At 62.2% G+C, this 112,812-nt stretch carries 105 protein-coding genes, 1 tRNA gene, 1 other RNA gene and 3 pseudogenes (2 of these 110 cut by a window edge); 51 read left to right on the top strand and 59 right to left on the bottom strand.

The features are described from left to right. Both J3R84_RS15300 and J3R84_RS15295 read right to left on the bottom strand, forming a co-directional pair. Positions 1-760 carry the 5' portion of a transglutaminase family protein gene (locus J3R84_RS15300; RefSeq protein WP_057221581.1) on the bottom strand. It extends 2,567 nt beyond the left edge of the window, so 760 of the gene's 3,327 nt are visible here — the first part of the coding sequence; it begins with the start codon at positions 758-760; its stop codon lies beyond the left edge, outside the window. A gap of 132 nt (positions 761-892) precedes the next feature. Then, positions 893-1,927: an aldo/keto reductase gene (locus tag J3R84_RS15295; RefSeq protein WP_025424841.1), complete on the bottom strand. Its 1,035-nt coding sequence runs from the start codon at positions 1,925-1,927 to the stop codon at positions 893-895. A 110-nt stretch (positions 1,928-2,037) separates the two neighbouring features. Between J3R84_RS15295 and J3R84_RS15290 the strand changes: the two genes are divergently transcribed. Then, positions 2,038-2,946, top strand: a complete 909-nt coding sequence (locus J3R84_RS15290) for a LysR family transcriptional regulator (protein WP_025424840.1) — start codon at positions 2,038-2,040, stop codon at positions 2,944-2,946. 28 nt (positions 2,947-2,974) lie between these two features. Here the strand turns inward: J3R84_RS15290 and J3R84_RS15285 are convergent, their stop codons facing one another. From J3R84_RS15285 to J3R84_RS15270, 4 genes and pseudogenes are all read right to left on the bottom strand, one after another. Next, on the bottom strand, positions 2,975-4,735 hold the full coding sequence (locus J3R84_RS15285; protein WP_025424839.1) for a GGDEF domain-containing protein: 1,761 nt from the start codon (positions 4,733-4,735) through the stop codon (positions 2,975-2,977). 296 nt (positions 4,736-5,031) lie between these two features. Further along, entirely contained in the window at positions 5,032-5,802 is a 771-nt protein-coding gene (locus J3R84_RS15280; protein WP_025424838.1) for a VOC family protein, read from the bottom strand. A 79-nt stretch (positions 5,803-5,881) separates the two neighbouring features. Then, positions 5,882-6,342 (bottom strand): annotated as a pseudogene (locus J3R84_RS15275) (DUF1579 domain-containing protein). A 123-nt stretch (positions 6,343-6,465) separates the two neighbouring features. Continuing rightward, a complete protein-coding gene (locus tag J3R84_RS15270; RefSeq protein ID WP_025424837.1) occupies positions 6,466-7,194 on the bottom strand; it encodes a DUF899 domain-containing protein in 729 nt (242 codons plus the stop codon). Positions 7,195-7,255: 61 nt separating this feature from the next. Between J3R84_RS15270 and J3R84_RS15265 the strand changes: the two genes are divergently transcribed. After that, entirely contained in the window at positions 7,256-7,702 is a 447-nt protein-coding gene (locus tag J3R84_RS15265; protein WP_025424836.1) for a MarR family winged helix-turn-helix transcriptional regulator, read from the top strand. Positions 7,703-7,714: 12 nt separating this feature from the next. Here the strand turns inward: J3R84_RS15265 and J3R84_RS15260 are convergent, their stop codons facing one another. Continuing rightward, complete coding sequence (locus tag J3R84_RS15260) at positions 7,715-8,176, bottom strand: MarR family winged helix-turn-helix transcriptional regulator (RefSeq protein WP_025424835.1); 462 nt, start codon at positions 8,174-8,176, stop codon at positions 7,715-7,717. A 379-nt stretch (positions 8,177-8,555) separates the two neighbouring features. On the opposite strand from J3R84_RS15260, the gene J3R84_RS15255 reads away from it, so the two are divergent. Further along, complete coding sequence (locus J3R84_RS15255) at positions 8,556-8,960, top strand: GFA family protein (protein WP_025424834.1); 405 nt, start codon at positions 8,556-8,558, stop codon at positions 8,958-8,960. 56 nt (positions 8,961-9,016) lie between these two features. Here the strand turns inward: J3R84_RS15255 and J3R84_RS15250 are convergent, their stop codons facing one another. Together J3R84_RS15250 and ilvD are read right to left on the bottom strand one after the other, a co-directional pair. Next, complete coding sequence (locus J3R84_RS15250) at positions 9,017-9,445, bottom strand: lipocalin-like domain-containing protein (protein WP_057205630.1); 429 nt, start codon at positions 9,443-9,445, stop codon at positions 9,017-9,019. Positions 9,446-9,607: 162 nt separating this feature from the next. Continuing rightward, on the bottom strand, positions 9,608-11,446 hold the full coding sequence (gene ilvD, locus J3R84_RS15245; protein ID WP_025424832.1) for a dihydroxy-acid dehydratase: 1,839 nt from the start codon (positions 11,444-11,446) through the stop codon (positions 9,608-9,610). 301 nt (positions 11,447-11,747) lie between these two features. On the opposite strand from ilvD, the gene J3R84_RS15240 reads away from it, so the two are divergent. The 6 genes from J3R84_RS15240 (at position 11,748) to J3R84_RS15215 (ending at position 18,217) form a co-directional block, all read left to right on the top strand. Beyond that, the gene (locus J3R84_RS15240) at positions 11,748-12,254 is read left to right on the top strand and encodes a hypothetical protein (protein WP_057205634.1); all 507 of its coding nucleotides are present in this window, start codon (positions 11,748-11,750) and stop codon (positions 12,252-12,254) included. Positions 12,255-12,265: 11 nt separating this feature from the next. Then, positions 12,266-13,204, top strand: a complete 939-nt coding sequence (gene dapA / locus J3R84_RS15235) for a 4-hydroxy-tetrahydrodipicolinate synthase (protein ID WP_025424830.1) — start codon at positions 12,266-12,268, stop codon at positions 13,202-13,204. Between the two features lie 29 nt (positions 13,205-13,233). Continuing rightward, complete coding sequence (locus J3R84_RS15230) at positions 13,234-13,416, top strand: hypothetical protein (protein ID WP_025424829.1); 183 nt, start codon at positions 13,234-13,236, stop codon at positions 13,414-13,416. A 36-nt stretch (positions 13,417-13,452) separates the two neighbouring features. Continuing rightward, positions 13,453-13,728 carry a hypothetical protein gene (locus tag J3R84_RS15225; protein ID WP_025424828.1) on the top strand — a complete coding sequence of 92 codons (276 nt, stop codon included), beginning with the start codon at positions 13,453-13,455 and terminating at the stop codon, positions 13,726-13,728. A 233-nt stretch (positions 13,729-13,961) separates the two neighbouring features. Continuing rightward, positions 13,962-17,240, top strand: a complete 3,279-nt coding sequence (locus tag J3R84_RS15220; RefSeq protein ID WP_025424827.1) for an adenylate/guanylate cyclase domain-containing protein — start codon at positions 13,962-13,964, stop codon at positions 17,238-17,240. Positions 17,241-17,539: 299 nt separating this feature from the next. Further along, positions 17,540-18,217 (top strand): peroxiredoxin-like family protein, encoded by a 678-nt coding sequence (locus J3R84_RS15215; RefSeq protein ID WP_025424826.1) that lies wholly within the window; start codon positions 17,540-17,542, stop codon positions 18,215-18,217. A 121-nt stretch (positions 18,218-18,338) separates the two neighbouring features. Here the strand turns inward: J3R84_RS15215 and J3R84_RS15210 are convergent, their stop codons facing one another. The 4 genes from J3R84_RS15210 to cpdR1 form a co-directional block, all read right to left on the bottom strand. After that, positions 18,339-19,031, bottom strand: a complete 693-nt coding sequence (locus J3R84_RS15210) for an alpha/beta hydrolase (RefSeq protein WP_057205636.1) — start codon at positions 19,029-19,031, stop codon at positions 18,339-18,341. Between the two features lie 415 nt (positions 19,032-19,446). Further along, positions 19,447-20,109, bottom strand: coding sequence for a lysozyme inhibitor LprI family protein (locus J3R84_RS15205; protein ID WP_057205638.1), 663 nt, complete (start codon positions 20,107-20,109; stop codon positions 19,447-19,449). Positions 20,110-20,674: 565 nt separating this feature from the next. Then, positions 20,675-20,749 (bottom strand) — tRNA-Val (locus J3R84_RS15200). Positions 20,750-21,021: 272 nt separating this feature from the next. Next, positions 21,022-21,384, bottom strand: coding sequence for a response regulator CpdR1 (gene cpdR1, locus J3R84_RS15195; protein ID WP_025424823.1), 363 nt, complete (start codon positions 21,382-21,384; stop codon positions 21,022-21,024). 195 nt (positions 21,385-21,579) lie between these two features. Between cpdR1 and J3R84_RS15190 the strand changes: the two genes are divergently transcribed. Beyond that, positions 21,580-22,461 (top strand): N-formylglutamate amidohydrolase, encoded by an 882-nt coding sequence (locus tag J3R84_RS15190; protein ID WP_025424822.1) that lies wholly within the window; start codon positions 21,580-21,582, stop codon positions 22,459-22,461. Between the two features lie 419 nt (positions 22,462-22,880). Next, a complete protein-coding gene (gene hisN / locus J3R84_RS15185; RefSeq protein ID WP_057205640.1) occupies positions 22,881-23,654 on the top strand; it encodes a histidinol-phosphatase in 774 nt (257 codons plus the stop codon). Between the two features lie 24 nt (positions 23,655-23,678). On the opposite strand, the gene J3R84_RS15180 is transcribed toward hisN, so the two are convergent. Beyond that, the gene (locus J3R84_RS15180; RefSeq protein WP_057205642.1) at positions 23,679-24,644 is read right to left on the bottom strand and encodes an alpha/beta fold hydrolase; all 966 of its coding nucleotides are present in this window, start codon (positions 24,642-24,644) and stop codon (positions 23,679-23,681) included. Positions 24,645-25,038: 394 nt separating this feature from the next. Between J3R84_RS15180 and J3R84_RS15175 the strand changes: the two genes are divergently transcribed. Beyond that, positions 25,039-25,500: an Hsp20 family protein gene (locus tag J3R84_RS15175; protein ID WP_025424819.1), complete on the top strand. Its 462-nt coding sequence runs from the start codon at positions 25,039-25,041 to the stop codon at positions 25,498-25,500. A gap of 151 nt (positions 25,501-25,651) precedes the next feature. Here the strand turns inward: J3R84_RS15175 and J3R84_RS15170 are convergent, their stop codons facing one another. Further along, complete coding sequence (locus J3R84_RS15170; protein WP_025424818.1) at positions 25,652-26,641, bottom strand: bile acid:sodium symporter family protein; 990 nt, start codon at positions 26,639-26,641, stop codon at positions 25,652-25,654. A gap of 95 nt (positions 26,642-26,736) precedes the next feature. Here J3R84_RS15170 and J3R84_RS15165 point away from each other — a divergent pair, with 95 nt between their 5' ends. Continuing rightward, positions 26,737-27,594, top strand: a complete 858-nt coding sequence (locus tag J3R84_RS15165) for a LysR substrate-binding domain-containing protein (protein ID WP_057217950.1) — start codon at positions 26,737-26,739, stop codon at positions 27,592-27,594. A gap of 100 nt (positions 27,595-27,694) precedes the next feature. Here the strand turns inward: J3R84_RS15165 and J3R84_RS15160 are convergent, their stop codons facing one another. Beyond that, positions 27,695-28,741, bottom strand: coding sequence for a threonine aldolase family protein (locus J3R84_RS15160; RefSeq protein ID WP_203528341.1), 1,047 nt, complete (start codon positions 28,739-28,741; stop codon positions 27,695-27,697). A gap of 556 nt (positions 28,742-29,297) precedes the next feature. On the opposite strand from J3R84_RS15160, the gene gltB reads away from it, so the two are divergent. Further along, positions 29,298-34,022: a glutamate synthase large subunit gene (gene gltB / locus J3R84_RS15155; protein ID WP_025424815.1), complete on the top strand. Its 4,725-nt coding sequence runs from the start codon at positions 29,298-29,300 to the stop codon at positions 34,020-34,022. 104 nt (positions 34,023-34,126) lie between these two features. Next, positions 34,127-35,584 carry a glutamate synthase subunit beta gene (locus tag J3R84_RS15150; RefSeq protein ID WP_025424814.1) on the top strand — a complete coding sequence of 486 codons (1,458 nt, stop codon included), beginning with the start codon at positions 34,127-34,129 and terminating at the stop codon, positions 35,582-35,584. 217 nt (positions 35,585-35,801) lie between these two features. Here the strand turns inward: J3R84_RS15150 and J3R84_RS15145 are convergent, their stop codons facing one another. Continuing rightward, positions 35,802-37,022 carry an SGNH/GDSL hydrolase family protein gene (locus J3R84_RS15145; protein WP_225906338.1) on the bottom strand — a complete coding sequence of 407 codons (1,221 nt, stop codon included), beginning with the start codon at positions 37,020-37,022 and terminating at the stop codon, positions 35,802-35,804. 101 nt (positions 37,023-37,123) lie between these two features. Further along, positions 37,124-38,344, bottom strand: coding sequence for a lytic murein transglycosylase (locus tag J3R84_RS15140; RefSeq protein WP_025424812.1), 1,221 nt, complete (start codon positions 38,342-38,344; stop codon positions 37,124-37,126). Positions 38,345-38,738: 394 nt separating this feature from the next. Here J3R84_RS15140 and galU point away from each other — a divergent pair, with 394 nt between their 5' ends. Further along, positions 38,739-39,626 (top strand): UTP--glucose-1-phosphate uridylyltransferase GalU, encoded by an 888-nt coding sequence (gene galU, locus J3R84_RS15135; protein WP_025424811.1) that lies wholly within the window; start codon positions 38,739-38,741, stop codon positions 39,624-39,626. A gap of 114 nt (positions 39,627-39,740) precedes the next feature. Here galU and J3R84_RS15130 read toward each other — a convergent pair whose 3' ends face one another. From J3R84_RS15130 to J3R84_RS15095, 8 genes are all read right to left on the bottom strand, one after another. Then, positions 39,741-41,186, bottom strand: a complete 1,446-nt coding sequence (locus J3R84_RS15130; RefSeq protein ID WP_025424810.1) for an outer membrane beta-barrel protein — start codon at positions 41,184-41,186, stop codon at positions 39,741-39,743. Between the two features lie 152 nt (positions 41,187-41,338). Further along, on the bottom strand, positions 41,339-41,797 hold the full coding sequence (locus tag J3R84_RS15125; protein ID WP_025424809.1) for an NfeD family protein: 459 nt from the start codon (positions 41,795-41,797) through the stop codon (positions 41,339-41,341). A gap of 3 nt (positions 41,798-41,800) precedes the next feature. Further along, positions 41,801-42,799: an SPFH domain-containing protein gene (locus tag J3R84_RS15120; RefSeq protein WP_025424808.1), complete on the bottom strand. Its 999-nt coding sequence runs from the start codon at positions 42,797-42,799 to the stop codon at positions 41,801-41,803. Positions 42,800-42,900: 101 nt separating this feature from the next. Next, the gene (hemH, locus tag J3R84_RS15115; protein WP_025424807.1) at positions 42,901-43,938 is read right to left on the bottom strand and encodes a ferrochelatase; all 1,038 of its coding nucleotides are present in this window, start codon (positions 43,936-43,938) and stop codon (positions 42,901-42,903) included. A gap of 115 nt (positions 43,939-44,053) precedes the next feature. Continuing rightward, positions 44,054-45,901 (bottom strand): bifunctional metallophosphatase/5'-nucleotidase, encoded by a 1,848-nt coding sequence (locus J3R84_RS15110; protein WP_025424806.1) that lies wholly within the window; start codon positions 45,899-45,901, stop codon positions 44,054-44,056. Between the two features lie 333 nt (positions 45,902-46,234). After that, the gene (gene omp10 / locus J3R84_RS15105; protein ID WP_025424805.1) at positions 46,235-46,603 is read right to left on the bottom strand and encodes an outer membrane lipoprotein Omp10; all 369 of its coding nucleotides are present in this window, start codon (positions 46,601-46,603) and stop codon (positions 46,235-46,237) included. Positions 46,604-46,774: 171 nt separating this feature from the next. Next, positions 46,775-48,226 carry a homospermidine synthase gene (locus J3R84_RS15100; protein ID WP_025424804.1) on the bottom strand — a complete coding sequence of 484 codons (1,452 nt, stop codon included), beginning with the start codon at positions 48,224-48,226 and terminating at the stop codon, positions 46,775-46,777. A gap of 143 nt (positions 48,227-48,369) precedes the next feature. Continuing rightward, complete coding sequence (locus J3R84_RS15095; RefSeq protein WP_373688529.1) at positions 48,370-49,248, bottom strand: heme-dependent oxidative N-demethylase family protein; 879 nt, start codon at positions 49,246-49,248, stop codon at positions 48,370-48,372. A gap of 162 nt (positions 49,249-49,410) precedes the next feature. Between J3R84_RS15095 and J3R84_RS15090 the strand changes: the two genes are divergently transcribed. Next, positions 49,411-50,361, top strand: coding sequence for a GGDEF domain-containing protein (locus J3R84_RS15090; RefSeq protein ID WP_025424802.1), 951 nt, complete (start codon positions 49,411-49,413; stop codon positions 50,359-50,361). Here J3R84_RS15090 and J3R84_RS15085 read toward each other — a convergent pair. Genes J3R84_RS15085 through J3R84_RS15075 form a run of 3 tightly spaced genes read right to left on the bottom strand, consistent with a single transcriptional unit; the run spans position 50,326 to position 54,029 of the window. Further along, positions 50,326-50,952, bottom strand: a complete 627-nt coding sequence (locus J3R84_RS15085; RefSeq protein ID WP_025424801.1) for an aminotransferase class IV family protein — start codon at positions 50,950-50,952, stop codon at positions 50,326-50,328. The two genes, J3R84_RS15090 and J3R84_RS15085, sit on opposite strands and share 36 nt — an antisense overlap. Next, positions 50,949-52,109 carry an aminodeoxychorismate synthase component I gene (locus J3R84_RS15080; protein ID WP_025424800.1) on the bottom strand — a complete coding sequence of 387 codons (1,161 nt, stop codon included), beginning with the start codon at positions 52,107-52,109 and terminating at the stop codon, positions 50,949-50,951. Before J3R84_RS15080 ends, J3R84_RS15085 begins: the two co-directional genes overlap by 4 nt. A gap of 60 nt (positions 52,110-52,169) precedes the next feature. Further along, entirely contained in the window at positions 52,170-54,029 is a 1,860-nt protein-coding gene (locus tag J3R84_RS15075) for a M3 family oligoendopeptidase (protein ID WP_025424799.1), read from the bottom strand. A 188-nt stretch (positions 54,030-54,217) separates the two neighbouring features. On the opposite strand from J3R84_RS15075, the pseudogene J3R84_RS15070 reads away from it, so the two are divergent. From J3R84_RS15070 to J3R84_RS15065, 3 genes and pseudogenes are all read left to right on the top strand, one after another. Next, positions 54,218-55,469 (top strand): annotated as a pseudogene (locus J3R84_RS15070) (sigma-54-dependent transcriptional regulator); the annotation flags it as partial. Between the two features lie 68 nt (positions 55,470-55,537). Next, positions 55,538-55,759: pseudogene (locus tag J3R84_RS39020) on the top strand (helix-turn-helix domain-containing protein); the annotation flags it as partial. 180 nt (positions 55,760-55,939) lie between these two features. After that, on the top strand, positions 55,940-57,841 hold the full coding sequence (locus J3R84_RS15065) for a peptidoglycan L,D-endopeptidase MepK (protein WP_113568242.1): 1,902 nt from the start codon (positions 55,940-55,942) through the stop codon (positions 57,839-57,841). An 80-nt stretch (positions 57,842-57,921) separates the two neighbouring features. On the opposite strand, the gene J3R84_RS15060 is transcribed toward J3R84_RS15065, so the two are convergent. From J3R84_RS15060 to J3R84_RS15050, 3 genes are all read right to left on the bottom strand, one after another. After that, on the bottom strand, positions 57,922-58,188 hold the full coding sequence (locus tag J3R84_RS15060; protein ID WP_025424796.1) for a DUF2312 domain-containing protein: 267 nt from the start codon (positions 58,186-58,188) through the stop codon (positions 57,922-57,924). 124 nt (positions 58,189-58,312) lie between these two features. After that, positions 58,313-58,618, bottom strand: a complete 306-nt coding sequence (locus tag J3R84_RS15055; RefSeq protein WP_025424795.1) for a DUF1244 domain-containing protein — start codon at positions 58,616-58,618, stop codon at positions 58,313-58,315. Positions 58,619-58,637: 19 nt separating this feature from the next. Beyond that, entirely contained in the window at positions 58,638-59,432 is a 795-nt protein-coding gene (locus tag J3R84_RS15050) for an N-formylglutamate amidohydrolase (RefSeq protein WP_025424794.1), read from the bottom strand. A gap of 191 nt (positions 59,433-59,623) precedes the next feature. On the opposite strand from J3R84_RS15050, the gene J3R84_RS15045 reads away from it, so the two are divergent. From J3R84_RS15045 to J3R84_RS15035, 3 genes are all read left to right on the top strand, one after another. Further along, entirely contained in the window at positions 59,624-60,100 is a 477-nt protein-coding gene (locus tag J3R84_RS15045; protein WP_025424793.1) for a DUF1036 domain-containing protein, read from the top strand. Continuing rightward, the gene (gene pyk, locus J3R84_RS15040) at positions 60,100-61,539 is read left to right on the top strand and encodes a pyruvate kinase (protein WP_203528342.1); all 1,440 of its coding nucleotides are present in this window, start codon (positions 60,100-60,102) and stop codon (positions 61,537-61,539) included. Before J3R84_RS15045 ends, pyk begins: the two co-directional genes overlap by 1 nt. Before the next feature lie 244 nt (positions 61,540-61,783). Further along, positions 61,784-62,341, top strand: a complete 558-nt coding sequence (locus J3R84_RS15035) for a substrate binding domain-containing protein (protein WP_025424791.1) — start codon at positions 61,784-61,786, stop codon at positions 62,339-62,341. A 14-nt stretch (positions 62,342-62,355) separates the two neighbouring features. On the opposite strand, the gene J3R84_RS15030 is transcribed toward J3R84_RS15035, so the two are convergent. The 7 genes from J3R84_RS15030 to J3R84_RS15000 form a co-directional block, all read right to left on the bottom strand. Beyond that, a complete protein-coding gene (locus J3R84_RS15030; RefSeq protein WP_025424790.1) occupies positions 62,356-63,360 on the bottom strand; it encodes an alpha/beta fold hydrolase in 1,005 nt (334 codons plus the stop codon). Between the two features lie 17 nt (positions 63,361-63,377). Next, on the bottom strand, positions 63,378-63,896 hold the full coding sequence (locus J3R84_RS15025) for a hypothetical protein (RefSeq protein WP_025424789.1): 519 nt from the start codon (positions 63,894-63,896) through the stop codon (positions 63,378-63,380). A 35-nt stretch (positions 63,897-63,931) separates the two neighbouring features. Next, complete coding sequence (locus tag J3R84_RS15020) at positions 63,932-64,546, bottom strand: tetratricopeptide repeat protein (protein ID WP_025424788.1); 615 nt, start codon at positions 64,544-64,546, stop codon at positions 63,932-63,934. An 81-nt stretch (positions 64,547-64,627) separates the two neighbouring features. Further along, entirely contained in the window at positions 64,628-64,753 is a 126-nt protein-coding gene (gene ykgO / locus J3R84_RS15015) for a type B 50S ribosomal protein L36 (RefSeq protein WP_025424787.1), read from the bottom strand. A gap of 176 nt (positions 64,754-64,929) precedes the next feature. Continuing rightward, positions 64,930-65,979: a 5-(carboxyamino)imidazole ribonucleotide synthase gene (locus tag J3R84_RS15010; protein WP_025424786.1), complete on the bottom strand. Its 1,050-nt coding sequence runs from the start codon at positions 65,977-65,979 to the stop codon at positions 64,930-64,932. Next, on the bottom strand, positions 65,976-66,440 hold the full coding sequence (purE, locus tag J3R84_RS15005; RefSeq protein WP_038576471.1) for a 5-(carboxyamino)imidazole ribonucleotide mutase: 465 nt from the start codon (positions 66,438-66,440) through the stop codon (positions 65,976-65,978). The genes J3R84_RS15010 and purE overlap by 4 nt, the downstream gene beginning before the upstream one ends. A gap of 53 nt (positions 66,441-66,493) precedes the next feature. Then, positions 66,494-66,697, bottom strand: a complete 204-nt coding sequence (locus tag J3R84_RS15000; RefSeq protein ID WP_025424784.1) for a YdcH family protein — start codon at positions 66,695-66,697, stop codon at positions 66,494-66,496. A 212-nt stretch (positions 66,698-66,909) separates the two neighbouring features. Here J3R84_RS15000 and J3R84_RS14995 point away from each other — a divergent pair, with 212 nt between their 5' ends. Further along, on the top strand, positions 66,910-67,083 hold the full coding sequence (locus J3R84_RS14995) for a YdcH family protein (RefSeq protein WP_038575691.1): 174 nt from the start codon (positions 66,910-66,912) through the stop codon (positions 67,081-67,083). A gap of 161 nt (positions 67,084-67,244) precedes the next feature. Here the strand turns inward: J3R84_RS14995 and J3R84_RS14990 are convergent, their stop codons facing one another. Then, on the bottom strand, positions 67,245-67,505 hold the full coding sequence (locus tag J3R84_RS14990) for an ArsR/SmtB family transcription factor (RefSeq protein ID WP_025424783.1): 261 nt from the start codon (positions 67,503-67,505) through the stop codon (positions 67,245-67,247). 97 nt (positions 67,506-67,602) lie between these two features. After that, entirely contained in the window at positions 67,603-68,382 is a 780-nt protein-coding gene (locus J3R84_RS14985) for a sulfite exporter TauE/SafE family protein (protein WP_025424782.1), read from the bottom strand. A 102-nt stretch (positions 68,383-68,484) separates the two neighbouring features. Between J3R84_RS14985 and J3R84_RS14980 the strand changes: the two genes are divergently transcribed. From J3R84_RS14980 to J3R84_RS14955, 6 genes are all read left to right on the top strand, one after another. Beyond that, on the top strand, positions 68,485-69,138 hold the full coding sequence (locus J3R84_RS14980) for a thiamine phosphate synthase (RefSeq protein WP_025424781.1): 654 nt from the start codon (positions 68,485-68,487) through the stop codon (positions 69,136-69,138). A 9-nt stretch (positions 69,139-69,147) separates the two neighbouring features. Then, positions 69,148-70,317: a tetratricopeptide repeat protein gene (locus tag J3R84_RS14975; RefSeq protein ID WP_025424780.1), complete on the top strand. Its 1,170-nt coding sequence runs from the start codon at positions 69,148-69,150 to the stop codon at positions 70,315-70,317. 384 nt (positions 70,318-70,701) lie between these two features. After that, a complete protein-coding gene (locus J3R84_RS14970) occupies positions 70,702-71,502 on the top strand; it encodes an inositol monophosphatase family protein (protein ID WP_025424779.1) in 801 nt (266 codons plus the stop codon). A gap of 255 nt (positions 71,503-71,757) precedes the next feature. Continuing rightward, positions 71,758-72,861: a MotA/TolQ/ExbB proton channel family protein gene (locus tag J3R84_RS14965; protein WP_025424778.1), complete on the top strand. Its 1,104-nt coding sequence runs from the start codon at positions 71,758-71,760 to the stop codon at positions 72,859-72,861. A gap of 3 nt (positions 72,862-72,864) precedes the next feature. Beyond that, the gene (locus J3R84_RS14960) at positions 72,865-73,896 is read left to right on the top strand and encodes a peptidoglycan -binding protein (protein WP_057205664.1); all 1,032 of its coding nucleotides are present in this window, start codon (positions 72,865-72,867) and stop codon (positions 73,894-73,896) included. Between the two features lie 120 nt (positions 73,897-74,016). After that, positions 74,017-75,663 (top strand): FAD-binding dehydrogenase, encoded by a 1,647-nt coding sequence (locus tag J3R84_RS14955; protein ID WP_025424776.1) that lies wholly within the window; start codon positions 74,017-74,019, stop codon positions 75,661-75,663. Between the two features lie 218 nt (positions 75,664-75,881). Here J3R84_RS14955 and J3R84_RS14950 read toward each other — a convergent pair whose 3' ends face one another. Both J3R84_RS14950 and J3R84_RS14945 read right to left on the bottom strand, forming a co-directional pair. Further along, positions 75,882-76,874 (bottom strand): Bug family tripartite tricarboxylate transporter substrate binding protein, encoded by a 993-nt coding sequence (locus J3R84_RS14950; RefSeq protein ID WP_025424775.1) that lies wholly within the window; start codon positions 76,872-76,874, stop codon positions 75,882-75,884. A gap of 131 nt (positions 76,875-77,005) precedes the next feature. After that, complete coding sequence (locus J3R84_RS14945; protein ID WP_038575689.1) at positions 77,006-78,808, bottom strand: ABC transporter transmembrane domain-containing protein; 1,803 nt, start codon at positions 78,806-78,808, stop codon at positions 77,006-77,008. A gap of 209 nt (positions 78,809-79,017) precedes the next feature. Here J3R84_RS14945 and rpmE point away from each other — a divergent pair, with 209 nt between their 5' ends. Beyond that, positions 79,018-79,239 carry a 50S ribosomal protein L31 gene (gene rpmE / locus J3R84_RS14940; RefSeq protein ID WP_025424773.1) on the top strand — a complete coding sequence of 74 codons (222 nt, stop codon included), beginning with the start codon at positions 79,018-79,020 and terminating at the stop codon, positions 79,237-79,239. Positions 79,240-79,427: 188 nt separating this feature from the next. Here rpmE and rcdA read toward each other — a convergent pair whose 3' ends face one another. The 3 genes from rcdA to J3R84_RS14925 form a co-directional block, all read right to left on the bottom strand. Beyond that, positions 79,428-79,946: a protease adaptor protein RcdA gene (rcdA, locus tag J3R84_RS14935; RefSeq protein WP_025424772.1), complete on the bottom strand. Its 519-nt coding sequence runs from the start codon at positions 79,944-79,946 to the stop codon at positions 79,428-79,430. 350 nt (positions 79,947-80,296) lie between these two features. Further along, the gene (locus J3R84_RS14930) at positions 80,297-80,485 is read right to left on the bottom strand and encodes a DUF1192 domain-containing protein (protein WP_025424771.1); all 189 of its coding nucleotides are present in this window, start codon (positions 80,483-80,485) and stop codon (positions 80,297-80,299) included. Further along, positions 80,472-81,779 (bottom strand): MFS transporter, encoded by a 1,308-nt coding sequence (locus J3R84_RS14925; RefSeq protein ID WP_203528343.1) that lies wholly within the window; start codon positions 81,777-81,779, stop codon positions 80,472-80,474. The genes J3R84_RS14930 and J3R84_RS14925 overlap by 14 nt, the downstream gene beginning before the upstream one ends. 258 nt (positions 81,780-82,037) lie before the next feature. On the opposite strand from J3R84_RS14925, the gene J3R84_RS14920 reads away from it, so the two are divergent. Further along, complete coding sequence (locus tag J3R84_RS14920) at positions 82,038-82,193, top strand: hypothetical protein (protein WP_107027707.1); 156 nt, start codon at positions 82,038-82,040, stop codon at positions 82,191-82,193. A 126-nt stretch (positions 82,194-82,319) separates the two neighbouring features. Continuing rightward, on the top strand, positions 82,320-84,254 hold the full coding sequence (locus J3R84_RS14915; RefSeq protein ID WP_128090377.1) for a TPR end-of-group domain-containing protein: 1,935 nt from the start codon (positions 82,320-82,322) through the stop codon (positions 84,252-84,254). A 122-nt stretch (positions 84,255-84,376) separates the two neighbouring features. Here the strand turns inward: J3R84_RS14915 and J3R84_RS14910 are convergent, their stop codons facing one another. Beyond that, the gene (locus J3R84_RS14910) at positions 84,377-85,876 is read right to left on the bottom strand and encodes an MFS transporter (RefSeq protein ID WP_025424768.1); all 1,500 of its coding nucleotides are present in this window, start codon (positions 85,874-85,876) and stop codon (positions 84,377-84,379) included. A 105-nt stretch (positions 85,877-85,981) separates the two neighbouring features. Here J3R84_RS14910 and J3R84_RS14905 point away from each other — a divergent pair, with 105 nt between their 5' ends. Both J3R84_RS14905 and J3R84_RS14900 read left to right on the top strand, forming a co-directional pair. Then, entirely contained in the window at positions 85,982-86,530 is a 549-nt protein-coding gene (locus J3R84_RS14905; protein ID WP_025424767.1) for a TetR/AcrR family transcriptional regulator, read from the top strand. A gap of 64 nt (positions 86,531-86,594) precedes the next feature. Then, a complete protein-coding gene (locus J3R84_RS14900; protein WP_057221572.1) occupies positions 86,595-87,098 on the top strand; it encodes a GrpB family protein in 504 nt (167 codons plus the stop codon). Between the two features lie 25 nt (positions 87,099-87,123). On the opposite strand, the gene J3R84_RS14895 is transcribed toward J3R84_RS14900, so the two are convergent. The 9 genes from J3R84_RS14895 to tkt form a co-directional block, all read right to left on the bottom strand. Next, positions 87,124-87,468 (bottom strand): DUF6616 family protein, encoded by a 345-nt coding sequence (locus tag J3R84_RS14895; RefSeq protein ID WP_025424765.1) that lies wholly within the window; start codon positions 87,466-87,468, stop codon positions 87,124-87,126. Positions 87,469-87,485: 17 nt separating this feature from the next. After that, positions 87,486-88,247, bottom strand: coding sequence for a DNA alkylation repair protein (locus tag J3R84_RS14890; protein ID WP_025424764.1), 762 nt, complete (start codon positions 88,245-88,247; stop codon positions 87,486-87,488). After that, positions 88,244-88,594, bottom strand: coding sequence for a MarR family winged helix-turn-helix transcriptional regulator (locus tag J3R84_RS14885; RefSeq protein WP_309239120.1), 351 nt, complete (start codon positions 88,592-88,594; stop codon positions 88,244-88,246). The genes J3R84_RS14890 and J3R84_RS14885 overlap by 4 nt, the downstream gene beginning before the upstream one ends. 184 nt (positions 88,595-88,778) lie before the next feature. Continuing rightward, a complete protein-coding gene (locus tag J3R84_RS14880) occupies positions 88,779-89,732 on the bottom strand; it encodes a PhzF family phenazine biosynthesis protein (RefSeq protein ID WP_207207617.1) in 954 nt (317 codons plus the stop codon). A 220-nt stretch (positions 89,733-89,952) separates the two neighbouring features. Next, positions 89,953-90,978 (bottom strand): class I fructose-bisphosphate aldolase, encoded by a 1,026-nt coding sequence (locus tag J3R84_RS14875; RefSeq protein WP_025424761.1) that lies wholly within the window; start codon positions 90,976-90,978, stop codon positions 89,953-89,955. 343 nt (positions 90,979-91,321) lie between these two features. Next, the gene (locus tag J3R84_RS14870; protein ID WP_057221570.1) at positions 91,322-92,521 is read right to left on the bottom strand and encodes a phosphoglycerate kinase; all 1,200 of its coding nucleotides are present in this window, start codon (positions 92,519-92,521) and stop codon (positions 91,322-91,324) included. Beyond that, a complete protein-coding gene (locus tag J3R84_RS14865) occupies positions 92,521-93,111 on the bottom strand; it encodes a putative glycolipid-binding domain-containing protein (RefSeq protein WP_025424759.1) in 591 nt (196 codons plus the stop codon). Before J3R84_RS14865 ends, J3R84_RS14870 begins: the two co-directional genes overlap by 1 nt. Before the next feature lie 5 nt (positions 93,112-93,116). After that, complete coding sequence (gene gap, locus J3R84_RS14860) at positions 93,117-94,127, bottom strand: type I glyceraldehyde-3-phosphate dehydrogenase (RefSeq protein WP_025424758.1); 1,011 nt, start codon at positions 94,125-94,127, stop codon at positions 93,117-93,119. Positions 94,128-94,202: 75 nt separating this feature from the next. Beyond that, entirely contained in the window at positions 94,203-96,185 is a 1,983-nt protein-coding gene (gene tkt, locus J3R84_RS14855; RefSeq protein WP_203528344.1) for a transketolase, read from the bottom strand. A 336-nt stretch (positions 96,186-96,521) separates the two neighbouring features. Here tkt and J3R84_RS14850 point away from each other — a divergent pair, with 336 nt between their 5' ends. From J3R84_RS14850 to ssrS, 3 genes are all read left to right on the top strand, one after another. After that, positions 96,522-96,791, top strand: a complete 270-nt coding sequence (locus J3R84_RS14850) for a DUF4164 domain-containing protein (protein WP_025424756.1) — start codon at positions 96,522-96,524, stop codon at positions 96,789-96,791. A gap of 12 nt (positions 96,792-96,803) precedes the next feature. Further along, on the top strand, positions 96,804-97,181 hold the full coding sequence (locus tag J3R84_RS14845; RefSeq protein ID WP_025424755.1) for a cell division protein ZapA: 378 nt from the start codon (positions 96,804-96,806) through the stop codon (positions 97,179-97,181). A gap of 55 nt (positions 97,182-97,236) precedes the next feature. Further along, positions 97,237-97,394, top strand: a non-coding RNA gene (gene ssrS, locus J3R84_RS14840) — 6S RNA. Positions 97,395-97,417: 23 nt separating this feature from the next. On the opposite strand, the gene J3R84_RS14835 is transcribed toward ssrS, so the two are convergent. Next, positions 97,418-98,293: a LysR family transcriptional regulator gene (locus tag J3R84_RS14835; protein ID WP_081788818.1), complete on the bottom strand. Its 876-nt coding sequence runs from the start codon at positions 98,291-98,293 to the stop codon at positions 97,418-97,420. Between the two features lie 96 nt (positions 98,294-98,389). Here J3R84_RS14835 and J3R84_RS14830 point away from each other — a divergent pair, with 96 nt between their 5' ends. Continuing rightward, a complete protein-coding gene (locus J3R84_RS14830) occupies positions 98,390-98,623 on the top strand; it encodes a hypothetical protein (RefSeq protein WP_025424754.1) in 234 nt (77 codons plus the stop codon). On the opposite strand, the gene J3R84_RS14825 is transcribed toward J3R84_RS14830, so the two are convergent. Next, complete coding sequence (locus tag J3R84_RS14825; RefSeq protein WP_225906339.1) at positions 98,618-98,815, bottom strand: helix-turn-helix domain-containing protein; 198 nt, start codon at positions 98,813-98,815, stop codon at positions 98,618-98,620. The genes J3R84_RS14830 and J3R84_RS14825 overlap by 6 nt on opposite strands. A 370-nt stretch (positions 98,816-99,185) precedes the next feature. Here J3R84_RS14825 and J3R84_RS14820 point away from each other — a divergent pair, with 370 nt between their 5' ends. The 8 genes from J3R84_RS14820 (at position 99,186) to J3R84_RS14785 (ending at position 108,733) form a co-directional block, all read left to right on the top strand. Further along, positions 99,186-99,758 carry a 5-formyltetrahydrofolate cyclo-ligase gene (locus tag J3R84_RS14820; protein ID WP_025424752.1) on the top strand — a complete coding sequence of 191 codons (573 nt, stop codon included), beginning with the start codon at positions 99,186-99,188 and terminating at the stop codon, positions 99,756-99,758. Between the two features lie 108 nt (positions 99,759-99,866). Further along, the gene (locus tag J3R84_RS14815; RefSeq protein ID WP_025424751.1) at positions 99,867-100,691 is read left to right on the top strand and encodes a TIGR00282 family metallophosphoesterase; all 825 of its coding nucleotides are present in this window, start codon (positions 99,867-99,869) and stop codon (positions 100,689-100,691) included. Between the two features lie 405 nt (positions 100,692-101,096). Then, positions 101,097-102,251, top strand: coding sequence for an efflux RND transporter periplasmic adaptor subunit (locus J3R84_RS14810; RefSeq protein WP_025424750.1), 1,155 nt, complete (start codon positions 101,097-101,099; stop codon positions 102,249-102,251). After that, positions 102,248-105,427 (top strand): efflux RND transporter permease subunit, encoded by a 3,180-nt coding sequence (locus J3R84_RS14805; protein WP_025424749.1) that lies wholly within the window; start codon positions 102,248-102,250, stop codon positions 105,425-105,427. Before J3R84_RS14810 ends, J3R84_RS14805 begins: the two co-directional genes overlap by 4 nt. A gap of 294 nt (positions 105,428-105,721) precedes the next feature. Beyond that, a complete protein-coding gene (locus tag J3R84_RS14800; protein WP_025424748.1) occupies positions 105,722-106,558 on the top strand; it encodes an MBL fold metallo-hydrolase in 837 nt (278 codons plus the stop codon). A gap of 16 nt (positions 106,559-106,574) precedes the next feature. Next, a complete protein-coding gene (locus J3R84_RS14795; RefSeq protein WP_128090376.1) occupies positions 106,575-107,072 on the top strand; it encodes a DUF6636 domain-containing protein in 498 nt (165 codons plus the stop codon). Positions 107,073-107,158: 86 nt separating this feature from the next. Further along, a complete protein-coding gene (locus J3R84_RS14790) occupies positions 107,159-107,905 on the top strand; it encodes a YebC/PmpR family DNA-binding transcriptional regulator (RefSeq protein ID WP_025424746.1) in 747 nt (248 codons plus the stop codon). A gap of 192 nt (positions 107,906-108,097) precedes the next feature. After that, positions 108,098-108,733: an HAD hydrolase-like protein gene (locus tag J3R84_RS14785; RefSeq protein ID WP_025424745.1), complete on the top strand. Its 636-nt coding sequence runs from the start codon at positions 108,098-108,100 to the stop codon at positions 108,731-108,733. 4 nt (positions 108,734-108,737) lie between these two features. On the opposite strand, the gene J3R84_RS14780 is transcribed toward J3R84_RS14785, so the two are convergent. Continuing rightward, the gene (locus tag J3R84_RS14780; RefSeq protein ID WP_203528345.1) at positions 108,738-109,739 is read right to left on the bottom strand and encodes an LLM class flavin-dependent oxidoreductase; all 1,002 of its coding nucleotides are present in this window, start codon (positions 109,737-109,739) and stop codon (positions 108,738-108,740) included. A 172-nt stretch (positions 109,740-109,911) separates the two neighbouring features. Between J3R84_RS14780 and ruvC the strand changes: the two genes are divergently transcribed. The 4 genes from ruvC to J3R84_RS14760 all read left to right on the top strand — a co-directional run. After that, positions 109,912-110,424: a crossover junction endodeoxyribonuclease RuvC gene (ruvC, locus tag J3R84_RS14775; RefSeq protein ID WP_025424743.1), complete on the top strand. Its 513-nt coding sequence runs from the start codon at positions 109,912-109,914 to the stop codon at positions 110,422-110,424. 72 nt (positions 110,425-110,496) lie between these two features. Beyond that, the gene (gene ruvA / locus J3R84_RS14770) at positions 110,497-111,114 is read left to right on the top strand and encodes a Holliday junction branch migration protein RuvA (RefSeq protein ID WP_025424742.1); all 618 of its coding nucleotides are present in this window, start codon (positions 110,497-110,499) and stop codon (positions 111,112-111,114) included. Between the two features lie 87 nt (positions 111,115-111,201). After that, positions 111,202-112,242: a Holliday junction branch migration DNA helicase RuvB gene (gene ruvB, locus J3R84_RS14765; RefSeq protein WP_025424741.1), complete on the top strand. Its 1,041-nt coding sequence runs from the start codon at positions 111,202-111,204 to the stop codon at positions 112,240-112,242. Beyond that, on the top strand, positions 112,243-112,812 hold the 5' portion of the coding sequence (locus J3R84_RS14760; protein WP_025424740.1) for a metallophosphoesterase. 333 nt of this gene lie beyond the right edge of the window; the window shows 570 of its 903 coding nt (coding positions 1-570); it begins with the start codon at positions 112,243-112,245; its stop codon lies beyond the right edge, outside the window.

Here is a 112,812-nt window from a genome sequence, read left to right as displayed (position 1 = left end):
CGCCGGTCAGAAGGCCGGAGGTCGGGTCAAGCCCGACCCAGCCGGCGCCGGGCAGATAAACCTCGGCCCAGGCATGCAGGTCGGTAAAATCGTGTTCGGTGCCGGACGGGCCGTCGAGCGCCTTGAGATCGGGCGCCAGCTGGATGAGGTAGCCCGAGACGAAGCGGGCGGCATAACCCAGATTGCGCAGGATCTGGACGAACAGCCAGCTCGAATCGCGGCACGACCCTCTGGCCGACGTCAGCGTTTCCTCCGGCGGCTGGACACCCGGCTCCATGCGGATGACGTAGCCGACGTCCTGCTGGAGCCGGGCATTGAGGCCGACGACCATGTCGATGGTCCGTTGCCGGGAGCGATCGACGGTCGCCATGAACGAAGACAGCGCCGGCCCCATCGGTTCCGGCGTCATGTAGATCTTCAGGTCGTCGATTAGGTCCTCAGGATAGGCGAAGGGCCAATGCTCGGACTCTTCCTCGATGAAGAAGTCGAAGGGGTTGTAGACGGTCATGTCGGCGACGAGATCGACTTCGACCTTCAGTTCGGTCACCGGATCCGGGAAGACGTAACGGGCGAGGTAGTTGCCGTAGGGGTCCTGCTGCAGATTGACGAAGTGGTTGGCAGGCGAGACTTTCAGCGAGTGGCTGATGACCTTGGTCTTGGAGTGGGCCGCCGGTTTCAACCGGATGATCTGCGGTGAAAGCCTGATCGGGCGGTCATAGGTATAGTGGGTCAGGTGGTAGATACTTGCCTTGATCGACATACCGGATTTTGTCCCCTTGATGGCAAGTCTAGCGCCGCCATTCAAAGGAAGTTTGTGCAATGCGAAGGGAGAAAGCAAGCGCGAAAGACAGCGCCGGATTTCTCCGGCGCGTCGATCGGCGGGCGGAGGCGTTCACACTGCCGGCGGGTTCAGGCGGGCGAAGCCTTCCTGGAGGTGATAGGGGAAGTGCGGGTAGGTGGGCGTCTTCTGACTGGCCTTGTCGAGCCGTGCAATCTGGTCAGGTGTCAGCGACCAGCCGACGGCACCCAGGTTCTGGCGCAACTGCTCTTCATTGCGGGCGCCGATGATGACGCTCGACACCGTCGGGCGCTGCAGCAGCCAGTTGATGGCGATCTGCGGGATGGTCTTGCCGGTCTCAGCCGCCAGCTCGTCGAGCACGTCGACGATATCGTAGAGCTTGTCGTCATCGACCGGCGGGCCGAAGGAGGCGGTATCGTGCAGGCGGCTTCCTTCCGGCCAGGGCTGGCCACGTCTGATCTTGCCGGTCAGGCGGCCCCAACCGAGCGGGCTCCAGACGAGTGCGCCGACGCCCTGGTCGAGCCCAAGCGGCATCAGTTCCCATTCATAGTCGCGTCCGACCAGCGAGTAATAGACCTGATGGGCGACGTAGCGCGGATATCCTTGTTTTTCCGCCGCGGCGAGCGACTTCATAAGCTGCCACCCGGCGAAATTGGAAACGCCGACGTAGCGCAGCTTGCCGGCGCGCACCAAGGTATCGAGCGTCGAAAGCACCTCTTCGACCGGCGTGCCGGCATCGAAGGCGTGCAATTGCATCAGGTCGATGGTGTCGGTGCCGAGGCGGCGCAGGGCATCGTCGATCCCCTTGATCAACCGCGAGCGCGACGAACCGGCATCGTTCGGACCGTCGCCCATCGGCAGTGACATCTTGGTGGAGATCAGCACGTCGTTGCGCCGTCCCTTGATGGCTGCGCCGAGCACCTCTTCGGAGGCACCGTCGGAATAGACGTCTGCCGTGTCGAAAAGATTGACGCCGGCCTCGATGCAGATGTCGACAAGACGGCGTGCCTCGGCATTGTCGCTGTTGCCCCAGGCGCTGAAAAGCGGGCCCTTGCCGCCGAAGGTGCCGGCGCCGAAACTGAGCGCTGGAACCTTCAATCCTGATGAGCCAAGCCGTCTGTATTCCATCATTCTAACTCCTCGTTGCGTTCGTGCCTGCATTGGCAGGAGGAAGGTGGTGTCTCTGGCATTTGAGAGGTAGACCGTCTGCAGGAACATCATTTGTGAGTTGAAGTCACATGTCGCGAAATTCGATCAACCGATCCGGCGAAATGGCCGTCTTCGTCAGGGCTGTCGAGCTCGGCGGCTTCTCGGCGGCGGCACGCGAATGCTGCATGACGCCATCGGCGGTGAGCAAGCTGGTGCAGCGGCTGGAAGAAAGGCTCGGCGTTCGGCTGATCAACCGGTCGACGCGGCAACTGCAATTGACGCCGGAGGGCTGCGCCTTCCACGAGCGAGCGGCCCGCATTCTCGCCGATATCGATGACGCGGAGAGACAGGCGGCTGCTGGCGATGCACCGGCGGGCCGCGTTCGTCTCAACGCCAGCGCATCGTTTGCCACGCATGTGCTGATGCCGCTGCTGCCGGAATTTCTGAGCGCCTATCCGGAGCTTTCGGTTGACATCATCCAGACCGATGCCGTCGTCGACCTCATGGCGGAGCGCGTCGACATCGCAATCCGCGCCGGTCCGCTCAAAGCCTCGAGGCTGATTGCACGCAAGCTCGGCAGCACGTCGATGACCATCGTTGGGGCGCCGTCCTATCTCGAGCGCTGCGGCAGGCCCGAGAGCCTTGACGCGCTGATGGCGCACAATCGCCTAAGCCTCAGCTATATCAGGTCCGTCGACGGCTGGCCGCTATTGTCCAATGGCGAAGCGATATTGCTGCCGCCGAGCGAGAAGCTGCGCGTGAGCGACGGGGAGGGGTTGCGCCGGCTGGTGCTTGCCGGCGTTGGACTGGCACGGATGGCGACCTTTACCGTTAGGGATGACATCGATGCCGGCCGGCTGGTGCCGCTGGTCGAGCATCTCAATCCGGGGGACCGCGAGACCTTTCACGCCGTGTTTCAGGGCCAGGGCGGGGCGCTTCCGTCCCGCGTCAGGGTGATGCTCGATTTTCTGGCAGCGCGAGCACGGTTGTCCGGGTGACGAGGAGACGGGGTGTCCGGCTGTCGGGTCAGCCGCAGACGCGATTGCGTCCTTCGGATTTCGCGCGGTAGAGCTCGGTGTCGGCGCTTTCGATCAGGCCTTTCCAGCCCGGATTGGCGTCGGCCCCGGCGACGCCGAAGCTTGCGGTGACGTTCAGCTCCTTGCCGTCGGCAAAGGTGATTGGCGCGCGCGCAAGATTGGACCTGATGCGTTCGGCAAGGGCGCGCGCTGCCTCGAGATCGTCGCCTGGGGTAATGACGGCGAATTCCTCGCCGCCGAAACGCGCGACGAGATCGGACGAGCGCACGGAATAGCGGATGATGCGGGCGGTTTCCTTCAGCACGATGTCGCCGACAAGATGGCCGTGGGTGTCGTTGATCTGCTTGAAGTGATCGATGTCCATGAGGATCAGGCAGGCGTTCTTGTCGTTACCCGCCGCATCCTCGGCGCCGCCGATGAGTTCCAGCGCGCGACGGTTGAGCAGACCGGTCAGTTCGTCGGTCTCGGCCTGGCGTTCGAGGTGCTTCATCAGGAGCGTGCGCTCGTCGAGCCTCTGACGCAGCACGTCGATCGCATCGAACAGCCGTCCCATTTCGCCTTCGCCGCCCTTGCCGCTCAATCGGGCGATCGGGCGGTCATGGGCAAGCTCGATGATGCTGTGGCGCGCAAGCAACAGCGGCTCGAAGACCAGCGATCGCGCGCGGCGCATGAGAACGAGAAGAACGATGAACAGGGCGAAGGTTGCGGTGGTGGCGATCGCCAGCTTGACCGAAGCCTGCGTCTTGCTGCTGGCGAGCCTCTCGACCGTGGCATCCATGAAATCGCGGCGAAGGATCTCGAGTGGCTTCATCTTCGGAACGTAGCGGTCGGTGAATTGCTCCGCTGTCATCGGGTAATGCCCGGTATGCCTGCCGACCGAAACGACGCTGTCGACGATGGCAAAACCTTCGCCGAAGAACTGGTGCTCGATCGCAGCGATATCGGCGATGTTCTTCGGCTTCAGCCCGGGCAATGCGCCCGGCTTGCCGACGACGGACCAGATTTCCTGCAGGCGACCGCGGGTTCGCTCGCTGTCGGCGATGTTCTTGGCTTCCAGCGGTCTTCCGACCGCGACCGGAGCCATGACCTGGGACGCGAGCCGACCGCCATCCTCGCGCAGATTGGCGAGCATATGGGCGGCGATGGCGATGCCCGCCAGATCAGGATCGGTGTTGGTCAAGCGCTGGATGTTCCAGTCGAAGGCGGGGCGCATTGCGTCGATCACCGCAAACATGCCTTCGATCGCCATCTGGATTTCCTTGAGGTCGCGGCGTTCCGGCGGCAGGGCGGCGATGCGATCGATCTCGGCACGGCCGAGCTGAAGGCGACGCTGGACTTCGGCAAGAATGGGAGAAAGTGCCGTCGCCGGCTCCGACCGGCTGCCATCGGTCGCGCCGGCGACGATCTCGGCAAGGGCTGCGTCGCTGCGCGCCCGAAACTCGACAAGGCGCGCCTGAACCGGAGAACCCGGGCCGACGCCGATGCCCATCACCCCATTCGACGGCCCACGCTCGGCCGAGAGATAGGTTGCCGTGTTCAGAACACGACAGAACGCGATGACTTCCGCAAGGTTGCGTCGAGCAACAACGAAGTCGGAATAGGACGCGGCGATGATTTCGGTGGCAAGCACACCCGTACAGGCGACCACGATGGCGATCAGCCACTGCAGTTTGCGGCGCAGCATCTTCGCTGAGCGAAGGTTGCGACCGTTCTCGCCGCGCTGGAGCTCATTGTTGGTGTGATTGGTCATTTGCGCGAAGTTGGTCCACCAATGCTACCGGCTATCGTGCCGGAGTCGCGACAATTTCTTGTCGCGGAGAAGGAATGCTTTCCGCGATCAGTGATACATGCCGCATGTACTATCGCATAAGGTGTTAAATATCCCTGAAATACCCTAAAATACCATGGGTTAAACCGCAACTGAGGGATGCGTGCGGCGCACGCCGGGCGCCGATTGCAGGGCGCCTGCCAGATGAGCGGTGATCATCGGCCTGCCTGGAGCCCATCGATGGACGTCAGGCAGGTCCGTTTCGATCGCGATTGCGTTCAGCCTCTCTGGCCGGCAAGAGCGAAGAGTGCGCCTTGCGGGTCGAGCGCCTGGATGATCCAGGCTCCGCCCGGTACTTCCAAGGGCTCAAGGACGATCTTGCCACCACCGGATTTGATACGCTCTATGGCCGTGTCGAGCGCTGCGACGTTGATGTAATAGAGCCAATAGGGGGACGGGATGTCCTTCGGCTTGGTCATCATGCCCCCGGCCTGCACGCCGTCGATTGCAAAGATCTGATAGGTGCCCATTTCCCCCATATCCATGGCGTGATCCTTGGTCCAGCCGAAGACCTCGGCATAGAAGGGGAAGGCCGTGTCGAGGTCGCCGGACATCAGTTCATGCCAGCCGATCTGGCCCGGCATCATTGGGTCAACGGCGGGCGGCGGGTCGCCGATGCCGGTAAACAGGGCGAAAACCGCGCCATGCGGGTCGGTGGCGATGGCGAAGCGGCCGATGCCGGGGATGTCGTCGGGCGCACGGTGGATCTTGCCGCCCTTGGCAGCAACCGTTGCCGCCGCCGCATCGACATCTTCGACACCGATATAGCCGAGCCATGCGGGGGGCACGTTCATCTCGAGCGCGCCTTCGGGCATGGTCATCAGGCCCGCGACTTGCCGCTCACCTTTCGTAAACAGGGTATAGCTGACGCCGGGCATGCCGGCGTCGCGGGCGTCCCACCCCACGACGTCCTTGTAGAAGGTTTCTGCCGCCTTGGTGTCCGTCGTCATCAGTTCGTACCAGACGAATTTGCCGTGATGGCCTGCCATCTTATGTCCTCCGGTTGCGATGTTGGAAGCCGGCGCCGAACGAGGCCGGCGAGGCCAAGCGATGTGTTTTAAATCCCCGTCAGAGGCGGCTGTACTCCGCCGTCATCAGTTCCTTCCAGGCCCCCTCAACCGTCCTGACATGGGCCGTCAACAGGCGCCGGGATTGGCCATGGTTATGGCGTCGCGATACCTGGCCTTCCTTCCTGGAGCGTCGAAGTCCGGGCCATCGCAATAGAGCGACAGCGTCAGCCCGTCAGGTTCGAGTTCGCCGTCATAGATCCACATGTGGGTCATCATCGAGCCGACCCAGGTTCCAGCGAAGCGTCCGGTTTCGGGGCTGTAGCCAAGTGTCATCAAGGTCTGGCCGAAGCTGCCGTCTGGCATCGTGCCCTGGCCTTCGCAGACCGCCCAGAGCCCCTGAAGGCTGCGAACATGCTCTGTCCATGGGGTGCCTGTTTCCGGCGCGCCGGATGTGCGCACCTGCCAATCGCCGAGCAGTTGCTCGAGCCAGCGATGCGCTTCTTCCGGTTCTGCCTTCACCGAAGCTTCCTCTCCCCGGGACGCGTGAAAATCGATCAGAGATACGAGTGGATCAGAGATACAAGCGAAAAGAAACGCGCCCGGTGCCGAAAGGTTCCGTTCCGGGCGCAGTTGCCGGGAGGCTTAGCCGGCTTTGCGTCTGGGCATATCGCCATATTCGTCATGGCGGCGCACGAAACCCTGTGTGCCCTCCTCGTTTCGTCCCTTCGGCGCGCGGTCGAGAAGCATCAGCGTGCCGACCATTTCCTCAAGCCCGCGGGCATAGGTGGAATAGGTGTGGTAGACGGTGCCGTCGTCGGTCTTCTGAAAGGCGCTGAGGCCGGGCAGTTCCTCGTGTGCGTTGGCACTTTCCGTCTCGGTGAAGTTGTAGACGACCTTGCCCTGAGCGAGTTCGGCCGGCGTGAAGGCGACGTGAAAGTCGCTGTTGAAGCCGTTGCCCTCGGCCGAAGCCCAGGGGAAACGCCAGCCCATGCGTTTCTTGTAGGCTTCGAGCTTCGAGAGGGGCGCGTTGGAGACGGCGGTCAACGTCACGTCGTGGTGATTGAGGTGCGGCAGCATGCCGTCGAAATGGTCGACGAGGAACGAGCAGCCGGGGCAGCCGGCCTCCCAGGTCGGGCCGAACATGAAGTGATAGACGACGAGCTGGCTGCGCCCGTCGAAGAGTTCGGCCAGGGACTTCTGGCCATCAGGCGTGTCGAAGACGTAGGATTTTTCCATCTTCACCCAGGGCAAGGCGAGGCGTGCCGCGTTGACCTTGTCTCTGAGGTGGGTGTGTTCTTTTTCCAGATCCAGAAGCGCTTTTCGCGCTTTCAGCCATTCCTGCGACGATACGACTGCATGATCCTGTCTCATGCCCGCTCCTCCTTCCAACGTTGCACTTGACTAATTACGTTGATATCAACATTAATCAGTCATGTCAAAAGTACCCGTCATTCCGTTCGAGACCACATTGTTCGTGAAGGACACCTGCCTGTGCCTGCATGTCCAGCGCGCGGCCCGTGCGATCGCCCGCCAGTTCGACGATGCCTTGCGGCCGCTCGACATTACCAACGGCCAGTTTTCCCTGCTGATGTCGCTCAATCGTCCGGCGCCGCCGAACATGGGCGCGGTAGCGTCGCTGCTTGCCATGGATCGCACGACGCTGACGGCAGCGCTGAAGCCGCTGGAGCGGCGCAGGCTCGTCGAGATTTTCGCTGACGAAGAGGACCGACGGTCGCGTCGGCTGCGGTTGACGCCGGAGGGCGAGCGCCTGCTGGCACGGGCTGTCCCGATCTGGAAGGCGACCCACGCGATCGTGGGCGTGAGGCTCGGTGAGGGCGGGCCGGAGCGTCTGCGCTCCGATCTCCTGCAGTTTGCCTGATCGATCCTGCTTCTAGCCCGTCGCCTGGCGATCCCGCAGCAGGCCGATGGCTTCACCGATCAATGCGGTTGCTCGCTGCAACTGCTCCTCTCCGAGTTCCGCGCCAACGGCATTCGCCCAGACGGCCTGCCTGGCCTTGATTTCATCCAACACCTCCTCGCCGCGCGGCGTCGGTACCATCAGCTTTGCCCGCTGGTGTGCCGGATTGTCGCCATAGGCGATCAAGCCCTCTTCTTCGAGCAGGTCGGCGATGCGCTGTACGCCCTGTCGCGCAAGGCCAAGCGCGCGGGCGGCATCGGCAACTGACATCGGTGCGTGGCTTGCAGCCGCCAACACCTGCCAACGCGCACTGGTCTGGCCCGAGGGTTTGGCGAGCGTGTCGCCCGCCGCCGTCAACGGACCGGCCAGGCGAAGCACCGAGATGGCGAACTGGGCGAAGGCGTCGCCGGCAGGGGTGCGAACAGGGTCATTCATGTTGGAAGAGACTACCATTGCGCGATGGTGAATAATGACAGCATGTTGTCATGGAGGCGTCCTCGTCGCAAGCGTTTTGATAGTACGAAGGGAATCTTGCCTGCCCTGACGACCTCGACCCTTCGGCGCCGGCGGGGGCTCCCGTCGTCTATACGGACGGACGCAACGACAACTGGGCCAGTGCCCCTTCGGGGATCCGGCGTCTCTAAATTCGGTGCATCGTTTGAGTATCGTGCTCGGTCCGTCTGCTTTCCCTACTTTCAGCATTCCATCGTAGAGCGCAATTGACAATATGTTGTCATTGTGGGAGGGGTAAATGACAGTAAGTTGTCATGTTGGCGCCTTGAGAAGGCGCTGTTTTGGTCTGGGAGTATAGTCAATGAAAATGACCTATCGGGGAAGCTGCCATTGCGGAAAGATCCGCTATGAGGCCGACATCGATCTCGACGCCGGTACGGGCAAGTGCAACTGCTCGATCTGCTGGAAGAAGCGTTACTGGGGCGCGATCGTGAAGCCGGATGCGTTCCGGCTGCAGGCCGAAGAAGTCGATATCGCCGACTACCAGTTCGGCAGCGACAGCGTGCATCACCGCTTCTGCAAGACCTGCGGCATTGCTGCCTACGGGCATGGCTATATCGAGGAAATCGGCGGCGCCTACTATTCCGTCAATGTTGCAACGCTCGATGATCTCGATCCCGCCGTGCTTGCCGAAGCGCCGGTGAAGTACATGGACGGCCGCAACAACAACTGGTTCCACCCGCCGGCCGAGACACGCCACCTCTAGGCTGCATCGGGCGTCATGCAATGCTCCTGCATCGATGGGCCCTGGTGGAACGGTCTTCAAACCTTGCGGAACTCAAGGTGATAGGTGACCTCTTCGCCGGTTGTTGGGTCGACGCCCGGCGCGCTGTGGATCACTAGCCGGTCGCCGTCCAGCATGAACGGCCGGATCAGGTCCGAAACGCCCCAGGCCGGGTTCCAGCTCGCCTCGGCATGATGGATGACCTTGCCGTCCTCGAGCGTATAGGAGCCGGCATAGGCAAGCATCGAATCGAACAGTGCGACCTTTTCCTCGTCGGTGGGGGTTGCGCCGTTCGGCACGGGTCGATTGCGCTTGACCACGACCGCGGTCATGCGGCCATCCGGCTGGTAGGAGAGATAGCCGATGGGGTCCGGACCCATGGCATCGCTGATTTCGCCCGATACCACCGCCTTGCGGGTCCAGGAGAGCATTTTCCAGGTGCCGAGCAGGTTCGCCGCGTTTGTCATCGTCCACCCCTACAAAAATTAGATCAATCTAAAATAGCAGGTGAATTGTGTGCGTAACAGGCCGGCTGAGCCTGGTAGCGGCGCGTGTGGTCGCAAGGTCGCGACGCGCATGAAAAAGGCCCCCGCGAGCGGGAGCCTTCCGTCTCGTTAACCGTCGTCGGCTCAGAGATCGCCGAGGTCGCGAACAGCACCGCGGTCTGCGGAGGTGGCAAAGGCGGCGTAGGCCTTGAGGGCCGTCGTCACCTTGCGCTTGCGCACCTCGGTCGGCTTCCAGCCCTTGGCGTCCTGTTCGGCGCGGCGGCTGGCGAGTTCCGCCTCGTCGACGCGCAGGCTGATCGTGCGGTTGGGGATGTCGATGTCGATCATGTCGCCTTCGCGCACCAGGCCGATCATGCCGCCGTTCGCCGCTTCCGGCGAGACGTGGCCGATCGAAAGGCCCGAGGTGCCGCCGGAGAAGCGGCCGTCGGTGATCAGCGCGCAGGCTTTGCCAAGGCCCTTCGACTTCAGATAGCTCGTCGGATAGAGCATTTCCTGCATGCCCGGGCCGCCCTTCGGACCTTCGTAGCGGATGACGACGACGTCGCCGGCCTTGATCTCGTTGGCGAGAATGGCCTTGACCGATGCGTCCTGGCTTTCGAACACCCGTGCCGGACCGGAGAACTTCAGGATGCTCTCATCGACGCCGGCGGTCTTCACGATGCAGCCGTCGAGCGCAATGTTGCCCTTGAGCACGGCAAGGCCGCCGTCCTTGGAGAAGGGATGTTCGACCGAGCGGATGACGCCCTTTTCGCGGTCGGTGTCGAGCTCATCCCAGCGGGCTTCCTGGCTGAAGGCGACCTGGGTCGGAATGCCACCGGGGGCCGCGCGGAAGAAGTTGCGCACGGTTTCGCTCGTCGTGCGCGTGATGTCCCAGCGGTCGATGGCGTGGCCGAGGGTCTCGCTGTGCACCGTCGGGCAATCGCGGTTGATCAGCCCGCCTTTTTCTAGTTCGCCGAGGATCGACATGATGCCGCCGGCACGGTGCACGTCTTCCATGTGCACGTCGCTCTTGGCCGGAGCCACCTTGGACAGGCAGGGAACCTTGCGCGACAGCCGGTCGATGTCGGCCATGGTGAAATCGACCTCGCCTTCATGGGCGGCGGCGAGAATGTGCAGAACGGTGTTGGTCGAGCCACCCATGGCGATATCGAGCGCCATGGCGTTTTCAAAGGCCTGCTTCGAGGCGACGTTGCGCGGCAGCACACTGTCGTCATCCTGCTCGTAATGGCGGCGGGCGATGTCGACGATCAGGTGGCCAGCCTCGACGAACAGGCGCTTGCGGTCGGCATGCGTTGCGAGCGTCGAGCCGTTGCCCGGCAACGACAGGCCGAGCGCTTCCGTCAGACAGTTCATCGAATTGGCGGTGAACATGCCGGAACAGGAACCGCAGGTCGGGCAGGCCGAGCGCTCGATGACCTTGACGTCCTCGTCGGAGATGTTGTCGTCGGCGGCAGCGACCATGGCGTCGACCAGGTCGAGCGCATGCGTCTTGCCGTGCAGGACGACCTTGCCGGCCTCCATCGGGCCGCCGGACACGAAGACGGCCGGGATGTTGAGGCGCAGTGCCGCCATCAGCATGCCGGGCGTGATCTTGTCGCAGTTGGAGATGCAGACCATGGCGTCGGCACAGTGGGCGTTGACCATGTATTCGACGCTGTCGGCGATGATCTCGCGCGACGGCAGCGAATAGAGCATGCCGTCATGGCCCATGGCGATGCCGTCATCGACGGCGATGGTGTTGAATTCCTTGGCGACGCCGCCGGCCGCTTCGATTTCGCGGGCGACGAGCTGGCCGAGGTCCTTGAGGTGGACGTGGCCCGGCACGAACTGCGTGAAGGAGTTGACCACCGCGATAATCGGCTTGCCGAAGTCGCCATCCTTCATGCCCGTCGCGCGCCAAAGGCCGCGGGCGCCGGCCATGTTGCGGCCGTGGGTGGTGGTGCGGGAGCGATAGGCAGGCATGGACGTTTTCCTTCAAGGACGAAATGTCATTGGCTGATGTGGCGATCACCGACCGCCAGTGCAGGGGCTACCTAGCGCAAAATTGCGTGCACGTCATCTTTTGCGTCAGATTATTTCGACGCGACACTGCCCGCATTTCGGCCGGATATCGACCCCTTGCGCCAATCTAGCGTCGTGTCCGCGGCTTGGACACCCGCCACGTGATCCCCTTATGAAAATCTTATGCCGGCCGATGCAAGTCGCAATCGAAACCGGACGCGGGGCAGGGGTAGCCTCCACTCATCGACAACGGGTGAGCATCATGACCCTTTACGATTTCAGCCTTCGCCATCGTTCCGATACGCCGGATCGCCAGCCCGGCATCAGCCCCTTTGAGGGAGCGGATCGCGCCGACGGCGGGCCGGATGCCTTGAAGCTCCTGCTCCTGCGCATCGCGGCGGTGCGCCGCCTACGTGAACATCACGTCTGGGAGGCCGTACGACTGGTCCAAGACATGCCTGATCTGGTTGCCGAAGACTGGCCGTCGCGCCGCTTCCGCGAGCTCATGGCCGCCGACGCGCTGGTCGATGCCGTGATCCAGCTGACGACTTCGACCAAAGCCAAGCTCTGCCTGCGCACGCTCAGCCACGAATGCAGCGTGTGGACCTGTACGCTTCGTTACGCTCCGGCGGGTGCCGGCCGCGTGACATTCAAGGCGCGCCACGCCGATCTGGCGACGGCCCTGCTGACGGCCTTCCTGCAATGCTGCCGCGTCCACCGGCTTTCCATCGAAGGCGACAGAATTCGCCGCGGCCATCTTCCAACCTGAAGGACATTTCCATGAGCGATCATTGGCTTCGCCTCGAAGGGGCGATCACGGCGTTGGTCACGCCATTCAAGGACGGCAAGGTCGATACCGTCGGCCTGATGTCGCTCGTCGAATGCCAGATCCGCCACGGCATTTCCGCCATCGTCGCCTGCGGAACGACGGGCGAATCCGCGACGCTTTCCCGCGCCGAGCGTAGGATGGTCATCGAACGGTGCGTCGAGGTCGCCGAGAAGAACGTCCCTGTCATCGCCGGCACGGGCACGAACTGCACCGAAACGACGGTCGAACTGACCACGGAGGCCAAGACGCTCGGCTCCGATGCCGCGCTCATCGTTGCACCCTATTACAACAAGCCCTCCCAGGAGGGGATCTATCGCCACTACGAGGCAGTGGTCCGGGCGGTCGATCTGCCTGTCATCGTTTACAATGTGCCCTCACGCAGCGGCGTCGATATTGCGCCGCGCACGCTCGAGAGATTGGCGCAGCTGCCTGGGGTCGTCGGCATCAAGGACGCGACGGGAGACGTCGGCCGCTTTCTCGCATCGTCGCCATCGATCAAGGCGCAGCTCTGCCACTTCTCGGGCAACGACCAGACGGCGCTGCCGTTCAACCTTTGTGGCGGGCATGGCACGATTTCGGTCGCCGCAAATGTCGTGCCGAGGCTGATGGTGTCGCTGCATCATGCGATCACAACGGGCAACGCCCAAGCGGCTGTCGCCATCCATCAGCGGCTCCAACCTCTGTTTATCGCGCTCGAGCGCGAAACCAACCCGGGGCCGATCAAATACGCCTTGCATCTGGCACGAGGCTTAAGCCCCGACGTGCGGCTGCCGCTGACGACGGTGTCGCCGGAGACGGCAGCCGAGATCCGTTCAGCGCTCGAACCGCTGGCCGAGGTTCGCAGCGCCTCCCATGCCAGCCCGAGCTTGCCACTGGCGCTTGCGAGCTGAGGCCGCGTCGACATCAAAGGAGACAGACCATGTCACGCTTTCCCCATCTTGCCGCGCAGGCGGAACAAAGACGCCGGTCGGAGGGCAGCGATAACTATGCCACCTCCAACAGTGTGGTTCGCGACGCCTTTCTCGGCATCGGCATCCGCCTCGGTATCGTGCTTGGGCTCGCCTATGCCATCCAGATGGTCATCCCCTGGTTTGTCGGCTGAGTAGCCGCACTCTTCATCAACGAGGACCATTCGATCATGGGCAGTATGCAGCAGGTACGGCGTGGCTTCCTGGCGCGCGCGCGTTTCGTCGTCGGGCGCGATAGTCATGGATGGTGGGTTGTCTCCGACCGCAAGGGACTGGTCGGAGGGCTCTTCACCAATGAGGCGGCGGCGATCCACTTCGCCATCGAAGCAAGTGATCGCCACCCCGAAGAGGTTTGCCGGGCGCCGGACGGCGCCGCCATCGATCTCGGTACCTTTGCAGGCAGGTCGAGCGTGCGCAGGCCGTCCCGCCGCCGCGCCCACCCCTGATTTCGAGGTCTTTGTTTCCGTCGGCCAAGGGCTCGCTTGGTCGACGGAGAGGAATGCAGAATGCCTCCCAAGGGCGCCATGGCGCGTCCTGTTCGTAGCCTGTCAGTCTTTGAAATCTTAATTAGCGATTGCTTGCAAAGCCTTGCCGGCGGGTTCATTGTTTTGTGCATATTTTGTCCAAACGGCTCTGGATAGCATGCGGAGCACGGAGCCTCTTCGAAGGTTCGCCATTGATGAATTGTCGTGAGTGCGGTTGCGAGATCGAGGGGCGTTTTTCGTTTTGCCCGAGCTGCGGAGCCAAACAGCAGAGCCTGTGTCCGGGCTGTGGCGCGGACTGTCTGCCAGGTTTCGCCTTCTGCCCGAATTGTGGGACGCCGGTGGAAAAGCCGACGGCGGCAAAGGTCCTGGCGTCCGGGCAGGCTGCCGTGATGCCCCAGCCTAGAGCGGTGCGGGACTCATCCCTGACGGTATCGAGCGACAACGAAAATGCCGACCGCCGTACGGCAACCATTCTTTTTGCCGATCTGTGCGGGTTTACCAGCCTTGGCGAACATATGGATCCGGAGATCCTGCAAACGTTTCAGAACGAACTTTTTGCAGAGCTCACCGCGGCGGTCGAAACCTATGGCGGCTTCGTCGACAAATTCATCGGCGATGCGCTGCTCGCGCTGTTTGGCGCCCCGGTGGCGCATGAGGATGATGCCGAGCGGGCCCTGCGTGCAGCGATCGACATGATCGCGCGCGGCAGCCTTGTCGGTGAGCGCTGGCAGGATCGCATCGGTGCGCCGGTCAGCCTGCATATCGGCTTGAATACCGGAACCGTGGTTGCCGGCGCCCTGGGCGCTGGAGACAGCAGATCCTATTCGGTCACTGGCGATGCCGTGAACACCGCGCAGCGCCTGCAGTCCATGGCAGGACCCGGCGAAATTCTCGTTGGACCGGTGACACACCGCGTGACCCGGCATGCCTTCGCCTACGAGGCGCTGGGTGCAACCGCATTGCGCGGCAAGGCCGGCATCATCGAGGTTTACCGTCTGATCAAGGTTCTTGACGCTCCTAGTGCCGCACGAGGTCTGGAGGCGTTGGGTCTGACTTCACCATTGGTCGGGCGCGATGCGGAAATGAAGCGACTGCTCGATTGCCTGGAACTCGCCTGTAACGGGGCGGCGCAACTGGTGCGTCTGTCCGGGGAGGCGGGGATGGGAAAATCGCGCCTCGTCGATACATTTCTTGCGCTGGTCGCCGTCGATCCGCGCTTCGGGCACGTTGTCGTTCGTCGCGCTAGCTCTTCTCCGCTCGGAGAACCTTCCTACGGTGTTCTGGCATCTGTTTTGCGCGGCGCCTATGGCATCTCGACCTTCGATACATTGGAGCGGACGACAGAGTTGCTCACAGCGGGGCTTGCCGAGATCGGCTTTGCGCCCGAAAAGCTTGAACAGCTCGTGCCGCTTTTCCTTCGCATCCTGGGGATGGGAACGCACGACGAAACCTTGCGCCATGTCGAGCCGGAACAGATGCGTCGCCAGCTCTTTGCGGCCGTGCGAGCCATCTTCGAGCGGCGCCTGTCGCGAACGCCGCTGCTGCTGGTGATCGAGGATCTGCATTGGGCCGATGCCGCGTCCCTCGATGCCATCGCCTTTATCCTCGACCGGATGGAGGGCAGTCCATTGATGATGCTGACGACGCAGCGCCCGGACGCGGCGGTCGATCGGCTGAAGCCTGGCCGAACGAGCCTCACGGCGTTGCGGCTCGCGCCGCTCACCGAGACCGAAGGGCGCAGGCTGCTTTCGGCCTTCTTCGGTACCGATGGCCTGCATCGGGGGCTGGCGGGCCGAATACTGGCGCGCGCCAGCGGAAATCCGCTGTTCATCGAGGAAATCGTACGTGGCCTGATCGAAGTCGATGCGCTGAAGCATTTCGGGGCCGCCTGGCGCGTGGTCGAGCGCGAGGCCACCGTCGATATTCCCGTAACCATCGAAGCCATGCTTTTGGGCAGGATCGACCGACTGCAACCGCGGTCGCGCAGACTGCTTCACCATGCGGCAGTCATCGGCCCGCGGTTTGATGTCGACTTGCTGCGTGTCGTTGCCGGCGATGAAGCCACGATCGATGCGGCGCTGGACAATCTGTGTGATGCCGAAATTATCGAGGAGACGCGGGAGGGACGCTTACAGGGCGCGCAGACCTACCGCTTCACCCAGACGCTGCTGCAGGAGGTGGTCTACAACAACCTGCTCCTGCGTCGGCGTGCGGAGATACATGCCGTTGTCGCCGACCAGCTTGAGCGCCGCTATGGAGCACAGACGACAAGGCTGGAGGAGATGGCGTTGCTTGGCCACCATTTCAGCCAGTCGGAGGATAGGTCGAAGGGCGCGCGCTATCTCATGGCGGCAGGAGAACGCGCGCAGGCGATCTATGCGAATGATGATGCCATACGGTTCTACAAGCAGGCCATGGCCGCCTGGGCGGCCGCTGGCGAGGAGGGGACCGAATGGCTTGCTGCCCGCGAGCGCGTTGCCGATCTGCTCGGCCCTTCCGGGCGGCGCGACGCGGCTGCTGGGCACTACGCTTCCCTGCTCGACGTCTATCATGCCACTGACGACCGGGTCTCAGCGGCCCGCATCCAGCGCAAGTACGGACATCTCCTGTGGGAGGCGGCCCGGCGCGACGAGGCGCTGGTGGCATTCGCGAACGCGGCCCAGCTTCTGGAAGACGCGGATGCGCCGATCGAAAGCGCCCATCTCTCCCAGGAACGGGGCCACCTTGCCTTTCGCATGGGCAACTATGCCGACGCTATCGTCTGGGCCGACGATGCCCTGAAGCGTGTCGGGGCGCTGGTGCCGCAAGCACCGGACGCTCGGCGCGAAATGGATCGGGTGACGGCGGAAGCCCTCAATACCAAAGGGGTGGCGCTGGCGCGCCTCAACCGCGGCACTGAGGCGATCGCAACGATCGAGCGCAGCGTCTCGGTCGCGGAGGCTGCCGACCTGCTCAATGCGGCCTGCCGGGGGTACACCAATCTTGCCGTCCTCTACACGATCATCGAGCCACGGCGGGCCATCGAGGTCTGCAAGTTCGGCTTCGGCATGGCCCACCGTATCGGCGACCTCAGCTTCCAGGCGCGGCTGCTTTCCAATCTGGCGGTGGCCTACTGCACCTTCACCGACCGCTGTGCTGCCGACGGCATTCCGGCTGCCGAACGGGCGATCGCGATCGACCGCGAGCTCGATCAGCGCGATCATCTGCCGGTGTCGTTGCTGGTGCTGGGACAGATCGATCAGTGCCACGGTCGCCCGGATGTCGCGCGCCGTCTGTATGAGGAGGCTCTCGAACTCGCTTTCGAAACGCGAGAGGCACAGCTGTTGTTTCCGTGCTATGATGGCTTGGCGACGCTCTGCCTTGATGCTGGTGACCTCGATGGTGCGGAAAGGCACTTCGCTTCGGCTCGCGACATATGCACACGGCACGGTCTTGATCCCGAAGCGTTGATGATACTGCCATTCCTCGACTAGGGGCGCTGCAGGGCAGGTCCGTCGAAGGTAAACACGACGATTCGGGTTCTACTGCATGTTTCCTTAGATCCTATTCGATTTAAGGATAAAAACATGCAGCCATTCAAAGTGCTACAGCGACCTTTGCGCGTCTAACAAGACGCGCGGCGCTGTAGGATTGGCCGCGAAAGGGCGCCCGAAATGTAGGCTTGTGTCGCCAAACCGGCTCTGCGTTCGACGCGATGGTCGCGTTTAGCGCACCGCGCGAGACGCGCTCCCCACATCTCCGTGACCCACGATCGGCATAAGGAGAAAAGATTATGGTTGAACAGCACAATGGACCGTTGCAACCCGGTGACCGGGCACCGAACGTGGTTCTCGACGCCATCACCCAGGACGGTCAGATTTCCATCGACGATTTTCGCGGTCGCAAGCCGGTGCTGGTCGGCCTGTTCCGCGGTCTGCACTGCCCCTTCTGCCGACGCCAGATCGCGGCGATGGCGCAGCTCGACGAGGCACTGCGCGAAAAAGGTGTCGAGAGCCTGACGGTCGTCAACACGCCGATCGACCGGGCGCGCCTTTATTTCCGCTACCATCCGCTGCCACATCTGCTGGCGGCGTCCGATCCGGAACGGGTTTCTCACCGCGCGTTCGGCTTACCCAATCTTCAGTTCACCGAGGATGAGGACGATTGGCCTCACAAACTTGCCAAGAAAACCGTCATGGCAATGCTGGTTGACATGCCGGGCGAGCTGCCGGCCGCTATGGATCCTTGGGCGGCCTCGTCGTTTCTCGACAAGGCGGACGGCTATGAAATCACACATGACGACGAACGCATGATCGCGACGGGCGAAGGGCAACTCGTCGGCGAGTTCCTGCTCGATCGGGATGGCATCGTGCGATGGAGCTTTACCGAGGCCACGGCTGACGGACACAACATGTTCGGCGTGCCTCGCCGAGAGGAGCTGATGTCGGCCGCGTCGAACGTCGCCCATTGACCGCCGCCCGTGGACGATAGACGGCGGCACGTTTGGCCGGCGCCGGTGTTCGTCCCGCGAAGACGATGCTGCCCCGAAATGAAAATGTCGTTCGGGGCAGCCGGTGGCGCGACGCCCGACGTCAGGCGAGCGAGGCGACCGCTTCTTCGATCAGCGCGACGACCTCCGGGGCACGCGAGGCCAGCGACGCGTGGCTCGCGTCAAGCGTGATCGTCTTCTTCGCCTTGATGCGCTCCGCCATCCACTGTTCGGTTTCCGGCGGAATCATGTTGTCGCGGCTCGACACCTGATACCAACTGGGCTTCACCTTCCAGGCCGGCGGGCCGGACTTGTCTTCAAAGCAGCGTCCTGCAATCGGCTTCTGCGCGACGGCCATGACCAGCGCTTCGGTCTCGCCGAGATCCTGGCCGAAGCTCTGGCGGAACGTCGCCTGGTCGAGCCAGAGGAAACCATCCTTATCAGGCCGGATACTGCCGGCACCGGAAGGGGCGTCGCGGCGGGCGAAGATGCTGCCGAGACTGTCACCTTCGTCGGGCGCGAAAGCGGCGATATAGACCAAGCCGGCAACGTTCGGCGCGTGGCCGGCGCCGGTGATCACGGCACCGCCATAGGAATGGCCGACCAGCAATGTCGGCCCGTCCTGTGCGGCCACAAGTTTCGATGTCCGGTCGATGTCGTCGGCAAGTGACGTCAGCGGGTTCTGGACCGCTGCGACATTGTAGCCCTTGGCGTGCAGCGGCGGTATCACGTGGCGCCAATGCGAGGCGTCACCCCAGGCGCCATGGACCAGGACGATGTTCTTGATGGCTGGCATTGTCCGTTCCTTTCCTTCCCACTTCAGCGCCGCGCGTCTTATTAGACGCGCAAAGGTCGCTGTAACACTTTGAATTGCTGTATGTTTTATCCTTAGATCGAATACAGTCTAACGAAACATGCGGTAGGGCTCTCGAATCCTCGGCACTTTGCCGTCGACATGGCGCGTGCCTCCTGCCGGGCGGATGCGTTCAGGTCGCGAGAGCAAAGTAGGGCGGCGAGGCTGGCCGATCCATGAGCTACCCCGAATATTCCGCGCAGTGGCGGCCGCTGCGGTCGATGCCGTCACTCGGTGGCTTGCACGGCAATGCCGTCACGGTGGGCCGGTTGATCAGATCACAGGTAGGCAGACGATCGGCTTCATCGAAGCACGATCGCCGTTCCTCTCATCTATCGATCAAGTTCTCGATCGTGCCTTACTGTTTCTTGTAGGCGCCGTCGAACGAGGCAGAGTTGCCGCAGAAAACGCGGCAATCCTTGGGAGTGACATCGATCTGGGAACCTGTGATCTTCAAGTCGACCGTGCACTGACCGTCGGCGCCGATTTCCTCAGGCGTGAAAACGTGCTGCACCGCCTCCCCTTCAAGCGGGGCACGGAAGGTTACCGAGCAGGAGTCGTAGGAGGGAGCGCCGACATCGGTCGAGATGTTGACCAAGAGGTTGCCATCGGGAAACAACACGCTGTCGAGCACGCCGCGCGCGTTCCCGTACGTGCCTGTGAGATGTTTTTGGTCATAGGCGGAGCTGAGTTCGGCATAGCGGCCACGATAGCTGTCGATCAGGCAATTCATCACCTTCTCGTCCGAACCCTTGCAATGGTCTCGCTTTGCAAGCCAGGCGCGCTGGCTCGATTCCAGTGTGGCGGCATCCGCGCCTGGCGCAGCGCGGACGGCCTTGTACAGGTCGGCCATGGTCTGATCGATCCACCCCATTCCGGAATCTCCGCCGGAGCAAAGAACTTTTTCGACCTGGCTCTTGGCCTTTGAACAATCAAAGCTCGGCTCCTCCTGCGCCTGGACCAGAGATGGTGCAGTCGACATTGAGAAAAGACCAAGACCGAAAACGAAAAATCTGTTCATTGTACCGTCTCCTCGTGTGGCGTTGGACAACCCGTGAGAACTGTGCGTGCCGTTGGTTTCACAAATTCGATGGCAAGGGTCAGGGCCTGTTAAATTCATCCACTCTGTTCAGGACCATGGGATCGGATGGAAGGAAACAGGCGCAAGGCAAGACCCGAAGGTCTTGTCGAGCACTGTTTTCGATCAGACTGCCCATAGTCCTGATCACGAAGGGCGAGGCCGATTTTGCGCGTGGCTGCGTCGGAAGGATTTGAAAATGTTGGTGTATATCCTGCCGCTGTAGTGTGTGTGCAACAACGTAACGCTGCTTGAAATTAAGTTGTATCCTATTGAATACTGCAATCTTTGCGATTTTGCGTCAAGGTAAACGAGTAGCGATTCATGCCGCTTTCCATTTAGCGCAATCCGCAGTGTGCCGATGATCCGGCACGGATCGTCCCATGCTGTTCTGATCCTCTCCAATATCGCGCTTAGGCGTCATCGGCCGCAGGTTCGATGAACCTTGGAAGCAAAACGTAAAAAGGGCTTCCGGTTTCCCGAAAGCCCTTTTTATCAGAAACTTGGATGGTGGGCGTGACAGGGATTGAACCTGTGACCCCTACGATGTCAACGTAGTGCTCTCCCGCTGAGCTACACGCCCATCCGATGAGGCGCATAGACCATAGAACCCGCTCTCGCGTCAATAGGGTTTTCGAAGGTTTTTTGACTGAAATTTTGCTGGCGGTTTTCCGTCATCGTCTGCCGCCTGTGGCGGCTTGCCGGAAGTCCGGATTTCCGGGCTTTGCGCGTAAGTCACTGAAATAAAAAGACCGCCGGAGATCCCTGTGGATCGCGGCGGTCGATCTGAAGTCTGCGCCGATCCGGTCCAAGTGTCACGGACGGCGGCGGCAGCTGTGGAAAAAATGTCTGGCCTCAGGCGGCCAGCATCTTGTTGACCTCGTCGACCAGGTCGCGAAGGTGGAAGGGCTTCGACAGGACCTTGGCGTCCTTCGGAGCTTTCGAATCCGGGTTCAGCGCGACCGCGGCAAAGCCGGTGATAAACATCACCTTGAGATCCGGATCGAGTTCGGTCGCCCGACGGGCAAGCTCGATGCCGTCCATCTCGGGCATGACGATATCGGTCAGGAGAAGCGAGAAGGGCTCTTCGCGAAGGCGGTCGTAGGCGCTGGCGCCGTTGTCATAGGACATGACCTTGTAGCCAGCCTTTTCGAGCGCCTTCACAAGGAAGCGGCGCATATCGTTGTCGTCTTCGGCAAGAAGGATTTTCACAGTCATGAACTCGGCCGTTGCTTCTCTTTATTCATTGCGTATGGATTGCGGCGTTCTATCCAAACCGCAACGGGGTAAATATCTCGTGAACGCGACGCGTCAACTCCCCAGAAACCGGAGTGGGCGCACTATGGACACAGAGCCGACCAACTGGCAACATGATGGCAACAGCAAGAACCGCACATGGTAAAAAGGGTTCCGATGGGGGAGATGACGGAGAGGGAGCTGTTTGAGGTTCTGGAACCTGCAAGTCAGCGGATTCCCTTCGTATTCAACTCGCCGCATAGCGGCCGCTCTTATCCACAGGCCTTTCTCGATCAGTCCCGCCTCGATGCGCTGGCGATCCGTCGTTCCGAAGATCACTATGTCGACGAGCTGTTCCAGAACGCGACGTTCCTCGGCGCGCCGATGCTGCTGGCGCATTTCCCGCGGGCCTTCCTCGACGTCAACCGCGAGCCTTACGAACTCGACCCGCGCATGTTCGACGGGCCGGTGCCGCCGCATGCCAATATCAGTTCGATGCGGGTGGCAGGCGGCCTTGGAACCGTGCCGCGGCTTGTCGCCGAGAACATGGAAATCTATCGCGGCCGCTTCCCCGTCGAAGACGCGCTGGCGCGCATCGAGACGATCTACAAGCCCTACCACGCCACCTTGCGCAAGCTCATCGCCCGCACGCATGTCCAGTTCGGCCTGTCGGTCTTGATCGATTGCCACTCGATGCCCGGCAATGTGCATCTGCCGGGCAGCGCCCAGCGGCCGGACTTCATCATCGGCGATCGTTACGGCACCAGTGCCGCGGCGGAACTGTCGAGGATGGCCGTCGATCTGTTGGCTGAGCTCGGCTATACCGTCGCGCGCAACAAGCCCTATGCCGGCGGTTTCATCACCGAACATTACGGCCGACCGAGCCGCGGCCTGCATGCGCTGCAGATCGAGATCAATCGCGGGCTCTATGTCGATGAGACGACGCTGGTCCGCAAGCCCGGTTTCGGCGCGCTGGTCGCCGATCTCACCAGCTTCATCGCGTCGCTCGCGCGTCATGTCGAGGATTATGGCGCCTATCTGCCGCTTGCTGCGGAGTAGCGTCGGTTCCCTATGGCATGTTCCTTAAATCCTATTCGATTTAAGGATAAAAACATGCAGCAATTCAAAGCGCTACAGCGACCTTTGCGCGTCCAATAAGCCGCGCGGCGCTGTAGTAGACCTCAAAAAGAACCGCGCCGGTGGCGCGGTTAAGTCTAGGGAGGAAACACCCAAGGAGGGTATTTACAGTCACAAGTGACTGCACAAAAACCCTAATATTGCACTGCACAATTGTCAAGTTGAGAGAGTGAAAACTTTTGCAGTGCGGCAAAGGAATTTCACCGGATCGACGGCGCTGAAACGATCGGAACGGCCCACCGTCTTGGATCGCTGACAGCCGGTCGCTTGGCCGTTTGCCTTTCTGCAGATTTCGTCTATGCAGATTGGACCTTCCTGCTTCTTTCCCTAAAGAGAGTGACATGCTGCCCGACCGCTCCTTTTTCGATCGTCTCGCCGATGCCGCCAAGGCGGAAACCTTGCCGCGCTTTCGCATCGGCACGAGCGTCGTCAACAAGCTCGAGGGCGGTTTCGATCCGGTGACCGAGGCCGATCAGTCGGCTGAGGCCGCGATCCGCGCTCTGATCGAGGAGAATTTCCCCGGTCACGGTATCCTCGGCGAGGAGCATGGCAATGTCGGGCTCGATCGCGAATATGTCTGGGTGATCGATCCGATCGATGGCACGCGCGCCTTCATCTCCGGCCTGCCGGTCTGGGGCACGCTGATCGGTCTTTATCGCAACGGCGATGCGGTGATGGGCCTGATGGATCAGCCATTTACCGGCGAACGCTTCTTTGCCGACGGCAAGCAGGCGCTCTACCGTGGACCCGACGGCGACAAGGTGCTGTCGACCCGCACTTGCGACGCGCTTTCAGATGCCGTGCTGTTTACGACCTCGCCGCATCTCTACACCGGCGACAACAAGACCCGCTTCGAGGCGCTGCAGGACAAGGTGCGGCTGTTCCGCTACGGTTGTGATTGCTATGCCTTCGCGCTGCTTGCGGCCGGTCATGTCGACCTGGTCATCGAGTGCGGGCTCAAGCCCTATGACGTCGGCGGCCTTATCCCGTTGATCGAGCAGGCTGGCGGCATCGTCACCAACTGGCAGGGCGGCCCGGCGGAAATGGGTGGCGAAGTCATCGCTGCCGGCAGCGCCGAACTGCATGCGCAGGCGCTGGAAATTCTCAAAGGCTGAATTTTCTCAAAAGACTGAATTGTCTCAGGCCGCTTCGCCTTCGTCCTTGTCGTCCTTATCGGGAATGACGAAAGCAAGAATGGCCGCCATGGCCTGGGCGCGATAACGATCGGCCTCGTGCAGCAGTTCGTGGCGCGCACCGTCGATCGGGATCATGTGGGCGGCGCGGAAATTGCGCGCCAGCCACTCGACGGCGACATGCGGCACCAGCCGGTCGGCTGTCGGCGCCAGGATGATCGTCGGCAGGGTGATGCGGGTCAGATGTTCCCGTCGGGCGACGCGGCGCATTGCACGAAACGCTTCGGTCAACCAGCGCGCCGACGGCGGCCCAAGTCGCAATTCCGGATAGGCTTCGGTCAAGGCCAGGTTGCGCGCAAAGCGCCGGCGGTCGGCGGTCAGCACGTTGTTTTCAAAGGGGCGATTGCCTTTGTCGGCATGCAATGGCAGCCGCCCGAGACCGACCCAGCGCATCACCGTTGCCATGCTGGCGATGCTGCGTTCGCCAATTATCTGGCCACCGAGGCCGACAAAGGGGGCAAGCACCACCAGGCGATCGATGCGGCTCGAAAGCATGGGCGCGAGCGACAGCGCGACCAGCGCGCCCATGGAGTGGGCGACAATCGAAAACGGCAGCCGGGTATCCGGCAGCACGATCTGTTCGAGGAAGGTGGTCAGATCGCGCTCGTAATAGGAGAAGCGCTCGACATGGCCGCGCCCGGCCTCGGGCAAGAGCCGCTCCGAGCCCGCCTGGCCGCGCCAGTCGAAGGTTGCGACCCAGAGGCCGGCGGCGTTGAGTTCGGCGATGGTCTCGAAGTATTTCTCGATCGATTCGTTGCGGCCCTGCAGCAGCACCACGGTGCCGCGCGCAACCGGCGTCCTGGTCTTGAAGATGGCGTAGCGGATCTTGCGGCCACCGGCTCCATCGAAGAAGCCCGCCACGTGATTGTCCGGTATCGGATTATCCGGTGTGGAGCGGAGGATCGTGGTCATGACGGACGAAACCAGGCTGAAGACGCGTTGATCGGTATCATCAGGGATAGGCGGCGGGCTTGGCGCCGTCAAAGAAAAAAGCCGGAAACGGTGGGTGAAATCCGGACGATCACCGTTTCCGGCCGCTGAAGGGGAAGGGACATGTCACTTCAGCCCCAGGAGATTTCCTCCCAGTGTGGCCTTTGTAACGCCCCTGATCTGAACCACGGCCGAACCTGTCATTCATCCGCCATTCACCTCTTGGGAATCTTGAGGCGGCATGCCTTGAACTGACGAAATCGCATTCCCATCTCTTGCTCACGGACGCCGATAACGGGTCCGTTCACCGGTCGCGCCGCTGCCTGGATGGGGTGGCAGACCAGACATCGCAAACAGTTGCTCCCAGGAGGACACCATGCGTCACGTTGATTTTTCCCCCCTCTATCGCTCCACCGTCGGCTTCGACCGCCTCTTCACGATGCTCGACAGCCTCGGCCAGCCTGACCAGGCTCAGACCTATCCGCCCTATAACATCGAGCGCACCGGCGAAAACGCCTACCGCATCACCATGGCGGTTGCCGGCTTCGACGAAACCGAACTGTCGATCGAAGCGCGCGAACATACGCTGACAATCAAGGGCGAAAAGAGCGAGGACAAGGCCGAAGAAAACCAGTTCCTGCATCGCGGTATTGCCAAGCGCGCCTTCGAGCGTCGCTTCCAGCTTGCCGACCATGTGGAGATCAAGTCCGCTTCGCTGAAGAATGGCCTGCTGCACATCGACCTCACCCGCGAGATCCCGGAAGCAGCCAAGCCGCGCCGGATCGACATTACGTCGGTCGCATCGCAGCCGAAGCAGATCGAGGCCCAGAACCTCTAATCCCTCCCTCCCAAGCTTGAAGAGGCGGCGCCCGAAAGGACGCCGCCTTTTTTTGGGATCGTTGTTTTCGCGTCTTCCCGGACAGGTTCTAGATCATTGAAATAACGCAATGCCGGACGGAAAACCGTTTCACACTTTTCCTGGAATTGCTTTAGGGGCGGACGGGTTCGGCGATGGCGTCCAGCTCTTTGCGGGCGGCGTAACGCTGGGCAATCACCGCGCAGGCCATCAGCTGGATCTGGTGGAAGAGCATGACCGGCAGCACGATCGCACCGATGTTCTGGCCGGCGAAGATGGCGCTTGCCATCGGGATGCCGCTCGCAAGGCTCTTCTTCGAGCCGCAGAAGGTAATGGCGATCTCGTCGGCGCGGTTGAAACCGAAGAGGCGGCTGCCGAACATGGTGACGGCGAGTACCAGCGCCAGCATGACGATCTCGATCGCGACCAGCACCCCGAGATCGGCAAGCGAAAAGGTCTGCCATAGCCCCGATGTGACGGCCTGGCTGAAGGCCAGATAGACGACCATGAGGATCGAACCGCGGTCGACGGGCGCAAGCAGGCCCTTGCGCGCCCGGATCCAGCCGCCGATCCACGGCTGCAACAATTGACCGGCGATGAACGGTGCCAGCAGCTGCAGCAGGATCTGCTCAAGGGCATCCAGCGACACACCGCCATGGCCGCCGGCGGAAAATAGGAGACCGACGAGAAGCGGCGTCAGGAACATGCCGAAGATGTTGGAGGCGGACGCTGAGCAGATTGCTGCCGGGACATTGCCGCCGGCAACCGACGTGAAGGCGATCGACGATTGCACGGTCGAGGGCAGGACGCAGAGGAAGAGGATGCCGGTATAGAGCGCCGGCGGCAGGACCGATGACGGTACGAAGCCGACGACGAGGCCGATCAGCGGGAACAGCACGAAGGTCGATGCCAGGATCGCCAGATGCAGCCGCCAATGCAGGAAGCCGGCTACGACGACATCGCGCGACAATCTTGCGCCATGCAGGAAGAAGACCAGGCCGACCGCCACCTTCGTTGCCATGGCGAACCAGGCCGTCGCCTCGCCATGGATCGGCAGCATCGATGCCAGAAGCACGGTGAGAAGCAGGAGCAGGGTGAAGGTGTCGGGAAGATAGCGGCCCATGTCTGTCACTGGCTCGATTGAGAAACGTCTTGCCGAGAAATGTCATTATGAAGCAGGATGCAAGGAATAACAGTTATCGCGAAATTGGATAATGCATGCTCGACCTCGTGCAACTGCGCAGCTTCGTTGCGCTCGAACAGATGGGCAGCTTCACCCTCGCGGCCGAGAGACTGGCGCTTGGCCAGTCGACGGTCAGTCAACATATTCAAAGGCTTGAGGCGTCGCTCGGGCGCAAGCTCGTTGCCCGCGACACGCACCGGGTCTCGTTGACGACGGATGGTCAGGCCCTGCTTGCCCATGCGCGTTCGATGCTGGCGATCGACGACGAGGTCAAGGCGCTGTTTGCCGAAAGCAGTCTGCGCGGACGATTACGGCTGGGCATGTCGGAGGATTTCGTCACCAGCCGGTTGCCGGGCGTGCTCGAAGATTTCGTTCGCGCCCATCCGTCGGTGGAGCTCGAATTGACGGTAGCACTCAGCGGCGTGCTCTACCATATGCAGGATGGTGGCGAGATCGATCTGGTGCTGGCAAAGCGGCGGCTGGGCGATCCGCGCGGCGAACTGGTCTATCGCGAGCCGCTGGTCTGGTTGGCGCGTGATCCCGAGCGTGTGAAGCGTGACAGGGTGCTGCCGTTGATCGCCTTTCCGCCGCCGAGCATCACGCGCAGCGTGGCGCTCGAGGTGCTCGACCGGCATCGGCTGCCATGGCGGATCGTCTGCACCTGCGGCAGCCTCAGCGGGCTGACGGCCGCCGCCCAAGCGGGCATGGGCGTGCTCGTCCAGCCGCGCAGTATGGCGCCGCAGGGCCTGCGGGAAATACCCACCGGCACCTTGCCGCCGCTGGAGGATGTCGAGTTCGTACTGGTTCCCAGCAAGGGCGCCGACCAGAAGCTGATCGCGGCGCTCTCGACCGAGATTTTGTCGAAGGTGAGGACGTTACAGGGCCAGGCGTGAGCCACAACACCGCGCGTGGCACGCGGTATTGTGGCTCTTTGAATTTGCTGCATAATTTTCTCCTCGGATCTATCCTGATCCAAGGAATTATGCAGTCGCCTCAGCAGGCTGCGACGAAGCGATCGACGTCGTCCATCTTGGTCGCAAAGCTCGTCACCAGGCGATAGAGGCCCTCGTCGGCCGCGAGGCTTCCGGCGAGTTCGTGCGGAACCGGCCAGTCGTAGAAAACGGCGCCTTGCTCCTGCAGTTTCGTCGCCACGTCCTTTTTCAGGATGACGAAGACCTCGTTGGCTTCGACCGGCCAACCGAGCCGGCTGTTGCGCGAAGCGGCGATGCCGTTGGCAAGACGCCGGGCCATGGCGTTGGAATGCCGGGCGAGGTCGAGCCAGAGACCGCCTTCGAGGTAGGCGTCGAACTGGGCCGAGACGAAGCGCGATTTCGAGAACAACTGAGCCGAGCGCTTGCGCAGGAAATGCATCTCGTGCGCCTTCGAAAGATCAAAGAGGACAAGGGCCTCGGCGCACCAGCAGCCGTTCTTCGTGCCGCCGAAGGAAACGAGATCGACGCCACGCTTCCAGGTCATCTCGGCCGGTGTGGCATCGAGGCTGACCAGCGCATTGGCAAAGCGGGCGCCGTCCATGTGCAGCGGCAGCTTGTGTGCATTGGCGACCGCGGCAATCGCCTCGATCTCATCGAGTGCGTAGACGGTGCCGCTTTCGGTCGCTTGCGTCAGCGTGACCGCCATCGGCTGACCGCCATGGACATTGTCGAGCGGGTAGCGGCGAATTTCCGCCTCAAGGCGCGATGCGTCCATCTTGCCATGTTTGCCGTCGACGGGCTTCAACCTCGATCCATGGGTGAAGAATTCCGGAGCGCCGCACTCGTCGGCCGTCACGTGCGCTTCGCGGTGGCAGAACGCGACGCCGCCGGCGCGGCTGGTGCTGGCGAGCGCCAGCGAATTGGCGGCCGTTCCCGTGCCGACGAAGAAGACTGCGACATCGCGCTCGAAAACCTCCGACAGTTTCCTCTCCACCTTCCGGTCGAGCTCACTGGTGCCGTAGGCGGAGGTGTAGCCGTCGGCATGGGTCACGAGGCTCTGGGCGATGGCAGGGTGGGCGCCAGCCCAGTTGTCAGAGGAAAAAATCATCACATATCGTCCTGTTTCACGGTCATATCGACGTCGTTCGGGCGACCATAACCCACCTGCCGGCCGGATCAATCACGGTCGCTGCTATGGAGGCCAACAGGATACCAGTTTGAAACCAAAATGAAGAAAACGTCCGTTTGTCGTAATTAAATTATAAAACCGGGAAATTTTCGGCAATGTTCGGCAAAATCCCTTCTATTATTTGCTCATATGCCCCTTGCGGAGGGGGGCGGTTTCTGGCATAGAGCGCATGAAATAGGACAGTCTTGCTGTCCTATTTCGGTCTAGGGACCGGAACAATCGCCGCAAGTGCCCAAAAAATCGGCAATCGGCGTGTGGCGCAGGGGGATCCGCCGGATTTCATCCGGTTGTTAACGCCTGCCATCAGGATGGTCACTGACATCAATGCCTGATGATGCCGTGCATTATTTGCGACCTGATCAGGATCATGAGACGATGAATGCCCCGGCTTTGCGGCACGTGAATGCGTGCGACGAGAAGCCATGCGCGGGCGCAGGTATGCCCGGACATGCCGGGTTCAACAGGAGGGAAGACGATGACGGATCACACGCCATCACAGCAATCTGGGCTCAACCTCGCACACACTGTTGCGACGGCTGAAAAAACGCCCACATTCCCGTCCGGCCTGCCGCGAAAACAGGGTCTCTATGATCCGCGCAACGAACACGATGCCTGCGGCGTCGGCTTCGTCGCGCATCTGAAGGGTGAGAAGTCGCACCAGATCGTGCGCGACGGCCTCTTCATGCTCGAAAACCTGACGCACCGCGGTGCCGTCGGCGCCGACCCGCTGATGGGTGACGGCGCTGGCATCCTCGTGCAGATCCCCGACCGCTTCTTCCGCGAGGAAATGGCCAAGCAGGGCGTTACCCTGCCGAAGGCCGGCGAATATGGCGTCGGCTACCTCTTCATGCCGCGCGACGAAAAGCTGATTGCCCATTTCAAGGACGTGATCAGCGAAGTGGTCGCCGAGGAAGGCCAGCACGTGCTTGGCTTCCGCGACGTGCCGGTCGACAATTCGTCGCTTTCCAAGGCTCCTGATATCGCTGCGACCGAACCGCACCATGTGCAGGTGTTCATCGGTGCCGGCCGCGATGCCGCGACCAACGCCGAATTCGAGCGTCGCCTGTTCACGCTGCGCAAGGTGATCTCCAACCGCATCTATGCGGAAGCGGAAGGCGGCGATCTCGGCTTCTACGTCGTGTCGCTGTCGACGCAGACGATCGTCTACAAGGGCATGTTCCTGGCCTATCAGGTCGGCGCCTACTACAAGGACCTGGAGGACGAGCGCTTCCAGTCGGCCGTCGCCCTGGTTCACCAGCGCTTCTCGACCAACACGTTTCCGTCCTGGAAGCTCGCGCACCCCTATCGCATGGTCGCCCACAACGGCGAAATCAACACGCTGCGCGGCAACGTCAACTGGATGGCGGCGCGCCAGGCTTCCGTGTCCTCGCCGCTCTTCGGCGACGACATCTCCAAGCTCTGGCCGATCTCCTACGAGGGTCAGTCGGACACCGCCTGTTTCGACAACGCGCTCGAATTCCTGGTGCAGGGCGGTTACTCGCTTTCGCATGCGGTGATGATGCTGATCCCCGAAGCCTGGGCCGGCAACCAGCTGATGTCGCCCGAGCGCAAGGCGTTCTACGAATACCACGCAGCGCTGATGGAGCCGTGGGACGGACCGGCAGCCGTGGCCTTCACCGACGGCCGCCAGATCGGCGCGACGCTCGACCGCAACGGTCTGCGTCCGGCCCGCTATATCGTCACATCTGATGATCGCGTCATCCTCGCGTCTGAAGCCGGCGTGCTTCCGGTCGACGAAGAAAAGATCGTCAAGAAGTGGCGCCTGCAGCCGGGCAAGATGCTGCTCATCGACATGGAGCAGGGTCGCATCATCTCCGACGAGGAGGTGAAGTCTTCGCTCGCCGACAAGCATCCTTACCGCAAGTGGCTCGACGATACCCAGCTCATCCTCGAAGAGTTGAAGCCGGTCGAGCCGCGTGCGCTGCGCCGCGACGTTTCCCTGATCGACCGCCAGCAGGCCTTCGGCTACACGCTCGAAGACACCAAGATCCTGATGTCGCCAATGGCCACCACCGGCCAGGAAGCCATCGGCTCGATGGGCACCGACACGCCGATCTCGGCAATGTCCGACAAGCGCAAGCTGCTCTATACCTACTTCAAGCAGAACTTCGCGCAGGTCACCAACCCGCCGATCGACCCGATCCGCGAAGAGCTGGTGATGAGCCTCGTCTCGTTCATCGGCCCGCGCCCGAACCTGCTCGATCATGCCGGCATGGCGCATGCCAAGCGGCTGGAAGTGCGCCAGCCGATCCTGACCAACGGCGATCTGGAAAAGATCCGCTCGATCGGCCATACCGAGGACCGGTTCGACACCAAGACGCTCGACTTCACCTACGACATTTCGCGCGATGCCGAAGGCATGCCGGAAATGCTCGATCGCCTCTGCGAACGTGCGGAAGCGGCGGTCAAGGGTGGCTACAACATCATCGTGCTTTCCGACCGCCAGGTCGGTCCGGACCGCGTCGCGATCCCGGCGCTGCTGGCAACGGCCGCCGTGCACCACCACCTGATCCGCAAGGGCCTGCGCACCTCGGTCGGCATCGTGCTGGAATCCGGCGAACCGCGTGAAGTGCATCACTTCTGCCTGCTCGCCGGCTACGGCGCCGAAGCGATCAACCCGTATCTTGCCTTCGATACGCTGACCGACATGCACAAGCGCGGCGATTTCCCCAAGGAAGTCGACGGCAGCGAAGTGGTCTACCGCTATATCAAGGCGGTGGGTAAGGGCATCCTCAAGGTGATGTCCAAGATGGGCATCTCGACCTACCAGTCCTATTGCGGCGCGCAGATCTTCGATGCTGTCGGCCTGTCGTCGAAGCTGGTCGACCAGTTCTTCTTCGGGACTGCGACGACGATCGAAGGCATCGGCCTTGAAGAGATCGCGGCCGAAACCGTCGCCCGCCACAAGGCAGCCTTCGGTGCCGATCCGGTGCTTGCCAACACGCTCGATATCGGTGGCGAATATGCCTACCGCATGCGCGGCGAAAGCCACGCCTGGACGCCGGATGCGATCGCCTCGCTGCAGCATGCCGTGCGCGGCAATGCAGAGGATCGCTATCGCGAATTTGCCGAGATGGTGAACAACTCGGCGCTCAGGATGAACACGATCCGTGGCCTGTTCACCGTCAAGAGTGCGGAGGCTGCCGGCCGCAAGCCGATCTCCGTCGACGAGGTCGAGCCGGCCACCGACATCGTCAAGCGCTTCTCGACGGGCGCCATGTCCTTCGGCTCGATCAGCCGCGAGGCGCATACGACGCTGGCAATCGCCATGAACCGGATCGGCGGCAAGTCGAACACCGGCGAAGGCGGCGAGGAAAGCGACCGCTACCTGCCGCTGCCCGATGGCTCGACCAACCCGGAACGGTCGGCGATCAAGCAGATCGCCTCCGGCCGCTTCGGCGTGACCACCGAGTATCTTGTTAATGCCGACATGCTGCAGATCAAGGTGGCCCAGGGCGCCAAGCCCGGCGAGGGCGGGCAGCTGCCCGGCCATAAGGTGGATGCGACCGTCGCCAAGACCCGGCATTCGACGCCGGGCGTCGGCCTGATTTCGCCGCCGCCGCACCACGACATCTACTCGATCGAAGATCTGGCGCAGCTGATCTACGACCTGAAGAACGTCAACCCTGAAGCCGATGTTTCGGTCAAGCTGGTCTCGGAAGTGGGCGTCGGCACGGTTGCTGCCGGTGTCGCCAAGGCGCGCGCCGACCACATCACCGTTTCCGGTTTCGACGGCGGCACCGGCGCATCGCCGCTGACGTCGTTGAAACACGCCGGCAGCCCCTGGGAAATCGGCCTTGCCGAAACTCAGCAGACGCTGGTGCTGAACGGCCTTCGGTCGCGCGTTGCCCTTCAGGTCGATGGTGGCCTGAAGACCGGCCGCGACGTGATCATCGGCGCGCTTCTCGGCGCCGACGAGTTCGGTTTTGCCACCGCGCCGCTGATTGCGGCCGGCTGCATCATGATGCGCAAGTGCCACCTCAACACCTGTCCTGTCGGTGTCGCGACCCAGGATCCGGTGCTGCGCAAGCGCTTCAAGGGCACGGCCGAGCACGTCATCAACTACTTCTTCTTCGTTGCAGAGGAAGTGCGCGAGATCCTCGCCTCGCTCGGCGTGCGCAGGCTCGATGAAATCATCGGTGCTTCCGAACTCTTGGAGAAGGACGGCGCGCTCGCCCACTGGAAGGCCAACGGTCTCGATTTCTCGAAGATCTTCCACAAGGTCGACGCTCCGAAGGCGGAGACCTACTGGACCAGCCGCCAGAAGCACCCGATCGACGACGTGCTCGACCGAACGCTGATCGAGAAGGCCAAGATCGCCTTGGAAACCAAGGCGCCCGTCGCCTTCGAAGCCAAGATCAAGAACGTCGACCGGTCGGCCGGCGCCATGCTTTCGGGTGTGCTTGCCAAGCGCTGGGGCCACAAGGGCCTGAAGGACGATACGATCCACGTCACCCTCAAGGGTACGGCGGGCCAATCCTTCGCCGCCTTCCTGGCGCGCGGCATCACCTTCGACCTGGTGGGCGACGGCAACGACTATGTCGGCAAGGGGCTTTCCGGTGGCCGTATCATCGTCCGGCCGCCTGAAAACACCAAAATCGTGCCCGAAAACTCGATCATCGTCGGCAACACCGTGCTTTACGGCGCGATCTCCGGCGAATGCTACTTCAACGGTGTTGCCGGCGAACGCTTCGCCGTGCGCAATTCCGGTGCCATTGCGGTCGTCGAAGGCGTGGGCGACCACGGCTGCGAATACATGACCGGCGGTGTCGTCGTCGTTCTCGGCGCGACGGGCCGCAACTTCGCGGCCGGCATGTCCGGCGGTGTTGCCTATGTGCTGGACGAGGAAGGCGATTTCGCCCGCCGCTGCAACATGGCGATGGTCGAACTGCAGCCGGTGCCCGAAGAAGACGACATGCTCGAGAAGCTGCATCATCACGGCGGCGACATCATGCACAAGGGCATGGTCGACGTGTCCGGCGATATGACGCGCCACGACGAGGAGCGGCTCTATCAGCTGATCTCCAGCCACCTGCACCACACGGGCTCGCCCCGGGCAAAGGCGATCCTCGACCATTGGGCAGACTACCGGCCGAAATTCCGCAAGGTCATGCCGGTCGAATATCGTCGTGCGCTCGAAGACATGGAACGCATGAAAATGGCAGAGGCGGCCGAATAGAGGCCCCGGTGAAAAGGGCTCCCGGTTCCGAAAAGGGTTCGGGGGTTCATCACGCGCGCTTGTCTCAAGCGCCTGTTCAGACGCATAGCTATCAGGATGATACGATGGGTAAGGTAACTGGTTTTCTCGAGATCGACCGGCAAGTGGCAAAGTACCAGCCGGCGTCCGACCGCATCCGCCATTTCCGTGAATTCACCATTCCGATGTCGGAACCGGAGGTGCAGAAGCAGGCGGCACGCTGCATGGATTGCGGCATCCCCTACTGCCATGGGCCGACCGGGTGTCCGGTGCACAACCAGATCCCCGACTGGAACGATCTGGTCTACAACGGCAACTGGGAAGAGGCGATCCGCAACCTGCATTCGACCAACAACTTCCCGGAATTCACCGGCCGCGTCTGCCCCGCGCCGTGCGAGGAAGCGTGCACGCTGAACCTCGAGGATGCGCCGGTCGCGATCAAGACCGTCGAGCAGGCGATCGCCGACAAGGCCTATGAAATGGGTTACATCGTGCCGCAGCCGGCTGTTACCAAGACCGGCAAGAAGGTCGCCGTCATTGGTTCGGGTCCGGCCGGCATGGCCGCCGCCCAGCAGATGGCGCGCGCCGGTCACGAGGTTCACGTCTACGAGCGCGAGAGCAAGCCCGGCGGCCTGCTGCGCTACGGCATCCCCGACTTCAAGATGGAGAAGAACTTCATTGATCGCCGCGTCGAGCAGATGAAGGGCGAAGGCGTCACCTTCCATTGCGGCGTCAATGTCGGCGTCGACCTGCCGGCCGAGCAACTGATCGATCGCCACGATGCCGTGCTCTATTGCGGCGGCTCCGAAACGCCGCGCAATGCCGGCATCCCCGGTGTCGAATTCGCCGGCGTGCATGACGCCATGCCCTATCTCGTGCAGCAGAACCGCCGGGTCGGGCGTGAGAACATCGACAGCACCGGCTGGCCGTCAGCGCCTATCCTTGCCGGCGGCAAGCACATCGTCGTCGTCGGCGGTGGCGACACCGCCTCCGACTGCGTCGGCACGGCCTTCCGCCAGGGTGCCGTCAAGGTCACCCAGCTCGACATCCGCCCGCAGCCGCCGGAAAAGGAAGACAAGCTTGCCGTCTGGCCGTTCTGGGCGACCAAGATGCGCACCTCGTCCAGCCAGGCCGAAGGCGCGATCCGCGAGTTCCAGGTCGCGACGTTGGAGTTTGTCGGCGACGAGGACGGCAACCTCATCGGCGTCAAGTGCTGCCAGGTGGACGATCGCCGCAAGCCGATTGCCGGCACGGAGTTCATCATCAAGGCCGATCTCGCCTTCATCGCCATCGGCTTCAGCGGCCCGTTCACCGATAGCGTACTGAAGGATCTCGGCGACAAGCTGACGCTCAACACCGATCGTCGTGGCTCGACCAACGTCGTTGCCAACGACCGCGACTACAAGACTTCGGTCGACAAGTTCTGGACGGCCGGCGACGTTCGCCGCGGCCAGTCGCTCGTCGTCTGGGCGATCCGCGAAGGCCGCCAGGCGGCCCGCGCGATCGACGAGGCGCTGATGGGATCGTCGATCCTGCCGCGCTGACATCATTGCTCCCAAGTGCAAAAAGGGCTCCGCCGGTTCATCGTGGGGCCCCTTTTGCTTTAGGGAATTTCCAGGAAAAGTGCGAAGCGGCTTTCCGTCAGGAAATGCGTAAAAACAAAGAGATAGAGCATCTGTGCGCTTCCGTCCAAATCGGAAACGCTCTAGGCGAAGCGATCGCCGTGACGATGGTTGTCGCACGCAGCCGCTCGAAAAAGTGTTAGTTCCGGATCACCGGATTGCTGATGACCGTACTAGGCTTGGCGAGGCGGAAATCGTCGACACGGCCGACAGGTGCCGCGGCAACATCCCCCTTGTCGACCAGTCGGTCGCGCGGGCTCTTGCCTGTGCCCTTGTTGGGTGCGGCATCGCCGAGCAGTGCTGCAGCGCCGTCGAGATCCGGATCGGTGAGGCCGATCGGCTGCGTCTTGACGATGTCCTCGTTGGCAAGCGGCGCGGTAACCACAAGGTCCTTCAGCCCATCGGCGCCCGGCACGTCCTTGTCGGTCGCCGCGGCATCCCCGAGCAGGCGGCGAATGTCCTTTTCCACGTAGAAGGCGAGCTTGCGTTTACCGGCTTTGGTCAGGTTGATCCCGTCGGCGCCGCGCAATCGAACCTGCTGGCCGTTGATGTCGGAGCCGGTCAGCACGAACTTGCCGCCTTCGTCGACGAAACCGTCCCAAATGTCGACGAACTGGCCACCGACCTTTTCGACTTCCTCGCGGTAGATGCCGTTGAACGTCACCATGTCGGCGGTCATCGCGGCGGACTGGAACGGCGGCATGCCGACCCACAGGACCGGCAGTTTTTCCTTGTGTGCCAACTCTGCTAGCGCATGGACACGTTTGCGGTATTCCTCGGTCCAAAGATCGGTGCGGTACTTTTCCTTGGTGCTGCCGATCTGCATCTGCTGACGATCGTTGGCGCCGAGGCTGATGATGATGACGGAAGGCTTGATCTCGCCCACATAGCTCGGCAGCGTCACCGGCCAGTTGAAATAGTCCTCGCGCACCAGCCCGGACGAGCCGCTTGCGCGCGTCTCGATGGTGATGCCGGGCGTCATCTCGAATGCGGTCTTCAGGCCATCGCCGAGGCTGCCGGCCATGAAGTCGCCGACGACCAGAACCTTCTTGGAGTCCGGCGCCTTTTCAACCGGCTGCGGCACCGGCGCCGCATCGGCAATGGCGGGCTTTGCCTTTTGCTGGCCCGGAGCCTTCTGTCGTTGCGGGGTTTGGCTTTGGCGGGCGCGCCTCGGGCGCGGCTGTTGCGGAAACTCGTACCGCTCGTCGATTACGCGGCGTTCGCGCGTGAGGCCGCCGAACAGCATCTGGAAGAGATTGCGTCGCTGCACCCTCTGCTGGGCTTCCGCATAACTTGCGGCAAAGCCGACGAACAGCATCGCAGCTGCGGCGATGATCATCGTCGCCGTCCTCCAGGGCATTGCGCCCCCTGTCATCCGGGCCTTGGTTTTCGCATGCATATCTGATCATCCATCGAACGGACGGCGGCCGCAAGGCCGCCGTCGCGTTTCGGGCGTGCGCGTCAGTTGCGCAGGGCGCGCAGCAGATGTTGTGTCGGCTCGCCGTCCGGCGCCAGGCCGTTCTTCGATTGGAACTCCTGGATCGCAGCCTTGGAGCCGGATCCGAAATTGCCGTCGACTTCGCCGCTGTAATAACCCAGTTCCTTCAGGCGGTTCTGCAATTCGAACTTCTCGCTGATATCGAGCGAACCGTCCGGTCGCGGCCAGCGCTGCTGCATTCCGGCATAACCGGCGATCTGGTCGGCAAGAAGACCGACGCCGAGCGCGTAACTGTCCGACGCGTTGTAGCGCTTGATGACGAAGAAGTTCTTGGTCATCAGGAAGCCTGGACCGTTACCGCCGCTCGGCAGCTTCAGTTCGGCCCGCGAATTGCCGTTGCGGAAGCCCTTGCCGTTCGGGCGGAGGAAACCGAGTGCTGCCCACTGGGCAAGCGTCTTCGTCTGTCCGGAATATTTCGCGGCGTTGGCCGGTGGTGCGACTTCGTAGCCCCAGGTCTCGCCCGCTTGCCAGCCGTTCTTCTTCAAAAGGTTGGCGGCGGTCGCAAGCGCGTCGGGCACCGAATTCCAGATGTCACGATGGCCGTTACCATCAGCGTCGACCGCGTAGAGCAGATAGCTGGTCGGGATGAATTGCGTGTGTCCCATGGCGCCGGCCCAGGAGCCGGTCAGTTCGCGCGGGGTGATGTCGCCGCTCTGCAGGATCTTGAGTGCGGCAATCAGCTGGGTCTTGGCGAATTTCGCGCGCTTGGGATCGGCATAGGCAAGGGTTGCGAGCGCCCGCGGCACGTAGTGCAGGCGGTCGTCCTTTTCGAGAACGGCGCCGTAGTTCGATTCCATCGACCAGATCGCCAGCAGGATCGTCTTGTCGACGCCGAAGTGCTTTTCGATCGAATTCAGCGTGCGGGCGTGCTTGGCGGCCATCTCCTGGCCGACGCGCTTGGTGTAGGGGTTGACGCGGGAATCGATGTATTCCCAGATCTTGTGCTTGAACTCAGGCTGGTAATTGGCCTTTTCGATCACGGTGGCGTCGGGTGTCTTCACGCCGGCAAAGGCCTTGCGATAGGTCGCCTGGGTGATGCCGCTCTTTGCAGCCGTGGCATAGAAGTTGTTGATCCAATTCTGGAATCCGGCATCGGCGCGCGCGGGGGAGGTGCCAAGCGCGACGGCGGATAGGACGAAGGCGGCTGCGATATGACGGAAAAACGTCCTGCGGTTTCTGATCATCAGCTGTCGGTTCCGTTTCTCTGCGGAGCCTCAGCCGTCATAGCCGGGACATTTCCGCATGGTGGCAGTCTGGAGCCAGCCTTGCGGTTCGGCGACCGCCGGCGGTTCCTGTTCTCGGATCCGGCCGCAGTCGATGCAGCGCCGGATTAAGGCGAATCTACAGAAACGTGGTCAACAAACCCTTTACCATGAAAAGGCCATTGCGTCTTCCGTGGAAGAAAATGCGAGTACCGTCCGTATCTGCATTTTTTTCGTCCCGGTTCAGCGTGCGTTCACATCGTTGCGTAGAGATTGCCGCCGCACTGCAAAGCGCTGCACGATTCCTTAAATTGATTTTGATTTAAGGATTTTAACAGCAACACTCAGGATTGAAATCCGAATGAAGGAGGTACCGATGACCGACAAGCGTAAAGTCCGCAAAGCCGTGTTCCCGGTCGCTGGTCTGGGCACGCGTTTCCTGCCGGCCACCAAGGCCGTGCCGAAGGAAATGCTGACGGTGGTGGACAAGCCGGTCATTCAATATGTGGTCGACGAGGCGATGGAAGCTGGTATCGAGCACCTGATCTTTGTCACCGGCCGCAGCAAGGCCGTGATCGAGGACTATTTCGATATCCAGGTCGAACTCGACCAGACCCTGCGCGAGCGCAACAAGAAGATCGAGATCGAGCTTCTCGACACCATTCTGCCGAAGGCCGGCACGACGAGCTTCACCCGCCAGCAGGCGCCGCTCGGCCTTGGCCATGCCGTGTGGTGCGCCCGCGAGCTGGTCGGCAACGAGCCTTTCGCGCTGTTGCTGCCCGACATGATCATGAAGGGCGAGAAGGGCTGCCTGAAGGGCATGGTCGAGCTCTACGAACAGAGCGGCGGCAACGTCATAGCAGTCGAGGAATGCGCACCGGACCAGGCCCACAAATACGGGATCGTCGGTGTCGGCGACAAGGTCGGCGACGGCTTCAAGATCACCAAGATGGTCGAGAAGCCCGCACCGGGAACGGCGCCGTCGAACTTCTTCATCAACGGCCGCTACATCCTGCAGCCGGAAATCTTCCCGATCCTGGAGAAACAGGAGCGTGGCGCCGGCAACGAGATCCAGTTGACCGACGGGATGCTGAAGCTTTCGGAGGTCCAGCAGTTCGCCGCCTATCATTTCCGCGGCGAGACCTACGACTGTGGCGCCAAGGATGGCTTCATCCTCGCCAACGTCGCCTTCGCGCTGGAGCGCGCCGATATCCGCCCGATCGTGGAGGGCCCGCTGAAGGCGCTTTTGAGCAGCTTGAAGTAATCCCGGTTCAACCGAAACGAAAAGGCCGCGTCCCCCACGGGCGCGGCCTTTTTCTTTGTGTGGAAATGCGCATTGCCGCCCGGCCTTTATGCATGGCGGCCTCTCTGCTTTTACTCAACGCCGCAGCACAAGACCGACGCCGACGCGGGTGATGTCGGTCGTATCGCCGACGTCGGGCGTGGTGCGCTCATAGCTGACATCGCCGATTAGTGCGAGGTAACGGTTCATATCCCAGGTGAGGCCTGCGCCGGTGCGCCAGGTTGTCTCGTCGAGGGAACTGGAGTCTGACGGATATTTGCGGATGATCAGGGTGTTGGACAGTCGTGCAACCAGATCGGAGCGCATCTCGTGGGTGATGATGTTGGTCAAGGCATAGTCCATCGATCCGGAAACGCCCGCTGTCGTCGACGGGTCGAGACCGGTCGATAGCCCGAAGAGCACATCCGTACCGCGTTGCGGCGACCAGTTGAGGCGGCCGTCGACGGACAGGCCGCTGACGTCGCTGAGCCGGTCATCTTCGAAACGATAGGTCTCGTAGCCAAGGGCGATCTCGCCGTAGAGCTTCTCGCCAAGGTCGACCTCCAGACCGCCACGTGTCGCGTAGCTCTGGTAGGAGCGCTCGAAGCCGAGCGTGTCCTGGCGAAGATCGTAGATCGACCCGCCGACCGCGGCCTCGATGAACGGGATCAGTGCCGGTGACATTTCATAGCCGACGCGCGCCGTCAGGGTTCCGTTGTTGCGGTTTCGGTCTTCGACCGACATCGTCGTGCCGTTTTCCAGCTCGACGTCGCCATAGGTCTGCCGTTCGAATTCGAGCCCGACCGATCCGCGGATGAGGCCGAAGTCGCGCTCGATGGCAGCGCCGAGCCGATAGGTGTTGACGCCCGATTGTGTCTTGGCATTCGAGATCGCGTTCGGATCGTCGGCGTCCTCACGGTCGAAGCTGTAGCCTGCCCGAAGACGCGCAACGGTTTCATCTGAGAGATCGAGGCGCAGTTCCGCGTCGATGTCAGCGCGAGGCTCTTCCTCGCCCTCGCCGGAGATGTTGTTCTGCAACACGCCAGCGCCGATAACCGTCAGTTCGTGGCGGGACCAATCCGACGTCAGGGTGCCGCGGATGCCGGTTTCCAGATAACCGCGGTTCTGCTTGTTGTTGTTGCCGTTGTTGCGCCATTCATGGTTGATCGTCTCGCCGATTTCCGGCCGCAGCGTGAATGTGCCGATGCGAACGCCGGGTGCGCGGTCGTCTTCCGGCTCTATTCGCGTCCGCAATCCATCGATCGTTGGTTCGCGGCGGTTGAGACGGATGAGGTCTTCGTCCGAGGCCGGAGACAGATCGTCGGTGCTGACGGCGCCCGTCGTTTGCGGATCGGCGATCGCCGGTGCTGCGGTTGCTGTGCCGGGGGCAACGATGCCAGGGGTCGTCGGCACGGCGGCGTTCGTCACCGTTTGGGCATGCGCCGAAAGCGGAGCGGCCATCGCGGTGCCGGCCAGCAGCAACGCCACCAGCGTCAAACGCCGCGCGTCTCTTCCGATCGAGCGAGTGTTGTCTGGCACCATCTGCCGTTTGTCCGCGAGCCTGATTGCAATCCTTTCGCAATCGTAAAGCCGCGTGGTTAACCAATCGTTTCCAAACGGCAAAAACGCGTTAACGACATGCGCAAAAACAAGAGCTTAAAGCGCAGCACGCGCATCTGAACGGTCGCGGCGCTTTAGGCGCTCTCGACCGTCAGGTTGCGCCCGTGGCTGGCAACGATGCGAACGCGCGTACCGGCGGGCAGATCGGGCCCCTCGACGATCCAGATCGTATCGTCCAGACGCACGCGGCCGTGGCCCTCGGCAATCGGCTTTTCAAGCACGGCGGTTCGGCCGACGAGGCTTTGGGCCCGTTGGTTGAGCAGCGGTTCGTCCGTCTCCCTGGAAGACGAGGAGATGAAGTGCCGCCCAAGGAGAACGGCGACGATGGACAGAAGCGCGAAGACGACGAACTGAACCTGCCAGCCCCAGACGACAGTGTCCCACAGCAAAAGCGACAGAACGCCGGTGATGAGCGCGGCAATGGCGATCCAGACGAGGAAAACGCCGGGTGCGACGACTTCGGCCGCCAGCAGTGCAAGACCGAGAACCCACCAGCTCCAGGGGCCGAGTTCAAGGATGATGCGCTGGACCATCGCCTATTGTCCCTGAGGTTCAAACGGATCGGACGCCGGGCCGGTGCGCGGTGTCGTCGATTGGCGCTGCCGGGGGGCTGGCGCCTGGTTGTCGCCGAACACTTCCCTGGCAATTGCGCCAATGCCGCCGAGCGAGCCGATCAGCGCGGACGCTTCCATAGGCATCAGTATGATCTTCTGGTTGTTGGCAGTGCCGATCGCAGCAAGCGCTTCGGTGTATTTCTGGGCGACGAAGTAGTTGATCGCCTGGACGTCACCGGCAGCGATCGCCGCCGACACCATCTGTGTCGCTTTGGCCTCGGCCTCGGCCAGACGTTCGCGCGCCTCGGCGTCGCGGAAGGCGGCCTCGCGCTGGCCTTCGGCCTGCAGGATGGCCGACTGCTTGGCACCTTCGGCACGCAGGATCTGCGCGTTTCTCGACCCTTCCGCTTCCAGCACCTGGGCGCGCTTCTCGCGCTCGGCCTTCATCTGCCGAGCCATGGCGTCGACGAGATCCTTCGGCGGTGCGATGTCCTTGAGTTCGACGCGGGTGATCTTGATGCCCCAGGGGTTGGCGGCGTCATCGACCACGCGCAACAGCTTGTCGTTGATGGTGTCGCGGTTCGACAAAAGTTCGTCGAGGTCCATCGACCCCATGACCGAGCGGATGTTGGTCATGGTCAGGTTGAGAATGGCGTTTTGAAGATCGGACACCTGGTAGGCAGCCTGGGCGGCGTTGAGCACCTGGTAGAACGCGACGGCATCGGCCGACACGCTGGCGTTGTCCTTGGTGATGACTTCCTGGGTCGGAACGTCGAGGACCTGCTCCATCACGTTCATCCTGGCGCCGATCCGGTCGATGAACGGAATGATGATGTTGAGACCCGGTTCCATCGTCTTGGTGTAGCGGCCGAAGCGCTCCACCGTATAGCGATAGCCCTGCGGCACCGTCTTGACCATGGTGATGATCACAAAGATCACCAAGACCACCAATGCGATGACCGCAATATCAAATCCGCCCAAAGACACGTCCCCCATGATCACAACCCCAGTTTGAAGTGACACTCTAACCCAGACGTGGGCATCGGTCAGTCTATTTCAAGCGGTCGTCGCAGATTTCGGCTTCAAAGCCAGCCGCTTAGCTCCCGGCGCACGACATGCTCGAGAACCATCATGCCCTCGGCACTGTCGTTGAGACAGGGGATATGTGCAAACTTTTCGCCGCCATTGTGATGGAAGCTCTCGGCCGCCTGCTCGGCGATCTCCTCGAGCGTTTCCAGACAGTCGGAAACGAAGCCTGGGTTGATCACGGCGATGCGCTTGACGCCGTCCTGCGCCAGCTTCTCGACCGTCTTGTCGGTATAGGGCTGCAGCCATTCTTCCGGCCCGAAGCGGGACTGGAAGGTTACCTGCAGCTTGTCCTTGGACCACCCGAGCTTTTCGCGCAGCAGACGCGCGGTCTTCTGGCACTGGCAATAGTAGGGATCGCCCTTTTCGAAGTAACTCTTCGGGATGCCGTGGAAGGAGGTGAGCACCACTTCCGGCTCCCAGTCGAGTGTCGCCAGATGCCGCGTGATCGAAGTTGCCAGCGCGTCGATATAGACGGGATCGTCATGATAGGGCGGAACGGTGCGCAGCGCCGGCTGCCAGCGCATCTTGAGCAGGGCTTCGAATGCCTTGTCGTTGACGGTGGCTGTCGTTGCCGCGGCGTATTGCGGATAGAGCGGGAACAAGAGGATGCGTTCGCATCCGGCCTTCTGCAGGGCTTCCATGCGCGAGGCGATCGACGGCTGGCCGTAGCGCATGCCCCAATCGACGACGATGTGCGGCTGATTGGCGAAGGCTTCCGCCATCAAGGTCGCCTGGTTGCGGGTATAGGTGCGCAGGTAGCTTTCGTTCAGATCCTTGTTCCAGATCATTTCATAGGCCTTGCCGACCTTGCCGGGGCGGGTGTTGAGCACGATGCCGTAGAGGATCGGATACCAGAACAACCGCGACCATTCGATGACGCGGCGATCGCTGAGGAACTCCTTGAGATAGCGGCGCATCGAGGTGTAGTCGGTGCCATCGGGCGTGCCGAGATTGACCAGCAGAACGCCGACCTTTCCGGATTTAACGGTCGGGTGATCGCTTTGGGCGGTCGCGGCGGGCGCGTTGGTCATCTCGGTCCTCGTGGTCACGTATAAGCAGGTGCATGCACTTTTCGTCACGTCCTTCTAAGAAGAAAAGCCGGTGCGGGGAAGCCCGCGCCGGCTCTCGAAGGAGAGGCAAATTGTCTTACTTTGCCGGAATCTCCAGTTCGGTTCCGACATGCAGGTGGCGCGGAGCGGGCTTGCCGTTGGCCGCGGAGATCTTTGCCCAGAGCGCACCATCGCCGTAGAACGCCTTGGCGAGATCCCAAAGCGTGTCGCCCTTGGCGATGACATGCTTCTGCGGACCGGAGGCCGTCGCGCTCGCGGCGGCGTCGGCTGCAGGCTGCGTTGCCGTTGCCGGTTCGGCAGTCGTGGCGCCGGCGGCTGCAGCGACTTCGGTGATGCGGCCATCCGTGTAGGGCTTGAACGGCTGGTGCGCGGCGAGATAGTCGGCCAGAACGGTTTCGAGGCCCGGACCGTAGTCGTAGGCGTTCTCACCCTTGTCCTTGAAGATTGCGTAGCCGTCGCCGCCATTGCGCATGTAGTTGTTGGTGACGATCGAATAGGTCTTTGCCGGATCGAGCGGCACGAAGCCTTCGCCTTCCTTTACCTCGACCGAGACGACGCGGCTGCCCACTTCCTTCGACTTGTCGAAGGAATATTTCATGCCGGCCACCTGCGGGAAACGGCCGCCGGGTTCTTCAAGCTTGCTGAGGCCGTTCTCAAGCGCGGCACGGATGCCGTCACCCTTGAGCTGGAAGGTCGCAACCGTGTTCTGGAACGGCAGCACGGTGATGGCTTCGCCCATCGAAACGTCGCCGGCATCGATGGAGGCGCGCAGGCCACCGCCATTGGTGATGGCGATCGTCACGCCCTGGCCCTTGACGCGGTCGAGCATGGCGTCGGCAACGAGGCTGCCCATTTCGCATTCCCTGGCCCGGCAATTGTCACGCGAACCGTCGATCGGGGCCTCGGTCTTGCCGATGATCTTGGAGCGCAGCTCCTCGATCGGCTTGGCGAGTTCGGCCACGCGGGTCAAAACGGACTGATCCGGCTTGACGGAAGAATCGACCAGGATCGGATCGCCCTTGGCAGCCTTCACCACGCCGTTGTCGTCGAAGGTGACGACGAGATCGCCGAGGTACTTGCTATAGGAGGCGGCCTGGACGACCGGAACCTTGTAGCCACCGGGGTTGTCGACCATCGTCGGGTAGGGGCCTTCGGCCTTTGCGTCGGTGTTCGACAGCAGGCTGTGGGAGTGGCCGCCGACGACGACGTCGACATCGGGGATCTTTGCGATCGCGGCGAGGTCACGCGGGTAGCCGACATGGGTGAGCGCGATGATCTTGTCGACGCCCTGCTTCTTCAGCTCTTCAACCGCGGCAGTCGTGGTGGCGACGTCGTCACCGATCAGGATGTCCGGGCCGGGGGAGGAGAGTTCGGGCGTATCGTTGGCGACGGCGCCGACGATGCCGATCTTCTGGCCGCCGGCTTCGAGAACGATCGACGGCTTGATGCGGTCACCGATCTTCGACTTGTGACTGGGCAATACGTTGGCGGTGACGACGGGGAACTCGATCTTATCGAGGAAGCCGACAAGGCCATCTTCGCTCTCGTCGAATTCATGGTTGCCGACCGTCATCGCGTCGAACTTCATCAGGTTGAGGAATTCGGCTTCGGCCAGACCCTTGTAGGTGGTGAAGAACAGCGAACCCTGGAAGTTGTCGCCGGCATTCAACAGCAAGACGTTCTTGCCGGACAGATCCTGGCGTTTCTGGTCGATCAGAGACTTCAGGCGGGCGACGCCACCGAAGCACTCGTTCTTGCCTTCCTCTTCGGCCGAGCAGGTCGAATCGAACTTGTTGATCGATTCGATACGGGAGTGGAGATCGTTGATGTGCAGGATGTTCAGTTCATAATCGGCGAAGGCTGCGCCCGAGGAGAGGGCAAGAATGGACGCGGTCATCAGGCCGGTCCGTATGTGTCTGATCATGATGTTCTCCTGTTTTGCCTGTTGTCTGCCGGCCGCTTTCAGACCCGCCGAAGCGGGTCCGGTCCCCGCGGCCGGGGTGGCTTTGCCGGTGCGAATGTTTTCATCACTTCAGGGCGACTTCAAGCACTAAAACCATCCTCCGGTTGCCGGATCTGCAACTACAGCGCCGCGCGCCTTTTCAGGCGCGCAAAGGTCGCTGTAGCGCTTTGAATTGCTGCATGTTTTTCCCCCTAAATCGGCTTCGATTTAGGGAAACATGCAGTAGGGTTAAGTCATACGAATGCACAAAAAAAGCCCCCTAGCGGGAGCTTTGATCCGTGCTCGAAGCTTGTCTCAGCCGCGTCGCGCCAGCGAGAACTGGGCGCCGGCATCGGTGGTGCAATTGAGCTGGCTCTGTGTGACCAGCGCGCAATTGACCTTGGACTGGGTGTTGCGCACCAGCGAGGTCATGTTGATCTCGACGAGTGTCGGGCTGAGCTTCACGTAGTTGCCGGAAGCCAGCAGCTGGTTGCTGTCGGTGGTGCGGGTCGAGAAGGTTCCGCCTGCAAAGGTCGAAACGATGCCGTTCGGATCCGTCCATGAGCCTTCGACACCCGTTGCCTGGCGAGCGGGCGGTGCCCCTCCGGCTTCCCGGGGCGACGACTGGCAGGAGGCCAGGGTCGCGGCGGTCGCGAGAAGGGTCAGAATTGCGAATGGCTTCATTGGCGATTTCCCTCGCTTTGTGCCGAGCGTCCGTTTCATTTCGCCGAACCATGCCGCGATCAAGAGTTGAAAGCAAGAGTGGTCGGGCCGGCGCGCCGGGCTTTTCCCATATGAACAAAAAAAGCCCGGGGCAGAAATGCCCCGGGCCGGATGCTTCGCAATGTCAGCGGTTTAGCGAACGAGGATGTTCTTGAACTGCCAGGGATCCTTGGTGTCGATGTCTTCCGGGAACAGGCCCGGGCGACCGTCGAGCGGGGTCCAGTCGGTGTAGTGTCCTTCGACCGGGCCGAGATAGGGCAGCTGCACTTCGAGGCAGCGCTTGTAGTCCATCTCGTCGGCTTCGACGATGCCGGCCTTCGGGTTTTCGAGCGCCCAGACCATGCCCGCGAGCACCGCAGAGGTGACCTGCATGCCGGTGGCGTTCTGGTAGGGGGCGATGCGGCGGGTCTCTTCCAGCGACAGGCGCGAACCGAACCAGTAGGCATTCTTGTCATGGCCGTAGAGCAGGACGCCCAGTTCGTCGACGCCTTCAACGAGTTCCTTCTCGTCAAGAACATGATGGACTGGCTGCGAATTGCCGCCGTTGCCGAACATTTCGTGCAGCGAAAGGACGGCGTCATTGGCCGGATGGTAGGCGTAGTGGCAGGTCGGGCGATAGGTAACTTCGCCGTCCTTGTCGCGGACGGTGAAGAAGTCGGCGATCGAGATCGACTCGTTGTGGGTGACGAGGAAGCCGTATTGCGGGCCAGGCGTCGGGCACCAGGTGCGCACGCGGGTGTTGGCACCCGGCTGCTCCAGATAGATGGCCGCCTTGCAGCCCTTCTTGTGCTTCTTGGCGTTCTTCGGCATCCAGTTTTCGTGGGTGCCCCAGCCGAGTTCAGCCGGCTGCAGACCTTCGGAGATGAAGCCTTCGACCGACCAGGTGTTCCAGAAGACGTTGAGCGGCTTCGGCTTCTTGGTCAGCTGGGTGTCGCGCTCGGCGATGTGCACGCCCTTGACGCCGACCTTCTTCATCAGCTTCGCCCAGCCTTCGCGGTCGTCCTGATGCGGTTCGTCGTATTTCACGCCAAGGTCGTTGGCGAGGTTGAGGAGCCCCTGCTTGACGAACCAGGAGACCATGCCCGGGTTGGCGCCGCAGGTCGAAACGGCCGTGGTGCCGCCCGGGTTCTTTTCCTTTTCCTTGCGCATGGTTTCGCGCAGGGCATAGTTGGTGCGCGAGGCGTTGTCCATTTCGGCATCGAAGTAGAAGCCGAGCCACGGTTCGACGACGGTGTCGATGTAGAGAACGTCGAGCTTGCGGCACATCTTGATCAGGTCGAGCGAGCCGGTATCGACCGACAGGTTGACGCAGAAGCCTTGGCCTTCGCCTTCGGTCAGGAGCGGCTTCAGCAGCTCCTTATAGTTGTCCTTCGTCACATGGGCGCGAACGTGGCGGACGCCATGACGCTCGAAGATCTCGTTGTCGGCAGCATCCTCGCGCGGCTCGACCACGATCAACCGGTTCTTGTCGTATTTGAAGTGGCGCTCGATCAACGGCAAGGTGCCGCGGCCGATCGAACCGAAGCCGATCATGACGATCGGGCCGGTGATCTCGCCGTAAACCGGATAGGTGGTGTCTGCCATTTTGGTCTTACTCCTGAGGAAACTTTCCCAGTGACGGTGTTGAAAGTGTCTGAAAATGAGGCTCGCGCCGTGTGATAGGCCCTAGAGCATAGTTTGCTGTCACAATAAAGGGCCGCCGGGTCAACGCTGATCTGCGATATTGTTTAACCGGCGATGGAAATGAGGGCCGAAATGAGAGCGTCCCGCTTGCTGACGAGGCCCTTGTAGGCCGCCTGCGGCAGGTCGAGAGAGCGCAATTGCTCGATGAAGGAAAGGGCCAAAGTTCCCGCATCCGCCCGCTGTCGCAACAGCGCCAGGGGATCGGAATAGATCCGGATTGTGAAGACGATCGCGCCGCTTCGCGGCAACTTGCGCAACGTCTGGCGCTCGACGCGGATGAAGGTGCGCTCTTCGGTCAGCTCGATCGCGCCGGCCGACACCCCTTCCGATTTGGGCTTCGGCAGATGCAGGGAGCCGTCGACATTGACGGCCCAGTTGAAGCGTTCGACGAAGCGGCCAGGCGGCAGGTTATCGAACATGCGGCTGATGAGTTCGGCGTTGCGCGTGCCGTCTCCGAAGCCGGGGACCGGGGCGTGGATCTCGTCCATGGTGCGCCCGAACTTTTCGGCGAGCGACCAGGACGAGGGGAAGGCGATGTAGGCGGCGCCAAGGCGCCAGCCGCGGTCGTCGCGCTGCATGATCGCCAGGTCGTCCTGAACGAGCGAGCCCGCTAGCACAAGCGCGTCGTCGCCGGACAAGGGCACCCGTCGCCCGCCGACCATCATTGTTTCGTCCTGCCGACAGTAGATGTCGGGATACCGTGTCGGCAGATAGTCGGACAGGATCTGCAGCAGTTCGCTCTGCGCGTCCTGCGTCCGGTCGTCGGCGGCAAAAACCACGTCGCGGGACTGTGCGAGCAACTGGGCTTTCTGGTCGAGATAGTGCTGCAGCTGGACGTCCGGCTCGATCCAGCGATCGGGATCGAGCTGCGTGAGGCCGATCGTAAAGGGCTTGGAGGAGCCGTCGTAGGGCGTGTGTTTCATGCGGGATGACCGGATCATTCTCGCGATTTAACCATATTCCCTTTCGTTTCGCATGGGCCGAAGCTTGTCACAAGGACTTCGTGCTATAGCTTTGATACAATCATCCGCTACGCGCCATGATTGTTGTTTCCTTCCCCGACCTGGAGGCGTCGCAGACTGAACGTGACCGGCGACCATATAAAGACCTTGATGGGCCTGCAGGCCCAAACACCCGTGCTGATGGCGCTCTACGATCAGCACGACCGGCTGCAATTTGCCAATGATGCCTTTCGCGCTGCCTATTTCATCGAGGCCGACGAGGCGCCGACCTGGGCGGAAATCATGCGGCGCAACCATGCCGCCGGTCGCGGAACCGTGCTCTCGACCAGCGACATCAATGCCTGGATAGCCTCAACGATCAATCGGCGCGGCAAGATCCCGTTTCGGGCGATGGAGACCGACCTGCATGACGGCCGCTGGCTGTGGATGACGGAAACGGTCGATGCCAGGGGGTGGATGCTGTGCGTCGCCGTCGACATCACTACCATTCGCGTCGAGGAGCGCGCGCTAAGGCAGGATCGCGATTTCGCGCTGCGCGCCTCGCAGGTCGATGAACTCACCAATGTGCCCAACCGGCGCTATACCATGGGGCGGCTCGGTGAATTCATCGCCAATTGCGCCCAGAACCCGCATATGTGGGGCTGCGTCGCCATCATAGACATCGACTATTTCAAGGCGATCAACGATCGCTACGGCCACCATCAGGGCGATGAGGTTCTGCTCGACTTCGCCCGCCAGATGCAGGAGTTCGTGCGCCGCTCCGATTGCTTCGGCCGCATCGGCGGCGAGGAGTTCATGCTGATCCTGCCCGACACCACGATCAGCGAAGGCAACATGATCCTCGACCGCTTGCTCGACAAGGTGCGCAGCGCCAGGCCGCTCGCGAGTATCCCGGAGTTCTACTACACCTGTTCGGTGGGGCTGGCCGAGTATCGGGAAGGCGACGGCGTCAAGGACATTTATGCCCGCGCCGACGAGGCGCTCTATCTCGCCAAGCGCGACGGGCGCGACCGGGTAAAGCGGTACACCTTGCCGGGTTCAGACCCAGAGCTTCGCCCGGATCAGGCCCCGTAGCGAATTCCCGACATAGAGCTCGGCTTTTGCCAGATCGTCGAGCGACAGGCGGGCGACGCGCGCCCGTCGCTGGCAGATGAGTTCCGTCCGGAGCACGCCGGCCAGAAGCCCGCAGGCGATCGGCGGCGTTTTCAGCGTGCCGCTGCCATCGTCGAGGAAGATTGAGGTGATCGTTCCCTCGCAGACCTCGCCCTTTTCGTTGAGGAGAAGAACTTCGTCGACCTCGGTTGCCGGGTATTCAGCGCGTGCCGTCTCGTAGATGTCGCGCCGGGTGGTCTTCACCCGCACCAGCTTGTCTTCGGAAGAGAGCCGCGTTTGAGCAAAACGCACGCGCCAGACAGTGTCTTCTGCAAGGGGCGTGAAAGTTGCCGTGGTCACGGCGACGGTGCCGTTGCGGTCAAGCGTCAGGCGGACCCGTAGCGGGCCTGTTGCACCCTGGACGGCGGCTTGCAGCTCCGCCTGCGCCCGCTCGGCGCCGGCAAATCCCAATCTTCGTGCCGATCGTTTCAACCGGGCGAGATGTAACCTCAAGCGAACGAATTCAACATCGGGTTCGTAGCGCAGGGTCTCGATCAGGGAAAAATCCGTCATCGGGCGATCTCGGCATCGCCGATGGCAAACCGCGCCTTGAGCAGGCATTCGTCATATTCGGACTGGGCGCCGGAATCAAAGACGATGCCGCCGCCGACATTGAAGACGGCCTCGCCATTGGCAAACAGCGAGATGGTGCGGATCGCCACGCTGAAGCGCATGATGCCGTTCGGCGCGATAAAGCCGATTGCGCCGCAATAGGCGTCGCGCGGACCGTCTTCGAGATCGTGCAGGATTTCCATCGCCCGCATCTTCGGCGCGCCGGTGATCGAGCCGCAGGGAAAGAGTGCGGCGAAAATATCGGTGATGCCGACATCCGGCCGCAGCTTGGCCCTGACATGGCTGACCATCTGGTGAACGGTCGGATAGGTCTCGATGTCGAACAGTTTCGGGACGTCGAGCGTTCCGACCTCGGTGATGCGCGAGATGTCGTTGCGCAAGAGGTCGACGATCATGCGGTTTTCGGCCTGGGTCTTCTCGTCAGTGCGCATGGCAGCAATGATCTCGGCGTCCTCCTCAGCCGACGCGCCGCGCTTTGCGGTGCCCTTCATCGGATGCGTCTCAATCCATCGGTCAGCGTCGACCCGGAAGAAGAGCTCGGGCGAGCGCGAGACGAGGATCGGACCATCCAGCACGACGAGCGCGCCGTATTTTACCGGTTGCCGTTCGATCAGTGACCAGAAGGCGGCGCGCGGATCGCCCGTCCAGCGGGCGCGGATCGGCATCGTCAGGTTCGCCTGATAACAATCGCCCTGGCGCAGATGCTGATGCAGGCGGTCGAACCGCTCGCGATAGGTGGGAAAATCCCAGGCGGCACGCGGCTCGGCAAGGAAAGGCTCGTTCTCCATCCGACGTTGCGGCTCGCCAAGCGGATGGTCGTCGCTCGGTGCGTCGAAGATGCCGAAGGACATCAGCGGCGTTTCGCGCCCCCCCTCCTCGGCAAAGGGGCTCAGCTTCTCTTCGAAGATATGGCCCGCCTCATATGCCATGAAGCCGGCAATCCATTTGCCGGCCGCATGTGCACGCTCAAGCTCGGCGAGGCCGCGGCGGAATTCGGCTTTGGTCCGCGCCGTGACGACGCGCTCCGGATCAGTGAAAACCGTGGTCCGATTTTCGCTGTCGTCCCGGAAAAGCACAAAAGGTGCGTTTTCGTTCATCGATGCCGCTTCGCACTTTTCCTTGAAAGTCTCTGGAGCGCGGGCTCGGCCCGCGCCGGATCACGCCTTATCAAGCGCCTCGAGTTCGTCGATCAGCCCCTCGATCATCGACAGACCCTGTGCCCAGAACGACGGATCGGTGGCATCGAGGCCGAAGGGAGCGAGCAATTCCGAATGGTGCTTGGTGCCGCCGGCTTTCAGCAGCTCGAAATACTTTGCCTGGAAGCCCTTTTCGGCGTTCTGGTAGACGGCATAGAGCGAGTTCACCAGGCAATCGCCGAAAGCATAGGCATAGACATAGAACGGCGAGTGGATGAAGTGCGGGATATAGGCCCAGTAGGTCTCGTAGCCCTCGGAAATCCGGATCGCCGGCCCGAGGCTTTCCGCCTGCACCGAAAGCCACAGATTGCCGATATCCTCGGCGGTCAGTTCGCCTTCCTTGCGGGCCATGTGCAGCTTGCGCTCGAATTCGTAGAAGGCGATCTGGCGCACGACCGTATTGATCATGTCCTCGACCTTCTGGGCGAGCATGGCCTTGCGCTCGCGCTTGTCCTTGGTCTGGTCGAGAAGCGCACGGAAGGTCAGCATTTCGCCGAACACCGATGCCGTCTCGGCGAGGGTCAGCGGCGTCGAGGCCATCAGCGCGCCCTGCTCGCCGGCGAGCACCTGGTGCACGCCGTGACCGAGTTCGTGGGCAAGCGTCATTACGTCGCGCGGCTTGCCCATATAATTGACGAGCACGTAGGGGTGCGCGGAGGGAACGGTCGGGTGGGCGAAGGCGCCGGGGGCCTTGCCGGGGCGCACCGGCGCATCGATCCAGCGGTCATCGAAGAAGCGGCGGGCAATTGCGGCCATCTCTGGGGCGAAGGCATGGTAGGCCGAAAGCACCGTATCCTTCGCCTGGTTCCAGGAGATCAGCGCATTCGGCGTTTCCGGCAGCGGCGCGTTGCGATCCCAGAACTCCATCTGTTCCATGCCGAGCCACTTCGCCTTCATGGCATAGTAGCGGTGCGAAAGGCGCGGATAAGCTGACTTCACCGCTTCCGCGAGCGCATCGACGACCTCGCGCTCGACGCGGTTGGCGAGGTGCCGGCTGTCGGCGATATCCTCGAAACCGCGCCAGCGATCCGAGATTTCCTTGTCCTTGGCGAGCGTATTGGTGATCAGCGTGAAGGTGCGGATATTGGCCCTGAAGGTTTCGGCAAGCGCCATCGCCGCCTTCTTGCGCACCTCGGTCGAGGGATCCTGCAGCAGGTTCAGGGCCATTTCGAGCGGCATCGTCTCGCCGTCGACGGTGAAGGTCAGCGACGTCATGGTCTCGTCGAACAGGCGGTTGAAGGCGGCTGGCCCGGTCATCGATTTCTCGAGGAACAGCTGCTCGAGCTTGTCATCAAGCTGGTAGGGCTTGTCCTTGCGCAGGTCGAGTAGCCAGGGCTTGTAGTGCGCCGCCAGGCTGTCGTTGGTAAGCGCTGCGTCGATCACCGCATCGTCGATGCGGTTGAGTTCGAGCGAGAAGAACAGGAGATGCGCCGACATATCGGTCAGCTTCGACTGCACGTCGCCGTAGAGCTTGCCGTTTTCCGGCTTGGAGGTGTCGGAGAAATAGGTCAGGCCGGCAAAGGACGCGATGCGCCCCATGATGTCTTCCAGCGCTTCGAATTCTTTCACGGCAGCACCGATGCCTTCGTCGCCGGCTTTCGTCGCAGCGGTGGCAAGCTTGCCTTTCCACTTGGCCTCAAACGCAATCGAGTCCGCCTCGGCCTTCTTCATGTCGGAACGGAATGCATCAGAGGTTGCGGACGGATAGAGATCCTCCAGCCGCCAGGAGGGCAGATCGCCGAGCTCGGCCACAGCTCCTTGGGCGGGGCCGGTGGCGGCACGGACGATGGTTTTCTCGAGGGCGAAGGTGCGGAAGGTCATCGTCGGATTTCTCTCGTTCGTGGCAGGAAGAGGCAAGCGATATGGGTTCCATTGCTATCGCCGCCAATGGATAAAATGCAAGCATTTCTCAAAAGATGATGTTCAGCCCTTTATGGCACAGATGCCTGACGTGATTTGGCACATGACGTTGGCCAAAAAGTACCGCGTGTCCAAAGCAGGAGGCTTCCGTGACATCACACATTCTTGTCATCGATGACGATCCGGTGCAGCGCCGGTTGCTGACGAACATGATCGAGCGTCTCGGTCATGTCGCGCATCTCGCCGACAATGGCCGCAGTGGCCTGGAGCTGCTCGAGCGCAAGGGCGGCATCATCAACGTCATCCTTCTCGATCTGCTGATGCCCGAAATGAACGGCCACGGCTTTCTCGATGCGCTGGCGGAACGGGGCGTCGATACGCCCGTCATCGTGCAGACGGGGCAGGGCGGTATCGAAACCGTCGTGCAAGCGATGCAGGCCGGTGCCTTCGACTTCCTGGTCAAGCCGGTTTCTCCGGAGCGGCTGTCGGTGGCGCTCGGCAACGCGCTGAAGATGGCGAGCCGCGACGGCAAGGTCAAAACCTCGCGCCGCCCGCGCGGCGGTGCCGTCGGTTTCGATGACGTCGTTTCGGCCAGCCCGGCGATGATCCGGGTGATCGATCTCGCTCGCCGGGCTGCGCAGTCTAACATTCCGATCGTGCTCGAGGGTGAATCCGGCGTCGGCAAGGAAATGGTGGCGCGGGCGATCCAGTCGGCCAGCGACCGTTCGGGCAAGCCGTTCATCACCGTCAACTGTGGCGCCATCCCGCACAATCTGGTCGAGAGCATTCTCTTCGGCCACGAGAAGGGCGCCTTTACCGGTGCCACCGAAAAGCACAGCGGCAAGTTCGTCGACGCCGACGGCGGCACCCTGTTCCTCGACGAGATCGGCGACCTGCCGCTCGAAGTGCAGGTGAAGCTGCTGCGTGCGGTCCAGCAGGGCGAGATCGAGACGATCGGCGCGCGCCATCCGCACCGGGTCAACGTGCGACTGATCTCGGCCACCAACAAGGACCTCATCAACGAGGTGCGCGAAGGCCGGTTCCGCGAGGATCTCTACTATCGTCTCAACGTCTTCCCGATCACCATTCCGGCGCTGCGCCGGCGCAAGGAGGACGTCCCGGTCCTGGTGCGCTCGTTCGTCGACCGGTTTGCGTCCGAGCAGAGGCTCAGCACGCCGCTCACCGTTTCGAGCGGTGCGATGGCGCTGCTCACCGCCTATGACTGGCCGGGCAACATCCGCCAGCTGGAGAACGCGATCTTCCGTGCGGTCGTTCTGGCCGACGGCAACGATCTGACGGTCAAGGACTTCCCGCAGATCGCCACGCAGATCCCCGGCTACGTCGTTTCCGACCGCAGCGGTTTCTCCTGGGGCGATGCCGGCCCCGAGCGCACCGCCGCTGCCGATCCGGCCGTAAGCGTCTATCCCGATTTTGCCAGCACGGCGAAATCGATGGAGGCCGATGCCACGCATGATGGCCGTATGGAGAACGCAATTGCCAGCGTCGATGAGGGCGGAGACGTGCGCAAACTCGCCGAAGTCGAGGAGGAACTGATTCGTTTTGCGCTGAAATTCTATCGGGGCCAGATGAGCCAGGTGGCGCGCAAACTCGGTATCGGCCGGTCGACGCTCTACCGCAAACTCAAGGATTACGGCATCGATCCCGACAATCCCTTGCGTGAGGCGGCATAAAATCGACGCATTCACGCCTCACTAGCCGTGCGATTCCGTCACCGCCGTTTAGACCTTGTTAGTGAAGTGTTCACTATATTATAAGGGGCGGTGACGACTGTGGCATATATGCCATCCTGTCACCTTATTTGACAGTCATCTGAGACAGCGAAGCACGGTTGTCCGTCGGACGGGGATTGAATGCCAAATTTGTTCAGTTTTAAGAAGCCTCTCGGCTCCTTAGCTAGCAGACTCTGCTCGGCGATGACCCGTAAGGTGCCGCAGGTTCTGACATCCATCGCCCTTGCGGTGTCTCTGGTTACGCCTGGCATGGCACCTCCCGTCGAGGCCGCCGGCCAGACGCGTACGCTGAAGCTCTATTTCATCCACACGCAGGAAAAGGCGCAGATCACCTTCAAGCGCAACGGCCGCTATGACCCGAAGGGCCTGCAGCAGATCAACCGGTTCCTGCGCGACTGGCGTCGCAACGAGCCGACCAAGATGGATCCGCGCCTGCTCGACCTCGTGTGGGAAGTCTACACCAAGAGTGGCTCGCGCGATTATATCCACGTCGTTTCGGCCTATCGTTCGCCGGCCACCAACGGCATGCTGCGTTCGCGCTCCAAGGGCGTTGCCAAGAAGAGCCAGCACATGCTCGGCAAGGCGATGGACTTCTACATTCCCGACGTGAAGCTGAAGACGGTGCGCGAAATCGGCATGAAATTCCAGGTCGGTGGCGTCGGCTACTACCCGACCTCAGGCTCTCCGTTCGTTCACATGGATGTCGGCGGCGTTCGCGCCTGGCCGCGCATGACCCGCAACGAACTGGCCCGTCTCTTCCCCGACGGCAAGACCATGCACGTTCCGTCCGACGGCAAGCCGCTGCCGGGCTATAACCAGGCTGTTGCCGACTACAAGCGTCGCGTCGGCGCCTCGGCGATCGAAGTTGCCGGTGGTGGCGCCAAGGGTGCGGGCGATGCCGAGGGCGGCAAGCGCCGCGGTAACCTGTTCGCCATGCTCTTTGGCGGTGGCGGCGACGAGGATGAAGAACCCTCGGCAATCGCGGCCGGCCCCGGCGATGAAGAAGCCACTCCGGCAAAGGTCCAGACGGCGTCGGCACCTGCCGCCCAGGAAGCACTTCCGGGTGTTGCCGGTTCGGTCGCAGCCGAGACCACCACAGCCGAGACCACCACAGCCGAGACCACCACAGCCGAGACCACCACAGCCGATCAGAACATCAATGCACCGGTTCCGGCCGTTCGTCCGGCCTTCAAGGATGCGCCTGAAAATGGCGGCGTAGCCGTGGCCCTGGTCGCGCCGCAGAAGAACGCGGCCCAGGACGCGCTTGCTGCCGCCCTGCCGCAGACGCCGGAAATGCCGAGCGAATTTGCCGATCTGACCTCGGTCAAGGTGCCGGTCCCGCAGATGCTCGATCGGGGTGGCGTGAACGCTGCTGCCGGCGAGACCCTTGTGGCATCGGTCGATCCGCTGGCAACGGACATGCAGGCACTTGGCTTCGTGCCGGTGCCGGCCATGCGCCCGGCGGGTGATGCGGCTCTTGCCGCTGTCGCGGATGCCAAGGTTGCCGTGCCTGCCTTTGCAGAGCGCCCGGTTCTGGCTTCGGCCGAGCCGCCGCGTGATACCACGGCCCAGGCATCGACACGCGTCGCGCTTGCCGCGCCGACACAGGCAGAGCGCGAGCCAGTCGCCCAGCCGGTCGAAATGGCCGCCTATGCGCCGCAGGCCTCGACGAATGGCCGCGCCAATGCCTTTGATGGCGCCTTCGACACCCAGGCCGAAGCCCCGGCAAAAGGTGGTCGTCCGAAGAAGCATGATGCCGACGCCGCGACCCGTTCGTCGGTTCGCACCGAGCCGAAGCTGACGCAGAAGATCATCTCCGAATGGGCCCTTTCTGCCGGCCGCGTCGCGACGCTTTCCAAGCCCGTGAAGGCACCGCGCTTCGTCAGCAAGACGCTGCGCACGGCCCCGACGACTGTTTATGCTGCGGGCTTCAACAGCACGGCCGGAACAACGGTCGATACGGCCCGCTTCAGCGGCAACGCCGTCAACTTCATGGAAGTGAAGAAGTTCAGCACCAACTGAGTTTCGAGCAAATAAGACTCAACACAAAAAAAGCCCGCCGGTGATACCGGCGGGCTTTTTGCTGTCTATGGCAGGAGAAATTATTCTTCTTCAGCCGCGGCCGGGATCATGCCGAGCGCCTGCAGGTAGGTGTCGAGGATCGCTTCCTGTTCCATGCGCTCATCGGCGTCCTGCTTGCGAATGGAGATGACCTTCCGCAGGATCTTGGCATCGAAGCCGGTGGACTTGGCTTCGCCGTAGACGTCCTTGATGTCGTCGGCGATGGTCTTCTTTTCTTCTTCCAGGCGCTCGATCCGTTCGATGAAAGCGCGGAGTTGGTCGCGTGCGACGCCGTGTGCATCTGACATGGTCTTCTCCTTTTGCGGGGAATGAAATTCTTGGGTGCCGTGACGTGCCGCGAACGGCGGCCAAGGTCAAGGGCCATTGCGCAACAACGCTGGCATTTCCGTGGCGGTGGCCCGGCGCAGAGGTTTATTCCTTGGGGCGGTTGGTTTCGAAGGCGGCTTTCTGCTCGCTCGAGGCTTCCCTCTGATGCAGCGCCCGCCATTCCTCATAGGGCATGCCGTAGACGATCTCGCGGGATTGCTCCTTGTCGAGTGTCACGCCGGCCTCGTTGGCTGCGTCCCGATACCAGTTGGACAGGCAGTTGCGGCAGAAGCCGGCAAGGTTCATCAGGTCGATGTTCTGCACGTCGCTGCGCTCGCGCAAGTGCGCGACCAGACGCCGGAAGGCGGCGGCTTCGAAGGCGGTCTGCTGGTCCGGGGTGAGCTCGGTCATGATGTTGTCTTTCCTGGTCTCAAATGTCGTAGGCGCCGGTGCGCGACGGGTGCCGTTCGTAGCGATGCAGGTCGGGCCGGGTATTGAGATCGGCAAGGATCGGGGCGAGCCGATCGGCCCATGCGGCAATGCCCGCCTCGTCTGCGATCAGATCCTGCCTGATCTCGATCAGGGCATGGGGAATGCCCGGTGCCATGCAGTGCCGGAACATCGTATCCCCGCGCAGCGCTCCGTCATAGGGCTCGTTGTTGCCGACGACGATATCGCCCGATGCTTCGAGCTTTTCGATCAGCGGCAGCACCGCGCGCGCGTCGTTGTCCCAGAGCACGGCCGCGTGCCACGGACGGACGGCACCCTTCCAGGCGGGCGTAAAGGAATGGATTGAGATGACCAGCGGGGCGCTGCCCGTGGCCAAGGCACTGCGCTCCAGTGTCTCGGCGACTGCGCGGTGATAGGGCCGATGGAAACGGTTCAGCCGGTTGTCCCATTCCTCCTCGCTGATCGGGTGGTTTCCCGGAATGATCGCGCCGTCGGAAATCTTCATGATCAGGGTCGGATCGTCCTCGCCGCGATTGGGGTCGATCAAAAGTCGCGAGAAGCACCCTAGAACTGCCGGTGCGTCGAGTGCGGCCGAGAGCCGGCGGACGAGATGTTCGACGCCGATGTCATAGGCGATGTGACGTTGAAACGCGGCTGCCGGCAGGCCGAGGCTGCCATATTCTTCCGGTAGGCGGTTCATGGCGTGGTCGGCGAGTAGTACGAGGCCGGTTGTGGGGTTGGCTTCGATAATCTCATAGGGCGAATAGTGCTGCATGCAGTTCCAGTCTGCTTTCGGGGGGTATGCTTTTGATTGCACGCGTCGGAGACATTCACAAGAAAAACGCAACTGTTTTGCGCAATCGACACCTAATTAGCCCGATGTAATCGATTAGAGTTACGTTGACTTTCCGGGCTGGTCGTCGCAAGAAAGGCCACGCAAATCAAAACGGAGTTCCATCGGAAACCGTGTCCAGATATCCATTTTCCAAAGCGAAGCCGGGGCTGTCGACATTGGGGGGGATCCTCCTGTTTTCCCTGGCTATTTCAGGCTCATTTCTATTTGCCGGTGAGGCTCGCGCCGATTTTCGCGTCTGCAATGGCACGCAAAATCTGGTCGGCGTGGCGATCGGTTACCGCGCCAAGGAAGGCTGGGTAACCGAGGGGTGGTGGCAGGTTCCCGCGACCACATGTGCGACCCTGATCGAGGGCGAGCTCGAATCGCGATACTATTATCTCTACGCTGAAGACGCGGCCCGGGGTGGCCGTTGGACCGGCGACGTCAACATGTGCGTCGCCGAAAACGAATTCAAGGTTTCGGGCGTGCAGGACTGCTTTGCCCGCGGCTTCCAGCGGATGGGATTCAAGGAATATGACACGGGGCGGCAGGGAAGCTGGATGGTTCAGCTCTCCGATACGCCCGGCACGCAGGAAAGCCAGAATTGATGAAGCGGAACAGAAAAGTCAAAATCCTCGCCACGCTCGGACCGGCGTCGGCCGACGAGCAGATGATCCAGAAGCTGCACGAGGCGGGGGCTGATCTGTTCCGTATCAACATGAGCCACGCAAGCCACGACGTGATGCGCACGCTGGTGCAGCGCATCCGCGCGGTCGAAGCGCGCTGTGGCCGCCCGATCGGCATTCTCGGCGACCTGCAGGGTCCGAAGCTGCGCGTCGGCAAGTTTGCCGAAGGCAAGGTCGACCTCAAGGTCGGTCAGACCTTTACCCTCGACAACAAGGACGAGCCTGGCGACAGCACCCGCGTGTTTCTGCCCCATCCGGAAATCCTCGAAGCGGTCAAGCCTGGCCATCGCCTGCTGATCGATGACGGCAAATTGCACCTGCGCGCCGAAAAGACCGACGGCAAGAGCATCGTCACAACGGTTGTTGCCGGCACGAAGATTTCCGACCGCAAGGGCGTCAGCCTGCCCGACACGCTGCTGGCCGTCGGCGTCCTGACCGACAAGGACCGCTCGGACCTCGATGCGATTCTGGCAACCGGAGAGTTCGACTGGGTGGCGCTGTCCTTCGTCCAGCGTCCCGAGGACCTGGCCGAGGTTCGCAAGATCGCCCGCGGCCGCGTCGGTCTGATGTCCAAGATCGAGAAGCCGCAGGCGCTCGAGCGCATCGACGAGATCATCGAGCTCTCCGACGCGCTGATGGTTGCACGCGGCGACCTTGGCGTCGAAATGCCGCTCGAATCTGTGCCTGGCCTGCAGAAGCAGCTGACGCGCGCCTGTCGCCGCGCCGGCAAACCGGTGGTCGTGGCCACGCAGATGCTGGAATCGATGATCTCCGCGCCGGTGCCGACGCGCGCTGAAGTCTCCGACGTTGCGACTGCCGTCTTCGAAGGCGCCGACGCCATCATGCTGTCGGCTGAATCCGCCTCCGGCGAGTATCCGGTGGAAGCCGTCTCGACCATGGCGTCGATCGCCAGCAGCGTCGAGCGCGACCCGCACTATTCCAGCATCATCTACGCGCAGCGCACGCCGCCCGAGGCGACCGGTGCCGACGCGATTTCGCTGGCCGCCCACCAGATCGCCGAGACGCTGCGGTTGTCTTCAATCGTCTGCTACACCTCGTCCGGCACAACGGGCCTTCGCGCCGCGCGCGAGCGCCCGCAGGTTCCGATCATCGCGCTGTCGCCGATCGTCCAGACGGCTCGCCGGCTTTCGGTCGTCTGGGGCCTGCATTGCGTCGTCACCGAGGATGCGACCGATCTCGACGACATGGTCAACCGTGCCTGCCGCATCGTTGCTCATGAGGGTTTCGGCAAGCCCGGCGAACGCGTCATCATCTCGGCCGGTGTGCCGCTCGGCACGCCCGGCGCCACCAACATGCTGCGCATCGCCTATATCGGCTCGGACGGCCTGAGCGGTATCTGAGGCTCGCCGCTCGTTTCAGAATGCCATGAGGCCATGGGAGCAGTGAACCTGCTCCCATGGCCTCTGTCTTTCTATTGGGCCAGGCCGATCTGCTTCATGAAGCCCTGATTGTCCCAAAAGAGGTATTCCTCATCCATCACGCCTTCCTTGGTCCAGTGACCTGTTCACAGAGCCGGGACAGCTCTTCTATGAACGTGCCCGGCAGATACTCGCCGATATCAAGAGGCCGAGGCGCTGGTCCGGCTTGCGTCTCGACATCGATTTGACCGACATGCTCGTCGATCTCGCCCATTCCGGTGTCGATGTCGCCTTGCGCATTGCCCGCGCGCCCAGCGCCAGCCTTATCGCGCGTGAAATCGCACCGGTGCGGATGATCGTTTGTGCTTCGCCAGATTACCTCGCTCGCAGCGGCACGCCGCAGCAACCGTCCGATCTCGGCGGCCATGAAACGTTTAGCTATTCCTATCTCTCGCTCGGGGATAGCTGGATGTTTTCCGATGTCGAGGGGCGCGAGACGCAGGTTCGGATTGATCCGGTCGTGCATGCCACCAATGGCGATCTGCTGCGCGCGCTGGCACTCGCCGGCGGCGGGGTCATCGTACAGCCGGACTTCATCGTCGGAGACGATATCGCCTCCGGTCGGTTGGTCCCCTTGCTGGAAAGCTGGCATATGAGCGCGCTCAACCTCTATGCCGTCTACCTCAGCCGACGTCACCTTTCGCCCGAGGTTCGCGTGTTCATCGATTATCTCGTCGAGACGCTGGGAAGGTCGACGGCTCAGGCCTCGGATCGGTTGAGATAAAACTTCCGCTCCTATCAATGCGCCTTGCCGTCGGTGAGCCTCTCTTCGGCGAGCTTCACCGCTGCGCGGAGATCGCCGGGTTTGCCCACCAGTTTCTCCACTGCGGCGACAACCACGTCGGTGACGACATAATCGGGCTTGTGGCCGAGGTTGCCGATCCACAGCAGTTCCGATCCGGCAATGTCGCGCGCCAGGCTGCGCGAGTGAATATCGGCCAGCACGATGTCGTCGCTGTCGCCGCTGACGATGATCGTGGGTGCGGCGATCTCCTGATATCGTGGGGCGACCTCGGTGACGTAGGCGTGCAGATTGGCGACATCGACGGCGTTGTTGCGGAAGGCGAGGGGGCGCAGCACGAGGTGCGGCGCCGTCTTGTCGATGTAGTCGGCGGGTCGCGGATTGGGCGAAAAGACCGACCGCGTGCCACTATCGATCCGCCGGAGGCCGATCGGCGCAGCCAGCGTATGGGCAAACAGCCAGCCGACATAGGGCAGTGCCGTCAGCCGGTAGTACCAGTCGATGCCGCCCGGCCAGGGATGGGTCGCGGGCGCCAGCAGGATAAGGCCTGTCGTCCTTTCCGGATGGCGAAGGGCAAAGCTCGCGGCGATCGCCCCGCCGAAGGAGTGGCCGACGATGATCGCCCGAGGCATGCCTCGCATGTCCATCAGCTTTGCGATCGCATCCGCCTGGCCATCGGGGCGATCATTCGCCCGCCCGCCGCGCTCGGAGTAGCCGTGGCCCGGCCGGTCGACGAAAAGCATCTCCGCGCGGCCCTCGAAGGCCGGAGCAAAGGCATGCATCTGATCGAGCAGGTTGCCGCTCGCACCGTGAATGAAGACGAGCGGGACCAGGTCAGCCTCCGAAGTCGCCGGCAGGTGGACGCTGTTCATGCGGAAGCCGCCGATGTCGATCAGCTCGCCCGTATTCGGGAACCGCGCGCTGATGTTTCGTGCGCTACGCTGGCTGTAGGCGATGCCTGCGAGGGTGAGGGCAACGATGAACAGGGCGGCTAGAACCATTGTCTCGGCGGCTCCTCTTACTCTGCAGTGTACGCAAACATCTCAGGGATAAGGGTCGATGGTTTTCTGCTATTGCAGCGCCATCGTGGCCAGATTTCGTCCACCGCGCGCTGACGGGCCCGAATGAACTCCGGCAATGCCGTGTCGCGGTCGCCCTTGCTATAGCGGCGATCGTAGCGATCGACGATGTGCACGGGAGGAGCGCCGAACTGGTCGGCCGTAATATCGACGATAACGTTGCCGCACTCGACCCAGGCGTGGCTTTGCCAGCCGGCGTCACTGAGGAAGCCGAAATCGCCCAATTCCGGCCCGGAAGATGACAGGCGGGGCGTGCCGCTTGCCCATGAAGCCTCGAAACCTTCAGCCGCCAGGGCACGCGACAGAAACAGACTTGTGCGCCCGCATGTCCATTGAGAGGGCGTGACCGGCGCATCGCCGTTCCAGGCGCTATTCCATTCCAGCCAGATCGGCTCCACGAACAGGTGCGCTGCCGTGGCAAGGTTGCGGATAGCGGCCAGTTCCGTGGGAGGCGTCATCGCGGGGCCTGCGCTTGCTTCGGCATCCGTCCGGTTTACGTCTTGCTGCCCGCGAGCTTTTCGGTCAGCTCGCCCAGTTGCTCCTGTGCCTTGCGATCGGCTGGATAGATTGCCAGGAACTGCTCCCAGGCCCTGAGCGCCAGCTCGTCCTTGCCGGCGGAGCCGAGGATTGCGGCCATGCCGGCGAGCGCGCCGAAATGCCGAGGCTCGAGCGACAGGACATGATTGATGTCCGACATCGACTTGCGATAGTTACCCATCGTGTAGTGCAGGGTCGCGCGGCGGTTCCAGCCTTCGACGTAGCTCGGGGCCAGCGTGATCACCTGGTCGAGGATATCGAGGGCTGCCGCCGGCTTATTGTCGGTGATGGACTTGTCGGCCCACTGCATCAGCAGGTTGACCGTCGCGCTGCCGGAATCCTGCCATTCCAGGCGGATCTGGTTGGCGAGTTCGCGCGCCTTGTCGGCGTCCCGTTCCTTCTTGAGGTCGGAGAACAGGGCGTCGAGGCGTTGCTTTGGGGTGGTGAGGCTGGCGGCCTCGGTTTCCGGTGCCGTCTCTGCGGCGAAAGTCAGGGTGCCGGCTCCAACTGAGGCGGCGAGAAGGGCGGAACACGCCAGAATCAAGGGTACAAAAACTCGCATGGCGAGCATGTTAGCTCGCCACGGAATAAGATCAAAATCAATTTTGGGACATCGCCGAAGCGAGACGCCAAACAGAAACCAGTCTGGGCCTCAGCCCTGACGTGCCTTGAAGCGCGGGTTCTGCTTATTGATGATGTAGATACGGCCCTTGCGACGAACCAGACGGTTTTCGCGATGGCGGGTCTTCAGCGACTTGAGCGAATTCTTGATCTTCATTTTCCTGATCCGCAGGTTTCGGGGAAACAAAATTCGCCCGGTATTTCTAACAATCAAAAGCGCGCCATTCAGCGCGCTCCATAAGGTGGGATGGCAAATACCGTGTCACCCCTGTTGTGTCAACCGCAAGACACCGGATTTTGGCGCCTTGCCCCGCATTTCTGTGGCTTTGAGGCTCACGTCAAGCGGGTGATGTGACCCATCTTGCGGCCCGGTCGGGCTTGCGTCTTGCCGTAGAGATGGACGAAAACGTTGTCCTTGGCAAGCCAGGCCGGCACATCGTCGATGTCGTCGCCGATCAGGTTCTGCATCACGCAGTCGGAGTGGCGAACGGGATTGCCGAGCGGCAGGCCGGCCACGGCGCGAATGTGCTGCTCGAATTGCGAGACGATGCAGGCCGCCTCCGTCCAGTGGCCGGAATTATGCACGCGCGGCGCCATTTCATTGGCGACGAGGCTACCGTCGGCAAGCACGAAGAACTCCACACCGATGACGCCGACATAGCCGAGCGCATCGAGGATCGCCTTGGCCGCAGTGCGCGCGGTCTCGGCGGTGGCAGGGCCAATGGCCGCGGGTACGGTGGATGTATGCAGGATGCCGTTGCGGTGAACGTTCTCCGCCGGATCGTAACAGGCGACGGCGCCATCTACCGAGCGGGCAGCGATGATGGAGATTTCGCGCTCGAACGGCACGAAGCTTTCGAGGATCAGCGGCACGGAGCCGAGCGCCGCGAAGGCGCCTTGCGGGCTGTCCTGCCCGGAGCGGAACACGCGTTGTCCCTTGCCATCATAGCCGAGGCGGCGGGTCTTCAGGACGCCGGAACCGCCGAAATCGGCAAGTGCCGCCTCAAGATCGGCCTGGCTGTCGACCGCATGGAAGCGGGCGGTGACGATGCCGCTGTCGTTGAGGAAGCGTTTTTCGACCAGGCGGTCCTGGGCGGCTTCCAGTGCCTTCGGCGGCGGGAAGACAGGCCGGGCACGGGCGAGCCTCTCGGCGGCCGCAACCGGCACATTCTCGAATTCGTAGGTGACGATGTCGCAGGCGGCCGCCAGCGCATCGAGCGCGCGTTCATCGTCATAGGCGGCAACGATCTGTTCGTTTGCCACCTGCGCTGCCGGACAGTCGGGCTGCGGCTCGAGGATGATGGCGCGGAAGTTCAGCCGTGCAGCAGACATGGCCAGCATGCGGCCGAGCTGGCCGCCGCCAATGATGCCAATGGTTGTCATGCGTCGTCCACCGGATACTCGGCGACGGCGACGGTCTGCTGCTCGCGCCAGTCGTCGAGACGGTCGGCAAGGTCGTTGTCGCTGAGCGCCAGTACGGCTGCGGCGAGTAGTGCCGCGTTGACCGCGCCGGCGCGTCCGATCGCCAGCGTTCCGACGGGAATGCCGGCCGGCATCTGGACGATCGACAGCAGGCTGTCCTGCCCGGACAGTGCCTTCGATTGCACCGGCACGCCGAAGACCGGCAACGGCGTCATCGAGGCGCACATGCCCGGCAGATGGGCGGCACCGCCGGCACCGGCGATGATGACCTTGAAGCCTTCGTCGCGCGCGCCCTTGGCGAAGCTTACCAGCCGATCAGGTGTGCGGTGTGCAGAAACGATGCGAGCCTCATAGGCAATGTCGAGCGCGTCGAGCGTATCGGCGGCGTTCTTCATCGTCTCCCAGTCGGACTGGCTTCCCATGATGATGGCGACGGGTGGGGTAGTGGTGTCGAGCACGTCTTTAAAGTTCCGCTTCAGGCGATGATGTCGGGGATGATCTGGTCTTCGAGCTTGGTGATCTTGTCCTTGATGACCAGCTTCTTCTTCTTCATGCGCTGAATTCTCAGCGCATCGCAGCCGGTCTGAATCATGGCGTTGATGGCAGCATCATAATCTTCATGTTCCTGCCTCAGCCGCGCGGCGGTCAATCTGAGTTCGGCCTGGTCCTGGTCCGGCATGCAAAGCGATCCCCATCAGCCCGGTTGCGAAGTCCTCCTCGAACCGGAATTTCATGCGCCGCTCTATCACATCTTGGGCGGTAACGGGAAGTTATCCGTCGTCATCATTTCGCCTTCGACAAATGAAAAATGGCATGGCACAGTAGTAAGGTTACAACCATGGAACATCCGGCATTTACCAGCCGGATGCAAGCAAAAGGAAGGGACTGCCAATGACCATTGAGGCTCATCTTGCAACGCTTGAGAAAAAACATGGCGCACTGGAGCAGGAGCTCCATGCAGCAATGAACCAGCCGTCCATCGAGGACGAAATGATCAGCGACATCAAGCGAAGGAAGCTGCGCATCAGGGACGAAATCGAAAGGCTTCGCTCCTCGACTCACTGATTATAAACGGTATTTCCCAGTAACAACGGGAGGTGTCCTCTCCGCGGAGACGACGCAACAAGGTTCACAACCAATCCCCTCAACGGAAGATACGGATCGCTCGACCGGGTTTGAGACCCGGTCGATTTGTGTCAGGCCGCGGTTACGCTCCCGTCCGGTCATCAGGCCCAGAATTGATCCAACCACAGGTTGAGCCTGTCGAAGCCAGGGCGGTTGATCGCATATATCCGCCGCGTACCGTTGGCCGAAACCGAAACCAGATTGCAGTCGAGCAGGGCCTTCAGGTGCTGTGATACCGCGGGCCGGCTGATCGGCAATCCTTCGGCCAGTTCGTTGACCGTTTTCGGCGCGCGCCGCAGTTCCTCCAGCAGGTAACGCCGGTTGGGATCCGCGATGGCATCGAAAGGGTCCGCAATGGTCATGACCGGACGTTAAGCGAAATCACCGCGGGCGGCAAGAAATTTGTGCGCTGCGGCATTTTCGTTTTGCATTGCAATATGATCGATCGCTTGGATGCAGTCAGGCGCCGGCCAGCAGGCTGTTGAGGCTGTCCCACAGCAGCTTCAGCCCGGCGATGAAAGCCATGCTATACATGAAGGGATAGAAGATCTGCGGCTTCATGCGGCGAACGATGAAGGCGCCGCAGACGGTGGCAACGATCGCCAGCGGAAACAGTGTCGCAGAGATCTTGAGATTGCTCATGTCGAGCTGGCCGAGCGCGAAATAGGGGATGAGCTTGACGGCATTGAGGATGGCGAAGAAGCGCACGATCGTGCCGGTGTATTCGCGCGGATCGAGCTGAAGCGGCAGGGCGTAGATCTGAAAAGGCGGGCCGCCGGCGTGGGCGACAAAGCTGCCATAGCCGGCAAACGAGCCCCAGAGCGTTGCGGGGCCAGCCCGTTGCTGCTTGGGCGTGATCGTTATTCCGTTGCGCATGCGCCAGACATTGTAGACATAACGCAGGACGAACAGCACGGTGATGAGGCCGATGATCAGGCGCAGATAGTCGCGCGAGACATAGGCCGACGTCGCCCAGCCGATGAGAATGCCGGCGATGGCGCCGGGCAGGAGCATGAACAGGGTTTTGCGATCGCCGTGCTTGCGCCACATCCAGAGCGAGACGAGGTCCATCGCGATCAGGATCGGTAAGAGCAGCGCGGCCGCCTGAACCGGCGAGACGGCCATCGACAGGATCGGCACGCCCATCAACGAAAGGGCCTCGCCCATACCGCCCTTGCTGAGGCCAACGAGAAGAACCGCCGGGATGGCGACGAGATAGAAGTCCAGGTCGGGAAGCATCGGTGGCGGTTGATCCTTTTGACGTCTCCGTCTATCGGTTTTCCCAAACGAAATCGAGCGCTGGTTTCCGTCGACATGCGGGCACAGCTAGAAATGGATGTCATGAGCAAGACAATAGAACGCTGCCGCCTGGTGCTGATTGCGCCGGATATCGCTGATCCCGCGGATCGCGCCAAGGTGCTTGCCGACGCCTTGAAGGGCGGCGACGTCGCTTCGGTGATCGTGCCGCAATATGGCCTCGATGACGCCGAGTTCCAGAAACACGCCGAGCGCCTCGTGCCGATCATCCAGGAGGCTGGAGCCGCTGCGCTGATCGAGGGCGATTCCCGGGTCGCCGGACGCGCCAGGGCCGACGGCCTGCATATTTCCGGCAATGCCGAAGCACTTGGCGAGGCGGTCGAGAAGCACACGCCGAAGCTTATCGTCGGCGGCGGCAACGCGGCCGACCGCCATCACGCGCTTCAAATCGGCGAAGTGCGTCCGGACTACGTGTTCTTCGGCAAGACGGACGGCGACATCAAGCCGGATGCGCATCCGAAGAACCTGGCGCTCGCCGAATGGTGGGCCTCGATGATCGAGATTCCCTGCATCGTCATGGGCGGCACGGATCCGCAGTCCGCATTGGCGGCGGCCGAGACCGGCGCCGAATTCGTGGCGCTTCGCCTGGCCGTCTTCGGCGAGCCCGAGCAGGCGCCGTCGGTGGTCGCCGCCGTCAACGCGCTTCTTGACGAAAAAGCGCCACGGTTTGAAGCTTAAGACGTGTCGATGTTGAACCGCCTGTCTTCAAAGCTCAGTTGGGGCGTTGCCCTCCTTGCCGCCACCGCCGCCGTGGCGACGCCGGTGCGTGCGCAGGAAAAGCCGGCTCCAGTGCAGGAGCTGGGCGTCAACGCCGATGATAGTGGCGCTGCAAAGCGCGGCCGCATCACCCCCTTCAATGGCGCAGCGATGCCTGAAGAAGGCACGGGCAAGCCTGTGGCCAAGCCGGCTGACCCGGCGGACAAGAAGAAGGCTGGTGATGGCACGGTGCCTTCGCAGGGCGTCAATGTCTTTGACCGCATGGGCGCCGAACTGCCGGCACTACCTGCGGAAAAGCCATTCGCCGGCAAGGTCGACGACGCCTACGGCGCTTTCCAGCGCGGCTATTATCTGACGGCGATGGATCTCGCACTTCCGCGCGCGCAGCTCGGCGATCCTGCCGCGCAAACGCTTGTTGCCGAAATCCTGCAGCAGGGCCTCGGCGTGGTGCGCAATGCCAAGCAGGCGGCGTTCTGGTACGGACAGGCGGCTGAAAACGGCGACCCGGCCGCCATGTTCAAATACGCGCTGATCCTGATGGAAGGGCGCTACGTCAAGCGCGACCGCAAGAAGTCCGAAGAACTGATGAAGAAGGCGGCCGATCTCGGCAATGGGTCGGCCCAGTTCAACTATGGCCAGACGCTCGTGGCCGACAGCCCCGGACCGAAGGGTCTGAAGGCCGCTATGCCCTACTACGAAAAATCGGCCGAGCAGGGGATCGCCGACGCGCAATATGCGCTGTCGCAGATCTATCTCAACGTCGATGGCATTGACGAAGGCAAGCGGGCGCGGGCCAGGGAATGGCTGCTTCGGGCGGCCCATGCTGGTTACGACACGGCGCAGCTCGACATCGCCATCTGGATGATCGAAGGCATTGCCGGCGATCGCAACCTGGAGGACGGTTTCGGCTGGATGAAGCGGGCGGCGGAAGGCGGCAATGTCGTGGCGCAGAACCGGCTGTCCCATCTCTATGTCAACGCCATCGGCACCCGGCCCAATCCGGTCGAGGCGGCGAAGTGGTATGTGCTGTCGCGCCGCGCCGGCCTCAAGGACGATGCGCTGGAAGACTTCTACCTCGGTCTCAACGAGCAGCAGCAGAAGGCGGCACTCAGCGCAGCCAACAAGTTCCGCTCGAGCTGACCGGGATTCCACTGCATGTTTCCTTAAATCCTATTCGATTTAAGGATAAAAACATGCAGCAAAAATCAAAGTGCTACAGCGACCTTTGCGCGTCTAATAAGACGCGCGGCGCTGTAGGCGCCTGAATCTCGGCTGTTCGGCCGAGCCAGGCGCTATTTCTCTTGAACTTCCGGGGTTTTTGTGGTCTTGAAGCCCCGGTTTTTGCCCCTGGCGCCATGGTTTTCCGGCACGTCCCGGGCGGAGTGATCTTCACTCGGTTTTTTGACGATGGAACTCGATGACAGGCCTTGCCCGATCGGCAGGTGCTATCCCCGTGTTCCGTCACACAGGTTCAATGTCCGATCGAGAAGGCTCGATCGGCCTTCGCTTCACAAGGATCGCCAGATGGCCCGTTCAGCTCTCCTCAATGTCATGGTTCAGGCCGCCTTCAAGGCCGGCAAGTCGCTGGCGCGCGATTTCGGTGAAGTCCAGAACCTGCAGGTCTCGCTCAAGGGACCGGGCGACTACGTGTCCCAGGCCGACCGCAAGGCCGAAAAGCTCATCCGCGAAGAACTGCTGAAGGCGCGTCCGACCTATGGCTTCCTCGGCGAGGAAGGCGAGGAGATCATCGGCACCGATGGCGCCCATCGCTGGATCGTCGATCCGCTCGACGGCACCACCAATTTTCTGCACGGCATTCCACATTTTGCTGTCTCGATCGCGCTTGAGCGCCAGGGCGAGATCGTCGGCGCTGTCGTGTTCAACCCGGCAACCGACGAACTGTATACCGCCGAGCGTGGCGGCGGCGCTTTCCTCAATGACCGTCGCCTGCGCGTCGCTGCGCGCAAGGCCTTGTCGGATGCGGTGATCGCCACCGGCACGCCGCATCTCGGTCGTGGCAATCACGGCAAATACCTGATCGAACTGCGCCACGTGATGGGCGAAGTCGCCGGCATCCGCCGCATGGGCTCGGCGGCACTCGATCTCGCCTATGTTGCAGCCGGCCGTTTCGACGGCTACTGGGAGCGCGACCTGGCCGCCTGGGACATTGCGGCCGGCGTGCTTCTGATCCGCGAAGCCGGTGGCTGGTCGACGGATATCGATGGCGGCGCCAAGCCGGTCAACGAGGGTTCGATCGTTTGCGGCAACGAATACATCACCAAGGCGCTGCGCGACGTCGTTCACCGTCCGATCCCGTCGAAATAATCGACGGCCCGTCCGTTTCCTGCTTGCCAAGCCTCCGGCGCTCCATGTGTCGGAGGCTTTTTGTTTTTTCCTTCAATTCGGCGCAAAGCTCCACTACAGCGCCACACGTTAAACAGGACGCGCGATGGATGCTGCAGCGCGTTAACTTGCTGCATAACTTTCTCTTAAATCGATTCCGATTTGAGGAATTATGCAGTAGGCTCCGACGCGTCGCGGCACCGTTCCGCCAAATGCAACCGGGAGAATGGTATACCCATGACGAAACTGCATCTGTCCGGGTGGGACGGTCGGGAAGGGGTGGAAGCAGACTACAATCCGCATAAGCTTTCGAGCCCCATGCATTTTTTCTGGACCATGGTGATTTTCCTGATCATCGTCGGTTTCGTCGGCGCGATCCTCTTTCGGCAGGCACACAATGCCTTCCTCGCCAATCCCGGCCTGAACGGCCTGATCCTCGGGGTGCTGCTGATCGGCATCCTGCTGGCGTTCAACCATGTGCTCGGGCTTCGTCCAGAGGTGCGCTGGTTCAATTCTTTCCGCGCCGCCGGCAGCGCCGACAAGGTCGGGCGGGATCCGGTCCTGCTGTCGCCGATGCGCGCGCTGATCGGTGGCCGCCAGACGGCGATCTCGACGACGGCGCTGCGGTCGATCCTGGATTCGATTGCAACACGGCTGGATGAATCGCGCGACACGACGCGGTATCTGACCGGTCTGCTCGTCTTCCTCGGCCTGCTCGGCACCTTCTGGGGTCTGCTCGGCACGATCGGCTCCATCAACACCGTCATCCAGTCACTGGATGCCGGTTCCGGCAGCACCGAGGACGTGCTGGGCGCTCTCAAGAACGGCCTGTCGGCGCCGCTGACCGGCATGGGAACGGCGTTCTCGACGTCGCTCTTCGGCCTTTCCGGTTCGCTGATCCTCGGCTTTCTCGATCTGCAGGCGGGTCGGGCGCAGAACCGGTTCTATACCGAGCTTGAAAACTGGCTCTCCTCCGTCACCGATGTCGGATCGGAACTCTCGATTGCCGGCGACCTGTCGACCGGCGCGCCTGTTGAGGAGCTGAAGCGCCTGACGGACCAGCTCGTCCGCCTCAACCATGAAGGCGGTTCCAACCAGCGCACGACGGCGGCGATGGCGAGCCTGGCTGAAGGTATTCAGGGTCTGGTCAAGAACATGCGCGGCGAGCAGCAGATGCTGCGCGACTGGATAGAGGCGCAGCAGGAAGAGGCGAAGGCGATGCGCAAGACGCTGGACAAGCTGACGACGCGCATCGGCCACTCCGAGCGCATTTCAGTGAACAGCGAGAAGTCCGGATCGCAGGCCAAGCTCAGCCATGCGGACGATACCGGAGGGGAATGACCCATGGCGCTTGCCCGAAAAGGCCGTTCACAGCGCACGATCGACTACTGGCCCGGTTTCGTCGACGCATTGTCGACCCTGCTCCTGTCGATCATGTTCCTGCTCAGCGTCTTCGTGCTGGCGCAGTTCCTGCTCAGCCGCGAAATCAGCGGCAAGGACGAGGTTCTGACCCGGCTGAACAGCCAGATCAACGAGCTGACGCAGCTGCTGGCGCTGGAGAAAAGTGGCAAGCAGGATCTGGAGGATTCGCTCGCCAATCTCCAGGCCTCCCTCTCCCAGTCGGAAGGCGAGCGCTCTCGCCTGAAAGCCTTGCTTGACCAGGGCGCCGGCAGCACGGATGCCGCCAACGAGAAGCTGGGGCGTGTCGGTGCCGAGCTTGACGCCGAACGCCAGACCAGCGCCCGTGCCATGAGCCAGATCGAGCTTCTCAACCAGCAGATCGCGGCGCTGCGCAGCCAGATCGCGGCGATCGAAGAGGCCTTGCAGGCGTCGGAAGCCAAGGACCAGTCTTCGCAGACGAAGATCGCCGATCTCGGTCGCCGACTGAATGTCGCGCTGGCGCAGCGGGTGCAGGAACTAAACCGCTATCGTTCCGATTTCTTCGGACGGCTGCGCGAAATCCTGTCCGATCGCGAAAACATCCGCATCGTCGGCGACCGCTTCGTCTTCCAGTCGGAAGTGCTTTTCCCCTCCGGCGGCAACGAACTCAATCCTGAGGGCCAGACTGAAATGGCCAAGCTCGCCTCGGCGCTGCTCGACCTTGCCAAGGAAATTCCGGCGGAGATCAACTGGGTGCTGCGCGTCGACGGGCACACGGACAATGTACAGCTTTCAGGCACCGGCCGTTTTGCCGACAACTGGGAGCTTTCGTCCGCCCGTGCCACATCCGTCGTCAAGTTCCTGATCTCCAAGGGCGTGCCGGCCGACAGGCTGGTCGCCGCCGGTTTCGGCGAGTATCAGCCGATCGCCGAGGGCGAGAGCGTCGAAGCGCGGTCGCAGAACCGTCGTATCGAGCTGAAGCTGACCGAGAAATAGGCTCAAGGATAGCCCTCGGTCCGACGCCCTTGAATTGACCTTGACGTGCGCGTAACACTTGCATCCACAACATGCAGGGGGAAGCTTGCATCTTGGCGGATGCAGGGGAGGGCGCCGTTAATGGATTGCGATGTACTGGTCGTCGGTGCTGGGCTTGCCGGTCTTGTGGCCGCGTCTGAGGCAGCAGCGCTTGGCCGCAAGGTGATCGTTCTCGATCAGGAGGGGGAGCAGAACCTCGGCGGTCAGGCCTTCTGGTCGCTAGGCGGTCTCTTTTTCGTCGACAGTCCCGAGCAGCGGCGCATGGGTATCAAGGACAGTCGCCAGCTCGCCCGCCAGGACTGGATGGGCTCGTCGCAATTCGATCGTCCCGAGGACCACTGGCCGCGATTGTGGGCCGATGCCTATCTCGATTTCGCTGCCGGCGAGAAGCGCAGCTGGCTGCATTCGCTCGGCATGCGCTGGTTCCCCGTCGTCGGCTGGGCCGAGCGCGGTGGCGGCCTTGCGCATGGGCATGGCAATTCTGTTCCGCGCTTCCACGTCACCTGGGGCACCGGCCCGGCTGTTATCGAGCCGTTCGTGCGGCTGACGCGCGAGGCGGAAAGCCGCGGCCTCGTGCGTTTTCGCTTCCGCCACCGCGTCGACGAACTGGTGACGACGGATGGGGCGGTCACCGGCGCGCGCGGTTCGGTGCTCAAGGCCGATCCGGTCGGCCGCGGCCAGCGCAGCTCGCGTGATGTCGCCGGTGATTTCGAGATTTCGGCGGGCGCGGTGATCGTGACATCGGGCGGCATCGGCGGCAACCATGAGCTGGTACGGCGCAACTGGCCACGCAAGCGGCTGGGCCAGCCGCCGGCGACGATGGTCTGCGGCGTGCCGCATCATGTCGATGGCCGCATGCTGGAGATTGTCGGCCGCGCCCGCGGCTCGGTCATCAATTCCGATCGCATGTGGCATTACACCGAAGGCCTGAAGAATTTCGATCCGATCTGGCCGGATCACGGCATCCGCATCCTGCCCGGTCCGTCGTCCTTCTGGTGCGATGCTGACGGCAATCGCTTTTCAGCACCCGCCATGCCCGGCTTCGATACGCTCGGCACCTTGCAGGCCATCCGCCACAGCGGCCACGACTACAGCTGGTTCATCCTGACGCGGGCGATTATCAAGAAGGAATTTGCCCTTTCCGGTTCCGAACAGAACCCTGATCTGACCGGCAAGAGCATCTCGCTCCTGCTCAAGCGGCTGGGCAAGAACCCGCCCGGACCGGTGCAGGCCTTCATGGATAGGGGAGAAGATTTCATCGTTCGCGACCGGCTCGACGATCTCGTGCCGGCGATGAATGCGCTGACGGCTGAGAACCGCCTGTCGGTCGATCACCTGCTCGAGCAGATCGAGGCGCGTGACCGCGAGATCACCAATCCCTTCTCGAAGGATGCGCAGGTGACGGCGATCCGCGGGGCACGGTCCTACCGCGGTGACCGGCTGCTGCGTACCGCCAAACCGCACCGCCTGCTCGACCCCAAGGCCGGGCCGCTGATTGCCGTCAGGCTGCATATCCTGACGCGCAAGACGCTCGGCGGCCTGCAGACCAACCTGGCCGGCCAGGTGCTGGAGCAGTCGGGCGAACCGGTGCCGGGCCTTTACGCTGCAGGTGAAGTCGCAGGCTTCGGCGGCGGCGGCATGCATGGCTACAACGCGCTGGAAGGCACGTTTCTCGGCGGCTGCATCTATTCCGGCCGTGTCGCCGGGAGGCATGCGGGTGCGGTCTAAGCGGGCTGAATCGGCTATCGTTGTCCGCGTGTCGGGCCCCTCACCCTAGCCCTCTCCCCGCAAGCGGGGAGAGGGGACGCATAGCGTTTCCGGTCCGGTGCTTGTTGAGGTCAAGTCCTGCGCCAGCGTGCCACATATCCCTTCTCCCCGCAGGCGGGGAGAAGGTGGCGGCAGCCGGATGAGGGGCCGATCCGGCAGATGGGGTCAAGTAACTCCGATCAATCCATCTGGATGTTGGCGTCGCGAACGACAGGGGTCCATTTTGCGAGCTCGGCCTTCACATGCGCGGCAAGCTCCTGCGGCGTCGAGCCGACGATGGTTGCGCTGAATTCCTTCATCCGCTCGACCACGGCCGGATCCGCAAGCGCTTTGTTGGCGGCTTCGTTCAGGCGGGCGACAACTGGCTCGGGCGTGTTGGCCGGTGCAAACAGCGCGTTCCAGGTATAGGTTTCGTAGCCCGGAATGCCTGCCTCCGCGACCGTCGGAACGTCGGGGAAGGATGGCGCGCGTTCGGCGGTCGTTACCGCAAGCGCCCGCAAGGTGCCGGCCTTGATGTGGCTGGAGGAGGACGGCAGGTTGTCGAACATGATCGGCACCTGGTTGCCGATGACGTCGTTGAGCGCCGGTCCGGCGCCCTTGTAGGGGATATGCTGCATGTTGACGCCGGCCATCTTCTTGAAGAGCTCGCCGGAGAGGTGCAGCGGCGTGCCATTGCCGGAAGAAGCGTAGGCATATTCATCGGGCTTGGCCTTGAGCAGTGCCAGAAGCTCCTCGACGGTCTTGGCCGGCAGCTCCGGATTGACCACCAGCACGTTCGGAACGACGACCAGAAGCGAGATCGGAGCGAAGTCCTTTTCCGGGTCATAGGGCTTGGTCTTGAGGATCAGCGGGTTGAGGGCGTGCGTCGCCACCGTGCCCATGAGGATCGTATAGCCGTCCGGGTCGGCGCGCGCGACATTGTCGGCACCGAGGTTGCCACCGGCGCCGGCGACATTCTGGACGATGACCTGCTGGCCGAGATCCTCCGACATCTTCTGCGCCACGATCCGCGCGACCACGTCGGTCGAGCCGCCGGCGGCAAAGGGAACGACAAGGGTGATTGCGCGATCCGGAAAGTCCTGGGCATTCGCCTGGATGCCGGAGCCGAGAACGGTGAGTGCGGTGAAGCCGAGGGCAAGCGCCGCCCGGCGGGTCAACTTCGAAAATGTCATTAGGTTCCTCCCTGAACAATCCACATCGGTCGTGGCGGCCGAAAAAAGCCGGCACCTATAGAATAGGGTCCGGCTTTCCAGCTGCAATGGCATGCCGGACATGCCGGCATGCGACTATGGTAGTGGTCGTCTTACTTCCCAGCGTTCAGGAACAGCTCCTGGGCTCCGTGGTTGAACTGCAAACGGGCCAGCTTGGCATAGAGCCCGTCCTGCCGGATCAGCGAGGCATGGGTTCCCTCTTCGACGATCCGGCCGTGTTCCATCACGAGGATGCGGTCGGCCTTCAAGACGGTTGCGAGCCGGTGGGCGATGACAACAGTCGTGCGTTCATGCAGCAAGCCCTCGAGCGCCTTCTGCACCAGTGTCTCGCTTTCGGCGTCGAGCGCCGAGGTCGCCTCGTCGAGCAAAAGGATCGGCGCGTTGCGCAGGATGGCGCGGGCAATGGCGATGCGCTGGCGCTGGCCGCCCGAGAGCGTGATGCCACGCTCGCCGACAAGCGTGTCGTAGCCCTTCTCCATCCGGCCGATGAATTCGTCGGCCTGAGCGGCGACGGCAGCGGCGCGCACGGCTTCACGGCTTGCACCCGGCAGGCCGAAGGCAATGTTGTCGTGGACGGAGGAGGCGAAGATGGTGACGTCCTGCGGCACGATCGCCAGGCGGTCGCGCAGATCCTTCGGGTCCACGGTGCGGATATCGACGCCATCGACCGTGATGGCACCCTTTGCCGGATCGTAGAACCGCAGCAGCATCGAAAAGACGGTGCTCTTGCCCGCGCCGGATGGGCCGACAATGGCGACGGTTTCACCCGGTTTGATCGCAAAGCTCAGGCCGTTCAGGCTCTTGTAATCAGGGCGCGCGGGGTAGGCGAAATAGACTTCGTCGAAGCTGATGGCGCCGAGCGCCGGCGCCGGCATGGCGACGGGGTTTGCGGGCGCCTCGATTTCCGGGACTTCGGTCAAGAGCTCGTTCAACCGCTCCGCGGCACCGGCTGCCTGCGAGAGCTCGCCCCAGACCTCCGATAGCGAGCCGAGGCTGCCGGCGGCGAAGACCGAATAAAGCAGGAACTGGCTGAGGGTTCCGGCCGAGAGATTGCCCGCCAGCACGTCGCGCGCGCCGAACCACAGGACGGCGACAACGCTACCGAACACCATGGTGATGGCGAAGGCCGTCAGCACCGAGCGGGCCTTGATGGCCGCGCGTGCCGCGCCGAAGGCATCCTCGACGGCGTTGCCGAAGCGGTTGTTGGCGATGTCCTCGCTGTTGAAGGCCTGAACGGTGCGGGAGGCGGCGATCGCCTCGCCGGCATAGGCCGATGCCATCGCCAGGGTGTCCTGTGCCTCGCGCGAGCGGCGGCGGACGGAGCGGCCGAAGCCGACCAGCGGGAAGACGATCACCGGGATTGCCGCCAGCACCAGGCTCGACAGCTTCGGGCTGGTATAAACCATCATGCCGATGGCGCCGAGACACAGGATCAGGTTGCGAAGTGCTACCGATGCCGTCGCGCCGACGGCGGACTTCAGCTGCGTGGTATCGGCGGTCAGCCGCGAGACGATCTCGCCCGACTGGTTCACGTCGAAGAACGACGCGGAAAGGCGGGTGACGTGCTGGAAGACGTTGCGCCGGAGATCGGCGACAATGCGCTCGCCAAGGGTGATGACGAAATAGTAGCGGGCCGCACTGGCCAAAGCCAGGATGATGGCGAGCATCATCAGCATCGAGAAATAGGTATTGATGAAGCCGCTGTCGGAATTGGAGAAGCCGTTGTCGACCATGCGCCTGACGGCGAGCGGCAGCGTCAGCGTCGTCACCGCAGCGATAACGAGCGAAATCCCGGCGCCGATGACCAGATGGCGGTAGCGCTTGAGGTAGGGCAGCAGCGTGGCGAGAGGGCGAATGGATTTACGCGCTGGTGACTGGTTTGCTCGTTCGGACACATGACCCCCGTTCGCCAATCACGGAGGGGGCGGGTTTGCCCATGAGTCTTCCGCGCGGCACTTGTTATCCCGCGGACCTTGATGTATAGGCACGGCATCGAATTGGGAAGCCGTGGCCCATCAGCCGGTCCGCGGCTTCATTTACGTGTTCGGTCTCGAAGTCGCAATGCCTTGCGACAATTGGACCCTGGAACTCTAGGAAGATCGTTATGAAGGCAGACATCCATCCCGACTATCACCTGATCAAGGTGGTCATGACTGACGGCACCGAATACGAAACCCGCTCGACCTGGGGTTCGGCAGGCGCCACCATGAACCTGGAAATCGACCCGAAGTCGCACCCGGCTTGGACGGGCGGCAACCAGCAGCTCATGGACCGCGGCGGCCGCGTCTCCAAGTTCAAGAAGCGTTTCGAAGGCCTCGGCCTCTAATCGCACGCTCTCTTGGCGCGTTTTCGAAGCCCGGCTCTGCCGGGCTTTTTGTTGTGCGGATTTCCGTCCCGACTTAAGGCCGATCTTTGATGATTGAGATCGTGCGAGCCGGCTCAAGCCGCGCATGAAAAAACCCGGCTCAAGGCCGGGTTCGTTTCGTTGGCAGCGAACTGCCGAATATTTTGAAATCAGTTGGTGCCGAAGGCCGTCTGCAAGAGCTTGATCTGCGCCTTGACGCCGTTCTGGTTATCAGGAACGAAGGTCGAGGCTTCCTGCGGACGGTAGATCTCGCGATCGAGCAAGGCGACGCGGTTCTGCAGGCGCAGCGAGCGCTCGATGAGGTCGCGGAATGCTTCCGGCAGCTCACTCCAGCCGGGCGCGCTGCGGTCGACGTTGAAGCTGTCGAGGCGAACCTTGCTCTTTTCCGACAGCACCTGGTCGCGGCTCATCTCACCGTTGTTGACAGCGCGTTGAAGCAGGAGCCAGGATGCCATCTGCATGAGACGCGTGGTCAGACGCATGGATTCTGCTGCATAGAGGACCGATGCCATGCGCGGGAGGACCTTGGAGGCAAGGCGACCGGGGCCGTCGAGATAGCTCGCGGTTTCTTCGACCAGACCCATGCCTTCCGAATAGAGCGCCTTGAACTGCGCCGACGCCGCCGCGTGTCCCGCGAAACTGACGGTATTCAATCCTCTTTCGGACATGACCTGTTTTCCCTGGTTCAAACGCATCACGACAGTCGGGTAACGGGCGGTTTTGGGAAAAGTTTCCTTGCCGCCTCTATGCCTGAAGAATGATGCCATAGCGCATTTCGCGCAAGAGCATTCTTAAGAAAGGGTTAATCTCCACAATTCTTTGCAGCGACATATATCAAAACAAAAAAAGAGCCGCGGAAAGCGGCTCTCAAGGTAAAACAGGGAGAAAAATCAGACCCATTCGCCAGTCGGAGAAATTGTCTGAGTCCGGAAAGCTCCGGATAAACAGACAATCGCAGAGAATGCTTAATATACCGTTAAGAAAGCGCCGTTTCGGGCCGTTTGTCCTTGTGCGATCGTCAGCGGAACAGGCCCTCGGCCGCAGATCGGCTTGCGGATTTGCGCTCGCGCTCCGACTCGAGCCGGGCGATTTCCTCCTTCAGCAGCGCGATGCGCTGTGTGAGCTCGTCGACGGACAGCAGCGACAGGTCGCTGCCGATCTCATGCGCCAGCTTCTTCTTGGGTTGGTCTTCGTCAAACAGGCCCATTCGACTTCTCCTCCTGTTCGGGGTTGATATCGCCGTCGTCGTCATCATGTGTTTCATCGAACGGTGCTGCGCGCGGCGAGAGCTGCAGGCTCTCGGGCGTCATTGCCGTTCCGGCATTGATCGGCGAGAAGGCATCGCGCTCGGCGACGGGAACCGGCGCGCGCATGCGGCTGCGGATGATGGCGTAGGCGGTGATGAGGATGTGGGCGCAGGCGGTGATCATGAACAGCCCGTAGGGGCCGGTCGCAGTCATCACCGGGCCGCCGATGGTCGGGCCGATAATGGTGCCGATGCCGTAGAGCAGCAGCAATCCGCCGGAAACCTTAACGAAATCCTCGGCTGTCGCAAAGTCGTTGGCATGCGAAACGGCGATCGGGTAGAGCGCGTTGGCGGCTGCGCCATAGATCGCAATCAGGGTGAGCACGATCCAGACCTGGCTTGGTTCGACTAGGAAGATCAGGAGCCCCGCCAGCGCACCGACACCGGCAAGGGCGGCAAGCACGTAGCGTCGATCGATGCGATCGGACAGGCGCCCGGCCGGCAGTTGCATCACCGCGCCGGCAAAGATCGCCACGCTCATCATCGCCGCGACAGTGCTGTCGGAGAGGCCCGCCTGGCGGCCGAAGACGGCGCCGAGCGTGCCGAAAGCGCCGTTGGCGATGCCGACGAGCAGGATGCCGAGGAACGAGACCGGGGAATTGCGATAGAGCCCGCGCAGGTCGAGCTGGACCTGCTTCAGCGGCTGCGGCGAGGCGGCCTTCGAGAGCAGGGTCGGCAGCATAGCGACGCAATAGAGAATACCGCAGATCATGAAGAGGGTGCTGGTGGAGGTATCGCCGAACGGGATCATCATCTGGCCGCCGACGACGCCGAAGAGCGTGATGGCGATATAGAGGGAAAAGATGACGCCGCGGCTCTCATTGGTGGCGCGCTCGTTGAGCCAGCTTTCGATGATCATCGAGGTGCCGGCAGTGGAAAAACCGGTCAGCGCACGCAGGATCAGCCACCAGGTCGGGTCGATCAGGATGCCGGTCATCAACGCGACGATGGCAATCATTGAGGTAAAGACGCTGAAGGCGCGCACATGGCCGATGCGCTTGACGACATTAGGTGCAAAGAAGCAGCCAAGCACGAAGCCGGCCGCCCAGGACGTGCCGATCAGGCCAAGGATGGTGGTGGGATAGCCCTCGGCCGTGCCTCTGACCGGCAAAAGCAGGCCCTGCAGGCCGTTGCCCAGGAAGAGAAACAGCGTGCCCAGCAGGAGCGAGGCGACGGGGAGCAGGTTTTTTCTCATCATCCATCCGAAAATCGTTCTGCCGTCAGCAAGTTAGGGCGGTGTGCCCGGAATTGCCAGCCGGATTCTGTCCGGCCGGTCATTGCAAATCGGCGGCGGAAACAATAGCCCTCTAATGCATCATCCCAAGAATCGATATCGAATTTCGGGATCATAAGCAGTTGCGCGTGCTGACGGCCTGCGCTGCTACGACGACAAGGTGACGGCGGCGTGACAGTTCCGCCGAGTTGCGGGAATTTACCCGGGGATAGGCTGGATATGTCGAAGGCGCTGGCGCTCATTCTGCTTCTGGCGATGGCCATCCAGCTGATCTGGCCGATCGGCCTGCCCGGTCTGAGGCAGCGTCGCGATTTCTGGAAGATCGCAGTGTTTGCGATCGTCATGATGATGATCACGGTTCTCATTCGACCGTGATACGGCGAACGAAGTAATCCCATAGTGTTAGGATGGTGGTTTCCTTGGAAACTTCGCCATCTGGCCTAGTGTGTTATCCGGTTCTTCGGTCATTCGTCGTACCCAGAAAAGTGCGCAGGACAGATGATGAAGAACGCGCTAGATTGTATACTTCACCCAGGAGATGAAATCGGGGGTTACTTGGAACGCCGCCTTGCTGCCATCCTTGCTGCCGATGTCGTGGGCTACAGCCGCCTCATAGGCGCTGATGAGACCGGCACGCTGGCCGCCATGAAGCGGCACAAGAACGAGCTGGTCGATCCCAAGGTCAGCCGACACAAGGGTCGGATTGTCAAACTGACCGGCGACGGCATTCTGGTCGAGTTCGCGAGTGTCGTGAACGCGGTTGCTTGTGCCGTCGACATTCAGCGCGGCATGCTTATCCGCAACGAAGACGTGCCGCAGTTGAAGCGTATCGAACTGCGCATCGGCGTGCATCTGGGCGACGTGATCGTCGAGGACGGCGATATCTTCGGCGACGGCGTCAATGTCGCAGCCCGGCTCGAAGGCCTGGCCGAGCCCTCCGGCATTGCCGTCTCCGCCTCCGTTCGCGACCATGTCGGCTCGAGGCTGGATGTCGGCTTCGTCGACAAGGGACAGCACGCGCTGAAGAACATCGCAGCGGGTGTGCATGTCTATTCGGTGGCGCTGGGGGCGCCGACCAAGATCGCCAAGGTGTTGAATGGGTCCCATACGGTAACGGTGGACGATGGTTACGGGCTTTCCGTCGCCGTGCTGCCCTTCACCAATATGAGCCATGACCCGGAGCAGGAATATTTCTCCGACGGCATCACTGAAGACATCATCACCGACCTGTCGAAGATCTCGCAGTTGCACGTGGTCGCCCGCAACACGGTCTTTACCTACAAGGGACGGTCTGTCCGGGTCAAAACCGTGGCGCAGGAACTGGGCGTTCGGTTCATCCTCGAAGGCAGTGTGCGCAAGGCCGGCGCGCGGGTGCGCATCACCGGGCAGCTGATCGATGCGCTGACAGGCACGCATCTTTGGGCCGACCGCTACGACCGCGATCTCACCGATATCTTCGCCATCCAGGACGAGATCACTCACGCCATCGTCGACCAATTGCGCATCAAGCTGTTGCCTGAGGAGAAGAAGGCGATCGAGAGCGATCCGACGACGAGCGTCGAGGCCTACACTTACTATCTACGCGGGCGGCGATTCTCGCACGCCTGGACCCGTTACTATCTGCTGCTCGCCCGGCGGATGTTCCTGAAGGCCGTCGAGCTCGACCCGAATTTTGCCCGCGCCTATGCCGGCATCGCCGATTGCGAATCCGCTCTTCGCGACTGGCACGAGCACGAATTCCCGCTCGAGAGCATTCTGAGCACGAGCGAGCGGGCGCTGGCGCTCGATCCGAACCTGGCGGAAGCGCACGCTTCCCGGGGATTGGTCCTGCACCAGGACGGGCAAAGCGAAGAGGCCGTTGCCGAGTTTGAGCGCGCCTTGACGCTTGATCCGCAGCTCTACGAGGCAAACTTTCACTATGGCCGCTTTCTCTTCATGCGCGGCGAGTTCGAGACGGCGATCCAGTTCTTCAAGCGGGCCGCGGAAATCAGCCCGGATGACTATCTCTCGCCGATCCACCTGATGAGCGCCTACAAGTCGCTGGGCCAGGAAACCGAGCGGGGACACTGGGCGAAGATTGGTATTTCCCGGGCCGAGCGGGCGCTGGAGCTGCATCCGGAGAATTCCGGTCCGGCCCATCGCGGCGCCCTGGCGCTGGCCCATATGGGCGAAGCAGAGCGCGCGCGTGAATGGGCGGCGTGCGCGATCGCCATCGATCCGGATGATGTTGTTGCGCGCTACAACACGGCCTGCGTCCATTCGATCCTCGGCGATGTCGACACGGCGCTCGACATGCTCGAGAGCCTGTTGCCGCAAAGTTCCTGTTACCAGCTGCTTTGGTTCAAGCAGGACTCCGACCTGGACGCCGTTCGCCACCATGTGCGTTTCGAGGCGTTGGTGGCAGCGATCGCCCAGTGCGAGGCAGCAAAGCACTGACCACCTGAAATCAGTGCGCCCGGTAGGACCCGACCGGCGCGACTGCACGTTTCCTGAAATCGCATTCGATTTAAGGATAAAGACATGCAGCAATTCAAAGTGCTACGGCGACTTTTGCGCGTCTAATAAGACGCGCGGCGTTGTAGGCGATTGCCGCGCGTAAACCACCAGATGCCGGCGCCGGTGGCAAACAGGAGGCCTGTTGCCAAAAGGACGACGGCGACGAACGCCTTCTCGAAGGCCGCTTTGGCGAGTGCCACTAGATTTTCGGCATCATTCGACGACAGTTTTTCCGCCAATATCAACGCCTCGTCCAGGCTGTCGCGTGCGATCGCCGATATGCCCGCCCCTTCCGGCAGCATGACGAAGGCGGTGTAGACAGCCGACATCACGCTGCCGAGCACGGCGATGCCGATGGCGCCGCCAAGTTCGAAGGAAACCTCCTCGATGGAGGCGGCCATGCCGGCGCGTTCCGGCGCGGCGTTGGACATGATGGCGCTGGAGGCTGCCGTCATCGAAGCGCCAATGCCAAGGCCGAGCACGACCAGGCTGACGATCTGAGCGAGCACGCCGGCTTCGTGCACGGCAAGAAACGCACCGAGGCCGGCAGCTGCGGTGATAAGGCCGGTGCGCAGCACCATCTCGGCGCCGAGGCGCGGCAGCATCATGCCGGTAAGCGGACCGGCGACGAAGGCCGCAAGCGGGATCGGCAGGATGAAAATGCCGGCCTCAAGCGGCGAATACCCGGCGACAAGCTGCAGCCGCTGGCTGAGCACGAGCTCGACGCCGACGATGGCCGCGGATGCGACAAGGGCTGCGGCGACGCCCGAGGAGAAGGCGGCGTTGCGGAACAGGCCGAAGTCGATCATCGGGTGCGGGCTGCGCCTCTGCCTGCGCACGAAGAGGAGAAGCGCTACGACGCCGATGGCGGCGGCGATGAGCCCGGCTTCAGCCGAGGGTTCGCGCTTGCTCATCTCCTTGATGGCATAGGCAAGCCCGACCAGGCCGACCATGATCTGGACGGAGCCGAGCGGATCCCACGGGTGATCCTTGTTGCCCTTGCTGTCGGGAAGCACGACAACGCCGAGCAGCAAGGCCACGGCGACGATCGGCACATTGATGAGGAAGACCGAGCCCCACCAGAAGTATTCGAGCAGGAACCCGCCGAGCACCGGGCCGATCGCCGCGCCACCCGAGGCGATGGCAGCCCAGACGCCGATCGCCAGCGCCCGCTCACGCTCGTCGGTGAAGGTCAGCCGGATGATCGAAAGCGTTGCCGGCATCATCAGCGCGGCGCCGACGGCAAGAAGCACGCGGCCGGTAATCAGGATCGACGGGTTCGAGGCATAGGCCGCCAGCAGCGAAGCGAGGCCGAAGACGGCAAGACCGGCAATGAACGGCCGCTTGTGGCCGAGCCGGTCGCCGAGCGTGCCGAGCCCCGGCAGTAGGCCGGCAACGACCAGCGCATAGGCATTGACGATCCAGAGCTTTTCCGACGCGGACGCGCCAAGATCGTGGGTCAGCCGGGGCAGCGCCGTGTAAAGCACGGTCATATCGACAACGATCAGCAGCAGCGCGCTCGACACGATGGCAAGAATGAGCCAGCGATTATGCGGGGACATGGTACACCTCTGTGGCCGACCCGCTGCCTGCGGGACCTATGGCCTTGTTGACGTCAGAGCGATTATATAAATACATACGTATGGAATTGAAAGAGGGAATCTGAAATGGGACGACGCCGGACGATCGATCGCGACAAGGTGCTGGATGCGGCGGAGGCGACCGTCAGCGCCGTCGGTGCTGCCGGCCTGACGATCGACGCGGTGGCCAAGGCGGCGGGCATCACCAAGGGCGGGGTTCAATATTGCTTCGGTAACAAGGACGGCCTGATCGACGCGATGATGGAACGCTGGTTCAACGAGTTCGACAGCGCGGTCGCCGCCGAAGTCGGAGACGAGACGGATCCGGTAACGGCGATGCGCGCGCACGCGGAGGTGACGGCGCGCATGAACACGGCGGAGAATGCCCGCACGTCCGGGATGATGGCAGCGCTCCTGCAGCGCGAAGACCATATGGAAAAGAACCGGGCCTGGTATCGCGGGCGCCTCGACAGCCTCGATCTGTCGACCGAGGAGGGGCGCCGGGCGCGTCTTGCCTTTCTCGCAACGGAAGGCGCCTTCCTACTGCGCAGTTTCGGTTTTGCCGAAATGGACGATACCGAATGGCAGGATATTTTTGCCGATATCGTTGCCCTGGTGCCCAAAGAAAACGCCTGACTGCGACCCCTCGACCGCCGGGCACGATCCGGCAAGCGACAGGGCTTCGAGCAAAGGGAAGAGCATGCCGACGCTGGTCGAAGTCATCGCCTACGACGATGCGTGGCCGCAAGCATTTGCGGAGATGTCGAAGCATCTGGCGAGCCTGCTTGGCTCCGCCACGGTCGCAATCGACCATATCGGCAGCACTGCAGTTCCCGGGCTCATCGCCAAGCCGATCATCGATATCGATGTGACGCTGTGCAGGCCGGAAGCAATTGCCGCCGGCGGCGCGGCGCTCGTCGCCGACGGCTTTATGTCACGGGGGAACAGATATGACGATGGCGTCTGGGCATTCGCCAAGCAGGGATCGCCGGGGCGGCGCGTCTATCTCTGTTCGCCACACAACGACACCCATCGCCGTCGCCTGATCTTTCGTGATCAGCTTCGTCAAAGCCGCGAGACGGTCGACGCCTACGCAGCGCTGAAGCGAAGCCTTGCCGCGACATTTGCCTTCGATGGCGACGGCTATACCGCGGCCAAGACGCAGTTTATCGAGCAGGTGGTCGAGCGCGCCGGCCGGAGTTGAACGGCCCTCTCCCCCTCGCGTGGCGTCAGCTACGGGCTGCCGCCAGTTGGGCAAGGTGGCCGGGCAGGTCGGTCCCGCGACCGGCGGCGTTGATCGTTTCGAAATAGTCGTGCCAGCCGGCCGCCGCGATGCCCGAGACCAGGGCATCAAGCGCTGCTTCATCGGGGACGCGCCAGATGGCGAAATAGGACTGCGATGCGGCATGAAGCTTGCCGGCATCCACCTCGCCAAAGGCGATAGGCTCGACCCCGAGATCCGATAACTTGGCCATGCCATGGCCGACGGTCTCGAAAAACTGCTGCCGCGCGACGGCGTCAAGCGACAGCCATGTTCGCTTCGAGGTATAGAGTTCGCTCAGATAGTGGGGCATGCATTCTCTTTTCAGGATCAATCGATGGATCGAAGTGCGCGCTTGCAGATCCGGGCGGTGGCGGCGCTGTCTTGCTTGCGTTGCCAGGAGGCGCAGAGATCGCGAACCCAGTCGGGCCGGTCCTTGGCCGCGTCGTTCAGCCAGTTGCCGACGGAGTCCTGAACGTAGCGCGAGGGGTCGGCGTTCAACGGTTCGAGGATGATTAGTGCCATTTCCGGATTGTCTTTGAGCGTCGGGATATGGCTGCACCAGACCCCACGGGGGCGCGTCGCTTCGCTTGCAAACCGGCGCAGACGGTCGGAGGGGGAGGCGGTCCAGCGGCCAAGAAGCGTTATCGCCGCTTTGAGATCGGCGGCGAGATGCGGCCGCACGGCCATCCAGGCCCATTCACGCACGCCGAAGTGCGGGTCGTCGGCAAGCGGCCGGATCGCTTCGAGGCGTTGTTCAAGCGTGAGCGCTGGATTTGCGCCGATCACGAAGCACGCCCAGCCCCTGACCGTGTCGGACTGGTGTTGCTGCAGCCTTGTCACTGCGCCATCGCCAAGCCGGCCGCGGATCAATCCTGCTGCGAGCGCCATGCGTTTGGAAATGCCGGTGCCGGCTATGGCGCCGATGCTGGCGAGTGCATCGTCGCCGACTTCCGGTACGGCCGACCGCATCAGCGCCGCGAAATCGACCGCGAGGCATTCGGTCAGCGTCGAGGTTTGCGCCGCTCCCGCATTCAACAGCGCGAGCCGTTGCGGGTCGATATCCTGCACGCGTCGTGGGGCAGGGCTCATGGCTCGATCTCGTTTCCAGCCGTCGTCAATACGGCCTTTCGGCCGGCGTCGGTGTTGCGCCACGCGCGCTGGATGAGCGTACTTAGCGTCTGTCGGTCGCGCTCGTCGAAACCGGCAAACAGCGATGCAATCCAGCGCGTGTGCGTGTCGAACAGCTCGCGCGCTGCATTCTCGCCCTTCGGCGACAACTGCACCAGCACCTTTCGGCGATCGTCCTTGCTCTGCTGCCTCGCGAGAAAGCCGTCCCGCTCCAGCCCGTCCAGAAGTCCGGTAACGGTTGCGCGTGTGACGCCGGCCCGATCGGCAAGCTCATATGGCGACAATCCCTGCGGCAGCTGGTGCAGCAAGTGCCATGACTTCGAAGCACAGACGCAGGTTGGCGGTTGGTAAGTGTCCGCGCTGTTCGGCTTCGGTGATCAGGGCGAGGTGCTTTTGCTCAAGCATATCCATCAGGCGCCATATAGTATGGCGCCTAATTAAGAGTCAATGGGTTCGCCGAAGGCACGCATGCGGGTTCGCTCGCGCCGCCGGTCAGCGTCTTGCGGGTGTTGAGAGCGCGATGGAACCGCGCATCGCAGTCACGCAGGCGCCGGCAATGCTGGTTTTGCCTACGGTGCCGCCTTGCTTGCTGACGCTGACCTCGATGATGCTTCGGCGCCCCATCTCGACGCCTTGCTCGATCGTCAGATCGACGTCGATGGTCTCTTCAGGCAGAAGCGAAACGAGATAGGCGCCAAGCGCAGCCGAGGCGCTGCCGGTCGCCGGGTCCTCAATGACGTTGTCGAGCGGTGCAAACATGCGGGCGCGCAGCTGCCATGGCTTTTCGGCCGAGCGGGCATAGAGGAACAGGCTGAAGCTGTCCTCATCCGGCTTGTAGCGCCGATTGGCGGCCTCGAAGGCGGTGACGTTGGGACGCGCCGCCGACAGCGCGGCTACGTCTTTCAGTTCCGCGACCGCGAAGGGCAGGCCGACGGAAACGCGCACCGGCGCATGGTTGGCGGTGCTGACGGCATCGGGTGCGACCATGGCGCAGGCGGCGATCGTCTCGACATCGATGCTGGGTCCAATGCTCAAGGCGCGCGGCACGACGATACGCGCTTCCTTCACCGCGCCATCGGCGCGCGACAGGGCGACCTCGACCAGCCCGGCGAGCTCTTCAAACCGCAGGTGATCGCCGGGCGCCCGGCCGAAAATCTCCGCCTGCTGGCCAAGCACGAAGGCGGTGCCGACATTCGGATGTCCGGCGAAGGGGATCTCCATCGTCGGCGTGAAAATGCGCACCCGCGCGCTGTTGGCAGGATCCTCCGGCGGCAGCACGAAGGTGACTTCGGAATAGCCGAACTCGGTTGCGATCGCCTGCATCTGCGCATCGCTTAAACCCCGTGCGTCCGGGATGACGGCAAGCTGGTTACCGGCGAAACGATCTTCAGTGAAGACGTCGACGGTGATGTAATCGACGGAGTGCACGGGGGCAAAAGAAGTCATGAACGCTCGCTTCCGCTGGATGCGGCGGCGATCAGCGCCGCCTGGTGGCCTGGATTGAAAGGCCTAAGGCAGGCGGCGAAACCGGCAAAGACACCAACTTGTCTTGGTGACAAGATCGGCATTTACGCTCTACGGCGAGCGGCAAACCATACGGGCGCCGCACGAAAAGGTGCCAATAAATGGCCCCTTGCGTTGTCTTCGACTTGGCTGACAGCGCCGCTCAGGCGGCCTTCTCCAGGTCCTTCTTCCAGCTGCCTTTGGCGGCCAGGCTGCACATTTCGGCGCGGTGCGAGAAGGCCCGCTGGCCGGCGGCGACATTCTCCGCCTTGCCGTTCCAGGCGGACAGCGCTTCCTGCTGCAGGGCGCGGCCGTAGGAGAAGGTGAGCTTCCAGGGCAGATTGTGGGTCGCATTCATGGCCGAGAGATGGGCCGTCGCCTCCTCGGTCGTCTGGCCACCGGAAAGGAAGGCGATGCCGGGAACGGCTGATGGCACCGTGCGTCGCAGCACCTTGATCGTGCGTTCGGCGACTTCGGCGACGGACGCCTTGCGCGCCTTCTTGCCATCGATGACCATGCTCGGCTTCAGGATCATGCTTTCGAGCTTTACACGCATCTCGGCGAGCGCCTCGAAAGTGACGCGCAGCGTCCATTCGGTGACCTCCTGCGACCGGTCGATCGAGTGATCGCCCGGCGCGCCATCCATCAGCACCTCCGGCTCGACGATCGGAACGATGCCGGCTTCCTGGCAAAGGGCGGCGTAGCGCGCGAGCGCATGTGCGTTCGCGCTGACGGCACCTGGGCTCGGCAGGTTGTCCGAAATGGCAATCACGCCACGCCATTTGGCAAAGCGGGCACCGGCCTCGTAATATTTCGTCAGGCGTTGTGCGAGCCCGTCGAGACCTTCGGTGATGGTCTCCGCCGGAAAATTGGTCATCGGTTTGGCCCCGGCATCGACCTTGATGCCCGGGATCGAGCCGGCGGCGCGGATGACGTCCACCAGCGGCGTGCCGTCGGCCGCCTTCTGGAACAGGGTCTCTTCGTAGAGAATGACGCCGGAAATGTACTTGCGCATCGCCTCGTCGGCGCGAACGAGCATTTCGCGATAGTCGCGCCGCGATGTCTCGGTCGATTCCAGACCGATGCCGTCGAAGCGCTTCTTGATCGTCGCCGTGGACTCGTCGGCGGCAAGCAGACCCCGGCCGTTTGCGACCATGGCAACTGCGATGTCTTCCAGTCTTTCGCTCATGTTTTTCTCCCTAGGTCACGATGATTTGGGCCGGGCCGGGCCAAATCATAACCGTGATCGTTCCCAATAAGTAGAGCGGGATACGGACGGAAAAAGCAGGCGTTTTCCTCATCCCGCTCAGCGCCGATCAGCAAGGATCAGGCAACCACTGAAACCGTTTCGGGGCCGTCGGTGCGCACGTGACCGCCACGCCCCCAAACAGGGCGTGAGTAACAGGGGAAATTGTCCGGGAAAAAGGCAGGAAAAGCGACTGAAACGATTTAAATAATTTTAATCGTTTGAATTATCTTGGTTTTTTCTGCGTCTCAGGCGCGCGGGTAAGCCGCGCGCCTGAGCGCCTGACTTATTTCTGCTGCTTGAGGATGTCGACGCCCGGCAGCGGCTTGCCTTCCATCCACTCGAGGAAGGCGCCGCCGGCGGTCGAGACATAGCTGAAATCGTCCGTGACTTCGGCGTGGTTGAGGGCTGCAACCGTATCGCCGCCGCCGGCGACCGACACGAGCGATCCCTGGCGGGTGCGGGCAGCCGCATGCTTGGCAACGGCGACCGTCGCCTTGTCGAAGGGGGCGATTTCGAAGGCGCCGAGCGGACCGTTCCAGACCAGCGTCTCGGCCTTGGAGATCCAGTCGTTGACCGCAGCGATCGACTTCGGACCGACGTCCAGCATCATCGCATCCGCCGGAATGGCGTTGATCTCCACCACTTCATTGTCGGCGCCGGCCTTGAATTCGCGGGCGACGACGCCGTCTTCCGGCAGGACGATGGCGCAACCGGCTTCAGCCGCTGCAGTGATGATCGCCTTGGCGGTATCGGCGAGATCGTGCTCGCAGAGCGACTTGCCGACATTGACGCCCTTTGCGGCGATGAAGGTATTGGCCATGCCGCCACCGATGACGAGGGCGTCGACCTTCTTCACGAGGTTCTGCAGCAGATCGATCTTGGTCGAGACCTTGGCGCCGCCGACGATGGCAACGACCGGGCGCTTCGGCTGGCCGAGACCCTTTTCAAGTGCCTCGAGCTCGGCCTGCATGGTGCGGCCGGCATAGGCCGGCAGGTGGTGGGCAAGGCCCTCGGTCGAGGCGTGGGCGCGGTGCGCGGCCGAAAAGGCATCGTTGACATAGATGTCGCCGTTGGCGGCAAGTGCCTTGACGAAGTCCGGCTCGTTCTTCTCTTCACCCTTGTGGAAGCGGGTGTTTTCGACCAGCAGCACGTCGCCGTCATTCATCTCGGCGATGGCATTTGCAGCCTTGTCGCCGATGCAGTCGGCGGCAAAGTGAACGCGCTGGTCGAGGATGTCTTCCACTGCCGGCGCAATGGTCTTCAGCGACATTTCGGCGACCGGCTCACCCTTCGGGCGGCCGAAATGCGCCAGCAGAATGACCTTGGCGCCCTTTTCCGACAGTTCGCGGATAGTCGGCGCGACGCGTTCGATGCGGGTTGCGTCGGTGACCACGCCGTCCTTGACCGGCACGTTGAGGTCGACACGCACAAGCACGCGCTTGCCGGCAATGTCGGTCAGGTCGTCGAGGGTCTTGAAAGTCATCAGATCGTCTCCGGTGATAGTCTCTGGAAAAGGGTGGGGTAGTCGATGACGAGGCCGTCCTCGTCCACGGGCAGGTCTGCGGCAAAGCTGCGGTCCTCGGCCTCGTAGCGATAGAGCCTGCCATCATCGAGGCAGGTATAGTGCTGGCGGTCGACCACCGGTTCAAAGGTGTCGAACGGCACGTACAGCATTTTCAGCCGCGCCTTGCCGGCCTTGCAATCAAGGCCGAGGCGGCGGATCGGCAGCGTGTTGGTAAAGGGCGTTCCGGCGAGGTCGATGTCGACGCAGCCGTCGAATTCGGGCAGCGCCGTGCCTCCCGACGTCGCCCATTGGCCCGGAGCATCCGAGCGCGGATGAAGGCTCCGGCCATCGGTCGTATCGACCATGAGCTTTCGAACCAGCCATCCGGCATCGCAATCGATCCCGTAGCGCACACCGTAGGGCGTGCCGCCGCGGTTGCCGATCAGAACGCCAACGGCGCGGATGACCGCGCCGTTGGTTGTGTCGGTTTGCGTCAGCGTCAGATGTTCGAGCCCTTCCCCCTCCAGCGGACGCCAGCGGACCGTCGTTTGGGAAAGGGCGCGAAACATCGGAGTTAGATGAGCTTGCTGAGCGCAACCGCAGTGTCGGACATGCGGTTGGAGAAGCCCCACTCGTTGTCGTACCAGGTCAGGATCGACACGAACCTGCCTTCCATCACCTTGGTCTGGTCCATGTGGAAGACCGAGGAATGCGGGTCGTGGTTAAAGTCGATCGAGACGTTCGGAGCGAGCGTGTAGCCGAGGATGCCCTTGAGCGGGCCGTCAGCAGCTGCCTTGATCGCAGCGTTGATCTCTTCCTTGGTGGTTTCGCGCTTGGCGACGAACTTGAGGTCGACGACCGAGACGTTCGGGGTCGGAACGCGCATGGCGAAGCCGTCGAGCTTGCCCTTCAGTTCCGGCAGAACGAGGCCAACGGCCTTGGCAGCACCGGTCGAGGTCGGGATCATCGACAGGGCTGCAGCGCGAGCGCGGTACAGATCCTTGTGCATCTGGTCGAGCGACGGCTGGTCGTTGGTGTAGGAGTGGATCGTCGTCATCATGCCGTGGTCGATGCCGATGACGTCGTTCAGGACCTTGGCGACCGGTGCAAGGCAGTTGGTCGTGCACGATGCGTTGGAGATGACGAGGTGATCCTTCGTCAGCTTGTCGTGGTTGACGCCGTAAACGACGGTGAGATCGGCGCCCTCGGCCGGAGCCGAAACGATGACGCGCTTGGCGCCGGCTTCCAGGTGTGCGGCTGCCTTGTCGCGGGCGGTGAAGATGCCGGTGCATTCCATCGCGACGTCGACGCCGAGTTCCTTGTGCGGCAGTTCGGCCGGGTTGCGGATCGCGGTGACCTTGATCGGCTTGCCGCCGTTGATGATGATCGCATCGCCTTCGACCTTCACATCAGCCGGGAAACGGCCGTGGATGGAATCGAAACGCAGCAGGTGTGCGTTGGTCTCGACCGGGCCGAGGTCGTTGATGGCAACGACTTCAATATCCTTGCGGCCGGATTCAACGATGGCGCGCAGCACGTTGCGGCCGATGCGGCCAAAACCGTTAATGGCGACTTTCACTGTCATATCGGGTCTCTCCCTGTCTGAATGGCATGGTCGGAAAAAAGCGGGGCGCGCTTTCACGCGCGCCCCGCGGCTTGATCAGGAAAGCTTGGCTTCCGCAGCGGCGACGACCGCCTCAGGCGTGATGCCGAAGTGCTTGTAGAGTTCCTTGTAGGGACCGGAAGCACCGAAGGACGACATGCCGATGAAGGCACCGTCGCTGCCGATGAAATGATCCCAACCCTGGCGGATGCCGGCTTCGACGGCGATCTTGACCGGCGAGTTGCCGATGATCGCCTGCTGGTAGTCTTCGCTCTGCTCGGCAAAGAGTTCGAAGCAGGGGACCGAGACGACGCGGGTCGAGATGCCCTTGGCGGTCAGCGCCTGGCAGGCCTTGACGGCGATTTCGACTTCCGAGCCGGTGGCGAAGATCGTCACCTTGGCGTCGCTTGCCGAGATCAGGTCGTAGGCGCCGCGAGCGGAGAGGTTTTCTTCCTCATACTCGGTGCGCACGGCCATCAGGTTCTGGCGGGTCAGCGCGATGCCGGACGGGCGGTTGTGGCTTTCAAGCGCCAGCTGCCAGCACTCGGCCGTCTCCGTGGCGTCGGCCGGGCGGAACATCAGGAGGTTCGGGATGGCGCGCAGCGCCGCCATGTGCTCGACCGGCTGATGCGTCGGGCCGTCTTCGCCAAGGCCGATGGAATCATGCGTCAGCACGTGGATGACGCGGATGCCCATCAGAGCGGCGAGGCGGATCGACGGACGGCAGTAGTCCGAGAAGATCAGGAAGCCGCCGGAGTAGGGGATGACGCCGCCATGCAGCGCCATGCCGTTCATCGCAGCCGCCATGCCATGCTCGCGCACGCCGTAGTGGATGTAGCGGCCGGAGAAATCGTCCGGGGTGATCGACTTGGTCTGGCTGGTCTTGGTGTTGTTGGAGCCGGTCAGGTCGGCCGAGCCGCCGATCGTTTCGGCCAGGACGCCGTTGATGACTTCGAGCGCGTCTTCGGAAGCCTTGCGGGTTGCCGGCGACGGCTTGGTCTCGGCCAGCTTGCGCTTGTAGTCGTCGATGGCCGACGACAGGCGGCCTTCGAGTTCGCCGGAGAAGCGGCGAACGAACTGTGCCTTCTTCTCGGCGTCGCTCTTGTCGAGGCGCTCTTCCCAGTCCTTGCGGGTCTTGGTCGAACGCAGGCCGGCCAGGCGCCAGGCGTCGAGCACGTCGGACGGAACGACGAAGGCTTCGGATTCCCAGTTCAGCGCCTTGCGGGTGGCGGCGATCTCCTCGGCGCCGAGCGGCGAGCCGTGAACCTTGTGGGTGCCGGCCTTGTTCGGCGCGCCGAAACCGATCGTCGTCTTGCACGCGATCATGGTCGGCTTGTCGGACTTCTGCGCCTGTTCGATCGCAGCGGCAATGGCTTCCGGATCATGGCCGTCGACGGCGATGGTGTTCCAGTTCGAGGCGCGGAAGCGGGCGTGCTGGTCGGTCGAGTCGGCGATCGAGATCGGGCCGTCGATCGAAATGTTGTTGTCGTCCCAGAAGACGATCAGCTTATTGAGCTTGAGGTGGCCGGCAAGCGAAATCGCTTCCTGGCTGATGCCTTCCATGAGGCAGCCGTCGCCCGCGAGCGCATAGGTGTAGTGCTCCATCAGGTCGGCGCCGAACTCGTCGCGCAGCTTGCGCTCGGCGATCGCCATGCCGACGGCATTAGCAATGCCCTGGCCGAGCGGACCGGTGGTCGTCTCGATGCCGGCGGCGTGGCCATATTCCGGGTGACCGGCGGTGCGGGCGCCGAGTTGGCGGAAATTCTTGATCTCTTCGATGGAGATGTCTTCGTAGCCCGTCAAATAGAGCAGCGAATAAAGCAGCATCGAGCCGTGACCGGCCGACAGCACGAAGCGGTCGCGGTTCGGCCAGGAGGGGTTTTTGGGATCGAAGCTGAGGAAGCGCGTGAAGAGGACTGTCGCTATGTCAGCCGCACCCATGGGCAGGCCGGGGTGACCTGAATTTGCCTTCTCGACGGCGTCCATGGAGAGGAAACGGATCGCATTCGCCATCCGGTCGTGTTTTTCGCGAGAGATCATGACTGTTCCGTTTTGAGTTCGGTGGTCAGGGGACGGTCTCTATCCTCCAAAGACCGTGCAAGAAGCGGCAGACAAATAGCATCTGCGCCGCGCGAGTCAACAAATACAGGCCTTTTGCGGCCATTGGCAGCATGGTTTTCAAGGGGTGATATCGCGTCGCAGCAGAGTTTTTGCGCTGCGGCCGGATGAGCCGGCTATACAAACCATCCACAGCTTCCGTAATGCTTTGCTACAGTTGGCATTGTTGAGATTTGCGTAATAGGTTTAAAAAGGAGTGAGCCGAAGCGGCGGACGGGATGCTGGCGATTCGGCCTCACATGCGAGGTATCGAAAAACATGCCGGCAAAGACGGTCAAAGCGGCGATCGACGAACTGAAGAACGCGGTTCAGTCCCTGGAAAACGCGATCGACAGCCGTTTTGACAGGGAACGCGATCTCGGCGAGTTCGAGGGCGAGGTCCGGCGGGTCAATTCGGACCGGTCGCGACTGGCACAGGAACTCGACCAATCCCAATTCCGGGCAAACCGACTTGAAGAGGTCAACCGCGAGGTTTCCCGACGCCTCGTGACGGCGATGGAAACCATTCGAGCGGTGCTCGACCGCTGAGGTTTAAGCGACATGGCGCAGGTGACAGTATCGATCGACGGCAAGGCCTATCGCATGGCCTGCGAAGAGGGACAGGAAGATCATCTGATCGAACTGGCCACCAACTTCGATCAGTATGTCGGTCATTTGAAGACGCAGTTCGGCGAGATCGGCGACCTCAGGCTGACGGTCATGGCCGGCATCATGGTCATGGACGAACTCAGCGAAGTGAACCGCCGGCTGAAGGCGCTCGAAGCGGAAGTCGACACCCTCAAGCGGGGGCGCGACAGTACCCTCACCGACCAGGCAAGAAGCGAGGAGCTCCTGGCCTCGGCGCTGAGCGAAGTCACCTCGCAAATCCACACCATTGCCGCCAAGCTCAATGGCCGGGCAACGTCTTCGACAAACTGAGCTCTTTCGTCGGGCTGCCACTGGCGCGAAGCAGGGATAGGCTCTATATGTCGGATGCGGTCTGCGCTTCCCGACAGGATCCACAATCCCCGGGGCCTTACTCGATCTCAAGGGAGCTGTCCCTGGCCGGGCTTGTGGGCTCGGACATATGGCGCCCACCTACTTTGTAGGCACCCGGGATCGTAAAATATCCATCGGTTGGGTGGATCGCACCTCTTCCCTCTTCTCCATCAGTCTTAACCGGCGGCAAAAGCGCTGCGGATGGCGTCGGCCATCGCGTCGACGGTCTGCGAGCGCTTGCCGGGTCGGGTGCGCAGCACGACGTTGGAAAAATCGATGACGCTGAAGCCGTCTTCTTCGGTCAGTTCGCGGCAACCGACCGGTATGGCGCTGCGCGACAAGGGCGCAATGGCAAGCCCCGAGATCACGGCGGCGATCAGGCCGTTGCTGGTCCGGCTCGCATAGGCGACGCGGCTTTCGAGCCCACGCTTCCTCAGGCTCTTCATCGCAAGGTCATCGCACCACCCTCCTGCCAGATAGGTATAGGTGGCGATCGGCAGGGGCCGGCGTTCATGGGCCGCGTGCTGGTCCGAGGTCACCCAGACTGTGGGGTCGATCATGAGGACTTCGTTTTTCGTCGGTCCGCCAGGCTCGAAAACCACGGCGATGTCGATTTCGCCGGCAGCAAGGGCGTTGACGTTCGACATCGACACACCCTGCTGCACCGTCACTTCCACGCCGGGATGAACGGCAGCAAAGGCGCCCAAAGCTTTCGGAAGCGTGGAGTTGATGTATTCCTCGGAGATGCCGATCCTGACCGTTCCATCGAGCGCCGGCAGGCGCATCGATGCCGCGGTATCGTCGAGCAGAGCCACGATCCGCCGGGCGTTGTCGACGAGACGCAAGCCCTGCGCCGTCGGCACCACGCCGCGCGAATGACGCTCGAACAGCGGGTCGCCGAGCATGTCCTCGAGTTTCTTGAGTTGCATGCTGACGGCGGACTGTGTGCGGCCGATGCTGTCGGCGGCGCGTGTCAGATTGCCGGCGTCGGCAACGGCGAGAAAGGTTCTGAGCAGATCGCTGTCGAGGGGGACGGACATTGTCTCTACCATCAGAGTTTCTGATGGTAGTCATGCTTGCAATTCGTTTGTCAGATGTCAACGAGGCGAGGACAATTAGCCGGTCCTATAGACATCAAGGCTGTCCCGATGAGCGTTCTTGCTCTTTTCTTCTTCTCCGATCTTCACACCACCATCCGTGCCCGGCTCGTGTCATCAAGTCGCTGGATGCTAATAGCCGCTTCCGTGGAGCCGCCGCCTGCGATCCCACGCGACAAGCCGCATCTGCTGCACGATGCAGGGCGCCGTGAGCTGCGGTTCGACGACCGCTGGCGGGAGGGTTTGGGCAGGGATGCGGTCTATCGGTCGCTCTGGATGTTATGAAATAATATCGAGACGGGCGGCGCGGAAAATCGCTTCTGCAAGATTGCCCGCCTGCAGCTTGCGCATGGCGTCCTGCAAGGCCCTGTCGATGCGGTCGAGGGGAATGTCGGTCTCGCGCATCATGTCCTGACGGGTGCGGCCGCGGGCGGCCAGCGTCAGGCAACGCAATTCCAACGGATCGAGTTCGTTCATCTGGTCCTTCATGGACGTCGGCTTTTCCACTGCTGCCTGCAGGAGCGCGTCCATACATCGAACGCGGGCATTAGTTCCTGCTAATTATTTGAAATCACGACTGTATTTGCACGCGGCCCCACTCATGCGAAAGCGGAACCGTTGTCCATGATGAACGGAACGCTAACTCTGTGCCGTTGCGGGAATGCGCTGTTCGACTGTCGCAAACTGTTGCAAAACCGGCGGTGACGTGGTTCGAGCTAAAGGCTGCAATGCGTTAGATCGCAAGCGCGGAGGCGGGAAATCGATCGGTCCACGACGTTCTGTTTCATTTTGGGAAAAGAATGTGCGGGCGGTCGAATATTTGCGCGCAGTCTGTCGGAGGGGAATGATGTCACCAAAGGATCTGAAGGCCGCTCTGCGCAAGGAGAAGCTGGCGCTTCGCGACGCGATGGCGCCGGAGAGCCGCATCGAGGCAAGCCTGACCATGGCCGATCACGCTGGCGACGTCATTGCGCTCGATCGCGGCCATATCGTTGCCGGCTTTTGGCCGATCCGTTCCGAGATGGACATCCGGCCGCTGATGGCGCGCCTTCGGGATCGCGGCGCGCGGCTCTGCCTGCCCGTCATCATCGACAAGAAGACGATCGTGTTCCGCGAATTGCTCAATGGCGCTTCCGTCATCGAGACCGGTTTCGGCACGACGGGGCCTGGCCCGGATGCGCCGGAACTCGACCCCGATATCATGCTCGTGCCACTGTCGGCCTTCGATGCGACCGGTCATCGCATCGGCTACGGCGCCGGATATTACGACCGCGCCATCGACAAACTGCGCAACAAAGGGCATCTGCCGAAGCTGATCGGGATTGCATTTGACTGCCAGGAAGTGGCATCAGTGCCCGCTGAACCGCACGACGTCGCGCTGGACGCCGTCCTCACGGAGAGCGGATTTCGACATTTCTAGAGGGTTTCAGGCAATCTACGGATTCCTGGAAACGCTCTATCTCTTTGTTGTTTTACGCAGTTCCGGACGCAAAACCTCCTGGAACTGCTCTGGTGGGATTGAACGGGCATGAGGCTTTTGTTTCTGGGAGATATGGTTGGCAAGACGGGCCGCACGGCGGTCTGGGAGCGTCTTCCGGGGCTGGTCGGTGACCTCATGCTGGACTTCGTCATCGTCAACGGCGAGAACGCCGCCGGCGGCTTCGGCATCACCGAAGATATCTTTCTCGAGACGATCAATGCCGGTGCCGATGTCGTCACCACAGGCAACCATGTCTGGGACCAGAAGGAGGCGGTCGTCTTCTGCGAGCGGCATGACCAGTTTTTACGGCCGGCCAACTATCCGGCGGGCACGCCCGGGCGCGGATCGAACCTGTTCTTTGCCCGCAACGGCGCACGCGTGCTGGTTGCCAATGTCATGGGTCGCGTCTTCATGCACCCCGAACTCGACGACCCCTTCAAATCGGCCGAAGCGATCCTCGATGCCTGCCCGCTCGGCGAGCAGGCGGACGCCATCGTCTTCGACTTTCATGCCGAGGCGACGAGCGAGAAGCAGTGTTTCGGCCACTTCGTCGACGGACGGGCAAGCCTCGTCGTCGGCACCCACACCCATGTACCGACGGCCGATCATCAGATCCTCAACGGCGGCACCGCCTATATGAGTGACGCCGGCATGTGCGGCGACTATGATTCCTCGCTCGGCATGGACAAGGAAGAACCGCTGAACCGGTTTATTTCGAAGATGCCGAAGGGGCGTTTCGAGGCGGCATCGGGGCCGGCGACCATCTGCGGCCTCGGCGTTGAGATTTCCGACCGCACCGGCCTTGCCGAAAAGATCGCGCCGCTGCGCCTCGGTCCGAGATTGACCGAAACGATCCCGGATTTCTGGGCCTGAGCCATCCTCAGATTGATGATTTTCGGTCGCCTGATCGTCTCGCCCGCGCCTGACCAAGGCGCGGGTTTGCACACGTATCACCTTCCCGGAATTGATTTTTTTCAAGGTGACAAGCCGGCGAAATGATGGCAGGGTAACGCCACGTCAGCGCCGTTCGGACACGGCTGACGCTCGCAAGTCTTCCATACTGAGTACCATCCGCAGCACAGGATTGCGGGTTCGAAATGTCGCCGCAGGTACTCGGACGACCAATGTCCCGTGCCGGGCGTTCTCGATTTTACTGCATAATTCCTTGGATCGGCGTCGATTTGAGGAGCAAATTATGCGGCGAGTTTCAAGCGTGACAGCGTCCTTTTGCGCTTCATCTATGACGCGCGGCGCTGTCGGTGCATTCGGAGAGCGTGCATGTATTCAAGATGGCATTTGCCGATGATTTTCGGCGTTTCGATTTCCCTTTTCTCTGCAGCCAACGTCGTCGCGCAGGATGCGCAGCTTCCCACCGTCACTGCCGCCAAGCCGGTCGTTCGCGATGTGATCGACAGCGACGAGTTCATCGGTCGCTTCGAGGCAGTCGATGAAGTTTCCGTCCGCGCCCGCGTCGGGGGCTATCTCGACGAGGTCAACTTCACCGACGGTGCCCTGGTGAAGAAGGGCGACAAGCTCTTCGTCATTGACCAACGCCCCTATCGCACCGCGCTGTCGCAGGCGGAGGCGACGCTCGAGTCGACGCGTTCGTCTCTCGCCTTTGCCGAGACACAGTTCAAGCGCACGGAATCCCTGACTGGAACCGGCACGCTCTCCGTCTCGACGCTCGATGACCACCGCCGGGAATTGCTTTCGGCGCAAGCCGCCGTGCGCGGAGCGGAAGCCGCGGCCGAGCGCGCCAAGCTCGATCTCGACTATACGACGATCATCGCACCGCTGACCGGCCGCGTCGATCGCCGCCTGATCTCGACCGGCAACCTCGTTCAAGCGGACCAGACCGTGCTGACGACGATCGTTTCGCTCGATCCGATCGACTTCTATTTCGACGTCGATGAGCGTCGCCTGCTTTCCTATGCGCGTGTTGCTCGCGAACGCGGCAGCGCACTTCAGGAGGGCGGCGGCGCGCTCGATGTCATGGTCACCATCGCTGATTCCAACGAGGCGCCGTTCAAGGGCAAGCTCGATTTCGCCGAGAACCGGCTGGACCAGGCAAGCGGCACGATGCGGGTGCGTGCGCGCTTCGACAATCCCAACTACGTGCTACAGCCGGGTCTCTTCGGTCGCGCCGAACTCGAGGGCTCGAACACCTACAAGGCTGTGCTCATTCCCGATGAAGCGATCGGCGCCGACCAGAACGAACGCATCGTTTATGAGGTGCGCGAAGACGGCACCGTTGCGACCAAGCCGGTGCGGCTCGGTCCGAAGCTTCATGGCTATCGTGTCATCCGCAGCGGTATGACCGGCGACGAAACCATCGTGGTCAACGGCCTGATGCGGGCACGTCCGGGCACGAAGGTGAAGCCCGAGATCGTTGAACTGCCTCCTGAAGCTCAAGCGACGGGGAGCGCTCAATGAGGTTTGCCCATTTCTTCGTAGACCGGCCGATCTTCGCATCGGTGCTTTCGATCGTGTTGCTGATCGTCGGCAGCATCGCCTACTTCCAGCTGCCTGTGGCGCAGTATCCGGAAATCGCACCGCCGACCATCGTCGTTCGCGCGGCCTATCCGGGCGCCGATGCCGAAACCATCGCCAACACGGTGGCGACGCCGCTGGAACAGGAAATCAACGGCGTCGAGAACATGCTCTACATGTCCTCCTATTCGACCGCCGACGGTTCGATGGCGCTGACCATCACCTTCAAGCTTGGAACGGACCTCGATCAGGCCCAGGTTCTGGTGCAGAACCGCGTGTCCATCGCCGAACCGCGCCTGCCCGAAGATGTCCGGCGCATCGGCATCACTACGGCGAAAAGTTCACCCGACCTGATGATGGTCGTGCATCTGCTGTCGCCGAACGAACGTTACGACCAGCTCTACGTCTCGAACTATGCCCGCACCCGCATCCGCGACCTGCTGGTCCGTCTCGACGGCGTCGGTGACGTCATCCTGTTCGGCGAGCGTGAATATGCGCTGCGCGTCTGGCTCGATCCGGAAAAGCTCTCGGCCTACGGAATGACGGCAGGCGACGTCGTGCAGGCGTTGCGCGAGCAGAACGTGCAGGTCTCGGGCGGTTCGATCGGCGCGCCGCCGACACCGGGCGACAGCGCGTTCCAATATACTGTTACCACCGACGGCCGCTTCAGCGATGCCCGCCAGTTCCGCTACGTCATCGTCAAGGCGACGGAGAGCGGACGGCTGGTGCAGCTGCAGGACGTGGCGCGCATCGAACTCGGCGCCCGCGAATACGTCAACAACAGCTATCTGGACGGCAGCCCGGCCGTGGCGCTCGGCATCTTCTCGCGGCCGGGTACCAACGCGCTCGACGCGGCCGACGCGATCCAGAAGGTGATGACGGACGTTTCGAAGGACTTTCCGGAGGGCCTCGAATACCGGATCGTCTACAACCCGACCGAGTTCATCTCCGAATCGATCAACGAGGTCTACAAGACGATCGGCGAAGCCGCCATTCTGGTGGCGCTCGTGGTTCTCATCTTCCTGCAATCCTGGCGCACAGCGATCATCCCGATCGTGGCGATCCCGGTGTCGCTGGTCGGCACCTTCGCTTTCCTCTACGCCTTCGGCTTCTCGCTCAATATGCTGACATTGTTCGGCCTGGTGCTGGCGATCGGCATCGTCGTCGACGATGCCATCGTCGTGGTCGAGAACGTCGAACGAAACCTGGCGCGCGGCATGACCCCGCGCGAGGCGTCGCACGTGACCATGGACGAAGTGGGGGCAGCGGTCATCGCGATCTCGCTGGTGCTGACCGCCGTCTTCATTCCGACGGCCTTCATCCCCGGTATTGCCGGCCAGTTCTATCTGCAGTTCGCCGTCACGATATCAGTCGCGACGGTGATTTCCGCCTTCAATTCGCTGACGCTGTCGCCGGCGCTCGCGGCAATCCTGTTGAAACCGCACGAGAACAATCACCACGAAAGCGGCAACCCGCTCACCCGGTTTGGTCGGTCGCTGGCAAACGGCTTCAACAACGGTTTCGACCGCATGGCTGAAGGCTACGCCTGGATCGTGCGCAAGCTGATTTCGACAAAAACGGCGCTCGCTGCGGCGCTCATCGTCTTCGTCGGCCTGCTTGGCGCCACCTGGTACATGGCGCAGATCGTGCCGAGCGGCTTCGTACCGACCATGGACCAGGGTTATGCCATCGTCGTCATCCAGCTTCCCGACGGCGCGTCGCTCGATCGGACCGATGCGGTGGTCAAGCGCGCTTCGAAGATCATCCAGGAAGTGCCCGGCGTGAAAAACGCCGTCGCCTTCGCCGGTTTCAACGGCGCGACCTTCACCAATGCGTCCAATGCCGGTGTCATCTTCGCGTCCTTCGAGAGCTTCGAGGAGCGGCTCAAGCACGGCGAGAGCGCCAACCAGATCATCGGCCAACTCTATGGCAGCCTGCAAAGTATCCAGGAGGCCTTCATCATCGCCGTTCCCCCGCCGTCGGTGCGTGGCATCGGCAACTCCGGCGGCTTCAAAATGCAGATTGTCGACCGGCAGAGTGCCGACATGCGCCGCGTGCTGGGGCTGGCCTACCAGATGATGGGTGCTGCCAACCAGACCGAGGGGCTGACCGGCGTCTTCACGACGTTCTCGGCGTCGAGCCCGCAATACTTCCTGGCGATCGATCGCGACAAGGCGAGGACCTTGAACGTGCCAATCCCGAACATCTTCGAGGCACTGTCGATCAATCTCGGCACATCCTATGTCAACGACTTCAATGCCTTTGGCCGCGTCTATCAGGTGCGGGCACAGGCCGACCAGCAGTACCGTCTGGAGCGCGACGACATCCTGGCGCTGAAGGTCCGCTCTGCCACCGGCGCACTGGTGCCCATGGGCACACTGGTCGAGATTCGCGACACTGCGGGTCCCGCCTTGGTGCAGCGATACAATATGTATGTCTCGGTACCGTTGCAGGGCAACCCGGCGCCGGGTGTCTCGACCGGCACGAGCCTCGACAAGATGGAGGCGCTTGCGGCCCAGATGCTGCCACAAGGCACATCGTTCGAGTGGACGGAACTCGCCTTCCAGGAGCGCCAGACGGGCAACACCGCGGTCTTCATCTTCGCGCTGTCGGTCGTCTTTGTGTTCCTGGCGCTGGCAGCGCAGTATGAAAGCTGGGTCCTGCCGCTGGCGATCATCCTGATCGTGCCGCTCGGTGTGCTCTCGGCACTCATCGGCGTTTTCCTACGGGGGCTCGACAACAACGTGCTGACCCAGATCGGGTTGATCGTGCTGATCGGGCTTGCTGCGAAGAACGCGATCCTGATTGTCGAGTTCGCCCGCCAGGGCGAGGATGAGGGGAAAACACCGATCGAAGCGGCGGTCGAGGCCAGCCAGTTGCGTCTGCGGCCGATCCTGATGACTGCCTTCGCCTTCATCCTCGGCGTCGTGCCGCTGATGATCGCCACGGGACCCGGTGCCGAAATGCGCCAGTCGCTCGGAACGGCGGTGTTCTCCGGCATGCTCGGCGTGACCTTCCTTGGCCTGTTCCTGACGCCGGTCTTCTACGTTACGCTGCGCTCGTTCCGCCGGCGCAAGCCGGTTGCGGCGAGCGAGCCGATGGCGACGCCGGCCGAGTAACACGAGCGCTGTTGCTTGTGATCCAACGCCCCGGTGGCAGCGCCGGGGCGTTTTGCTGTGAACAGGACGCGCGCCGCTGTTCGCAATGCCAGCACAATGACGCAAACGTGAGTGCTTGATGCAGCTTTGTCGCTGGACGTTACGGCGCGCTTGAACAATCCTCCTTTCGCCCGTGACGGCAGCGTTTCTCGAACTGACGCGTTCACTGCCGATACTGTCAACGGCCGCATGACCTGTACCCAAGTCTGACGTGCTTGAGCACAGGTCATGCGCGCGCGGTGTGAAAGGTGATGGATGATGCTCCGCTACCTTGCCTACACTTTTGCCGCGATCTGGCTTCTGCATGCCTTCTGGCCGTCGGCCGCGCATGCACAGGCAGCGCCCGCACAAGTGAGCCAATGCCAGGCGATCGCCGAGGCGTTGCCGCAGGCCACTTTCGCCAGTTTCACACCGGCCGCCGCAACGAAGGGGCAGATGGTCGCTGGCGAAGTGACGATCACCTATCTCGGCCACTCGACCTTTTTGATCGAGACACCGGGCGGTGTTTCGATCGCCACGGACTATAATGGCTGGTTCCGTCCGTCGGCGCCGCCGACCGTGGTGACGATGAACAAGGCGCATTCCAGCCACTACACTTTGACGCCGGATCCGGCGATCCGCACGGTGCTGCATGGTTGGGGTGAAGACGGCGAGCCGGCGCGACACGACCTCGTCGTCGGCGATGCCTATATCCGCAATGTCACCACGGACATCCGCTCCGGCGCCATGACGATGGAGCATGATGGCAATTCCATCTTCATCTTCGAGGTGGCGGGTCTGTGCATTGGCCATCTCGGCCATCTGCACCACGAGCTCGATGACAGCCACTACCGGCAGATCGGCAGGCTCGACGTGCTGATGGTACCGGTCGATGGCGGGCTGACGATGGGGGCCGAAAGCATGAGTCGCGTCGTTTCGCGGCTGCGCGCGGCGCTGATCTTGCCGATGCATCGACGCGGTCCCCCGATCGACGCCTTCCTCGACATGTTCGGCGACGATTTCGACAAGAGCTTCGCGACTGGAGCGAGCGTCAAAGTCTCGCTGCGTTCCTTGCCAAGCAAACCGCTGATTTATATCCTCCAGGGAGTCTGAACATCGGGATTGCCCAATGAGAATGTTTGCAGCCGGCGTCGTTGCGTTTCTGTCCTTTTCAACAATGGTTTTGGCAACGGCAGCTCTGGCCGGAGGCGCGCCTGCACCGCGCATGCCGCCTCCCGACACCCAGCACCCGCAAGCTGTTCCCCAGGCGACTGTCGCGCCCGTTGCCGAGCAGGAAGAGTTCGTGATGCCATCGGGCAATATCGGCTGCATCTACACGCCCGCGGGCGGCACGCCGACCTATCAGCCTGCCGACGGCGGGCCGGAACTTTCCTGCGATATCATCGCGCCGCGTTACGTCAGGGCAACGCTCGGACGGGCCGGCGCGGCAACGATCAATCGCGAGGTCGGAGATCCGAGCTGCTGTTCGGCCGGGCCGATCCTCGAATATGGGGTGACATGGCAGGGCGGGCCCTTTTCCTGCATCTCGGAACGAACGGGCCTTTCCTGCCGCCGCGACGACGGCCATGCCTTCGTTCTCAGTCGCGGGCGCATCTCCGCCAACTGAAAAGAAACGCCCCCTGCTGGACGGAAAGCGGCAATAAAACTATAAGGCGCCCCATTCCATTCAAATTCATGCATGCAGAGGGTGCCATGGCTGGCCATTCACAGTTCAAGAACATCATGCACCGCAAGGGCCGTCAGGATGCGGTGCGCTCGAAAATGTTTTCCAAGCTCGCGCGCGAAATCACGGTTGCGGCGAAGACCGGCATGCCCGATCCGTCGATGAACGCGCGCCTGCGTCTGGCGATCCAGAACGCCAAGGCGCAATCGATGCCGAAGGACAACATCGAACGGGCGATCAAGAAGGCCTCCGGCGGCGACGCGGAGAACTACGAAGAAGTCCGTTACGAAGGTTATGGCCCGGGCGGCGTCGCTGTTATCGTCGAGGCGTTGACCGACAACCGCAACCGAACCGCCTCCAACGTCCGCTCGACCTTCACCAAGGCGGGTGGCGCGCTTGGTGAAACCGGTTCGGTTTCCTTCTCCTTCGACCGTGTCGGCGAGATCACCTACAAGCTTTCGGTCGGCGACGCCGACAAGGTGATGGAAGCGGCGATCGAAGCCGGTGCCGACGACGTGACCACCGACGAGGACGGCCACACGATCATCTGCGGTTTCGAAGCGATCGGCGAAGTCTCCAAGGCTCTGGAAGACACGCTCGGCGAAGCCGAGACCGTCAATGCGATCTGGAAAGCCCAGAACACCGTGCCTGTTGACGAGGAGAAGGCGCAGTCGCTGATGAAGCTCATCGACATTCTTGAAGACGACGACGACGTGCAGAACGTCTATTCGAACTTCGAAGTGTCCGATGAGGTCATGGCGAAGCTTTCGGCCTGATCCGATTTTTTCAGGCCTACTGCATGTCTCCTTAAGTCCCATCCGATTTAGGGACAAAAACATGCAGCAATTCAAAGTGCTACAGCGACCCTTGCGCGTCCAATCGGACGCACCGCGCTGTAGACGTCTTGATCTACCCGTGTCCTAAAGGGCACGGGTTTTTCTTTGGGCGTCACCGATGGGATGTGACCGATGGCGTATGAGTTCGCGATCTTCGACTTCGACGGTACACTCGCCGATACGGCGGAGCTGTTCATGGCGGCGAGCAACCTTGCTGCCGCGCGCTTCGGGTTTCGCCAGCTCACGGTCGAGGAGTTCAAGGGGCTGCGCGCCATGGGCAGTCGCGAGATCATCGCGCATCTCGGCGTACCGATGTGGAAACTGCCGCAGATCGCCACTTTCATGCGGCAGGAAATGGCCGCCCAGGCTCGGGCCATCCAGCTTTTCCCCGGCGTTTCGGGCATGCTGACGGCGCTGAAGTCGGCTGGCATCGGCATCGCGGTCGTCAGTTCGAATGGCGAAGCGGCCGTTCGCAAGGCGCTAGGCGAGACCGCTGGCGCTATCGACCTGTTCGAATGCGGCGCCACGCTGTTCGGCAAGGCGCAGCATTTCAAGAGGGTCGTCAAGTTTGCTGGTATCGATCCTTCGCGGATGCTTGCGATCGGCGACGAGGCTCGCGACATCGAGGCAGCCCGCAAAGTACGCATTGCGGCGGGCGCCGTCGGCTGGGGTTACGCCGATCCCGCGTTTCTGAAATCGCTCGGGCCGGATCGTTTCTTCGATCGCATCGACGAGATCCTGCCGGCCTTTCGGGGCGCGAACGGCTGATCAGTCAGGCCGCCTTGGCAAGCTCCTGCTGCGCTTCGGCGAAAAGCCGAAGCGACTTGAGCCGGGCATCCATGTCGAAGATCGGCATGGAGATGATCAGTTCGTCGGCCTTGGTCTGGTCGAGGAACGTTTCGATCTTTCTGCGGATCGTCTCCGGCCCGCCGACGATGGCATAGGACATCGCATGATCGACAAAGATCTTCTCGTCCGAACTCCATAGCCCGTCCATGGATGCGACCGGTGCCGGGAACCGGCCGCGGGCGTTGCGCCGCAGGGCGACAAAGGATTGCTGCATCGACGTGAAGAGGTAGTTCGCCTCCTCGTCGGTGGCAGCTGCCACGCCCATGACGCCGACCATCACGTGCGGCTTGTCCAGCGTCTCCGAGGGCGTGAAGCGCTCGCGATAGATCTCGAGCGCCGACAGCAGCATGTCGGGCGCGAAATGCGAGGCAAAGGCAAAGGGCAAACCGAGCATGCCGGCGAGATGGGCGCTGTAGTGGCTCGATCCGAGCAGCCAGATCGGCACATTGGTGTCGGAACCCGGAACCGCGATGATCTTCTGATCCTCGGCGATGGGGCCGAGCAGTGCCTGCAGTTCGACGACGTCATTGGGGAAGTTGTTGGCGCTCGCCTCCATATTGCGGCGGAGCGCCTGGGCGGTGCGCATGTCGGTGCCCGGCGCCCGCCCAAGCCCGAGATCGATCCGGCCGGGATAAAGGGCGGCAAGTGTGCCGAACTGCTCGGCAATCACCAGCGGCGAATGGTTCGGCAACATGATACCGCCGGAGCCGACGCGGATCGTCTTCGTTCCCGCTGCGACATGGGAGATGACAATCGAGGTCGCAGCGCTGGCAATGCCCTTCATGCCGTGGTGTTCGGCCCGCCAGAACCGCTTGTAGCCGTTTTCTTCGGCCGCCTGCGCCAAGAGCCGCGAGTTTTCGAGCGATTGGGCGACGCTGCCGCCTTCGGTGATCGGGGAGAGATCGAGGACGGAGAAAGACGCCATGAGCAAGGCCCTTTATTGAGCGAAATTGATTGAATGGCTATGTAAGGTCAAAATTCCTCAATCCAAGGGTAGTGCTCGAGATTTCCGGCAGCCGCGTTTGCCTTATGTGGATGTTTTTGTTTTGTTCACTTTTTGCTGGCAGCGTCCGGACACGCAGCATAGGGTGAAATTCATGCAGACCACGATTCGCATCATCGGCATCGATCCGGGCCTCCGCCGTACCGGCTGGGGTATCATCGAAACGCTTGGCAATTCGCTGCGATTCGTTGCCTCCGGCACCGTGACCTCGGATGGCGACATGGATCTCGCTTCGCGGCTCTGCCAGCTGCATGATGGCCTGGCGGAAGTCGTGCACAGCTATCAGCCGGACGAGGCTGCGGTGGAGCAGACCTTCGTCAACAAGGATGCAACGGCGACGCTGAAGCTCGGGCAGGCGCGCGGCATCGCCATGCTGGTGCCGGCGCGCGCGGGCTTGAGGGTTGCCGAATACGCGCCGAACGCGGTCAAGAAGGCCGTCATCGGTGTCGGTCACGGTGAAAAGCAGCAGATCCACATGATGCTGAAGGTTCTGATGCCGAAGGCCGAGTTCAAGGGCAACGATGCTGCCGACGCGCTCGCGATCGCCATTTGCCACGCGCACAACCGCCTGTCGGTGACCAGCCGGCTTGCGGCCCTGATGGGGTAGTTGCGCTGCTGCCGTTAATTTCCGATGGTCGGTCCGATCATCCCGCAATCCATCCATGAGAGACGACGCCACATGATCGGCAAATTGAAGGGTACTATCGACGAAATCGGCGAGGATCATGTCGTTCTCGACGTGCATGGCGTCGGCTATGTCGCCCATTGTTCGGCGCGCACATTGTCGAAGCTGGGTTCGGCGGGGGAGGCGGCGGTGCTGTTTATCGAGACCTATGTGCGCGAGGACCAGTTGAAGCTGTTCGGCTTCCTGACGGCGCTGGAGCGTGAGTGGTTCCGGCTGTTGCAGAGCGTCCAGGGGGTGGGCTCCAAGGTTGCGCTCGCCCTCTTGTCGACGCTGACGCCGGGCGAGCTTGCAAACGCGATTGCGCTGCAGGACAAGACCTCGGTATCGCGGGCGCCGGGCGTCGGCCCGAAGGTGGCGGTGCGCATCGTCACCGAATTGAAGAACAAGGCGCCGGCGTTTGCCGGCGAAATGTCCGGCACGATCGGCCTCAAGCAGGAGCTTGGCGAGGGTGTTGCCTCGGCGCCGGTTTCAGACGCGGTGTCGGCGTTGACCAACCTCGGCTATTCCCGCGACCAGGCTGCAAATGCGGTTGCCGCGGCGCTGAAGAACGGCGGCGAGGATGCCGACAGTGCCAAGCTGATCCGGCTGGGTCTCAAGGAACTGGCGCGATGAATCCTTGCGTTGTCGTGCCGGCCGATGCAAAACGGGCATTCTCTTTGACACCACGCGCAAGCATGCCCGATCGATTGGAACGGATGGATGACTGAAGCCGCACGTCTGATAACGCCGGAAAAGCGCGGCGAAGATCTCGATGCGACCATGCGTCCGCAGTCGCTGGACGAATTCACCGGCCAGGCGGAAGCCCGCGCCAACCTGAAGATCTTCATCGAGGCGGCGAAGAACCGCGGCGAAGCGCTCGATCACGTGCTGTTCGTCGGGCCGCCCGGTCTGGGCAAGACGACGCTGGCGCAGATCATGGCCAAGGAACTGGGCGTCAACTTCCGCTCGACCTCCGGGCCTGTTATCGCCAAGGCGGGCGATCTGGCAGCGCTTCTGACCAATCTCGAAGAGCGCGACGTTCTGTTCATCGACGAAATCCACCGGCTCAACCCGGCCGTCGAGGAAATCCTTTATCCGGCGATGGAAGATTTCCAGCTCGATCTGATCATCGGCGAGGGGCCGGCGGCGCGATCGGTGAAGATCGATCTGTCGAAGTTCACGCTGGTCGCTGCAACCACCCGTCTCGGCCTGCTGACGACGCCGCTGCGCGACCGCTTCGGCATTCCGGTGCGGCTCAATTTCTACACGGTCGAGGAACTGGAATCGATCGTGCGCCGTGGCTCCCGGCTGATGGGGCTCGGCATGACCGACGACGGCGCGCGCGAGATCGCCCGCCGCGCGCGCGGCACGCCGCGCATTGCCGGTCGGCTGCTTAGGCGCGTGCGCGACTTCGCTGAAGTGGCGCGGGCCGAGGCGGTGACCAAGACGATCGCCGACGAGGCACTGACGCGGCTTCTCGTCGACAATATGGGGCTCGACCAGCTCGACCGGCGCTATCTCTTCATGATCGCCCAGAATTTCGCTGGCGGGCCTGTCGGCATCGAGACCATTGCCGCGGGGCTTTCCGAACCGCGCGATGCGATCGAAGACATCATCGAACCCTATCTGATCCAGCAGGGTTTCATCCAGCGCACGCCGCGCGGCCGCATATTGACCGCCAATGCCTGGAAACATATCGGCCTCAATCCGCCAAAAGAGGTCGAGGCGACCCAGTTTCGATTGACGCTCGAGGACGAGTAAATGATCACGCGCCGTGGGCTTCTGAAGTTTCTCGGCGGCGGGATTGCCAGCATGGCGGCGCTTGGCAGCTATGCCTTTGCCATCGAGCCGCTCGCCCGGCTGAGCGTGACGCGTTATGCGCTGACGCCGCCGGGCTGGTCGCCGGGCTTGAAGCTGCGGGTGGTGGCACTTGCCGACATCCACGCCTGTGAGCCATGGATGTCCGCCAGCCGCATCGCCTCGATCTGCCGGCAGGCCAATGCGCTTGGTGGCGATATCACCGTCCTTCTCGGCGACTATGCCGCCGGCATGAACCTTGTCACGCGTTATGTGCATTCCAGCGAATGGTCGAAGGCGCTCGCGACGCTTGAGGCGCCGCTCGGCGTGCATGCGATCATGGGCAATCACGACTGGTGGGAGGACAGGACCGCGCAGAAGAACAGCGGCGGCCTCACCTTCGGTCACAAGGCGCTCGCCGACGTCGGCATCAACGTCTACAGCAATCGCGCCATCCGCCTGGAAAAGGATGGCCTCGGCTTCTGGCTCGCCGGCCTCGAAGACCAACTCGCGTTGGTGCCGGGCAAGAAATGG

Origin of the sequence: Ensifer canadensis (assembly GCF_017488845.2) — a bacterium.
GTDB lineage: Bacteria > Pseudomonadota > Alphaproteobacteria > Rhizobiales > Rhizobiaceae > Ensifer > Ensifer canadensis.
The sequence above is the reverse complement of the archived record's forward strand: the minus strand, read 5'-3'. Positions and strand labels throughout refer to the sequence as shown.

Bases quoted from the DNA above. Each gene is read 5' to 3' on its own strand.
- J3R84_RS15050 (WP_025424794.1), bottom strand. From the start codon at position 59,432: ATGCAGCACTATTCGCCCTATGAGATTATCGAAGCCAACCCCACAACC.
- gap (WP_025424758.1), bottom strand. From the start codon at position 94,127: ATGACAGTGAAAGTCGCCATTAACGGTTTTGGCCGCATCGGCCGCAAC.
- J3R84_RS15140 (WP_025424812.1), bottom strand. From the start codon at position 38,344: ATGATCAGAAACCGCAGGACGTTTTTCCGTCATATCGCAGCCGCCTTC.
- J3R84_RS14800 (WP_025424748.1), top strand. From the start codon at position 105,722: ATGATGCTCCGCTACCTTGCCTACACTTTTGCCGCGATCTGGCTTCTG.
- rcdA (WP_025424772.1), bottom strand. From the start codon at position 79,946: ATGTCCGAAAGAGGATTGAATACCGTCAGTTTCGCGGGACACGCGGCG.
- J3R84_RS15230 (WP_025424829.1), top strand. From the start codon at position 13,234: ATGTCACGCTTTCCCCATCTTGCCGCGCAGGCGGAACAAAGACGCCGG.
- J3R84_RS15220 (WP_025424827.1), top strand. From the start codon at position 13,962: ATGAATTGTCGTGAGTGCGGTTGCGAGATCGAGGGGCGTTTTTCGTTT.
- J3R84_RS15000 (WP_025424784.1), bottom strand. From the start codon at position 66,697: ATGCCGGACCAGGACCAGGCCGAACTCAGATTGACCGCCGCGCGGCTG.
- hisN (WP_057205640.1), top strand. From the start codon at position 22,881: ATGCTGCCCGACCGCTCCTTTTTCGATCGTCTCGCCGATGCCGCCAAG.
- J3R84_RS14820 (WP_025424752.1), top strand. From the start codon at position 99,186: ATGTCACCAAAGGATCTGAAGGCCGCTCTGCGCAAGGAGAAGCTGGCG.
- pyk (WP_203528342.1), top strand. From the start codon at position 60,100: ATGAAGCGGAACAGAAAAGTCAAAATCCTCGCCACGCTCGGACCGGCG.
- J3R84_RS14880 (WP_207207617.1), bottom strand. From the start codon at position 89,732: ATGACTTCTTTTGCCCCCGTGCACTCCGTCGATTACATCACCGTCGAC.
- rpmE (WP_025424773.1), top strand. From the start codon at position 79,018: ATGAAGGCAGACATCCATCCCGACTATCACCTGATCAAGGTGGTCATG.
- J3R84_RS14930 (WP_025424771.1), bottom strand. From the start codon at position 80,485: ATGGGCCTGTTTGACGAAGACCAACCCAAGAAGAAGCTGGCGCATGAG.
- J3R84_RS15285 (WP_025424839.1), bottom strand. From the start codon at position 4,735: ATGACCAATCACACCAACAATGAGCTCCAGCGCGGCGAGAACGGTCGC.
- J3R84_RS14905 (WP_025424767.1), top strand. From the start codon at position 85,982: ATGGGACGACGCCGGACGATCGATCGCGACAAGGTGCTGGATGCGGCG.
- gltB (WP_025424815.1), top strand. From the start codon at position 29,298: ATGACGGATCACACGCCATCACAGCAATCTGGGCTCAACCTCGCACAC.
- J3R84_RS15180 (WP_057205642.1), bottom strand. From the start codon at position 24,644: ATGACCACGATCCTCCGCTCCACACCGGATAATCCGATACCGGACAAT.
- J3R84_RS15255 (WP_025424834.1), top strand. From the start codon at position 8,556: ATGAAAATGACCTATCGGGGAAGCTGCCATTGCGGAAAGATCCGCTAT.
- J3R84_RS14915 (WP_128090377.1), top strand. From the start codon at position 82,320: ATGAAGAACGCGCTAGATTGTATACTTCACCCAGGAGATGAAATCGGG.
- J3R84_RS15130 (WP_025424810.1), bottom strand. From the start codon at position 41,186: ATGGTGCCAGACAACACTCGCTCGATCGGAAGAGACGCGCGGCGTTTG.
- J3R84_RS15010 (WP_025424786.1), bottom strand. From the start codon at position 65,979: ATGACAACCATTGGCATCATTGGCGGCGGCCAGCTCGGCCGCATGCTG.
- J3R84_RS15065 (WP_113568242.1), top strand. From the start codon at position 55,940: ATGCCAAATTTGTTCAGTTTTAAGAAGCCTCTCGGCTCCTTAGCTAGC.
- J3R84_RS15290 (WP_025424840.1), top strand. From the start codon at position 2,038: ATGTCGCGAAATTCGATCAACCGATCCGGCGAAATGGCCGTCTTCGTC.
- J3R84_RS15075 (WP_025424799.1), bottom strand. From the start codon at position 54,029: ATGACCTTCCGCACCTTCGCCCTCGAGAAAACCATCGTCCGTGCCGCC.
- J3R84_RS15225 (WP_025424828.1), top strand. From the start codon at position 13,453: ATGGGCAGTATGCAGCAGGTACGGCGTGGCTTCCTGGCGCGCGCGCGT.
- J3R84_RS15210 (WP_057205636.1), bottom strand. From the start codon at position 19,031: ATGCCAGCCATCAAGAACATCGTCCTGGTCCATGGCGCCTGGGGTGAC.
- J3R84_RS15175 (WP_025424819.1), top strand. From the start codon at position 25,039: ATGCGTCACGTTGATTTTTCCCCCCTCTATCGCTCCACCGTCGGCTTC.
- J3R84_RS14815 (WP_025424751.1), top strand. From the start codon at position 99,867: ATGAGGCTTTTGTTTCTGGGAGATATGGTTGGCAAGACGGGCCGCACG.
- cpdR1 (WP_025424823.1), bottom strand. From the start codon at position 21,384: ATGACTGTGAAAATCCTTCTTGCCGAAGACGACAACGATATGCGCCGC.
- J3R84_RS14990 (WP_025424783.1), bottom strand. From the start codon at position 67,505: ATGACCATTGCGGACCCTTTCGATGCCATCGCGGATCCCAACCGGCGT.
- J3R84_RS15270 (WP_025424837.1), bottom strand. From the start codon at position 7,194: ATGAGACAGGATCATGCAGTCGTATCGTCGCAGGAATGGCTGAAAGCG.
- J3R84_RS15160 (WP_203528341.1), bottom strand. From the start codon at position 28,741: ATGATTTTTTCCTCTGACAACTGGGCTGGCGCCCACCCTGCCATCGCC.
- J3R84_RS14865 (WP_025424759.1), bottom strand. From the start codon at position 93,111: ATGTTTCGCGCCCTTTCCCAAACGACGGTCCGCTGGCGTCCGCTGGAG.
- J3R84_RS14920 (WP_107027707.1), top strand. From the start codon at position 82,038: ATGTCGAAGGCGCTGGCGCTCATTCTGCTTCTGGCGATGGCCATCCAG.
- J3R84_RS15125 (WP_025424809.1), bottom strand. From the start codon at position 41,797: ATGGTCCAGCGCATCATCCTTGAACTCGGCCCCTGGAGCTGGTGGGTT.
- J3R84_RS14780 (WP_203528345.1), bottom strand. From the start codon at position 109,739: ATGGCGTCTTTCTCCGTCCTCGATCTCTCCCCGATCACCGAAGGCGGC.
- J3R84_RS15240 (WP_057205634.1), top strand. From the start codon at position 11,748: ATGACCCTTTACGATTTCAGCCTTCGCCATCGTTCCGATACGCCGGAT.
- J3R84_RS15295 (WP_025424841.1), bottom strand. From the start codon at position 1,927: ATGGAATACAGACGGCTTGGCTCATCAGGATTGAAGGTTCCAGCGCTC.
- J3R84_RS15080 (WP_025424800.1), bottom strand. From the start codon at position 52,109: ATGAACGAAAACGCACCTTTTGTGCTTTTCCGGGACGACAGCGAAAAT.
- J3R84_RS14925 (WP_203528343.1), bottom strand. From the start codon at position 81,779: ATGAGAAAAAACCTGCTCCCCGTCGCCTCGCTCCTGCTGGGCACGCTG.
- J3R84_RS14975 (WP_025424780.1), top strand. From the start codon at position 69,148: ATGTTGAACCGCCTGTCTTCAAAGCTCAGTTGGGGCGTTGCCCTCCTT.
- J3R84_RS14835 (WP_081788818.1), bottom strand. From the start codon at position 98,293: ATGGTAGAGACAATGTCCGTCCCCCTCGACAGCGATCTGCTCAGAACC.
- purE (WP_038576471.1), bottom strand. From the start codon at position 66,440: ATGGGAAGCCAGTCCGACTGGGAGACGATGAAGAACGCCGCCGATACG.
- J3R84_RS14995 (WP_038575691.1), top strand. From the start codon at position 66,910: ATGACCATTGAGGCTCATCTTGCAACGCTTGAGAAAAAACATGGCGCA.
- J3R84_RS14955 (WP_025424776.1), top strand. From the start codon at position 74,017: ATGGATTGCGATGTACTGGTCGTCGGTGCTGGGCTTGCCGGTCTTGTG.
- omp10 (WP_025424805.1), bottom strand. From the start codon at position 46,603: ATGAAGCCATTCGCAATTCTGACCCTTCTCGCGACCGCCGCGACCCTG.
- J3R84_RS15250 (WP_057205630.1), bottom strand. From the start codon at position 9,445: ATGACAAACGCGGCGAACCTGCTCGGCACCTGGAAAATGCTCTCCTGG.
- J3R84_RS14785 (WP_025424745.1), top strand. From the start codon at position 108,098: ATGGCGTATGAGTTCGCGATCTTCGACTTCGACGGTACACTCGCCGAT.
- J3R84_RS15060 (WP_025424796.1), bottom strand. From the start codon at position 58,188: ATGTCAGATGCACACGGCGTCGCACGCGACCAACTCCGCGCTTTCATC.
- tkt (WP_203528344.1), bottom strand. From the start codon at position 96,185: ATGATCTCTCGCGAAAAACACGACCGGATGGCGAATGCGATCCGTTTC.
- J3R84_RS14985 (WP_025424782.1), bottom strand. From the start codon at position 68,382: ATGCTTCCCGACCTGGACTTCTATCTCGTCGCCATCCCGGCGGTTCTT.
- J3R84_RS15265 (WP_025424836.1), top strand. From the start codon at position 7,256: ATGTCAAAAGTACCCGTCATTCCGTTCGAGACCACATTGTTCGTGAAG.
- galU (WP_025424811.1), top strand. From the start codon at position 38,739: ATGACCGACAAGCGTAAAGTCCGCAAAGCCGTGTTCCCGGTCGCTGGT.
- J3R84_RS14830 (WP_025424754.1), top strand. From the start codon at position 98,390: ATGAGCGTTCTTGCTCTTTTCTTCTTCTCCGATCTTCACACCACCATC.
- J3R84_RS14950 (WP_025424775.1), bottom strand. From the start codon at position 76,874: ATGACATTTTCGAAGTTGACCCGCCGGGCGGCGCTTGCCCTCGGCTTC.
- J3R84_RS14790 (WP_025424746.1), top strand. From the start codon at position 107,159: ATGGCTGGCCATTCACAGTTCAAGAACATCATGCACCGCAAGGGCCGT.
- J3R84_RS15205 (WP_057205638.1), bottom strand. From the start codon at position 20,109: ATGAACAGATTTTTCGTTTTCGGTCTTGGTCTTTTCTCAATGTCGACT.
- J3R84_RS14960 (WP_057205664.1), top strand. From the start codon at position 72,865: ATGGCGCTTGCCCGAAAAGGCCGTTCACAGCGCACGATCGACTACTGG.
- J3R84_RS15280 (WP_025424838.1), bottom strand. From the start codon at position 5,802: ATGGCAGGCCATCACGGCAAATTCGTCTGGTACGAACTGATGACGACG.
- J3R84_RS14870 (WP_057221570.1), bottom strand. From the start codon at position 92,521: ATGACTTTCAAGACCCTCGACGACCTGACCGACATTGCCGGCAAGCGC.
- J3R84_RS15055 (WP_025424795.1), bottom strand. From the start codon at position 58,618: ATGACCGAGCTCACCCCGGACCAGCAGACCGCCTTCGAAGCCGCCGCC.
- J3R84_RS14980 (WP_025424781.1), top strand. From the start codon at position 68,485: ATGAGCAAGACAATAGAACGCTGCCGCCTGGTGCTGATTGCGCCGGAT.
- J3R84_RS15190 (WP_025424822.1), top strand. From the start codon at position 21,580: ATGGGGGAGATGACGGAGAGGGAGCTGTTTGAGGTTCTGGAACCTGCA.
- J3R84_RS14970 (WP_025424779.1), top strand. From the start codon at position 70,702: ATGGCCCGTTCAGCTCTCCTCAATGTCATGGTTCAGGCCGCCTTCAAG.
- J3R84_RS15025 (WP_025424789.1), bottom strand. From the start codon at position 63,896: ATGACGCCTCCCACGGAACTGGCCGCTATCCGCAACCTTGCCACGGCA.
- J3R84_RS15150 (WP_025424814.1), top strand. From the start codon at position 34,127: ATGGGTAAGGTAACTGGTTTTCTCGAGATCGACCGGCAAGTGGCAAAG.
- J3R84_RS14845 (WP_025424755.1), top strand. From the start codon at position 96,804: ATGGCGCAGGTGACAGTATCGATCGACGGCAAGGCCTATCGCATGGCC.
- J3R84_RS14810 (WP_025424750.1), top strand. From the start codon at position 101,097: ATGTATTCAAGATGGCATTTGCCGATGATTTTCGGCGTTTCGATTTCC.
- J3R84_RS14850 (WP_025424756.1), top strand. From the start codon at position 96,522: ATGCCGGCAAAGACGGTCAAAGCGGCGATCGACGAACTGAAGAACGCG.
- J3R84_RS15100 (WP_025424804.1), bottom strand. From the start codon at position 48,226: ATGGCAGACACCACCTATCCGGTTTACGGCGAGATCACCGGCCCGATC.
- J3R84_RS15110 (WP_025424806.1), bottom strand. From the start codon at position 45,901: ATGATCAGACACATACGGACCGGCCTGATGACCGCGTCCATTCTTGCC.
- J3R84_RS14805 (WP_025424749.1), top strand. From the start codon at position 102,248: ATGAGGTTTGCCCATTTCTTCGTAGACCGGCCGATCTTCGCATCGGTG.
- ykgO (WP_025424787.1), bottom strand. From the start codon at position 64,753: ATGAAGATCAAGAATTCGCTCAAGTCGCTGAAGACCCGCCATCGCGAA.
- J3R84_RS14895 (WP_025424765.1), bottom strand. From the start codon at position 87,468: ATGCCCCACTATCTGAGCGAACTCTATACCTCGAAGCGAACATGGCTG.
- J3R84_RS14965 (WP_025424778.1), top strand. From the start codon at position 71,758: ATGACGAAACTGCATCTGTCCGGGTGGGACGGTCGGGAAGGGGTGGAA.
- hemH (WP_025424807.1), bottom strand. From the start codon at position 43,938: ATGACCAACGCGCCCGCCGCGACCGCCCAAAGCGATCACCCGACCGTT.
- ruvC (WP_025424743.1), top strand. From the start codon at position 109,912: ATGCAGACCACGATTCGCATCATCGGCATCGATCCGGGCCTCCGCCGT.
- dapA (WP_025424830.1), top strand. From the start codon at position 12,266: ATGAGCGATCATTGGCTTCGCCTCGAAGGGGCGATCACGGCGTTGGTC.
- J3R84_RS15020 (WP_025424788.1), bottom strand. From the start codon at position 64,546: ATGCTCGCCATGCGAGTTTTTGTACCCTTGATTCTGGCGTGTTCCGCC.
- J3R84_RS15170 (WP_025424818.1), bottom strand. From the start codon at position 26,641: ATGGGCCGCTATCTTCCCGACACCTTCACCCTGCTCCTGCTTCTCACC.
- J3R84_RS15085 (WP_025424801.1), bottom strand. From the start codon at position 50,952: ATGACGGATTTTTCCCTGATCGAGACCCTGCGCTACGAACCCGATGTT.
- J3R84_RS15030 (WP_025424790.1), bottom strand. From the start codon at position 63,360: ATGGTTCTAGCCGCCCTGTTCATCGTTGCCCTCACCCTCGCAGGCATC.
- J3R84_RS15095 (WP_373688529.1), bottom strand. From the start codon at position 49,248: ATGAAACACACGCCCTACGACGGCTCCTCCAAGCCCTTTACGATCGGC.
- J3R84_RS14825 (WP_225906339.1), bottom strand. From the start codon at position 98,815: ATGAACGAACTCGATCCGTTGGAATTGCGTTGCCTGACGCTGGCCGCC.
- J3R84_RS14890 (WP_025424764.1), bottom strand. From the start codon at position 88,247: ATGAGCCCTGCCCCACGACGCGTGCAGGATATCGACCCGCAACGGCTC.
- J3R84_RS14795 (WP_128090376.1), top strand. From the start codon at position 106,575: ATGAGAATGTTTGCAGCCGGCGTCGTTGCGTTTCTGTCCTTTTCAACA.
- J3R84_RS15145 (WP_225906338.1), bottom strand. From the start codon at position 37,022: ATGCCCTGGAGGACGGCGACGATGATCATCGCCGCAGCTGCGATGCTG.
- J3R84_RS15215 (WP_025424826.1), top strand. From the start codon at position 17,540: ATGGTTGAACAGCACAATGGACCGTTGCAACCCGGTGACCGGGCACCG.
- J3R84_RS15165 (WP_057217950.1), top strand. From the start codon at position 26,737: ATGCTCGACCTCGTGCAACTGCGCAGCTTCGTTGCGCTCGAACAGATG.
- J3R84_RS14900 (WP_057221572.1), top strand. From the start codon at position 86,595: ATGCCGACGCTGGTCGAAGTCATCGCCTACGACGATGCGTGGCCGCAA.
- ilvD (WP_025424832.1), bottom strand. From the start codon at position 11,446: ATGCCTGCCTATCGCTCCCGCACCACCACCCACGGCCGCAACATGGCC.
- ruvA (WP_025424742.1), top strand. From the start codon at position 110,497: ATGATCGGCAAATTGAAGGGTACTATCGACGAAATCGGCGAGGATCAT.
- J3R84_RS14910 (WP_025424768.1), bottom strand. From the start codon at position 85,876: ATGTCCCCGCATAATCGCTGGCTCATTCTTGCCATCGTGTCGAGCGCG.
- J3R84_RS15260 (WP_025424835.1), bottom strand. From the start codon at position 8,176: ATGAATGACCCTGTTCGCACCCCTGCCGGCGACGCCTTCGCCCAGTTC.
- ruvB (WP_025424741.1), top strand. From the start codon at position 111,202: ATGACTGAAGCCGCACGTCTGATAACGCCGGAAAAGCGCGGCGAAGAT.
- J3R84_RS14875 (WP_025424761.1), bottom strand. From the start codon at position 90,978: ATGAGCGAAAGACTGGAAGACATCGCAGTTGCCATGGTCGCAAACGGC.